Origin of the sequence: Bradyrhizobium sp. SZCCHNR1015, from assembly GCF_032489875.1 — a bacterium.
Classification (GTDB): domain Bacteria; phylum Pseudomonadota; class Alphaproteobacteria; order Rhizobiales; family Xanthobacteraceae; genus Bradyrhizobium.
Genome location: NZ_JAUEYW010000002.1, coordinates 1 through 113965 on the forward strand (window position 1 = coordinate 1; position 113965 = coordinate 113965).

The following is a 113965-nucleotide window of genomic DNA, read 5'->3' on the forward strand; positions in this document are numbered from 1 at the left end:
CGTGACCCCAAAAGTGTCAACCATGTCCCCGAACAGGTGTAAGCTATGTCTCCGGGCTAAACAGCAGCGAAGCAATCCAGGGCCGAGCAAGGACTCTGGATTGCTTCGCTTCGCTCGCAATGACGGAGGATGTTGTCGCAGCGTCACTCAACAGCGAACAGCTCTAACGCAGCAGCGATGACCGAGCGATGAACCGCGCCGCGATCGACCGACGGCGGATCGACGCAGCTGGCCGGATCGGAGCTGCGGCCGAGGTCGGTGCTCTCGGGCAAGAAGACATAATGGCCGGCGTCGGCGGCGACCATGTCGAACGTGCTGCGCGGCAACCGCTCCTGCAGCCAGCGTGCGGCCGGCAGCAGCGCGTCCGCACCTCCGACCATGATGCGGGTCGACACGCGGATCGCGGTGACGCTCTCCTCCGAGAAGCCCTGCACCGATCGGCCCGGCGCCAGCAGCAGCGCCGCCTTGATGCGGGGATCGCGATAGGAGGCCGACATCCGCGCCCAGGAATCGCGGAAGATCTGGCTCTTCTCCATCAGCCGCGGCAGATGATCGACGAGATCGGGAAACTCGCGCGGTCCGCGGCCGAGATTGGCGCCGGGCTCGAACGGCGAGCGGAGCATGTTGGCGCCGAGCAGGGCCGTCGCCGTGACGCCACCGAGCGAATAGCCGACGGCGTAGTTGCGGGCGAGGTTGATGCGGCCTTCGAAATCGGGATGAGCGACGATGTGGTCGATCAGCAAGGACACGTCGCGCGGGCGTTCCCATGAGCAGAGGAAGCCCTCTGCGCGGTAGGGCTCGGCGTTGCTGTTGCCATGATGATTGACGGCGACCGCGACAAAGCCGCGGGCCGCCAGCTCGCGCGCCAGCCATTCGAACTGCAGGCCGTTGCAGCCGGTGCCGTGCGAGTACACGACGAGAGGACAGGCGTCCGCGCTTGCAGCGAGCGGCGAATTCAAGGCCGCTGGTCCCGCATTGAACCAGCCCTGCGGCCACGGTGCGAGCGGGAGCGCCGTCTCCTCGGCGTCGTCGGCGACCGGGTACCAGGCGAACCAGTCGATCGGTCGCGGCCCGTCGCCATCCCAGTTCGCCCGCGATGCGTCGGCGAACCGTCCCTGACGAAATCCGACCCTCATCGCTCCGTCACGACTTCACGGCGCCCGCGGTCAGCCCGCCCACCATATAGCGCTTGAAGGCATAGTAGACCGCGGCGGGCGGCAACGCGTAGATGAAGCCGGTGGTCATCAGCAGCTCCCACGGCGAATCGTCGGCGGCCAGGAAGTTGCCGAGCGCCACGGGCAGCGTGATATCCTTGTCGTTCGACAGCAGCAGGAATGCGTAGAGGTACTCGTTCCAGGCCAGCAGCACGGCGTAGGTGCCGATCGCGACCAGCGAGGGCATCATCAACGGCACATAGACGAGGCGGAAGATCTGCAGCGGGCTGGCGCCATCCATCACGGCGGCCTCGTCCAGCTCGACCGGCAGCTTGTCGGAGGCCTGTTTCAGCACCCAGATCGCATAGGGCGAGGCGATCGTCACCATCGCCAGGATCAGCGACCAGTCGTTGTTGAGGAGGCCGTATTTGCCCATGGTGCGATACATCGGCACCGCGAGGAACGCGGCCGGGATGAAATAGGTGAACAGCGCAAGGTTCATCACCACGCGGCTGCCGGGCACGCGCAGGCGCGAAATGGCGTAAGCCGCGCAGGTCGCGATCACCAGGGTCAGCGCGCCGACGGCGGCGGCAATGAGGACGGAGTTGCCGAACTGAATCCAGAAGTCGCGCAGGAAATAATGCTGCTGGTGGAACACGATCGAGAAGTTGTGCAGCGTCGGATGATCCGGCCACAGCTTACCCGAGAACGCGTCCTCCTTCGGCGAGATCGCGAACAGGAACATGTGGTATATCGGAATCATCGTCCAGATGAAGACGGGAATGCCGATCAGCAGCAGCCGGGCCTCGGTGCCAACCTCGCGCAGGGTGGGGAGCTTCATCGCGACAACCGCTTCATCATGAAATAGACCAGGGGGAGCACTAGCGGCATCGCGCAGACGATCGAGGCCATGGCAAGGCTGAGCTGATCGAGCCGGAGATAGCGGATGCCGAGTGTCGACAACACATGGGTGAGATCGGCGGGACCGCCGCCGGTCAGGAGATAGACGCTGTTGAAGTCGCCGAGCGTCCAGATCATCGAGAGCAGCGTGCAGGTGATGTAGAGCGTCTGCATCGACGGCCAAGTGATGAAGCGGAACTTCTGCCACCAGGTGGCGCCATCGACCTCGGCCGCCTCGAACAGGTCCTGCGAGATCGCGAGCCGACCCGTCATCAGGATCAGCGTCCAGAACGGCAGCGACTTCCAGATGTGCATGCCGATCGCCATCGACAGCGCAACGGTCGGATCGTTCAGCCAGTTCGGGCCGTCATCGCCGGTGAACTTGAAGATCAGCTGGTTCACCACGCCCCATTCGGGATTGAGCATGAAGCGCACCGACAGGATGGTCGGGATCGAAGGCACCGCCCAGGGCAGGATGAAGATGACCGACAGCCATTTGATCCAGCCGCGCTGCTGAATGAAGAAGCCGGACAGGAACAGCGCGACCACCATCTTCAGATTGATGCCGACCAGAAGGAAGATCAGCGTGTTGACGGCGGCGCGCGCGAAGATGGGATCGTTATACAGCGCGACATAGCTGGCCGGCTCCCGGGCGAGCCACAGGCCGTAGCCGACGGGATAGACGACGAAGGCGAGGAAGACGAGCAGATAGGGGGTAAGCATGACGATGCCCCACACCTGTGACGGTGTCAGCAGCACCGGGCGCGGCGCCTCCGCGATCGCGGAATCGGAAGCTGAGAGCGTGATCGCCATGGTCGTTTTTCCCGGGTCGTCTCTTCCCGCCTATAAGCCATCCCGGCCGCATGCGCTGCGGCCGGGATTTGGTGTCTTGTCAGGATCTCGCCAGTGCCTCGCGAGGCGAGAGACTAGCCGGCGACCTCCTTGAGCCGCGCGATCAGCTCGTCGACGGCCTTCTCGACCGGCACCTTCTCGCTGACAACGCGGTTCATCGCCTTCGCCCAGACGTTCTCATTGTTGAGGATCGTGAACTTGTAGTTCTTGGTGAAGTCGAACGGCGTGGTGCCGCCGGTGAACTGGGTGTACACGGCCTTGCGATGGCGGTCGGCCTGCCAGAACGGGCTCTTCTGGCCGGCGGTCGTCACCGGGAACCAGCGGCCCAGCGCGCCCTCGACGTAGGGACCGAGGTTCTCCTCCTGCATCAGGAACTTGATGAACTCCTTGGCCTGCGCCTTGTGCGGCGCATTGGCGAAGATCAGGCCGGTCTTGACGTCGGAGCGGTACTTGATCGGCGTGCCGTCGGGCTTGTTGGGGAAGGACGCGGTGATGATGTCCTCCTCATAGGCCTTCTTGCCGGCCGCGCGCTGCTCGGGTGTCAGCGCCGGGTTGGTGGAGTCCTCGAACCACTTGGCCGCGATCGAGATCGTGAAATTGTGGGTCATCACGATCGTCTTGTTGTGGAAGGCGACGTTGTTGTCCGGATCCTTCCACGTCGTGGACGAGGGCGGCGTGCAGCCCTTGATGTAGGTGTCGGTATAATCCTTCATCGCCTTGACGAGGCCGTCGCGCACCTTGGGGTCGTCGACCAAGAGCTTGCCATCGTCATCGACCAGCTTGACGTTGTAGGCGTCCATGAAGGTGTAGAACGACTGGAACGAGTCGGTGGATTCCACGCCCATCGGCTGGCCGACGCCGTAGATGCGCTGGCCGGTCGCCTTGCGGATCGCCGGCTGCACCTTGTCGCACCAGAACGTCCAATAGTCTTCCCACTTGGTCGGGATGTCGCTCTGCTTGAAGCCGGCCTTGCCCAGCATGTCGCCCCAGATCTGGACGTGCATGCTCTGCTGCTTCAGCGGGAAGCCGTAATAGGCCTTCTTCTTGGCGACGTTGTTGTAGAGGTAGGCGGTCTCGAGCGTGTTCGGAGCGAACGCCGACTTCATCGGCTCCAGGATGTCGGTGAGATCCTCGAGCTTGCCTTCGTAGGCCCACTTACCCTGCGCCTGAACGTCGTAGGTGTCCGCATAGGCTACGTCGGGCACGGTGCCGGAATCGAGCGCGGCGACCGTCTTCGGAATCATGTCCTGGATTGCGTATTGCGACAGCTCGACCTTGATGCCGGTCTTGGCCTCGAACTTCTTGACGACGTTGAGCAGCGCATCGTCCTCGGACTTGTAGAAGCCCTTGCTCCACCAGATCGTGATGGTGTCCTGAGCGATAGCTGGTGCTGCAGCGCAAAAAAGCCCGGCGGCTACTGCGATTGAAAGCGCACCCATTCCCCTGGATTTCACATGTCTCTCCCTGATCCGCCGATCTTGCTCGATCGGTTGTGGCGGGACACTAGCCCAGGGACCCGACGTGATCCAGAAGTAATATATCAGACATAGGTCGTGGCGGCGGCCGCGTCTCGGCACGCGAAGCAAGCCGAGTTGGTCAGTTCTGCTTGGTGGGAGTGCCGCCCGTCGGCGCGTCAGCCTGCGGCGCATTGTCCGGCTGGGCCGGGCGCAATCCGCCGCCAGTGAATCGTTCCAGCACCGAGCGCACCGCATCCCTCGTCTTGCGGTCCTTGACTGCATCGAGCAGAGGGGCGGCGGCCGGGGCGCGGCGGATCAGGCTTTCCGGATCGGGAAAGATCAGTGGATCTTCCCAGGGGCCCTGGACGACGAAAGGCAGTTCGAAGCCGTTGCTGCCATTGCCTGACGACAGCAGGCTCGCGACGCCCTTGAAATCGTATTCCCGTGTCGGCACCGAGGCCGTACCGGTCATCGTGATGCGCGCGGTCGGGCTCTCGACGCGGATGTCCTCCGCGGTCGCGATGCCCTCGGAGAATTTGACCGCGATCGTCAGCGAATCGTAAGGCGTCGAACCGGAACGGAAATTGCCGCCCCGCGACAGCGGGCTGCGCTCGAGGCGCTTCAGGAGCTGCTCGACGTTGAAGCCGGAGATCGCGCCATCGCGGCCCTGCAAATTGGCGCTGCCGTCGAGCGACTGGGCGAGCCCGAACGGGCTCGAGCCCGAAGCCGTCAGCGAGACGTTGAGATTGCCGCGTCCCGACAGCGACGACACGCCGAACATCTCGTTGGCGCAGGCCTGCAGATCGACATCGTTGAATTGCAGCTCAGCCTTCACGTCGGCCACGGTGTCGGCCCGGGCGATTCCGAACGAGCCGCGCACGATGCCGCCATACATCTGAGCCTCGCCGACCGAGAGGGCGAGCACGCCGTTGCGCAGGTTGGCGCCGAAGGCCGTGCGTCCGATTTTCGAGGAGCCGACCGTGACTTTTGCGGCCGATAGCCGCATGTCGAGGTCGGTGGTGGACAAGGCCTTGAGGTCGAACAGTTGCCGGTTCCAGTCGCGCGCACCATTGGCCAGCAGCCGGACTGTCGAGATGTAGGGGGTGAAGTCGAGCGCGTCGGCCGCCAGCGTCGCCTGCAGCGTCTGCCGGCCGTTATTGGCGTAGGTCATCACGCCTTCGGCGGTGTTGCCGTCGAGCTCGACGTTGACATTGGTGAGGGCGACCGAGGCGCCGACCACGTTGGCGCGGGCACGCAAGGCGAAGCGCCCGAAGCCGCCGCCGCCGAGCGGCGTCTGCCCCGTCCAGCGCAGCGCATCGCGGAGCGACGGGCTGTCCACGGTCAACGTGCCTTCCATCAGCGCGCTGGTGCGGTTCGCGACCGTGCCATCGAAGGCGACCTTCAGTGGCGGGCTGGCGAGACGCATCTTCAAGCCCGACCGGTCCCCCGACAGCGCAGCCAGGAAGTCGCTGACGCTGATGGAGCCCTCGATGCGCTGGCCGCGCCAATCGAACTGCCCGGTCGCCGCGAACGAGCGCGAGATCGACGGCCAGGCGAGCGACAGATCAATATCGTCGAGCCGCTCGGAAGCATGGTGGTCGGTGTCCTCGTAGACCAGGATGCCGTCCTGGATGCGGATCTCGGAGAACGACATCTGGCTGTCGGGCCCCGGACGCATCGTGCGCGCGATGGTCTCGATGAAGGGAGTCCAGTTGCTGTTGCCGTCGGCCTCGCGGGTGACGTTGATCTGCGGCCGCAGCATCATGACATCGGCGATTTCGAACCGCTGCAACAGCAGCGGCAGCAATTGCAGATTGGCGGTCAGCACGTCGACGCGCAGGGCCGGATCCTCGGTGCCGCTGCCCTTCAGGCCGACATCGTGGAACGAGACGTAGCTGCCCGGAAACAAGGAGACGTCGATATGTCCGTTGACGACGAGCTCGAGCCCGGTCACGGCGCGGATCTGGTGCTCCACCGCCTGCCGCAGTGCCTCGCGATTGACCAGCCAGGAGCTCGCCAGCAGGGCCACGAACGCGATGCCCAGCAGCACCGCGATCGGTGTGCCGAGGCGCCTCATTCCTTGGGCCATGGTCACGGACATGTCCTGGGATCGTCGGATCGCTGGTTGCGCGGGATGGGCAGGGTGCGCCGAAAACCCCTGCCAACATCAACAACTTGATGCGCTTTCTTGACGCTTTCAAGGCCACGCCGCCGGTGTGGCCGGATTGCGGCGGATCCCTGATATTCCTGACTCCGGATCGCCCCGGAGGCGCAGGCTGGCGCCACAGCTAAAGCAGGATGTGCGCGTTGGGAAGGCATCATTGACGCATTGCGAAGATTTCGCCTAATAATCCGGTCGATATCCGCGCGGTCGCCGCTCTGCATCAGGTCATTTCCGTATGAACAAGGTCTATCCGGACGCCAAATCCGCCCTTGCTGGCCTCCTCAAGGACGGCATGACCATCATGTCGGGTGGGTTCGGTCTTTGTGGCATCGCAGAAACCCTGTCCGACGCCATTCGCGAGTCCGGGGTGAAGGACCTCACCGTCATCTCCAACAATGCCGGGGTGGACGGCATCGGCCTCAGCCGGCTGCTGGAGACACGGCAGATCAAGAAGATGATCTCGTCCTATGTCGGCGAGAATAAGCTGTTTGCCCAGCAATATCTGGCCGGCGAGCTGGAGCTCGAATTCTGCCCGCAGGGCACCCTGGCCGAGCGCATCCGCGCCGGTGGCGCCGGCATCCCGGCCTTCTTCACCAAGACCGGCGTCGGCACGCTGGTCGCGGAGGGCAAGGAGGTGCGGGAGTTCGACGGCGAGAAATATCTGATGGAGCGCGGCCTGTTCGCCGATCTGGCGATCGTGCACGCCTGGAAGGGCGACACCGCCGGCAACCTCGTCTACCGCAAGACCGCGCGCAACTTCAATCCGATGATGGCCACTGCGGCCAGGGTGACAGTCGCGGAGGTCGAGCATCTGCTGCCGGCCGGCCAGATCGATCCCGACCACATTCATACGCCCGGCATCTTCGTCAAGCGCATTATCCAGGTCGGAACCGAACTGAAGCGCATCGAGCAACGCACCGTGCGCAAACGTGAAGCCGCCGCTGCAGCCGGGGAGGAAGTCTGATGGCCTGGACGCGAGAGCAGATGGCGGCGCGCGCCGCCAAGGAGCTGCGGGACGGCTACTACGTCAATCTCGGCATCGGCATTCCGACGCTGGTCTCCAACTTCATTCCGCCGGGCGTCGACGTCGCGCTGCAGAGCGAGAACGGCATGCTCGGCATGGGTCCGTTCCCCTATGAGGGCGAGGAGGATCCCGACCTCATCAATGCCGGCAAGCAGACCGTCACCGAGCTGCCGATCACCAGCTATTTCTCGTCAGCTGAATCCTTCGCCATGGTCCGCGGCGGCCACATCGACCTGTCGATCCTCGGCGCCATGCAGGTCGCCCAGAACGGAGATCTCGCCAACTGGATGATCCCCGGCAAGATGGTGAAGGGCATGGGCGGCGCGATGGATCTCGTCGCCGGCGTCAAGCGCGTGGTCGTGGTCATGGAGCACAGCGCCAAGGACGGCCCGAAGCTGCTCAAGCAGTGCACCTTGCCGCTGACCGGCGAGCGCGTGGTCGACATGGTGGTGACCGATCTGGCGGTGTTTACGATCGACAAGCACGGCAATGACGGCATGGCCCTGATCGAGCTCGCCGATGGCGTGACGCTCGACGAGGTCAAGGCCAAGACCGAAGCCGAGTTCCGGGTCGCGCTCAAGAATGCCTGAGGGCGCGACTACCAGCGCCGACACAGCATCTCCGCGACCTTGACGGCGAGCCGGCACGCAGCATGCCGTGGCGGGCTCGCAGCAGCGGGCGGCGCGGTCTCCGCCAGCCCCTGGATGATGAGGCACGGCACACTGCGGCTGAGGCAGATCAGCCCCATCGCATAGGCCACGTTGTCCGTCGCAAGCGCACCTGGAAACGCTGCTGATATCTCGGCATCCGTGCCGTCGCTATCGCACGTCACTGTCATTCCTTCGAAGAACACGCCGATGTCATCCAGCATGCCATCCGTGGCCTCGTGCGCGAGGCGGCAAAGCTCGGGGTCGGCCGGAATGATCATTCCGCTGTCATCGACCGAGGGCGGCTCGGCAATGCTGAGCGCGTCGCGCAGCTTGATCTGAATCCGGAATGGCGCGACCGAGGTGGCAATGACGAGGTCACCGGGGCCGGCCCCGACGAATCGCGGGCCGCGGGAGACGTGCGGGAGATTCGGTCCCAGTGCCTCGGCCCGTCCCGGCATGATCAGCCACTGCGCCCCATGCTCTTCGATCGCCACTGCGGCCGCGCTCGCCACCTCGGCCATCGATCGCCCGAGGCATACGACCGCATGGAAGCAGGAATGCCTGATGATGGCGCGCGCCGCGTTGCGCTGTTCAATCAGTGTGCCCGGGCCCATGGCCTGGACCAGGGCTTCGATATCCTCCGGCGTTTCGACCACGAAACCGATCGTGTTGGCTTTGGCATGGAGAAATCGCAGCGCGTCGAGCATCGCGTTGATGCTGGCCTTCTCCCGACCATCGAGCTGCTGCCACAGCGCTTCGAGCACATCCAGGGAGGCCTCGATGCCGGCGCCGATCACGCCCTGGCCGAGCGGGCGGCCGGGTGTCTCACAACGGTAGAGCTCCTCCAAGGCCTGCTGGACGGTTCTGCGGTCTTTGACGGCGTAGGCTCCTTGCAGGATGCGCGCGAGAACCTGGGCGCGCTTGCCAAGTTCGAGCGGAACGGCAAGCCAGGCAAAATCAGCCAGCTCGGCGGCCTGCTCGCTGGCGGCACGCTGAAATTCGCCGACGACCTGACCGTAGTGCCAGCTCAATTGCCACGGGGTCACCTGCCTCCCGCGATACCTGCCGCGCTCGATGCGTTCGAGCGATTGTGCCTGCAACTCGTTGCGCAGGTCGGGATCCATTCCCGATGCGCGGGAATCCAGCAGCCGATAGGCGCGTGTTGCGATCGCCGGTCCGAACCATTCGTGCTCGGGGTCGCCGACCGAGAGACCGCTGGGCATGCGGATGTGGACCGTCCTGCGAAACTGGTCGAGCTCGCGTCTTGCCACCTGGGCCGCGGTCACCGAAACCTGCTGTACCTCGAACAAGCCGTCGACGACACTGGCCCAGTCCCAGAAGTCGTCGCCATAGAACGGAATGCGATATTGGCGGCTCGCGACGATCCGTGCGCAAACCTGTTCGATGGCGGGAGCCACACGATCCAGAATATCCTTGCGCGCCAGCGCGCCGTCCGTGAGACATTGGTGCACGAGACGCGCCGCGCCCGCATTCACCACATGCCAGTCCTTGGCGGCGAACTTAGGCGATGTCCGCAGATATTCGAGCGCGTCGATGAGGCAGCGTCCAGCCAGTGCGCGAGGCGAATCGTCGTCGAACCAGCTGGTGTTGCCAATTCCGTAACCATGCAGGTCGGACGTGAAGAAGACCGGCGGATGTCGAGAATTCACACTCGCCTCCTGGTCCGCTCATCGCGTCTCTCAACGGAAATTGTCTAACGTTTGTAGCTTACATCTCGCAACCGAAAGTTGATTTTGTATGACTGTCATTTGTGCCAGTGTCAGGGCACCGCCGATCCGGCACCGGCGTCGGCTGCTGTCGAGCGTGCTTGAGGCTGAGCATGCCGCGTCATGCGCGAATGGCGCCGAGGAGCCGGCTGAGGCGCTGCGTCAGGCTCCGGCTCCATGAAGGCTGTTTGCGGACCAGGCGGAAGCCGAGATTGGCAGGTGGCGTGCCGGAGGCGCACCCGCCGGCGCGCGCGTCGCGGATGAAGTCGGTCACGTAGGCTCGATGCGCGCCTTCGGCCAGCCGCACGCCGCAATTGCTGACGGTCTTGGTGACGCGACCTGCACTATCCTGCATCTTGCGTGTGAAGCAGGTCGAGGTCCATTCCCAGACATTGCCCGCCAAGTCAGCAACGCCGTGCTCATTGATGCCGAAGCCGCCGAAGCCGCGCGTCTCGGAGTCCTCTTGCAGGGCGGCTTCCCGTTCGTAGCGGGCAATCCAGCGCCGCGAGGGATCGGCGTCGTCGATCGAGACGCCATCGTCCTTGAAGCGGCTGCCCGCCGCATAGGCCCACTCGGTATCGGTCGGCAGACGATAGCTGTGGCCGGTCCGGCGTGAGAGCCATTCAGCGTAGGCCACCGCGTCGTGCCAACTCACCTGCACGGCCGGGCGATCGATGGCGATGGGAACGTTGCGATCGAGCGCGCGGCACGCATGCGCTTGGACGCAGGCGTGGTAGTCTGCGGCACTGACCTGGTTCGTCATGATCGTCAGCGGATGATCAAAGCGGACCGTCGTGATGGGAGCTTCGGCCTGCCGCCCGCTGCGGAGATGGTCACCGGAGTCGCGGTAGCTGATCGTACCGGGTGCGATCTCGGTGAGGGCAGGGCCGTCGAGGCCGGCAGCGCGGTTTGGCAGATCTGCAAGGATCGGTGCCATTGCGGTCGGGCCAGCCAATCCGACGACGCAGGCGATGGTGAGCTTGATCTTGAAAGCGAGCAGCATGGCAGCACACTCAGGAGAGTGGGGGCCGGATACGCCGGCCCCCCTGGGCCGATCAGTTCGTCGTGCCGGTCGGAATGTCCGCCGGGGCTTTGACCTGCGTCATCAGGTCGTCATTCCACTTGCCTTCGACCTTGAAATGGGCGGTCGCGCCGAGATTGGCCGCCTCGATCAGGTTGTGGGTGACGTAGGCGTAGATGCCGGGCTGCAGGAATTTGTAGAGCGCGGCGCCCGCCGAGCCGCCGCGGATGAACCAGGTCTCGAGCCCGGTCTCCGGCGCGTTCGAAAATTTTCCGGTCTCCCAGACATAGTCGCCGTGGCCGCCGATCAGATGCGGACGACTATCGCGATTCGCCTGCGAGTGCACGATCAGAACGTTCTCGCCGACATTGGCCGTGAGCGCATTCTTTCCGGTGAGCGCGCCGGCCTTGCCGTTGAACACCACATGGGTCGGCGTGAGCTTGCGCATGACCTCCTCGGTGTCGCTATAGGCTTCGCCGGGCGAGTCGTAGGACTTGAAGTTTCCCTTGTCGTCGCGCGGGACGTAGAGGTCCTGCTCGCCGATGTAGTAGATGCGATCATAGCGCAGCGCGTGTCCGCGGCCGTCATTGAGACCGTCGCGCGGCAGCACCATCACAGCGCCGTTCATGCCGGAGACGACATGCCAGGGGATCATCGGTCCGCCCGGGGCGCAGTGGTAGACGAACACGCCGGTCCGCGTCGCCTTCCAGCGTAGCACGACCTGCTCGCCCGGATTGACCAGGGTCAGCGCGCCGCCGCCCAGCGCTCCGGTCGCGGAGTGGAAGTCGATATTATGCGGCATGCTGTTGGTCGCGGGATTGACCAGGGTCACCTCGACATAGTCGCCCTCATGGACCACCATCAGCGGGCCTGGCATCGAGCCGTTGAACGTCATGGCCTGGAAGGTGGTGCCCTTCTCGTCGATCACCATCTTCTTCTCCTGGACCACGAGCTTGAACTCCATGATCTTGGGTCCCTGCTTGGTCGCCTGCTCGTGCGCATGCACGAACGGCGGAGCCACCAGATCGACCTTCTGGCGCGGCAGCTTGAGGTCCTCGGCAACAGCGGGAGCCGCAATCATCATCGCGGCGATGGCTGCACTGAACATGGCGGTGCGGCGGGTCAACATGGATCGCTCCTTCATTGGATCTGTTGTAGTGCCGCAATCAGCATGCTCCCGTTGGAACTCGGCTTGTTTGTGCTGCAACAAGCAACTTCGCAATTGCGGAATCAGACGGCGGATTTCGAGCGAGATTGGCGCGACTGTACCCGCGCAGAGCGCTAATGAGTTGCATCGGCGCGCAGTTTCTTGGGAGGCCGGACAGGGTGCGGAGCAAAGCGGGGCAGACTGTCCCGCGCGACTACGCGATTAGACGGGCCTCTATCCGTTTGCCGATACAGCACGAGAATCGCGGGCGCTATGATGCGCGCTTCAGAGCAGAGCCCTGGACCGACAATGGGCTCCCGAACTCATCAGCTCAGCCAGCGCACCGTCAGCAACACAACGAAGGCCACTGCTGCCGCGATGCAAAACACCGTGGTCATGAACATGGCGATGTTGCCGAGCAGGCCCGTTGGCCCCGACTCGTCACGGAACGATTCGAAGCCGTCGGACTGGGGGATATGGCCGCGGATGCCGGCGAGGAGAGCAAATGAACGGATCAGCAGTTGCAGAGCTTCCATTGCGGCTTCCTCGAATCGTCAACAAATCAATGATGACGTGAAATGAGCCGGCCACTTTGAGGAAGCGCAAAGTCCGCGGTGATCACCGGCGTTCTACTGCGTCAACAGGTATCTGCCGGCCGCGCCTTGAGAAAGCTCAAGGCCGTCCCTCTTGCCTTGTGTCAAGAAGCTCCCAACCCCAGGTCGATACGCTCAGGTGACAGGCAGGACATGAGACCAGATCTTGCAGCATGCTACGGACAGGAGCGCCTCCCGCGCTACACCAGCTATCCCACGGCGCCTCATTTCTCCGCCGCGGTCGGCCCGTCCACCTACGCAGAATGGCTGCGCGCGATACCAGCGAGCGCGACGGCATCGTTATACCTGCATGTGCCCTTCTGTCGCTCGATGTGCTGGTATTGCGGCTGCAACACCATGGTCGCCAAACGCGACGAGCCGATTGCGGTCTACGAATCGGCCCTGCGTTGCGAGGTCGACATGGTGGCGCGCCAGATCGGCCGGCGGCTGCAGGTCGGGCACATTCATTTCGGCGGCGGCACGCCCACCATCATGGCGCCGGAGTCCTTTGTCGATCTCGTCGGATCGCTGCGCCATTCCTTTTTCGTGCTGCCGTCGGCGGAGATCGCCATCGAGATAGATCCGCGCACGCTGACGCCGGAGATGATCGCGGCGCTGGGGGTGAGCGGGGTCAATCGGGCCAGCCTGGGCGTGCAGAGCTTCGATCCGCGGGTGCAGCAGGCCATCAACCGGGTGCAGAGCTTCGAGCAGACCGCGGCGGCGACGAACGGATTGCGTCAGGCCGGCGTTGCCGGCATCAACTTCGACCTGATCTACGGACTGCCGCATCAGAGCGTTGAGTCGTGTCTCGACACCGTCCGGCGCGCCATCGACCTGCGCCCCGACCGGCTCTCCGTGTTCGGCTACGCTCATGTGCCATCGTTCAAGACGCACCAGCGCAAGATTCAGGACTCGGCGTTGCCGGACAGCCTGGAACGCTACGATCAGGCCTGCGCGATCGCTGACGCGCTGAAGGACGCAGGCTACGTGCAGATCGGGCTCGATCATTTCGCCTTGCCCACGGATCCCATGACCATCGCGTTCCGCGAAGGCCGCCTGCATCGCAATTTCCAGGGCTATACGACCGATGCAAATGATCTGCTGCTCGGCTTCGGGGCCTCGGCGATCGGGCAGCTGCCGCAAGGTTATGTCCAGAACGCGCCGCAGGTCCGGGCCTATGAGCAGAAGATCGCCTCCGGCAGCCTCGCGACCGTGAAAGGCTATGGACTGACCGATGACGACCGCCTGCGGGCCGACATCATCGAGCGCATCATGTGCGACTACGGCGTGGACCTCGATGTCATCTGCACCCGCCATGGCACGGACACCGACGACATGCTGAGATCGGCGCCGCGGCTGCAATCGTTGATCTCCGACGGTGTGGTCGAGCTCAACGGCGGTGCGCTCGCGGTGACCGAGCATTCCCGGTTCCTGGTGCGCAGTGTCGCCGCGGCGTTCGATGCGCATCTCGACGCGTCGAAGCAGCTGCACAGCCGGGCGGTCTGACCGTCGAGGTGCCGCGGTGCTTGTGCCGCGACAAAGACCGCCAACGGCATGCCCGCTACCATTCGCGCTGGACTTGGAATGGAGGCGCGCATGCCAATCTCCTTCGATGAACTGGTCGACGATGTCATGCGGCGAAGCCCGGAGACCATCGGCGTCTTTCTTGCTTTCCAGATGCGTTGCGTCGGTTGCCCGATCGCCTGCTTTCACAACGTCGCGGATGCCTGCCACGAGCATGGCGTCGATCCCGACGCGTTCCTCTCGGCGCTGTGTGCCTGCGCGTGATCAGCTACGCGATGCGGCCGCATCGCCGGCGCCCTGCTGCGCCAGCAGGACGATCTTGTGCGGCTCGCGCAGGACGATCTTCTGACGCCCGCTTTCGACCAGGCCGAGCTGCTCCCAGCCGGAGAGGATGCGGCTCACCGTGTGCAGCGTCGTCCCGGTCATCTGCGCAATGTCCTGCCGGCTGATCGGGAAATCGATCTGCACGCCATGATCGAGCTTGCGGCCGGCCTGGTTGGCGAGCCGGAGCAGCGCATGCGCGATGCGCTGCTCCACCTGCTGGGTCGACATCTCGATCACGCGCGCATGGGTTTCCTGCAGCCGCTGGCCGACCGTCTGCAGCGTGTTCGCCGCCAGCGACGGAAACCTCGCGACCAGTCTCGGCCATGCGGCGGACGGCCAGGCCAGCACGATGCTGTCGTCGACGGCGGTCGCAGTCGCCGGATAGTGCTGCAGGCCGATGGCCGGGGCGACGCCGAACGTATCCCCGGGCACGACGTAGCGCACCACGATCTGGTCGCCGGTCGGCGTCGTCTTGCTGGCGCGGACATGGCCGTGCAGCAGCAGGAAGAACGAGATCGCATCGGCGCCCTGCTCGAACACCGCGCCGTTGCGTGGAACGCGAATCGAACGGGCTTCGCGCAGCACATCCGTCAGATCCTCCGCGGACAGCCCCGCAAACAGCGGCAGATGCGCGACCAGCGAGCGGTCGATGGAAGCCATGATATTCTCCGGGCCGACGGCGGATTTTGCCCGCTCAATAGCACGTTTTTGCGATCCGTCGGAAGTTTGTGCTGGCGCAAGCCATATCGGACGACGCGCAACTACATGTTAAGCACACAGCGCCATATCGGCGCGGTTCCCGTCGCCCATCGAGCGAGCATGCACATGGCCATTCCACGCAACTATCAGGGCTGGACCGTCCTCGCCAACGGGTTCAGGCCGTTCTTTCTGCTCGGCGCGCTCCAGGCTGTGCTGGCGATCCTGATCTGGCTCCCGGCCTTTTACGGCGAGCTGAAGCTGAGCTCGGGCTTTGCCCCCCGAGACTGGCACGTGCACGAGATGCTCTACGGCTACCTGCCGGCCATCGTCACCGGCTTCCTGTTCACGGCGATCCCGAACTGGACCGGACGGCTGCCGATCCGGGGCGTGCCGCTGCTCACCCTCGTGCTGGTCTGGATGGCCGGACGACTGGCGGTGACGATGTCTGCGCTCGGTCCGTGGTGGGCCGCGATGCTGATCGATGCGAGCTTCCTGGTGCTCGTCGTGCTGGCCGCCGCCCGCGAGATCGTCGCCGGGCGGAATTGGCGGAATCTGCCGGTGGTCGCGATCGTCACGGTGCTGTGCGCCGGCAACATCGCGTTCCATGTCGAGGCTCATCTGCGCGGTTCGGCCGACTACGCGATCCGCATCGGCGTTGCCGTGATCGTGCTGCTGCTCGCACTGATCGGCGGCCGCATCACGCCGAGCTTCACCCGCAACTGGCTGGTCAAGCACAATCCCGGCCGGCTGCCGGTGCCGTTCGGCCGCTTCGACCTTGCCGTCGTCCTGTTCAGCGCGCTGAGCCTGCTCGGCTGGATCCTGGCTCCCGAAAGTGCGGCAACGGCGCTCGCGCTCGCTGCGGCCGGCGCGCTGCACGGGGCGAGGCTCGCGCGCTGGGCCGGTGATCGCACCTTGCGCGAGCGTTTGCTGGTGATCCTGCATGTCGGCTATTTGTTCGTGCCGCTCGGCTTCCTGCTCACGGCCGCCGCCAGCCTCGGATGGATTCTGCCGAGCGCGGGGCTGCACGCCTGGATGGTCGGGGCCGCCGGCATCACGACGCTCGCCGTCATGACGCGGGCCACGCTCGGCCACACCGGCGAGGCGCTGACGGCCGCGCCCGCGACCCAGGCGATCTATCTGGCGATCATCGTCGCAGCGGTCACGCGGGTCTGCGCCGTGTTGGCGCCGACGCATGCCGAGGCGCTGCTGCACGTCGCGGCGTTGGCCTGGATCATTGCCTTCGCCGGCTTCGTGGTGGCGTTCGGTCCGCTCCTGCTCGGCCTCAAGCGTCGTTCACTGGCGGTGCGACGGGCGGGATCGGCTCAGCCGGTGCTCTGATTGCGCGCCACGGCGCGCGAGAACACCACCTCGATCAGCGTGCCGGATTTCGGCGCCGCCTTGATGTGAAACTGCGCCCGGTTGGCCTCGACCAACGCCTTGGTGAGCGACAGGCTGAGACCGGCGCCGTCGGAGCCTTGCTCGGCCGCCGAGGGCGCACGGAACGGTTCGAGCGCGGCGGCCACCTCCTGATCGTTCAGGCCATGACCGGTGTCGCGCACGCGCAGCGCGACCTCGCCGAAATCGGTCAGCGCGGTCGAGACGATGACCTGGCCGCCGGGATTGGCCAGCGAGATCGAGGCCGAGATCAGGTTCATCGCGATCTGGCGCAGCGCCCTGACGTCGGCGATCACCGGCGGCAGTAGTTGCGACAGCGAGGTGCGGATGATGATGCGGGCGCGGTTGGCCTGCGGCTGCATCGCTGCGACGCAGCCCTCCACCAGCTCGTTCAAATTTTGGCTGGTGAAAGCGAGCTCGAGCTTCCCGGTCTCGATGCGCGACAGCTCCAGGAGATCGTCGATCAGGGACACCACGCGCTCGCCCGAGGCGCGGATATCCTTCATGTATTCGGCGTAGCGGGTGTTGCCGATCGTGCCGAAACGTTCGCCGATCATGACCTCGGCAAAGCCGATGATCGCGTTCAGCGGCGCGCGCACCTCGTGGCTGATCCGGGCGAGCATGTCGGCCTTGGCGTTGGCGGCCCGATCGGCGACGCGACGGGCCTGCAGCAATTCGCTTTCGCCGCGGCGGAGCTGCGACAGATCGCGAAACACGGCGAAGAAATTCGGACCGTCGGTCCTGGTCCGGCCAATCGCCATCGACAACGGAATGACGCCGCCCTGAGCGATCTTCCCGAGCACCTCGTGGCCCTTGTCGAGCCCGCTCGACGCGCCGGACTGCTGCGCGCTGTCGAGATAGTCGAGCACGAGGCGTGCGCTCTCCGGTGCGAACAGCTCGATCAGGTTGCGGCGGACCAGCGCCGCGCCATCGTAACCGAACAGCGCCTCGGCGCTGCGGTTGCAGGCGTGGATGTTGCCGCCGGCGTCGAACATCAGGATGCCCTCGGCGGTGACGTCGAGGATCGCCGCCAGATCTTCGGCTTCGGCGTGGCCCGCAGCCGGAGGCGGGGCGACGACCAGCGCGGCGGGGGCCGGGGCCGGCATCGGTGCCACGTCGGTCGTCGAAATCGCAGCCGCAGGGCCGGGCAACGGAGCGAAGATCAGGGCATGCGCGCTATCGCCGTCCCAGGTGATCGTGAACAGGCGGGCTTCCGCCTTCACCTCCTCGCTGGAGGAGCCGTCGGCGGCCGAGATCGTGACGGGAGTGCCGGCCTCGGACTTGTTGGGTGCAGATGACACGCCCGGCTCGACATAGAGCGCATCGAGCCCGCCGGCCTGCTCCAAGGCCGCAAGGTCGGCGTAGCCCATCTGCTTGAAGAAGGCCGGGTTACCGTAGAGCAGGCGGTCGAGCCGGTAGATCAGCATGCCCGTGGGCAGCAGGTCGAGCAGGATGCGGTCGCGCTGGCTGTCGCCCTGGGCCGGCGGCTCCTCGGGTGTGAGCCATTCGGTGTGCAGCTCCGCGCCTTGATCGGGCGCCGTCTCCGTCGCCGACGGAGCCTGCTGCGGCGGCGGGACGAGCGGATCGCTCATTCGCGATCCCGGCTCGGGCACCACGCCCTGGACGTCCGCGGGCGCGTTGCGGATCTCACCTTCGAGGCGGGCCGACAGCTGGCGCGCGAGCTCATGAAACGCACTGTTCTCCACCGGCGTGAGCACAGGATGCTTGGACTCGCCCGGAGCGCGGAACGGGACCACGTTCCCGGTCGTTTCGAGCCCGATGCCCTCGATGTGGTGTACGTCCGGCGCAATGGAAGCCTCACGCGATGACGCAGTGACGTTGTCCTGCTGCGGCGGCACATCTGCGGCCCGCACATGGTCGGATTGGGCAAGCTCGGTTTCGTCGGCGTCCGGAACATCGGTCGCGGCTGCATCGGTCGATGCGGGGCGACGCAGTGCGGCCAGCCGGTCCAGGGCGTCGAGGTCGCGACAGACACCGAAGCCGCGATAGCCGGCATGGGTCCTGTCCTCCGCCAGGACGGGCAGTCCCGACAATTCGACCGCAAGCCGCTCGCCCTCGGCGGGCCAGCTGACGACGAGCCCGCTCCAGGTCTCTTTCGTTTCGATCGCGGCACCGACCCGCCCGTCGGGATCGAGGCCTAGCGATGCAGCGAGCTCATGCCAGGGACGGCCGAGCTCGGCGGCGCCGGGCCGCCCGATCAGGTGGGTGAATTCATCGGAGCCGATCGAGAACCGTCCCTCGGCATCCATCTGCCAGGAAAATCGGAGCGGATGGCGACGGCCGACTGAAGGCTCCGCCGCGCCGGATTCGGCAGGATGCGCGTGATCTTCCGTTTGCGGCGCCGGCGCCTTGAACAGATCAGCTTCGGCCGGATCGTCGATCAGCAGGAACTCGGCCGGCGCGTCGTTCGACAGCGCGGGGGATTCGTCGTCGGTTTGGCGTTCAGTCATTGCATCCATCGGAAGAGGAGGCGAAGTCACGACCGCGGGCCCAGCGGCAACATCCACGGGGGCTGATGATGCCGGGGCGGCATCTGCGGTTGGCTCAGGTATTGGCGCCGAGCCCGGCGCCTCGATCTCGTCGGCAGGGGCCGGCATCGGGACGGCCACCAGCCCGACCTGATTGCCGCTGCCGATGCGGTAGAGCGCTGCGCGCTCCGTGCCGAACGTCACCTCGGCCATGCCATCGGCCAGCGCCGCCCTGCGTATCTCGACGAAATCCGGCTCGGTCAGGTCGCGCATGCCGAACAGGCGCCGTCCGGCTGAACTAATGCCGGCGAACTGGCCGTCCTGGGTGAATGCGATCAGCGCATGCTCGCTCGTCTCCGCCAGCCGCTTCAGGCGATCCGCCAGTGGGAAGCTACGTCCACCCCCGTCAGTGCTGGTGATCAGCACCGCGCGCGTGCCATCGGGCAGGTCGATCCTGGCGCAGCCGCAGGTCGCGAGCGTGCCGAGCGGCGCGCCGAAACCACGTAGACGTTCCAGCCGCAAAGCGCCGGTCTCGGGCAGCCGCCGTCCCAATTGAGCGACCTGGCGGCGATGCGCGTCGGCGGGGCCGAACGTTTTCGCGATCAGCGCCGCTGCGCTTGTCGCACCGAGGGCGCGCGCACCGGCCGCATTGGCCCACAGCACACGGCCGCCATCGGCCGACCATAGCCAGGCCGGCAGACTGCCGGCGGCGTGGACGGCCAGCCGGGGGTCGCTGAGGGCCTGCAATTCGAGATCGGCGTGGGTCATGGGCGACGACGGCGAACGGCTCTTGTGATGTTGATCGGCCGTGGATGACCGGCGGCCGGAACTGGAAGCGTTAAGAATTCGTTACTATCGCGCGTTTTGAGGGCCGAGGTCCACGGCGGGGCCGCACTCCTGTCCTGCTAAAGCTTGGATAACCTTAATGTGTTCCTCGTGAGCCCCCCGGGCTCGGAATCGCGGCGAAACCGGCATGGACCGTTGCAATCTCGGCTCTCGATAGCACGATGATACCCTGGACTGGTTCGGGGCCGCTCGGCAGCGGGAAAGCTGCTGAGAGACGAGGGCGCAGCCAATCGGGACTTCAGAAGGAGGAAAGCATGACTGACGATGGACGACGATTCGAGATTCCGAAAGACGTGCGGGCAATGGCGGAGGCGGGCTTCGACCAGGCACGTCAGACGTTTGAGAAGTTTCTGGCCGGAGCGGAGGCGACGGCCGGCTCGCTCGAACAGCGCGGTGCGACAGTGCGGGCCGGAACCAAGGACATCGGCTCCAAGGTCTTGTCCTACGCGGAAAAGAACGTCCAGTCGTCGCTCGACTACGCCCAATCGCTGGTCCACGCCAAGGACCTGCCCGAGGTGCTGCGGCTGCACAGCGAATTCGTTCAGGGCCAGATGCGATCGCTCGCCGAACAGGCAAGCGAAGTCGGCCAGGCCATCGGCAAGGCCGCGATCGACGCAACCAAGCCCAAGGCCTGATCAGACATGCCTCGATCCCCCTTTTTCTGGAAGCGGGCGCGGCAACAGTTTCTGATAGTGGAATTTCCGTTGCGTTGCACAAAAGCGCCACGATATAGCTCTACGCGAGGTTGTTACCTCCCAGGGGCGGTTCCTCTGCGTGATCCGAAGTGACTTCCCGATTGCCGGGCCGGTCCAGTCTCAATGTTTCGAAGGATGCATGCCATGACCAATGCCACCGATCCTTTCTCCGCGTCGATCATTCCGTTCGAGGTTCCCGAACAGGTACGCGCGCTCGCCGAAAAAGGCGTGTCGCAGGCCCGCGAGAACTACGCCAAGTTCAAGGACGCTGCGGAAACCCACAATTCGGCCATCGAGGCCTTCTTCGCCAACGCCAGCAAGGGCGCCGGCGTCTACTCGTCGAAGGTCATGGAATTCACGAAGGCCAATACCACCGCGTCGCTCGACTTCGCCCAGGAGCTGTTCGGTGTGAAGTCGCCGTCGGAGGCGATGGAGCTGTGGACCGGTTTCGCGCGCAAGCAGTTCGAGACCTTCACCGCCCAGGCCAAGGAGCTCGGCGAGCTCGGCCAGAAGGTTGCGGCCGAGACGGTCGAGCCGATCAAGGAAAGCGCCACCAAGCTGTTCAAGACGGCGGCCTGAGGCAGCCTCAAGTCTCGCCAGGTGCGCGATGCGGCCGCGCGCCGGCATGGACGGCGGGTAGATCCAGAACCCGGGCGCGTTGCGGCCGGGTTCGATGCTTTCTGGGCTCCCCGCTTGAACGGGGGCTCACTCGGGCCGAAACGGCGTCAAAAAACGCAGTCATGGCAGGGGACTTTATCCGTTCTCGGCCTTGCCAAATTCGCCCGTTGCACCTAGTTTCCGGCCCGTTCGGACGCCCCTCGCGGGCAGTCCCATGGCGGATGCAGTTGTAGCTCAGTTGGTTAGAGCGCCTGTCTGTGGAACAGGAGGTCGGTGGTTCGAGCCCACCCAACTGTACCATGGCCGGGACCATCGCTGGGCCATTCGCAAGCTCACCTCTATCCGTGCTCCGCGTCCCATTGATCGTGCGCCGTGATTGGTCGCCCGTCGCGACCTCTCGCGCATGGCTGTGGCCGGGGCGTGGCCGCAGAGCTTTGCCCGCGGAAGCCTGAGCCCGGTCTCCGTATTTCGACGGATATATCGCCGGGCGTGCGCTCGCTTGCGGTTTGCCGCGCCGGATCGGTAGCACGGCGTGGCACTGTTGCTTGCGAATCCGGTCTCCTTCAATCACACTTTGCGGCAACGAGGGGGAGGGGACGATGAGAGGGATTGATCTCGATCCACGCATCTCTGCCGTACTGATCGTAATGGCCGCGCTGTTAGTCCCCGTAACCGCACGGGCCTATACCGCCGAGCAGGAGCAGGCATGCACAGGCGATGCGTTCCGGCTTTGTAGTTCCGACATTCCCGACGTCGATCGTGTCACCGCCTGCATGGTTCGCCGCAAGGCCGAGCTGTCGCCGTCATGCCGCGCCCAATTCGGGCCGCCAGAGCGCCAGGCAGCGTCATCTGGCCGTGCGGAACGGCCGATGAGCATTCGTCCTGTCACCAGGAAGCCGGTCACTGCGCGCGCTGGCAAATCGAAGAAGTCGACGCGACCAGACGCGACCTGAGCGACGCCGATTGCCGCCTTTGGCGGCACTCGGAATGACCGCAGTCTTCGGACGCACACCTCGATGCGCAGCCTCAACATGTAAATGCGATGGGGCATGACCGGATGTTGTCGAACATCGCCGCCTGATCTGCTGTTTTGCCTGCTTTGGTGTGACTCAAAAACCAATGCGTTTCGGCAATCAGGAGTTACGTCTTATCAATCGCTAAATTTATCTTCCGCGAATCAGTCCGCTGATTCATTTTCGCTGCCGGGGTCAATCTGGAGGCCAAGGTATGAACGTTATTGTTTTCGCATCGCGTAAGGGCGGTTCAGGCAAGAGCACCCTGGCCGCCCATCTCGCTGCGCAGATCAAGTCGAGCAAGTCTTGTCTGCTCATCGATGCCGACCCTCAGGGGTCGCTCACGCTTTGGCACAAGCTGCGCGGCACCAACGAGCCGCCGATCAAGACGGCCGTGAACTCGGTGAGCGCGATCGTGTCCGCCGCCCGCCGCGACGGCGTCGAGTGGGTGCTGATCGATACGCCGCCGACCATCTCGGCCGTCGTCGAGGATGCGATCAAGAATGCGACCATGGTGATCATCCCGGCCCGCCCCGGCGTGTTCGACGTCAACGCGGTGCAGGAGACGATCCAGACCTGCCGCGCCGCGCGCAAGCCCTACGCGGTCGTTCTCAATGGCGCGCCAGCGCGCCGCGACGATGCCGAAAGTCCGATCGTCACCATCGCCCGCGAAGCGCTGGCGAAGTTCAAGGCCCCGGTGTGGGGCGGCCAGATCACCAACCGCGCCGATCTGCTGATGGCGCTGGGCCAGGGTGAAGGCGTGCGCGAATATTATGCGGAGGGCCGTGCTGCGGCCGAGATCGCACGCCTCTGGGCTGCGATCGAGCGTTCGGTGCGGGCTATTCGCGGTACTGTGTCGGCCAACGGCGCCATGCACAAGCAGGCGGCCTGATCGCGGCATCAGATGGGGCATCGACGCGCGGTCCTCCGCGCGTTTTTTGCGTCGGGTCACAAGCTCTCGCGTGAGTGCCGAATTCGCGCCGCGCGAGAGGGCTTGGCGAGGTCAGGCAACCATCAGGAAATAGAAGGCGATTGCCGGCGTCAGGGTCAGGATCACGGACCAGATCCCGACCGCCCAGAGAATGTCTTCGACGCTGAAACCCTGATGCTCAGGGTATGGATGATCCTGCAAAGCCACGACGTCCTCGCGCTCTTTGACGTTTTCAACATCCATAGCGGAACATCTTTAAACACGAGGTTGCGGACTGCGCCGCTTTTGATCGCGTTTGTTAGCTCGGATTAACCACGGAGATTCTGCTCCGGCTCCACAGCGGTGGCGCGGCTCTGCCTGGCCTTTCCGATCGGGAAGGCCAGGCAGAGCCAGCGAATGGGTTGGGGCGTGCTCAGGCAACGCGGTTCTGCGTGGTCGTCGGCTGGCGCCGCTCGATCTGCTGATCCAGCCGTGCGGCCAGCTCGGCGCCAACCTCTACCATTGGCAGCCGTACTTCGGGGCTCGCAATGACGCCGGTGCGCGCCAGCCAGTACTTGGCCGGTGCGGGGCTCGGCTCGGTGAACAGCAGCCGCGTGAGATGCTCGACCAGCGCCCAGCACGCTGCTGCCGCGTCGTGACGGCCGGCCTTCACGTGCTGCAGGATTGTGGCAAACGTCTCGGTCTCCAGATGTGCCGAGAGCAGGATGGCGCCGTCGGCCCCGGCCTGCAGCGCATCGAAGCTCTGGGCGTCTTCGCCCGTCAGGATATGAAACCCTGCGCGCCGGCGCGTGATCAGGTCGCGCGTCTGGGTGCGGTTGGCGCAGCAATCCTTGAGGCCAGCGATAGCGGGATGCTCGGCGAGCTGCAGCAATGTCTCGTTGTCGAGGCCGACCGCCGAGCGATAGGGAATGTTGTAGAGCACGATCGGATGGACGGTGCGGTCGGCCAACGCGGTGAAATGCGCCAGCAGGCCGCGCTGCGACGGACGCACGTAAGGCGGACTCGAGATCAGATAGAAGTCGATCGGCCATGACGCGGTTCGGTCGAGCGCTTCGATCACCTCGGCCGTCGCCACGCCGCCGACACCGAGACAGATCGGCAGCGGCCGGCCGATGGTGTCGAGCTCGTCCCGGACCACGCTGATCAGACGGGCGCGCTCGTCCCATGACAGCGCCAGTCCTTCGCCTGACGTGGCACCGAGCACCAGTCCATCGATCGGCTTGGCGGCGTAGTGCCGAACCAGATTGCGTAAGGATGGTTCGTCGAGCGCGCCATCGCGGAACGGCGTGATCAGGGGCAGCCAGAGGCCCTGCAGTCGGGTCGTAACGTTGGTCATGGTCCATCTCCTTGGGTGGCAGGAGCCGGAGACGGGACACGCAAAAAAGCCCCGTCCTCGCGGCGGGGCTGGTGATGCGGCGGTGAATTCGAGAGATTCTAGCGCGCGCGTCCACATGTCCCCGGGAGGGGAGCTTTTTTCGACAACAACTTGGCGTGCGAAGACGTGGACATGCGATCTAGATGCGCGGTGCAGGCGATGCTGTCAACGCCGCATCGGGCACGACACGGAAACATTCGGCAAAAAAATAGCCGGGCCCAAATGAGCCCGGCTGGAGGTATTGGCCAAAGAGGCCGACACAATCACCTTCCAAGAGGGATTTCTGAGCGCTCGCGCCACTGGAGGAGGGGGACAATGCGCAACGCCAACGCTCAGCACATGCTCACTATGGGCTCTCGCATGGCGTCGCAGCAACCATGCAAGCCGCATGTCAGACATGCACAATGTCACGCCGGCCAGCGCTGCGCTTTGCTCACGACGAAGTCACGGAACACTTGAACGCGTGCGACCGTCTTCAATTCCTCGGGATAGACGAAGTAGGTGTCGAGCTGGATCGAATCCGACTCTCCGAACAATTGCACGAGACGGCTGTTTTCCTCGACGAGGTAGTCCGGCAGCGCGGCGATGCCGAGCCCTTGCTGGCAGGCGCGGACCAGGCCGAGAATGTTGTTGACCCTGAAATAGGCCTCGCGCGGACCGGATCCGTTGCGGCCGGCATCGACCAGCCAGCTGCGGTTCTGCAGATGCGGGGCGACCTGGCCGTCGGCCAGCATGATGATGCGGTGATCATCGAGCTCGTCGAGGGTGCGCGGCGTACCGAAGCGCTTGACGTATTCCGGTGAGCAATAGGCGTGGAAGCTGATCGCGAACAGCTTGCGCTGGATCAGATCGGGCTGGGTCGGCTTGCGGGTGCGGATCGCCACGTCGGCCTCGCGCATCGACAGATCGAGCTCCTCGTCGGTGACGATCAGCGAGATCCGGATCTCCGGATAGAGCGCGGTGAATTCCCCGAGCCGCGGGATCAGCCAGTTGATGCCGACGCCCGGGGTTGTCGTGATCTTCAGATCGCCGCTCGGCCGCTCGCGGCTGTCGGTCAGCTTGGCGCGCGCCGCCTGCAATTGCATGAAGACGTCATGCGCGGTCCGGAACAGCAGGTCGCCCTGCTCGGTAAGGATCAGCCCGCGGGCGTGACGGTGGAACAGCGAGACTGCGAGCTCCTGCTCGAGCGCGCTGACCTGGCGCGACACCGCCGATTGCGACAGCCCGAGCTGCTCCCCGGCATGCGTGAAGCTGCCTGCTTCCGCCGCTGCGTGAAACACCTTCAGCTTGTCCCAATCCATATCCGTAAATCCATCCCTTGATCGTGGCATCGTCAGTTCATTCCGCCGCGGCGCGTTCGCTCGCGGTGTGGGCGAGGAAGCGTTCGGCTTCGAGGGCAGCCATGCAGCCCATGCCGGCGGCGGTGATCGCCTGCCGATAGGTTTCGTCGGCGACGTCGCCGGCGGCAAACACGCCGGGAACGGAGGTCGCGGTCGAGCCCGGCACCACCTCGACGTAACCGGACGGTTTCAATTTGAGCTGACCTGCGACCAGCTCCGTCGCCGGCGCATGGCCGATCGCGACGAACACGCCATCGGCGGGCAGCTCGGTGACGGCGCCGGTCTTGACGTTCTTCAGGCGAACATGCGTGACCTTGGATGGCGAGCTGGCGCCGCAGATCTCATCGAGGGCGCTGTCCCAGACGACCTTGATCTTGGGATGCTTGAACAGCCGCTCCTGCAGGATGCGCTCGGCACGGAAATGGTCGCGCCGGTGCACGACGGTGACGGTCGACGCAAAATTGGTCAGGAACAGCGCTTCCTCGACGGCGGTGTTGCCACCGCCGACCACGATGACTTCCTTGCCGCGATAGAAGAAGCCGTCGCAGGTCGCGCAGGCCGAGACACCGAAGCCCTTGAACGTCTCCTCCGACGGTAGCCCGAGCCAGCGCGCCTGGGCGCCGGTCGCCAGAATGACGGTCTCGGCGAGGTAGACGTCACCGGAGTCGCAGGTCAGGCGGAACGGACGCTGTCCCAGCTCCAGCTTGGTCACGAGGTCCGTCTTGATCTGGGCGCCGACATGCGTCGCCTGCTTTTCCATCTGCTCCATCAGCCAGGGACCCTGGATGACGTCGGCAAATCCCGGATAGTTTTCTACGTCGGTGGTGATGGTGAGCTGGCCGCCTGGCTGGATGCCCTGGATCAGCACCGGCTCCAGCATAGCTCGTGCCGCGTAGATCGCCGCCGTATAGCCGGCAGGGCCGGAACCGATGATGACGACTTTGGCATGGATCGGAGCTTGCATGTGGCCGAAGACTCGCTGGAAAAGGGAGGATTGACGACGCAGCGAGCGGAATGCGCGGAAGAAACGCCCCGAAGCCCCATCGAAAATGTCAAATCCAAGTCTAAGCCATCTGGCAAGCTATGCAAGAATTGCAACGCATCTCGGCGAATTTTCCCTTCACGACCCGGTCAACAGGGGAAATCTAAAGTAATAAAATTGCGCAAATTGACCGGCCTGCGCTAAGAGAGTTGCCCATCGTCCCCCGGCGCCCCTGCGCCTCCTCCTATCCCGCCAGAGCCCACAATCCCCGTGTCCAAGAATCTTGATGAGATCGATCTCAAAATCCTGAGCGAAATCCAGGCCGATGGCAGGATCACCAATGTCGAGCTTGCCAAGCGGGTCGGCATCTCGCCGCCGCCTTGCCTGCGCCGGGTCAGGACCCTGGAGGAGGAAGGCTACATCATCGGCTACCGGGGCCTGCTCGACCCGCGCAAGCTCGGCTTCGATGTGACCGTGTTCGCCTCGGTCCACCTATCCAGCCAGGCGGACGCCGACCTGAAGGCGTTCGAAGAGTTCGTGCGGTCCGAGCCGCTGGTGCGGGAATGCTGGATGCTGTCCGGCGAGGTGGACTTCATCCTGAAATGCGTGGCACCGGACATGGCGACGTTTCAGGAGTTCGTGACCCACCTGACGGCGGCGCCCCATGTGCGCAACGTCAGGACCTCGCTGGTGCTGCATAACTCCAAATACGAGGCGGCCGTGCCGCTCGAGGTCAAGGGACGGAGTTAGGCCTCGAGGGTCATTCCGGGGCGGCCCCGCAGGGGCTGAACCCGGAATCTCGAGATGGCGTCGATAAGCTCTGGATTTCGGGTTCGATGCTGTCGCATCGCCCCGGAATGACAGTGGAGCGAGTGATCAGCTCTTCTTCCGCAGCAGCGCGTCCAGGCTGATCGGGCCGCCGCCGGCCGTCGCCAGATACAGGCAGGAGAAGCAGAACGCGATCGCCGCGGTGCCGTTGTTCAGGAGCGGCAGCCATACCGGCTCACCTGTCTTGAACATGTGGCCCATGAAGTAGGCGAAGGCCATCTCGCCAGCCAGGATGAATGCGACGGGCCGCGTGAGCAGACCGACCATCAGCAACGCGCCGAGTACCAGCTCGATCATGCCGGCCGTGTAGATCAGCGGCGGAATGTTGGCGAAGTACGGGATGACAGGAAACTTGAAGATCTTGGCCACGCCGTATTGAAACAACAGCAGGCCGGTGATGAAGCGAAACAGGCTGAGTGCAGCCGGTTGCCATTTCGAGAGCATCTGCTCCATGTGTGATCGTCCCCCAACAGAAAACCATGATGCGACGATGGCCGGTTCGGTCGTTGCCGCCCCGGCTCGTCGGCCGCAGATTTAGCTGATTACCGCAACTGCGTCACCGGCATGCGTCGTGACAGGCGATGAATTGGGCGTGTACTGCCGAAGTGGCGGCCCTTGCCGCCGTGCAACCGCCGGAAACGATGAAGGGCCGCGCCTCAGCGCAGCCCTTCGATTCGTTCAGCCGGGACGTTGCCCTGTCTCAGCGCCACTCGACCTTGGCGATCTCGTAGGACTTGGCGCCGCCGGGCGCCATGACCTCGACGGTGGTGCCCATCTTCTTGCCGATCAGTGCGCGCGCCAGCGGCGAGGTGATGGAGATCTTGCCTTTCTTGGCGTCCGCCTCGACCTCGCCGACGATCTGCCAGACCGTCTTCTTCTCAGTGTCCTCGTCGATCAGGGTCACCGTCGCGCCGAACTTGATCGTGTCGCCGGAGAGCTTGGTCACATCGATGATGTCGGCGCGCGCGAGCTTGTCCTCGAGCTCGGCGATGCGGCCCTCGTTGTGAGACTGCTCTTCCTTTGCGGCGTGATATTCCGCGTTCTCGGACAGGTCGCCATGCGAACGCGCTTCCGCGATATGTTCGATGATGCGCGGACGGTCCACCGATTGGCGCTGCTTGAGCTCGTTCTCCAACGCGGCGTAGCCCATCGAAGTCATGGGAACCTTTTCCACCATCTCTTCTCGTCCTTCAGTCGTGCGGGCGGGGGCGCGCACGATCAGCATCTTCAGAATAGGCCTTTGCGGCTCAAAGCAAAGCCTGAAGGCCCGGCAAGACCGTCCCGTCAAAGGCCGGTACAACATCGAACGGGGCGGCGAGTTCCTGCTGAAAGCTTCTATTGCCGATTGTTGCCAACCGCTTAGCAGGCGTTCGCCCGCGCGCTGCGATTAGTTTTCGGAAAAGTAACTCTGCAGGGTGCGGACCTCAAGGTCTCCCCCGAGATAGGCACGGATGCCTTGCGCGGCCGCCACGGCACCCGAAAGAGTGGTGTAATACGGCACTTTATGCAAGAGGGCAGCGCGCCGCAGCGAGCGGCTGTCAGCCAGCGCTTGCGGGCCTTCGGTGGTGTTGAAGACCAGCTGGATGTCGCCATTGGTGATGGCGTCCACGATGTGCGGCCGTCCCTCCAGCACCTTGTTGATCTTCTCGGTCGGCACGCCCTGGTCGGTCAGGAAACGCTGGGTGCCGGACGTCGCCACCACCTTGAAGCCGAGTTCGTGCAGCATCCGCACCACCTCCGTGATGCGCGCCTTGTCGCTTTCACGCACCGACACGAACACCGTGCCTTTGCGCGGCACGCGTGTGCCGCCCCCAAGCTGGCTCTTGGCGAACGCCACGGCGAACGAGCGGTCGATGCCCATCACCTCGCCGGTGGAGCGCATCTCCGGGCCGAGCACGGTGTCGACGCCGGGGAAGCGGGCGAACGGGAAGACCGATTCCTTGACCCCGACATGCTTGAGCGCGCGCTTCTTCAGCCCGAAATCGGCGAGCTTCTCGCCCGCCATGATCCGGGCCGCGATCTTGGCGACCGGCGTGCCAACCACCTTGGCGACGAAGGGCACCGTGCGCGAGGCGCGCGGGTTGACCTCGAGCACGTAGATCGTGCCGTCCTTGATCGCATATTGCACGTTCATCAGGCCGACGACGTCGAGCCCGAGCGCCAGCTCGCGGGTCTGCCGTTCCAGCTCGGCGATGGTCGCCTCGTCGAGCGAATGCGGCGGCAGCGAGCAGGCGGAGTCGCCGGAATGGATACCGGCCTCCTCGATGTGCTCCATGATGCCGACGATGAAGGTGTCCTTGCCGTCGGACAGGCAGTCCACATCGATCTCGGTGGCGTCGGACAGGTAGCGGTCGAACAGCAGCGGGTTCTTGCCCAGCACCGTGTTGATCTGGCCGGTCTTGTCGTTGGGATAGCGCGCCTTGACGTCGGCCGGCACCAGCTCCGGCAGGGTGCCGAGCAGGTAGTCGCTGAGCTGGTTGTCCTCGCGGATGATCTGCATCGCGCGGCCGCCGAGCACATAGGACGGACGCACCACCAGCGGCAGGCCGAGATCGGCCGCCACCAGGCGCGCCTGCTCGACCGAGTAGGCGATGCCGTTCTTCGGCTGCTTCAGATGCAGCTTGTCGAGGATGCGCTTGAAGCGGTCGCGGTCCTCGGCCAGGTCGATGGCCTCAGGCGAGGTGCCGAGGATCGGTACCTCGGCGGCTTCGAGCGCGCGCGCGAGCTTCAGCGGCGTCTGGCCGCCGAACTGCACGATGACGCCATGCACGGTGCCGTTCTTGCGCTCGGTGGCGATGATCTCGAGCACGTCCTCGGCCGTCAGCGGCTCGAAATACAGCCGGTCGGCGGTGTCGTAGTCGGTCGAGACCGTCTCCGGATTGCAGTTGACCATGATGGTCTCGTAGCCGGCATCGGCCAGCGCGAAACAGGCATGGCAGCAGCAATAGTCGAACTCGATGCCCTGGCCGATCCGGTTCGGGCCGCCGCCGAGAATGATGACCTTCTTCTTGTCCGACGGCGCGCTCTCGTCGCCGAGTCGGCCTGCAAACGGCGTCTCATAGCTCGAATACATGTAGGCGGTCGGCGAAGCGAACTCCGCCGCGCAAGTGTCGATTCGCTTGAACGCTGGACGGACGCCGAGCGCCTGCCGCTTGGCGGCGACCTCGGCTTCGGTGGTGTTGGCGAGCACCGCGAGCCGCGCGTCGGAGAAGCCCATCGCCTTCAGCGTGCGCATGCCGCTCGCGTTCGGCGGCAGGCCGTGGCGGCGGACCTTGTCCTCCATCTCGACGATTCCACGCATCTGCGCCAGGAACCAGGGATCGATCTTGCAGGAGTTGAAGATGTCCTCGTCCGACCAGCCGAGGCGCATCGCCTGGGCGACCTGGAGCAGGCGGTTCGGGGTCGGCGTGCCCAGGGCGGCGCGGATCGCATTCTTGTCGTCGCCGCGGCCGAGCCCCTCGATGTCGATCTCGTCGAGGCCGGTGAGACCGGTCTCGAGACCGCGCAGCGCCTTCTGCAGGCTCTCCTGGAAGGTGCGGCCGATCGCCATGACTTCGCCGACCGATTTCATCGAGGTGGTCAGCGTGGTCGACGCGCCCGGGAATTTCTCGAAGGCGAACCGCGGAATCTTGGTGACGACGTAGTCGATGGTCGGCTCGAACGACGCCGGGGTCGCGCCGCCGGTGATGTCGTTGGCGATCTCGTCCAGCGTGTAGCCGACCGCGAGCTTGGCCGCGACCTTGGCGATCGGGAAGCCGGTGGCCTTCGAGGCCAAGGCCGAGGAGCGCGACACGCGCGGGTTCATCTCGATCACGACCATGCGGCCGTCGGCCGGGTTGACGCCGAACTGCACATTGGAGCCGCCGGTCTCGACGCCGATCTCGCGCAGCACCGCCAGCGAGGCGTCGCGCATGATCTGATATTCCTTGTCGGTCAAGGTCAGCGCCGGCGCGACCGTGATGGAGTCGCCGGTGTGCACGCCCATCGGATCGAGGTTCTCGATCGAGCAGACGATGATGCAGTTGTCCTTCTTGTCGCGGACGACCTCCATCTCGTACTCCTTCCACCCGAGCACCGATTCCTCGATCAGCACTTCGTTGGTGGGGGAGGCATCGAGACCACGCTCGATGATGTCGAGATACTCTTCCTTGTTGTAGGCGATGCCGCCACCGGTGCCGCCCATGGTGAAGGACGGACGGATGATCGCGGGCAGGCCGATCTCGGACAGCGCCATCAGCGCCTGTCCCAGCGCATGCTCCTGATAGCGCTTGCGGCGCTCGTTCTCGCCGAGCGTCCATTGCCGGTCGAGCTCGTCGCGCGCGGCGCCCGACAGCGTCTCGCGCTCGGCCAGATATTTGTCGCGATATTGTTTCTTCAGCGCCGACGCATTGGCGAGCCGCGACTTCGGCGTCTGCAGCCCGATCTTCTCCATCGCGTTGCGGAAGAGCTGGCGGTCCTCGGCCTTGTCGATCGCGTCAGCCGTGGCGCCGATCATCTCGACGTCGAACTTCTCCAGCGTCCCCTGTCGGCGCAGCGACAGCGCGCAGTTCAGCGCGGTCTGCCCGCCCATGGTCGGCAGCAGCGCGAAACCGCCGGGGATGATGTGGCGTTCCTTCTCGATGATCTTGGCGACGATCTCCGGCGTGATCGGCTCGATATAGGTCGCATCGGCCAATTCCGGATCGGTCATGATCGTGGCCGGATTGGAATTGACGAGGACGACGCGATAGCCCTCCTCCTTCAGCGCCTTCACCGCCTGCGTACCGGAATAGTCGAATTCGCAGGCCTGGCCGATCACGATCGGACCGGCGCCAATGATCAGGATGGTCGAGATGTCGGTTCGTTTCGGCATTCAAGCTCACGGGCAAGAAACGGCAGAGAATTGGGCACAAAAAAAGGGCGCGCGTGCTGCGCGTCCCCGAAGGCCAAGGGCCAAGGCGCGACCAGTGCTCGCGCGCGAGCGGTCTTTAGACCAGTTTCCTCTGAGCGAAAAGGGTTTTGGCCCGAAATCAACGGTCAAATTGGCCGGAGCTGGCGGAAGGGCGGCGGATGGCTCGCAGAGCCGAAGCCGCGCAGCGGCGAAGGCTGGAGGCCCGGCCTGGACTTGAACCAGGTTCAAGAGCGTTGCACCGCTCTTCGCGTCGTAGCTTCCGCCACCGGGCCGGGAATGATCTTACCTCTCACGGCCGCGTGAGCCAGCCCGTGTTTCAGTTAACCCTAATCCGGTTGCTCGATGTTGGGCCAGCGCGCGGGCTGGTCGGCTCGGCCGGTCACGCGGTTCCCGTCACCGGCTGCGCCACGAAGGTCATGCGCCAGGGATTGTGGCCGATATTCTTCGGCGCTCGGACAGCGCTGAGGCCGGCCTTCTTCAGCCGCGCCAGGATCTCGGCCTCGCTGTAGCGCTGCAGGCCGACCTTCGTCCGCAGCTGCCGGTAATCGGACAGGGCAGTGGCGACCAGCCCGACCATGGCATCCTTGAGGAAGCCGTCCCGTGCGGCGAACATCAGCAGCGCGAGCACGTCGCGGCCCATGCCAACGTCCGGGCGCAGGACGTCGCCGAGGACGAACTTTCCGGACGGCTTCAGCAGCCGCCTGATCACGGCCAGGGCTGCGTCGAATTCCGCCTCGCTCATGTACTGTGCCACGGAGTTCATGACGACGAGGTCGATCGAGCCTTCCTGCATGTTGCGCAGCTCGTCCAGCGAGCGCACGCGGATCTTGGTGTTGGGGGCGAAACGCGCGATCAGCCGGCCGCGCACGCCCGGCGCCGGCTCGGCCAGGATCAGCGTCATGCAGGCGTCGGCGACCTTGGCGGCCGATAAGGCCTCTCCGCAGGAATAGTCGAGAACGACCGCGTCGGGCGAGGGGATATAGCCGACGATGTCGCGCGCAATCGCCTGGAAGTGCAGGTCGCGATGCAGCTTGCTCGCATAGATCGTGTGCGTGGAATCGTAATAGTCGATCCAGTCGTCCATGGCGGGTTCCGGCAAACACAGTTCCTTGATGGGAACTTGAGGGGTCAGCGAGCGTTAACGGGTCCGATCACCCGTGTCCATCGCTGCTTCTAACAGGAAGGCTGACCCGTGAGTAAAGCAAAGACCGACAAGACCGCCCCCGAGCTCGATACCCCGACCGATCTGTCGCCGGACGCCGTGAACAAGATTTCGACGGCGCTGAACACGCTGCTGGCCGATGCGTTCGCGCTTTACCTTAAGACCAAGAATTTCCACTGGCACGTCAGCGGCCGGCACTTCCATGACTATCACCTGATGCTCGACGAGCAGTCGGACGCGATCTTCGCCACGACGGACCAGCTCGCCGAGCGAGTTCGCAAGCTCGGCGGTACCACGGTCAAGTCGATCGGCCAGATCAGCAAGCTGCAGACCATCAAGGACAACAACGAGGAGTATGTGCCGCCGCGCGAGATGTTGCGGGAGTTGATGGAGGACAACAAGCACATGGCGGCCGCGATGCGGAAGGCGCACGAGCTGTGCGACGACAATGACGATCCGGCCACCGCGGGATTGCTGGAGACCTTCATCGACGAGACAGAGCGCCGCACCTGGTTCTTGTTCGAAGCCAGCCGCCAGGAAGGCAGCAACGCGGCGTAAGCGGGCCCGCGTCGAGTTGAGGCCCGGGCGCGCTGCGAGCACGCGGTGCGCCCGTCCAGTCTCTATGCCGGGCTATGCGGAGTGGCCGAGTGCCGACCAGCTCCGATAGATCATGTAAGCCGCCACCACGAACACCACAGTGGCAAACACCTTGTTCAGGGTGCCGCGCGTGCCTGACAGTCGAGCCGCCAGCTTCGCACCGACCAGGCCACCGGCGATGCCGGCGACAAGAAAGGTCGCCGCCAGCGTCCAGTCGACCAGTCCCGACAGCGCGTAGTTAGCCGCGGTCGTCAGTCCGAACGCCGTGACGGACACGAGCGAGGAGCCGATCGCGTAAAGGATCGGCATGCCCGTTGCAAACATCAGAGCCGGAACGATCAGGAAGCCGCCGCCGATGCCGAAGAAGCCGGACAGCGTTCCGGTGCCGAAGCCGAATGCCACTAGCGCCAACAGATTGTCGCGCGAAAGCTTGACGTCCAGCTGGCTGTTCGTGCCACGCTTGCGCAGCATCAAGAGTCCGATCACGATCATGACGAGGGCGAACAGCAGCAGCAGCTTCTGACCGTCGACCATCTTGCCGAGCGTCGAGCCGGCGAAGGCGCCGACCACGCCCGTTGCCGCGAACACCAGCGCACAAGGCCATTTGACGTTGCCGGAGCGGGCATGATTGGCGAGATTGGCCGCCGCGTTGATCGCCACGGCGACCGCGCTCGTGCCGATCGCGACGTGGGGATTGCCGACGCCTACCAGATACACCATGAGCGGCACGGCCAGCACCGATCCGCCCCCGCCGATCAGGCCGAGCGTGAATCCGACGAAAGAGCCGGACAGCGAGCCGAGCGCAAGCTCGGCAGCGGACAAGGTCATCCTGCGATGCTCCAGAGTGGCGTGCCGCGCCGGTGCCCGGCCGCTGCCAAATGGGAAAGCCGAGCCGCGACGTCTGCCGCGTGCTCGGTGGGGCGAGGGGTGTCTTAGAGTGCGTTGAGCGGCACTTTCAGGAAGCGCCGGCCGTCCTGATCGGGCGTCGGCAGCCGTCCCGCCTTCATGTTCACCTGCAGGGAGGGGATGATCAGTCTGGGCATGTCCAAGGTGCGGTCGCGCGCCTCGCGGGCGGCAACGAACTGATCCTCGGTGATGCCGTCGCGGACGTGGATGTTGTTCGCGCGCTGCTCGGCCACCGTCGTTTCCCAGCGGATGTCGCGGCCGTTTGGACCGTAGTCGTGGCACATGAACAGCCGCGTCGCGTCAGGCAGGTCCAGCACGCGGCGGATCGAGCGATACAGCGTGCGCGCATCGCCGCCAGGAAAGTCGGCCCGTGCCGAGCCGCCATCCGGCATGAACAGCGTGTCGCCGACGAAGGCGGCGTCTCCGATCACATGGGTCATGCAGGCCGGCGTGTGACCCGGCGTATGCATGGCGAAGGCGGTCATTGCGCCGATCCGGTAGCTGTCTCCATCATGGAACAGGCGGTCGAACTGGCTGCCGTCGCGCTGAAACTCGGTGCCTTCGTTGAAGATCTTGCCGAAGGTCTCCTGCACCATCCTGATGTTGGCGCCGATGCCGATCCTGCCGCCCAGCCGGGACTGGATGTAGGGCGCAGCCGACAGATGGTCGGCATGGACATGGGTCTCGATCAGCCAGTCCAGTTGCCAGCCGCGATCCTCGATCAGGCGGATGATCTTGTCGGCCGACTGCGGCGCGATGCGCCCCGAGGCATAGTCGATGTCCATGACTGAATCGATCACGGCGCAGGCCCGCGAGCCTGGGTCCTTGACCACGTAGCTGACGGTGTTGGTGGCGGGGTCGAAGAACGGTGTGACCTCGGGTTTCACCGACAGGTCGACCGGATGTGGCATGCCGGGCATTCAATCCTTCCTCATTCTGAAGTGACCGCGGCGAGCGAGGGCCGGCGGCGCGAGAGCATGCGGGCTGCGGCCATTCCGATCATCATGGCCGTGACGAACAGGACGACGGCAGGCGAGCCGTAGCCGAGCGCCACGAAGGCCGGGCCCGGGCAGATGCCGGCGAGGCCCCAGCCGATGCCGAAGATCGCAGGGCCGGTTGCGATCCGCCAATCCAGCATCTGCGAGGATGGCAGGTGAAATTGGTCACCGAGGACGGGACGCCGGCGCCGGAAAACCAATCGGAAGCCGATGAAGGCGACGCCCACTGCTCCAGCCATCACCAGGATCAGGCTCGGATCCCAGCCGCCGGAGCGGATCGCGGCGAAATCGAGGAAGTCGAGCACCTTCTCCGGATTGGACATGCCCGAGAGCAGCAGCCCGAGGCCGAAGACGAGGCCGACGATGAACTGGATGAAGATGATCATGGCGCCTCACAGCACGTGGCGAACGAGGAAGGTGGTCGCGACCGCGGTGGCCATGAACACCAGCGTGGCGACGATCGAGCGAGGCGACAGGCTGGCGATGCCGCAGACGCCATGACCCGAGGTGCAGCCGTTGCCCCAGACCGCCCCGAAGCCGACCAGCAGCCCGGCTGCAACCATATCGATCGGACCGACCTCCAGCTTCAGCGGCGGCAGGCTCCCGCTGACGATGCGGACCGCAAGGGCGGCCGCGACCAGGCCGCCTATGAAGGCGAGCCGGCCAGCGAGGGCGCTGTCCCAGGGCGGCAACAGCCGCGCGGCAATGCCGCTGACGCCGGCGATGCGGCCGGTCAGGCCCATCAGCATGACGGCTGCAGCGCCGATGAGGGCGCCGCCTGCGAGCGCCGTGACCGCTGTATACTCCGTGATCATATCGTCCTTGATTCCCTCGTCAGGGGGGGCATGTTGCAATCGGCTATCATGTGCATTATTGCATATATACGAAAATGAAGAAGTAACAATGATGACAACACAGGCCAGGCGCAAAACCCGTGAGGCCATGGTGGCGGCGCTCGACGTCAAGGCGGAGGAGGCGGCGGGCCTGCTCGCTGCCATGGCGAATTCGAAGCGCCTCATGGTGCTCTGCAACCTCATCGACGGCGAGCGCGCGGTCGGCGATCTCGCCGAGCAGGTCGGGTTGCGACAGGCGGCGCTGTCGCAGCATCTCGCCAAGATGCGCGCGCTGGATCTCGTCGCCACCCGGCGCGATGGCCAGACGATCTACTATCGGCTGGCGAGCCGCGAGGTCCGCGAGATCCTGCAGACACTGTATCGGCTGTATTGCGCCTGATCAGCGCGCCTGGTGCCACAGGCGCGTGAGTGGGCCATCCGCACCGAGGACGGGATCGGTCGCGGGCAGCGGTACCGCCGGGATCGTCTTCAGGGCGCGCGCGTGGTTCTCCGGCGTCGGCCGCGTGATCTGCATCTTTGGTCCGGGCGGATAGGCGCCGACGATGCAGAAATCGCTGCTGGCGGAGATGCATTGATGTCCGGTGCCCGCCGGCAGAATGGCGACGTCGCCTGGCCGAAGCTCCAGTTCCCGACCGCGGTCGCCGCCGAAGCGGACCCGCGCCGTTCCGCTGGCGACGCCCAGCGCCTCATGCACGGTCGCATGATAGTGCAGATAGTCGTAGACTCCGTTGCGCCACATGTCGCCCCAGCCATTGGCGGCGAACATGCGCTCGATGTCGGCCGCCGGATCGGTGCTATCCAGATCGATGACGGCCTCGTAGACCAGGAACGGCAGCGGATTGTTGGGCACGAGGCCGTCGTCCGTGAATACGATGCCGAGCGGTTCGCTTGTCTTGACGCGTGGCGAGGGGGCGGCAGGCATGGCGACCTCGGAAAAAGATGAACCTCACCCCCATCAACCGGCCTGCGTGGCCGCCGTTCCAGTTCACGCCTTGGGCAGTTCGAACACCAGGCAAGTCGTAGTGGCGTGCGCCAGCAGGCGCCCTTGCGAATCGGCGATGCGTGCCTCGGCCGTCGCGGCGCGGCGTCCGAACGACAGCGTCCTGCCCTCCGTTCTCACGATGCCGGTGGCCTCGGTCATGGCCTTGATGAAAGAGACCTTGAATTCAAGCGTGGTGTAACCGCTGCCCTGCGGGCACATCGTGTGGACGGCGAGCCCCATCGCGGAATCCAGCAGGATCGCGGCGTAGCCGCCGTGCACCGAGCCGATCGGATTGTAGTGCCGCAAGGCCGGAACGCTGTGCATGACGACCTGGCCGGGCTCGGCGTCAAACGGCGCGACGGTCTGCATGATCGGCGGCTGCGGCAAAGTCCCGGCAAAGATGCCGCGCACGAAATCGAGCCCGGGCATCGACGCCAGCACCGCCAGCGGCACCACGCCGAAGTCACCGCGCAAATCCGTCTCGCTCATGTTGTCGACCTCCAAGGTATGACATCTATCATATAAATGCTGTGCGAAAAGATCGAGGGCAATACCGACGCAGGCGATCACATGATTGCGGACAGAAAAATGCCCGGGACCAGCCCGGGCATTTCGAATTGTCTGGAGTCACCGGCCTCAGGCTGCGCTGCGCTTCTTCTCGCGCATCAGCTCGGCAAAGCGTTGAAACAGATAGTGCGAGTCGCGCGGGCCGGGCGAAGCTTCCGGGTGATACTGCACCGAGAACACCGGCTTGCCCTCGAGCTGGATGCCGCAATTCGAGCCGTCGAACAGCGAGATGTGGGTCTGCGTCGCGCCCGATGGCAGCGTATCCTGGTCGACAGCGAAGCCATGGTTCATCGAGGTGATCTCGACCTTGCCGGTGGTCTCGTCCTTGACCGGATGATTGGCGCCGTGATGGCCCTGATGCATCTTCTTGGTCTTGGCGCCGACCGCAAGTCCGAGCATTTGATGGCCGAGGCAGATGCCGAAGGTTGGCGTGCCCGACGAAATCACCTGCTGAATGACCGGCACGGCATATTTGCCGGTCGCCGCGGGATCGCCCGGTCCGTTCGACAGGAACACGCCGTCCGGCTTCATCGCCAGGATGTCCTCGGCCGGCGTCGTCGCCGGCACCACCGTCACCTTGCAGCCGACGCCGGCGAGCAGGCGCAGGATGTTGCGCTTGATGCCGTAGTCGATCGCGACGACGTTGAACTCCGGCTTGGTCTGCTGGCCGAAGCCCTCGTTCCACACCCAGGGGGTCTCGTCCCAGGTGAAGCGCTGGGCGGAAGTCACCATCGGCACGAGGTCCATGCCCTCCAGGCCCGGCCACTCCCGCGCTTCCTTCTTCAGGGCGTCGAGGTCGAAATGGCCGTCCCTGGCATGCGCGATCACGGCGTTCGGCATGCCCTTGGAGCGGATCAGCGCGGTCAGCGCCCTTGTGTCGATGCCGGACAGCCCGATGATCCCGCGCGCGCGCAGCCACTGGTCGAGATGGCGCGTGGCGCGGTAGTTCGATGGGTCGGTGATCGCCGTGCGCAGGATCACCCCGCGCGCGCCCGGCGTCGCCGCCATGTTCACCGTCTCGATATCCTCGTCGTTGGTGCCGACATTGCCGATATGCGGGAAGGTGAAGGTGATGAGCTGGCCGGCATAGGACGGATCGGTCAGGATCTCCTCGTAGCCGGTCATTGCGGTGTTGAAGCAGACCTCGCCCACCGCGTGGCCCTCGGCGCCGAGGCCGTAGCCTTCCAGCACCGTTCCATCGGCGAGCACGAGGAGCGCGGTCGGTTTATGGTCCGGCCAGGCGGCGTCAGTTTCGATGTGTGTCATGAGGCCTCTACATAGTGCCCCTGGCGAGCGGCGTCAAAGCGGGAAGCGAGCGATTCACACGCGATTTCGGTCAATTTGCACGGAGAATGGCCTGGTTTACGAGTGAACGGCCGGAACGTATGCGGAACCGAGTTGTCTCGCCGGGACGAACCGCCTAGACCAGCCGCAACGGAATTCGAGAGGGCAAGATCATGCTGCGCGACGACATCAACAATGCGGTCAAGGAGGCGATGAAGGCCAAGGACGAGCGCAAGCTGTCCACCCTGCGCATGGTCAACTCGACCTTGAAGAACGCCGACATCGCCGCGCGCGGCGAAGGCAAGCCGCCCTTGACCGACGCCGACGTGCTCGCGGTGCTGCAGAAGATGATCAAGCAGCGTCAGGAATCGGTCGAGCTGTATGAGAAGGGCGGCCGCGCCGAGCTCGCCGCCGGCGAGCGCGAGGAAATCGCGGTCATCTCGGCCTATCTGCCGAAGCAGATGAGCGACGACGAGGTGAAGACCGCCATCTCCGCTGCGGTCGCCGAGACTGGCGCCGCCGGCATGAAGGACATGGGCAAGGTGATCGCCGTGCTGAAGGCGAAGTATACCGGCCAGATGGATTTCGCCAAGGCGAGCGCGCTGGTGAAGGCGGCGCTGTCGGGCTAGCCACCGCCTATTTTTGCGCACGGCGCGAGCCGCACGGGCAGTGCGCTCCCTCTCCCCGTTCTTCACGGGGAGAGGGTTGGGGTGAGGGGCAGACGCACGGGAAGTGCTGGTGGTGAGACCTGTACCCCCCCTGTACCCCCTCACCCGGATTGCATCTTCGATGCAATCCGACCTCTCCCCCGCATCCGCCTTCGCTCTTCGAGCTACGGCGGACAAGAGCGGGGTGACGTAAGGAGACCGTGCAAGCGCCCATGCAATCGCCAGCTCATGGGCGAAGCGCTTGAACTAACAACCGAGAGGGAAACGCCTCCTCCATGCTCAAGGAAACGTCCGACTACGAACAGCTCACGCGCGACTTCCGCTGGGACATTCCGGCGCAGTTCAACATCGCGGTCGCGACCTGCGATCGCCACGCCGACGGCTCCAGGCGACTGGCGCTGATCGTCGTCGAGGAGGACGGCGCCGCACGGCGCGTGTCGTTCGATGAGCTGCGCGATGACTCCTGCCGCTTCGCCAACGTATTGAAGGCCGATGGTCTCGCGCAGGGGGACCGCGTCGCGGTGTTCCTGTCGCAGTCGCTGGAGCTGCCGATCGTCCATTTGGCGGCGTTTCGCGCCGGTCTCGTCTCGGTGCCGCTGTTCACGCTGTTCGGCGAGGACGCGCTGCAATTCCGGCTGCAGAACTCCGGCGCCAAGGTCGTCGTCACCGACACCACGGGCCTTGCGAAGCTTGCGCGCATTCGCGGCCATCTGCCGGAGCTCAAGACGATCTATGTCACTGACGGCGACGGCCCCGGCGCCCGGCCATTCTGGCCGGCGCTGGAGCGCGCCTCGGATCAATTCCCGACCGTCGCCACGTCAAGCGACGACCCTGCCATCATCATCTACACCTCGGGAACGACCGGCAATCCCAAGGGCGCGCTGCACGCCCATCGCGTGCTGCTCGGACATCTGCCCAATGTCGAGATGGTGCACGGCTTCCTGCCGAAGCCCGGCGACGTCATGTGGACGCCGGCGGATTGGGCCTGGATCGGCGGCCTGTTCGACGCGCTGTTTCCGGCCTGGTATCACGCGGTGCCGGTGATCGGTTATCGCGCCAAGAAATTCGAGCCGCAGGCCGCAATGCAACTGATGGCGGACTACGCCGTCCGCAACGTGTTCCTGCCGCCGACGGCGCTGAAGCTGATGCGCCAGGCCAACGTCAAGCACGAGGGGGTCCGGCTGCGCAGCATCCTCACCGGCGGCGAGTCGCTCGGCGCCGAGCTGCTCGACTGGGTGCGCGCCACTTTCGGCATCGATGCGCACGAGATCTACGGCCAGACCGAGTGCAATCTCGTGGTCGGCAACAATGCAAAGCTGTTTCCGATCCGGCCGGGCTCGATGGGCAAGGCGACGCCCGGCTTCCAGGTTCTGATCGTCAACGACAAGGGCGAGGAGCTGCCGCGCGGCGAGAGGGGCATCATCGGCGTGCGCCAGCCCAACCCGTGCACCATGATCGAATATTGGCGCAATCCGGAGGCGACGCGGAAGAAGTTCGCGGGCGACGTGCTGCTGACCGGCGATCTCGGCACCCAGGATGACGACGGCTATTTCTGGTATGCGAGCCGCGAGGACGACGTCATCACGTCGGCCGGGTATCGCATCGGCCCGGCGGAAATCGAGGACACGCTGCTCAAGCATCCGGCGGTCGCGCTGGCGGCCGTCGTGGGCATTCCCGACCCGGTGCGCACCGAGGCCATCAAGGCGTGGATCGTGCTGCGGCCCGGCTTCGTTGCAAATGACACGCTATCGCGAGAGATCCAGGACTTCGTCAAGGTGAAGCTCGCCGCGCATGAATACCCCCGCCACGTTGAATTCACCGACACCCTGCCGATGACGGCGACCGGCAAGGTGCTGCGGCGGGAGTTGAGGGCGCGGGGGTAGGGGCGGCGGTCCGACCGCCTTTTCGTCGGTAGTCGCTGAGATGTAAAGCAAGGTGGCGCGGCACGCTCGGTGCACCTCGCCCCGCTTGCGGGGAAGGTCGGATTGCATCGTCAGATGCAATCCGGGTGAGGGGGGACAGGTCTCGCCACGGACACTTCCCGTGCGTTTGCCCCTTACCCCAACCCTCACCCCGTAAGAACGGGAGAGGGAGCATACCGTCCGTGCTGTGAGAGCCTCATCGTCGGACGAGATGTGAAGGTCACGCCCTTATCCTCTGCCTACAAGTTGAAATTGAAATCCCCGCCCTCCCGCTGTTAGCATCGGTGCAAAGAACAACAGTCTGGAGGGTACGCCGATGACCGCATCCGTCTCGGGACGATCCGATCCCGTGGTGCGCCGCATCACCACGGCCGATATTGCCGAGGCCTTGACGCAAGGCCTCCGCGATTTTCAGGCTCAGCCCATGTTCGGCCTTGCTTTCGGGCTGATCTACGTGCTCGGCGGCATCAGCATCGTGCTGTGCGTCACCGCCTTCGGCATGGTCTACTTGGCCTATCCGCTGGCCGCGGGGTTTGCGCTGATTGGCCCGTTCGTCGCGATCGGTCTCTATGAGGTCAGCCGCCGCCGCGAACTCGGCCAGCCGATGTCCTATGGCGGGATCTGGCGCACGATCACTTCGCGCGGCGAGATCGGCTGGATGGCGTTCGTGACGCTATTCTTCTTCATCATCTGGATGTACCAGGTGCGCCTCCTGATCGCGCTGCTGCTCGGGCTCAATGCTTCTTTCTCCAGCATCAGGGAGTTCATGACCGTGGTGCTGACGACCAACGAAGGTCTGCTCTTCCTCGCGATCGGCAATCTCGACGGCGCCGCCCTGTCGCTGGTGCTGTTCTCGCTCACGGTCGTGTCGTTTCCGCTGCTGCTGGAGCGCGACGTCGATTTCGTGACGGCGATGATCACCAGCGTGCGCGCGGTCGTGACCAGTCCCGGCCCGATGATCGGCTGGGCCGCCGTCATCACCGTGCTGCTGATCATCTCGGCATTGCCGTACTTCCTGGGACTGCTGGTCACCGTGCCGGTGCTGGGCCATGCGACCTGGCATCTGTACCGCCGGATCGTAGCTCCGGCGTAAGGCAAGGGCGAGCCGCGACGAAGGTTCGATGGAGCATTGACGCCCTCGAACGGGCTCGTTTCGAAACGCGGCTCGCCGGTGGTCCTTCCGGCGCCAATATCGGAGGAGAATGATGCCGGACAACATCGCGTTGTTTGCCACGATCGTCTTGTTGCTGCCAATGTTCTATCTGCTGCTGGCCGCGCCGGCCTTTCTGCTGGTGCGGCTCGACATCGTGCCGGTCACCCGGCTCCTGCGCGGCATGTTCGACTCCTACTTCGTGGCGCTTTCGATCGCTGGTGGCATCGGCGCGCTGGTCGTTCTGGCCGACGGTCGCCCCGTTCTGGGGCTGGGCATTGGCCTGATCGCGGCGTTCGCGCTGCTCTCGCGCCGCTGGTTTCTGCGGCAGATGGACGCGCGCATCCGCGACAGGGATTCCGGCGATGCGACGGCCGTGCGTCGGCTGCGCCGGTTACATTGGGGTGGCATGCTGAGCAATGCGGTCCAGGTCGGCGTTGTTCTCGCCAGCATCCCACAGATCGCTGCGGTATCGTAGCAGGCCTTGTCGTTCAAGGCACTGCAATCCCCATCGCCTTCAGGGCCGCCAGCATGCGCGTCGGCGGCGTCATCTTCACCGCGAGCGGCTTGCCGGTCTCGAGCACGCTCTTGAGGCTCGACAGGATGGCCGGCCAGCCCTGGCGCCCGCCGGACAGGATGTCGTCGGAGAGCGGCCGCTCATGCGCTTCGGTCATCGTGAGACGGACGGCGTCGCCAGCCGGTTCGATCTCGTAGGTCACGAGCGTGCGGCCCAGTGCGTCGACGAGGCCCGGCCAGTTGACATCCCACGTGACCGTCAGCCGGTACGGCGGCTCGCAGACGATCACCTGGCCGCTGATGTGCTCGGAGCCGTCGGGCGCGCGCACGATGAAGGCGCCGCCCGCCTTCAGCTCGGCTTCAATCGCGAAGCCGAAGAAATATTGCCGGCTGAACTCGGCCGAGGTCAGCGCCTGCCACACCTTCTCCGGCGTCGCCGCGATGTAGATCGTGTACACCGTCTCCGGCTTGAAGTGCGCAAGATCGACGGCGTGGGTCTCCTTTGGGTCAGTCATCCCGTTCCTCCAATCGCTTCTTCAACTCACCGAGCGCGACGAGCTTGGCGCGCTCGAACTTCCTGATCCAGCGGTCGCCGATCTGGTGGATCGGCACCGGATTGAGGAAGTGCAGCTTCTCGCGGCCGTGCCGGAGCGTCGTGACCAGATTGGCCGCTTCCAGAATCGCCAGGTGCTTGGTCACCGCCTGCCGCGTCATGGCGAGGCCGTCGCAGAGCTCGGTCAAGGCCTGGCCGTTCCGCGCATGAAGCCTGTCGAGCAGCGCCCGCCGCGACGCATCCGCCAGCGCCTTGAAGACGTCGTCCATATGATGAAGAATAGGCAACCAAAAGGTTGCGTGTCAAGCGGAGCGCTGCAAGTTGTTCGACTTGGAATACGTCGAGATGTTGCAGCTTCCCTCTGCCGACATGCCGTGCATTAGTGGCATCTCATCCACATCGAGGCGCCTCATGTCCCTGCAAGTCTATCTCGCCTTCGTTGCCGCCTGCATCGGGCTTGCGCTGCTGCCCGGTCCCGTCGTGACGCTGCTGATCGCCAACGGTCTGCGTCACGGAACCCGTGCCGCGTTGATCAATATCGCCGGCGTGCAGACCGGGCTTGCGATCGCGATCGGCATCGTCGCTGTCGGCCTGACGTCGCTGATGGCGACCATGGGCTATTGGTTCGAATGGGTGCGGCTGATCGGCGCGGCCTATCTGGTGTGGCTCGGCATTCAGCTCATCCGCTCGCCGATCGAGGGGATCTCGGCGGGCGAGGAGCCGCCTCCGCCGCCGCGCGGCGGCTTCTTCCTGCAGGGCTTGCTGGTGCTGCTGTCGAACCCGAAGGTGATGGTGTTCTTCGGGGCGTTCCTGCCGCAGTTCATGGACATGGGCCGGGATCACGTGCCGCAGGTCGGATTGCTCGGCGTCACCTTCATGGTGATCGCGGGTCTCACCGACGCGATCTATGCGCTGCTCGCAGGCCGTGCGCGAAAACTGTTCTCGGCCAGGCGGACCCGGCTGGTGTCGCGCATCTCCGGCGGCTTCATGATCGGGGGCGGGGTCTGGCTGGCGCTGACGCGGGCGCGGTGAGCCCGCATTGAGTTTAGCGCCTGCTCTCACCCCGGAGAGCCCTGGGGGAGGAGGGGCCGCCGGCGTTACAGGCTGATCGTCCCCTTCACCACCGGCGCGACGTCGCCGCCGATCCAGATCGTGTCGCCGTTCTGCGCGACATGGACGCGGCCGGCGCGGCCGAGCACGGTGCCCTGGGACGCAACATATTGCTTCGGAGCAATTCCGGCTCCGATCAGCCATTGCGCCAGGCTTGCATTGAGGCTGCCCGTCACCGGGTCCTCGCCGCCGCCCCACATGAAGCCGCGGACCTCGTAGTCGGCATCCGTGCCATCCTGCGCTCGATCCCATGGTGCGACCACGCCGATCGGCTGTTGCGGCAGCGCCGCCGGATTGAAGCGGATGTCGAGCAGCGCGCGGCGCGAGTCGAGGAGCACGCCGATCCAGCCCGGGCCGTTGTCGACCCACTGCACGGCGCGCATCGCGCTCGATTGGATGCCGAGCGCTGCTGCGATCCTGCTGGTCAGTTCGGCATCGACTTGGCCGGAGCGCCTGAGCGGCGGGGCTGCGAAGGCGAGCCGCTCTCCGTCGCGCCTGATGCGCACGAGGCCCGCGCCGCATTCCTGCACCACGTGTTCGCCCTTCGGCCGGCCGCCGAGCGCGAGCCATACGTGGCACGAGCCGAGCGTCGGATGGCCTGCAAAAGGCAGCTCGCGCTGCGGGGTGAAGATGCGCACGCGATAATCAGCGCCCGGATCCTGGGCACGCGACAGGAAGGTGGTCTCGGACAGGTTGGTCCAGTTGGCGATCGCCCGCATCGCCGCATCGTCGAGGCCGTCGGCCTCGGCGATCACGGCAAGCGGGTTGCCCTTGAAGGCCACCTTGGAGAACACGTCGACTTGATGGAACGGAAGCGTCGGCATTTCGGTGTCCTCCTCGACGTCGTTGTCAGTCGCGCCAGAACGGCTTGTTGGCCTCTTCCTGGACGATCGCCGGATCAAGGCCGCAGTCGCGCATCTGGTCGCGATCCAGCATTGCCAGTTCGGACCGCCAGAACAGGCGCTGCAGCCAGAGTTGCGGCACCCCGAGCAAATTGCTCTTTCCGTGGGCAACTTGCGGAGTTGCCCAACGCTGCGCCAGGGAATATGCCATGAGTCACCTATTGCTCTTCAATTGCTTTGTTCGAAGAGCAATCGCGCCATACATATCTCGGTGCAATCGAAACATTGCTCTCGGTACAATATAGCATGAATGCTTCGTATACGGCCCTGGTCGACGACATCGCCGAGGACATCGCCAACGGCAGGCTGAAGGCCGGTGACCGGCTGCCGCCGCAGCGCCAGTTCGCCTATGAGCGGGGAATTGCCGCATCCACGGCAGCCCGCGTCTATGCCGAATTATTGCGCAGGGGCCTGGTCGTGGGCGAGGTCGGGCGCGGCACCTTCGTCGCGGGTGAGGCGGTGCCGGTGCCACCCTCGCTGCGGCTGGAGCCGTTCGACGGCCGCATCGATCTCGAATTCAATTTTCCGACCCTGCCGGATCAGGCGGCCCTGATCGCGAAGTCGCTGGCCGCGTGGCAGCGGCCGGAGAAGCTGGCGCCGGTGCTGGCGCCGATCACGCAGCGTCGGCTGGCCGAGGCCGGGCGCACCGCCGCGGCCTTCTTCGCCAGCGAGCGCTGGCGCCCGCGTGCGGAGAATTTCGTCTTCGCCGGCAGCGGGCGGCAGTCGCTGGCTGCGGCGATCTCGGCGCTGGTGCCGGTCGGCGGCCGGCTCGGCGTCGAGGCCGTGACCTATCCGATGATCAAGGGCATCGCGGCGCGGCTCGGCGTCACGCTGGTGCCGCTCGCGATGGACGGCGAGGGCATCCGTCCGGAGGCGCTGACCAAGGCGCATCGCAGCAGCGCGCTCAACGCGATCTACATCCAGCCGGTGATGCAGAATCCGCTCGGCCTGACGATGAGCGAGGCGAGGCGCGAGGAGATCGTGCGTCTGGTGCGCAAGCACGAGCTGATGATCATCGAGGATCTGGTCTACGGCTTCCTCAGCGATCAGGTCTCACTGGCGACGCAGGCCGAGGAGCGCGTCGTCGTGGTCGACAGCCTTGCCAAGCGGCTGGCGCCGGGCATCGCCGTTGGCTTCCTGTACGTCCCCTCGACCATGCGCGAAAAATTCGCCGCCACGGTGCGCACCGGGGCTTGGTCGGTGACGTCGCTGGCGCTGGCCGCCGGCATGGGGCTGCTCGCCGATGGCACGGCGGCCGAGATCACCAGGCGCAAGCGCGCCGATGCGCTGGTGCGCCAGGCGATCGTCGCCGAGTGCCTCGCCGGCCATCACATCGAGGCCGATCCGCGCTCCTACCATGTCTGGCTGCATCTGCCGGAGGGCTGGCGCGCGGAAGCCTTGACGGCCGCAGCAGCCCGTGCCGGCATCGCGATCACCCCGGCGAGCGCCTTTGCAGTGGCGCACGGTCATTCACCGAACGCGGTAAGGCTCGCGCTCGGCCTGCCAAGCCACGAGGATCTGCGCACAGCTCTGTGGCGGCTTGCCGGATTGCTGTCGCATCACGACGCCTCCGACATGACGGAGTAGCAGGTTACGCGAGGCCTTTGCTGCGCAGCTCGGCCTCGATCTCGCCGAGAATGCGGATCAGCCGCTCGGCCCAGCGCTGCTGGCCCTCGGGCTCGGCGATTTCGTTCTGACGAATCTCGATGCCGGAATTGATCAGCCCGCGCGCCTCGCCATGCACGGGGATGGTGTAGTCGGTGCCGTCGCCGACCGCATAGGGCTGATTGTCGCCCACCACGAGATCGGGCTCGGCCCGCAGCGACCTCAACAGCAGCGGCGGCAGCACACGGTCGTGCTGATACAGCGTGCCAATGTGCCAGGGTCGCGCGATGCCCGCATAGACCGGCGTGAAGCTGTGCAGCGAGACGAGGATGGTCGGCCGCCCCGCGGCCTTGCGCGCATCGAGCACTTCGGTGATGCGGTCGTGATAGGGATCGAAGATCGCGCGGCGCCGGAGCTCGGCATCCTCGTGCGTCAGGCCCTCATTGCCGGGGATCGTGGTGCGCTCGCTGATCATCGGAATCGCGTTCGGCGCCTTCGGCGAGCGGTTGCAGTCGATCACCAGCCGCGAATAGCGCTGCGCGATCAGATGCGCATCGAGCGCGCGCGATACGGCCTCCGCGACACCGGCGATGCCGATGTCCCAGGCGATGTGCCGCTCCAGTTCGCTTTCGTGCAGGCCGAGATCGCCGAGTGCGCGCGGCAGCAGGCGGCCATAGTGATCGCACGTGAAGAACAAGGCCGACGCCCCATCGGCGTTGCGCTCGAGCACGGGTGGAACTTCGTCTGGCTGAAGGAGTCGATGAGTGTTGCTCGTGCCGGACACGGTCATGCTGCCTCTCGTTGCTTCATGAAGCGGCAGACCGATCTCGGATTGGGCAGACAGATGAGGATTGGGCCGGCGGACATCATGATGGTCGCCCAAACGATGCTGATTCTGGCGATCATTCACAAGACAGAAGTTCGCAATGGGCCTACGGTCCGGGCTGGATGAGGCTGGCGCATCGTGCCGCCCGAACGGGGCGAAGGAGCCTTCATGCTGATCAAGGTTGGATTTGAGATCGCCTATGCGGCTCCGGCGGCAACGCCGATGGTGATCATGCTGTCGATCCATCCGTCGCGCTTTCCCGACATCGTCGGCACCGAGACGATCACGACCGAGCCGAAGGTGCCGATCAAATTCTACAACGACAGCTTCGGCAATCTCTGTGGGCGGCTGGTGGCGCCGGCCGGCGGGGTCACCTTCCACGGCAGCGCCATCGTCCGCGACAGCGGGCGGCCGGACGCGATCGATCCCGGCGCCCAGCAACTGTCGATCGAGCAGCTGCCCGATGAGCTTCTGCTGTATCTGATGCCGAGCCGCTATTGCGAGACCGACAAGCTGGCCGAGGTCGCGTGGTCGTTGTTCGGCAGCGCGCCGGCGGGATGGGCGCGCGTGCAGGCGATCTGCGACTTCGTGCATAACCACGTCACGTTCGGCTATGAGCACGCCCACGCCATGAAGTCGGCGCACGACGTCTATCAGCAGCGTGCCGGCGTCTGCCGCGACTTCGCCCACCTCGCTTTGACCTTCTGCCGCTGCATGGGCATTCCGGCGCGCTATTGCACCGGCTATCTCGGCGACATCGGCGTGCCGCCGGACCCGGTCCCGATGGATTTCTCGGGCTGGTTCGAGGTCTATCTCTTGGGCCGGTGGTACACGTTCGATGCCCGCCACAACGTGCCCCGCATCGGCCGCATCCTGATGGCGACCGGACGGGACGCCGCCGACGTCGCGCTGTCGACCTCGTTCGGCCTGATGACCCTGACCAAATTTCATGTCGTCAGCGACGAGATCATGGCCGCCTGAGCGGAGCAGGGCGCGGCCGCTTCGCAGCACCGGCGATCACCGCTATAGACGGGCCATGACCTGCGATCTGCTCTTCGTCTACGGCACCCTGATGCGCGGCTTCGACCACCCGATGGCGCGGCTGCTGTCGGCCAACGCCGATTTCGTCGCCGAGGCCTGCTGCTGCGGCCGGCTCTACCGCATCCAGCATTATCCAGGCCTCGTGCTGTCGGACAATGCCGCCGATATCGTGCACGGCGAGCTGTTCCGGCTGCGCCAGCCCGAGCCGATGCTGCGCGAGTTCGACATGTATGAGGCCTGCGGCGAAGGCTTTGCCGCGCCGACCGAATATCTGCGCCGGTGCCTCGCCGTGACGCTGGCCGACGGCAGCGTCAGCCAAGCCTGGACCTATGTCTACAACTGGCCGGTGGACGAGGCCGGCCGCATCCCTTCGGGGCGCTTCTTGGCGTCGTGACCCGGTCTCTCCACGCCGTCATTCCGGGCTCGCCCTGCGGGCGCCCCGGAATGACCGGAGGATAGAGCTGGCCTGTGAATAGCCCGGACAAGCCGGAGGAAGTTCACATTTCGTACACGGGTGCCTATATGCCTAGGCCATCACCACAGGACCACCGCCCCGCTCATGGCCCGCTTCACGCCGGAATTTCTCGATGAGCTGCGCGCCCGGCTTCCGGTCTCGGACGTCGTCGGCAAGCGCGTGAAGCTCAAGAAGGCGGGGCGGGAGTGGAAGGGGCTGTCGCCGTTCCAGCAGGAGAAGACGCCGTCCTTCTACGTCAACGACCAGAAGGGTTTCTATCACGACTTCTCCTCCGGCAAGCATGGCAACATCTTCGACTTCGTGATGGAGACTGAGGGCTGCTCGTTCCCTGAGGCGGTCGAGCGGCTGGCGGGGATCGCCGGCCTGGCCTTGCCCGCGGTGACGCCCGACGCGGCGCGCCAGGAGCGGCAGCGCAAGACGCTGTATGACGTGATGGAGCTGGCGGCGAAGTTCTTTTCTGACACGCTGGCGTCCCGTCATGGCGCGCGCGCCCGTGGCTATCTTGCCGATCGCGCGATCCTGCCGCAGACGCAGCTCCAATTCCGGCTTGGCTACGCGCCGCCGGATCGGTTCGGCTTGAAGGAATATCTTGGCGCCCAGGGCGTGCCGGTGGCCGACATGGTCGAGGCGGGATTGCTGGTCGGCGGCGACGACATTCCCGTGCCGTACGACCGCTTCCGCGACCGCGTGATGTTTCCGATCACCGATCTCCGTGGACGCGTCATCGCCTTCGGCGGCCGCGCGCTGCAGAAGGACGTGCCGGCGAAATACCTGAACTCGCCGGAGACGCCGCTCTTCCACAAGGGCGACAACCTCTACAACCTGCCGAGCGCTCGTCAGGCCGCGCATAACGGCGCGCCGATGATCGTGGTCGAGGGCTATGTCGACGTCATCGCGCTGGTGGCGGCCGGCTTTGCCGGCGCCGTGGCGCCGCTCGGCACCGCACTGACCGAGAGCCAGCTTTCGTTGATCTGGAAGATGGTGGACGAACCGATCCTCTGCTTCGACGGCGACCGCGCCGGCCAGAAGGCAGCCTATCGTGCCGCGGACCTTGCTTTGCCGCATCTCAAGCCCGGCAAGAGTCTCCGCTTCGCGCTGCTGCCGGAGGGACAGGATCCCGACGATCTCGTCCGCTCCGGCGGCCGCGGCGCGGTCGAGGAGGTGCTCAAGGTCGCAAAACCTCTCGCCGAGGTGATCTGGTCGCGCGAGATCGAGGGCGGCAGCTTCAACACCCCGGAGCGCCGCGCCGCGCTGGAGGCGCGGATCGGTCAGCTCACCGGCGGCATCGCCGACGAGGTGGTACGGCGCTACTACAAGCAGGATCTCAGCGACCGGCTGTACCGGGCGTTCGCGCCGGACGGTGGCCGGGGCTTTGGCCGCGGCTACGGTGCCGAATCAGGACGGCGGTTTGGCCCCCGCAGTCCCGGTTCCGGACAGCCGGGGCGGTTATCCACAGGGGGCGGCCGCCGCGGCGGCGCGCCATCCACAGGATCCGCGATGGCCCGCGGACCCTACCAGGCGGCGAGCCCCCAGCTCGCCATGAGCCCGATCATGCGCGGCCAGCGCTCGGCGATCTCGCGCCGGGAGGCGCTGATCCTGCAGTGCCTGATCAACCACCCCTGGATCCTGCACGACCACCTCGAGGAGGTCGCAGCCCTCGAACTGGCCCATCCCGAGGCGCACAAGCTCCGCGCCGCCATCATCGCGGCCTTCGCCCACGACCACCACCATTCGCCGGACCCGGACGAGCAGGCCGAGAAGATGCGGGCCGACCTGGAGAAGTCAGGCTTTTCCGAGCTTCTTCAACGGGTTGAGCGAGCGATCACGACCGCTGCGGTGTGGGCGGCGAAGCCCGGCGCGGCGCGCGATGACGTTCTTGCGACCTGGCACCAGCTCGTTGCCTTGCATCGGCAATGGCACTCCTTACTTAGGGAATTGAAGGATGCCGAGCTTGCCTTGGGCGAGGAGCCGAGCGAGCCGAACATGGGCTGGTTGAGGGACGTGAAGGCCAGGATGGCCGAGATGGACGGCACCGAAGCGCTGATCGAAGGCTTCGGGGAACTGTCCGGTCGTACCAACCGCAACGTGTAGACCGGATGCCCGGCGCCCTGTCGCGAACTGAGCACATTTCGACCCGGTCCGCTTGCGCGGTCTCGGGTCCGCGCGAAAAGACTCGCCAAATCCATGGTTTGGCTGCAAAAACAGGGTTAATCGAAGTTTAAGAGGTCCGGGGCATTTTCTGCAGCAGATGGGTTGGTTTCGCTGTCGGACACCGCGCCTGCATGTCGGGCGCCGGATTCGATTGCAAAACCGGTATCGCTTTTGCAAGAAACGCGCGCCGGTCCGAAAACGGGACGACACCAGCGTAGGACGACACGAGCGACGGACTTCAGGGGGTGGCGACGTTGAATGTGCGCCGCCCTTTCCGCGTCGAGAACAGTTTGAGTAGAGCAGGCGGGCGCCGCGATGCCAAGGGCGAAGATGCCACGGGCGGAGCGGGCGCGTTTCGGGAGCAATGAATGGCCACGAAGGCAAAGACGCTGCAGGTGAAGGACAAGGAAAAGGACGACAAGGCCGCGGACGCTCCTGAGAAGGACGCCGCCGATGCGCCTTCGCCGTTGCTCGACCTGTCGGACGCCGCCGTCAAGAAGATGATCAAGCAGGCCAAGAAGCGCGGCTTCGTGACCTTTGATCAGCTCAACGAGGTCCTGCCTTCCGACACCACCTCGCCGGAACAGATCGAAGACATCATGTCGATGCTATCAGACATGGGCATCAACGTGACCGAGGCCGAGGAGGCCGACGAGTCCGACGAGAAGGACGACGGCGAGGACGAGACCGACAACGAGCTCGTCGAGATCACCCAGAAGGCCGTCACCGAGGTCAAGAAGTCGGAGCCCGGCGAGCGCACCGATGATCCCGTGCGCATGTATCTGCGCGAGATGGGCACCGTCGAGCTCTTGTCGCGCGAGGGCGAAATCGCGATCGCCAAGCGCATCGAGGCCGGCCGCGAGGCGATGATCGCAGGGCTCTGCGAAAGCCCGCTGACCTTCCAGGCCATCATCATCTGGCGCGACGAGCTCAACGAAGGCAAGATCTTCCTTCGCGACATCATCGATCTCGAAGCCACTTATGCCGGCCCGGAAGCCAAGGGCGGCATGAATCCGCAGATCGCCGCGCCCGTGAATGGCGAGGGCGCTCCGGCCGAGGGCGGCGACGTCCAGGCCGCGGTCGCGCCGCCGGCCGCGCCGCAGCAGCCGACCCCGTTCCGTGCCGCGCCGAACGGCGCGCCCGCCGAGGAGAAGGATCCCGGCGAGGCGGCGGCCGAAGCCGACATGGACGACGACGAGTTCGAGAACCAGATGTCGCTCGCCGCCATCGAGGCCGAGCTGAAGCCGAAGGTGGTCGAGACCTTCGACAAGATCGCGTCCGAGTACAAGAAGCTGCGACGCCTGCAGGAGCAGGACATCGCCAACCAGCTCCAGAGCGAGTCGCTGTCGCCGTCGCAGGAGCGCAAGTACAAGAAGCTCAAGGACGAGATCATCGTCGAGGTGAAGTCGCTGCGCCTCAACCAGGCCCGTATCGACAGCCTCGTCGAGCAGCTCTACGACATCAACAAGAAGCTGGTCTCGTTCGAGAGCCGGCTGATGCGCTTGGCCGACTCCCACGGCGTCGCGCGCGAAGACTTCCTGCGCAACTACCAGGGCTCCGAGCTCGATCCGCGCTGGCTCAACCGCGTCTCCAAGCTCTCCGCCAAAGGCTGGAAGAACTTCGTCCATTACGAGAAGGACCGCATCAAGGACCTGCGCCAGGAGGTGCAGGCCATGGCCGCGCTCACCGGTCTCGAGATCGGCGAATTCCGCAAGATCGTGCATTCGGTGCAGAAGGGCGAGCGCGAGGCCCGTCAGGCCAAGAAGGAGATGGTGGAAGCCAACCTCCGTCTCGTGATCTCGATCGCCAAGAAGTACACCAACCGCGGCCTGCAGTTCCTCGACCTGATCCAGGAAGGCAACATCGGCCTGATGAAGGCGGTCGACAAGTTCGAGTACCGCCGCGGCTACAAGTTCTCGACCTACGCCACCTGGTGGATCCGGCAGGCGATCACCCGCTCGATCGCCGACCAGGCCCGCACCATCCGCATCCCCGTGCACATGATCGAGACGATCAACAAGATCGTCCGCACCTCGCGCCAGATGCTGAACGAGATCGGCCGCGAGCCGACCCCGGAGGAGCTCGCCGAGAAGCTCGGCATGCCCCTGGAGAAGGTGCGCAAGGTCCTCAAGATCGCCAAGGAGCCGCTCTCGCTTGAAACCCCCGTCGGCGACGAGGAGGATAGCCACCTCGGCGACTTCATCGAGGACAAGAACGCCATCCTGCCGATCGACGCCGCCATCCAGTCGAACCTGCGCGAAACCACCACCCGCGTGCTCGCCTCGCTCACCCCCCGCGAAGAGCGCGTGCTGCGCATGCGCTTCGGCATCGGCATGAACACCGACCATACGCTGGAAGAGGTCGGCCAGCAGTTCTCGGTGACGAGAGAGCGTATCCGCCAGATCGAGGCCAAGGCGCTGCGCAAGTTGAAGCATCCGTCGAGGTCAAGGAAGCTGCGGTCGTTCCTGGACAACTAATCACTGCATCAGTCGTCATTGCCGGGCTTGACCCGGCAATCCATCAAGGGACAACGGCGGACCGAGAGGTTCGCCGTTTTAGTTTGTGATCCATGTAAGCCAGGCAATTTGTCGACGTGACCTAACGCGCACGCCTGGCGCTCCAACGGCGCTCGAACTCTTCCTTCGAAATCTCTTCCGCCACGAATTGAGGATCCTGCCCGATCTCGTCGATGGGAGGAACAGCTATCTTCCCGAGCCGCGTCCGATCTGTCGCCTCGGTCGCGGTTGCGAAGCCGATGCTGCCGTCCCGAAAGATCTCCAGCTTTCGCGTCTCGAAGCGCTCGCCGTCGAGTTCGCTCCAGCGTTTTGCAAACCCTGGCGGCGACAGTGATGCGTAGGGTGGGCAAAGGCACGTGCACGGTGTCGAGATTGGCGACGGTGTCGTGCGCCGTGCCTACCGCGGCAGGCGGCCAATTGTGGGCACGCGCCGCCTTCGGCGGCGCTTCGCCCACCGTACGCATTAAGTTGGTACTCTGACGGCGATGGACGTGACGCGCTGCGGAAGGACCAATGACGGCATTCACCCAGCAAATTCCCGCAGAAAACATGGTTAATGAATTGTTTACGCTTGTCATCGAAGGTTCGGCGGGCGACCGAATGACGCCTGCATTCCGGCACTCTGCCCCGTCGTGACAGAACTTGGCGATGGCGGCTGATCCCTGGACGTTTTCAGCATGCAGCCAGCCTTGCGGAAAGGCGATGAGATCGCCGACCTGTTCGCCCGGGCGAGTGCGTTTCACCGCTCCGGCGATCTGGCCAAGGCTCAGGCCGGCTACAAGAAAATCCTCAAGAAGCGGCCGAACCATTTCGGCGCGCTCTATATGTTTGGACTGTCCGAGCACCAGAGCAACAATTCAGAGGCGGCGGAGCGCCTTCTGAAGCGGGCGGTGCTGGCAGACCCGCAAAACGTTGCGGCGAGATATGCGCGGGCCGTCGTCCTGTCCGCGCTCCAGCGCGACGACGAAGCGCTGACCTGCTTCGACGATCTCCTGGCCTTGAAACCGGATTTCTTCGAGGCGCAGCTGGAACGCGGCAAGCTGTTGTCGCGCCTCCAGCGCTTCGCGGAGGCGGTCGTCAGTTTCGACAACGCCCTCCGGATCAATCCGCAGCACCTCGACGTGTTGATGAACAAGGGCGAAGCGCTGCACTATCTCGGCCGGTTCGCCGATGCGATCGCATGCTACGACCAGCTTCTCGCGGCGAAACCCACGCATCTGGCCGCCATCATCAATCGAGGCTGCGCGTTCAAGGATCTGCGTCGATCCGATGAGGCGATCGCCGAATTCAACCGGGCGCTGGCCCTTGCGCCCGACGACACCACGGCGCGGATCAATCGCGGCGAGACGTTCCTCCAGCTCAAGCGTAACGACGACGCGCTCGCTGATTTCGACCGGGTGATCGCGCTCGATCCGCAATTCACCCTGGGCTGGCTCGGCCGCGCCAACGTCCTGATGCTCAACAAGCGGGTGAGCGAGGCGCTGGAGGCCTGCCAGCGCGCCGTTACGATCGAGCCGAACTCCGCGAAAGCGCTGAGCCAGATCGGTCAATGTCATGCGCTGATGGGCGATGCAGAGGCGGCTGTCGCACTTTTCGATCGGGCGCTCGCGATCGACCCGGCCGACGAAGTCGCACTGGCGAACCGCATCTTCTCGTTGGATTTCTGCGATGTCGGCTATGCGGAGCACCAGGCCGTCCGATCGGAGTGGTGGCGCCGGATCGGATCCAGGATCGCAGAGAGGCATCCGCCTGATCATACCAATGATCTTGACCCTCACCGACGGATCGTCGTGGGATATGTGTCGGGCGACTTCAAGGAGCATTCCGCCGCCCGCACGATCCGGCCCGTGCTGCAGAACCACGACAAATCGCAGGTCGGGGTGATCTGCTATTCGAACTCACCGGTCCAGGACGAGATCACCGAGACGTTCCGGGCGGCTGCTGATCGATGGCACGACGTGATGCAATGGTCCGACGATCAGCTCACGGATTGCATCCGGTCCGACCGGGTCGACATTCTCGTCGACCTGTCCGGACACTCCCGCGGCAATCGGCTGGCCACCTTCGCGCGCAAGCCGGCCCCCATCCAGGTCACCGCCTGGGGCCACGCGACCGGCACCGGTCTGGCGACGATGGACTACCTGTTCGGCGATCCCGTCATGGCGCCGCTCGAGGTGCGTCACCTGTTCACGGAGCAGGTCTATGATCTGCCGTGCCTGATCATCATCGAGCCGCCGCCGGCGGGGCTGCGCAGCCTCGAGGCGCCCGTGACGTCCAACGGCCATGTGACCTATGGCGCGTTTACCAGGGCGAACCGATTATCGAGCGCCGTCCTCGACGTCTGGGCCCGCATCCTGCGCGCCGACGTCAGTGCCCGGTTGCTGGTCAAGGATTATCTGCTCGGCGATGCTGCGATCCAGGCCCGGCTGCTGGCCGACTTCGCCGCGCGCGGCATCGCGCCGGATCGCATCGGCCTGATCGGACCGACCTCCCGCGACGAGCATCTCGCCGCCCACCGGCTCATCGACATCTGGCTCGATCCATTTCCCAATGGCGGCGGCGTCTCCGCCTGGGAAGCCCTGCACATGGGCGTGCCGGTCGTGTCGAAGCTCGGCAACGGGATGTGCAGCCGGGCCGGCGGCGCGATCCTGACGGCGATCGGCATGGCCGACTGGGTCGCGACGACCGATGATCAGTATGTGGACATCGCGTTGCGGTCGACGCCGGACCGGCTCAGGATGATACGTCACCAGCTTCCCGACCTCATCGCCGCACGTTGTGGTCCGGCCATCTACACCAGGGCCGTCGAAGCGGCCTATCGCACGATGTGGCAGACCTATTGCGGCGGGCGGCAGAGCTCATAAGGAACAGTCATCGAGGGCGCTGCATCGTGCGGCGATGGGGGAGGCTGCAGGAAGGTTTGGAAGGTGGCGTCGAGGTGCCGGGGGCCGTGACATATTTCAGCGGCAGAAGCGTACGGCTCGGCGACGTCTCGCGGGGCGATGTTACCGTCGTAGGCCCCGCGATGGCGGCGCCGTCGAAACGATGACGAGTTCGCTCGACGCGCCTCGAACATCCCGCAAGATGCGCGTCGCCGGCCGCCAGGGCTTCGACGCCTTGTGGCAGCGCGGCTGAGCTACTTCTTCTTCGCGCCGACCCGCTCCAGCGACTTGATCGCCAGCGGCGGGCGGCCGGACTTTTCGGCGATGTCGCGGTCCTGCTCCATGATGAAGCCGCGGGCCGGCTCGTCGCCGTCGAGGCCGCCGAGCAGCTCGGCCGGCACCCGCCGGTTGGAGCGCTGCGAGCCGTCCTCATAGGTGACGTTGAAGAAGGCGAATTCGCCTTTGGGATTGGTGCCGGGTTTCTTTGCCATGATCGGCGGTCTACGGCGGCGGGGCCGGTCCGGTCAATGCAGGAAAATGCTTATCCGCTGTCCGAATTTGACGTTTCCGTCATATGATTTTCGTGGAATCGGAGGAGTGGCCAGGCACGGCCGCGGCCTCTCGAAAACTCCTCGAATTTGCCGGATGACAATGCGTTCATCGCGGCCCCGAACCCGCGGCGAATTCCCGACATGTCGATGCCCCAACTCACCGTCTGGTACAACACGCGCTGCCCGGTCTGCGACGCCGGCATCGACTGGCAGCGCAACAAGCTGCTGGCGCTGGTCAGGTCGGGGCGGGTCGCGTTCAGGGACATCAATGAAGAGCCGGAGGCGCTCGCCGCATTCGGCGCCGATGTCGACGCCGTCCGCCGCCGCCTGCACGCGACCGACGAGGAGGGGCAGTTGATCACCGGCGCCGACGTCGCGCTCTTGCTGTGGGCGCTGACGCCCGGCGAGGGCTGGCTCGCCAAGCTGTTCGGCAACCGTCTGGTGCGGCCACTGACGCGGTTCGGCTACGACCGGTTCGCCGATGTGCTGTTCGCCTGGAACAGGCGGAAGGGGCACTGGTGAGGGCGGACGGACGCTTGCCATGTCGCCACAACGGCGGTGCGCTCCCCTCCCCCTTGCGGGGAGGGGAGCGCACCTCCATTGCGGCAGAGATTTCAAGCTTATCGCCTCCGCGCCTTCACCCGCGCATGCACCCGTGTGCCGCCGCGCGGCTCGTCGTCATCATCGCCGCGGCCGAGGGCCATGATGGCGGTGCCCATCGCGGTCGAGCCGAAGGTGACGAAGAACGAGCCGAGCAGCAGGCCGATGGCGACGCCGGGCGAGCGATCGGAGAAGATCAGGTGGCGCAGGCCGAAAGGGTCGAGCGCCAGCAGGCCGCCGACCAGCACCACGGCCATGCCGAGGCCGAGCGCGAGGTTGATCGCGAGCAGGCGGAACAGGGGGATCTGAAGCAGTCTGCGTCGTCGCTGGCCTGGCGGCATCGGCGATCTCCCGCGGATCGTGAACGACCTCGACATGGTAGCACCGGCCGCAATGGGCTCAAGGCCGAAGCCGTCCGGCAGGGACATGGCTGACGCGCCATCGCGGCGCGCCGCTTCGGGACGATGGCGCGCCGGGCAGGCCGCGCGCCGATGACCTCACGCCGCCTCGCCCTCGGCGATGCCATGCTGCTTGGCGATCACGCTCTGCCAGACGCTGGCGATCGCGCGCTGGGTCTCCGGCGCGATCAGGCAATGGCCCTCGGGATCGAAGCCGCAGAACCGCACGGACGGATCGTGCCTCGTCTCGATCAGCGCCTTGTTGATCATGTCCAGCGAGGCCATCACCTGGCCGATGTTCTGCAGCCGCGTATGATGCAGGATGTCGATCAGGCGGAACATCATCACCGGCGGCTGGCCGAGTGCGATGCCCGGGCGGCCGAACTCGAAGAACACGTTCACGGCCGGCAGCACGCCCTGGATCTGCGCCAGGATCTTGGCCGCATCGTCGGCCGAGCAGGCCACGAGGTGCGCGCCCGGCTCCGGCAGGGCGGGCGGTGCCGAGGGGGCCTCCGGCCCGAGCCCGAGCCCCGACAGCACCTGGTGCTCGATCCAGCGCCGCACTTCCGGTGGCGCCGAGCGAATCTGGTCGGCGGTCAACGTAATCCCGATCATGGCGTCGTCTCCAGTTTGGCCGCGGAGCTTAGGGAGCCACGATGGCACTGTCTTGACGAGGATCAAGCGGGTCGCGCGCCGTCTCAGGGCGCCACCAGCTCGACGCGCCGGTTGAGCGCGCGGCCTGCATCGGTCGCGTTGCTGCCAACCGGAGCGAGCAGGCCGACGCCCGCGGTGCGCAGCCGCGCCGGCGCGATGCGATAGCTCCGCGCCAGCTCGGCGGCGACCGCCTCGGCGCGCCGCCGCGACAGATCGAGATTGTAGTCGTAGCTGCCCTGATTGTCGGTGTGGCCGACGATGAAGACGCTGAGCTGCGGCTGGCCGGCGAGCAACTGCGCGATCTGCTCCAGCGTCGGCCGGCTCTCCGGCTTCATCGTCGCCTTGTCGGTATCGAAATAGATGCCGTAGAGCGCGATGTGGCCCTTGTCGCCGAGGCCCTTCGCCATCTCGGCGGCGCTCACCATCTTGTTCTCCATCGCGCCGAGCTCGGCGATGGTGAGCTGGGCGTAGATCTGCTGGTTGTTCTGGCTGACCAGCACGCTGGCATAGGTCTCGCGTCCGCCTGCCGCCTTGTGGCCGGCGACATAGCGATAATCGAAGCCGTCGACCCACATCTGCGGCACCGGCAGCGCGTCGATCGCTTCGGTGAACGGGATGGCGCCGCAGGCATCGGTGTCGCAGGCGAGGAGCGGCTCGAAGCCGGCCTTGGCGAGCTGGTTCTCGAAATTGCGCGACACTTCAAGGATCGAGGGACCGGGCGCGGTGCGATAGGCGATTCTGACGATGCGGCCTTCCGGGCGCCGCTCGTCGGTCGCCTTGCCATCCTTGAACGGCGCCGCCTGCATGCGCGCCGCATCGAAATCCTTGGCGACATAGCCGGTGATCACGCTGCCGGCGAAACGGCCGATGCCTGGATAATCCTTGGCTCCCGCGATGTCGCCGGGCTGGGCGGCTGCAGGCGCCAGCGTGTGACAGAGCAGAGCCGCGAACAGCGCGAGCTGCGTCAGTGCGCCGAGTCGGAACGTCATTCTCATGGGGAACCTCTCCAGGCAAAGGGCAGGCAAAGCGGGCTAACGCGTGTGGCGTGCAGAGGGCGCTCGATCAGCGCGCGCAAGGAATGCGACCGCGACGAAGACGCGCCTTGCATATGTGGCGGGGAGGCCGCGTTGCGTTCAAAGCAGCCGAAGACGCAATGCAGATCGGGGGCGATTCCTGCCGGCTGGCCTGCCGCCGCCAAATCGGGCATGGTGACCGCGCTTGGCGCCGCCTGTCCTCATCACGCTCTCATGCAGGGACCTTTCTTCTCATGCTCGTTGTCCGATCCCTCGTAGTTGTTGCGATCCTCTCATTTGCCTCTCCTGCCCTGGCCGCGCGCTGCGGCGGCGACTTCAATGGCTTCATCGCAAGCTTCTCGGCGGAGGCGCAGAGCGCCGGCGTCTCGGGCGGCACCATCAGCCAGGCCTTGTCGGGCGTGACGCTCGATCCGGCCGTGCTCGCCTTCGATCGCCGCCAGCGCTACACCTTCAACAAGAGCTTCGAGCAGTACGTCTCGACCCGCGTCGGGGCGGGCCGGATCAATGGCGGCCGCGCCATGCTGCAGCGACACGCGGCACTGCTGTCGCGCATCGAGCAGCAATATGGCGTGCCCCGACAGATCCTGGTCGCGATCTGGGGGCTGGAGACCGATTTCGGCAAGGGCGACATGGGCAAGCTGCCGGTGATCCGCACTTTGGCGACGCTCGCGCATGATTGCCGCCGCACCGAACTGTTCCAGGGCGAGCTGCTGGCGGCGCTGAAGATCGTCCAGCGCGGCGATCTCACTCTGCGCGACCTCGTCGGCGCCTTTGCCGGCGAGATCGGCCAGACCCAGTTCCTGCCGTCGTCCTACATCAAATACGGCGTCGACTTCGACGGCGACGGCCGCGTCGACCTGCGCCACTCGACCGCCGACGTGCTGGCCTCGACCGCCAACCTGCTGCACAGCAACGGCTTCAAGATGGGCGCGCCCTACGACGAGGGCTCGGCGAATTTCGAAGCCATGCGCGAGTGGAACAGGGCGGTGATCTACCGCAAGACGATCGGCTACTACGCAGATCAGCTGATCGGGCGGTAGCGCGTTTCGTCGCGCGCGGCGTGCGCTCAGGCCGCGCAGGCGCGGCGCGCGGCGGGGAGGCTTCAGAGGAGACGGGTCATGTCGCAGTTGTCGCCACGACCGTTCGCCGCGTTCGCTGCCCAGGTCCAGCGCCAGAGCGGGCTGCGCGCCGCGATCACCTCGGCGTATCGCCGCGCCGAGCCGGAATGCATCGTGCCGCTGCTCGATCTCGCCGCGCTCCCGGAGGCGTCGTCGGCGCGGGCCGCCGGTCTGGCGCGGGATCTCGTGCTGCGTCTGCGCGGCAAGGCGCAATCCGGCGGCGCCGAGGGACTGATCCACGAATATTCGCTGTCGAGCCAGGAGGGCGTGGCGCTGATGTGCCTGGCCGAGGCGTTGCTGCGGATTCCGGACACCGCGACGCGCGATGCGTTGATCCGCGACAAGATCGCGACCGGCGATTGGCGCGCCCATATCGGGCACAGCCCGTCGCTGCTGGTGAACGCCGCGACCTGGGGCCTCATCGTCACCGGCACGCTGACGGCCGCCGCCAGCGAGGACAGCCTGGCCTCGGCGCTGACGCGGCTCATCGCCCGCGGCGGCGAGCCGATCATCCGCAAGGCCGTGACGCTCGCCATGCGCCTGTTGGGCGAACAGTTTGTGGCAGGGCAGACCATCGACGCGGCGCTGTCGAACGGCCGGCGGTGGGAAGCGCAGGGCTTCCGCTATTCCTACGACATGCTGGGCGAGGCGGCGACGACGGCGGACGATGCTGCGCGCTACTTCGCGGCCTATGAGGCGGCGATCAACGCGATCGGGCGGCGTGCGGCCGGTGCCGGCATCTACGACGGGCCGGGCATCTCGATCAAGCTCTCGGCGCTGCATCCGCGTTACGTCAGCATCAAGCGCGACCGCGTCTTGAACGAGCTGCTGCCGCGGCTGAAGCAGTTGGTGCTGCTCGCGCGGGGATACGACATCGGCCTCAACATCGACGCCGAGGAAGCCGATCGTCTCGACCTCTCGCTCGATCTGCTCGAGGCGCTCTGTATCGATCCGGACCTCGCCGGCTGGAACGGCATCGGCTTCGTCATCCAGGCCTATCAGAGGCGCTGCGCCTTCGTGGTCGATTGGCTCATCGACCTCGCGCGGCGCACGCGGCGGCGGCTGATGGTGCGGCTCGTCAAGGGCGCCTATTGGGACAGCGAGATCAAGCGCGCGCAGGTCGATGGTCTCCAGGACTTTCCGGTCTTCACGCGCAAGCCCCATACCGATGTGTCGTACCTCGCCTGCGCCCGCAAACTGCTGGGCGCGCCCGACGCCGTTTTCCCGCAGTTCGCGACGCATAATGCGGGGACGTTGGCATCGATCGTGGAGATGGCGGGCTCCAGCTACGAGCGCGGCCAGTACGAATTCCAGTGTCTGCACGGCATGGGCGAGCCGCTCTATGAGGAGGTCGTCGGGCCGGCACGGCTCGGCCGCCCGTGCCGCATCTACGCCCCCGTCGGCTCGCATGAGACGCTGCTGGCCTATCTGGTGCGCCGGCTGCTGGAGAACGGCGCCAACACCTCCTTCGTCAATCGCATCGCCGATCCCGCCGTCTCCGTCGACGATCTGATCGCGGACCCCGTCGCCATCGTTCGCGCGTCGGAACGCCCAGGCGCGCCGCATGACAAGATCAGGCGCCCGCCCGAGCTGTTCGGCCCGGGCCGCGTGAACTCGGCCGGATTCGATCTCTCCGATCAGCGCGCGCTGGCGCGTCTCGGCGAAGATCTGGTCACGAGCGCGAGCCTCGATTGGACGGCTGCGGCGCCCGGAGCGACGACCAGCGAAGGCGCGCGCCGCATTCGCAATCCCGCCGATCGCCGTGACGTCGTCGGCGCGGTCAGGGATGCCGCGCCTGCCGAGATCGAGGCGGCGCTGTCGCGTGCGGCGAACGCCGCGCCGGCCTGGGCCGCGACCAGCCCGCACGCGCGCGCCGCATGCCTGCGCGCCGCGGCCGAGACGATGGAGGCGCGTCGCCTCGTCCTCATCGGCTTGATCGTCCGCGAGGCCGGCAAGACCTTTGCGAACGCCGTCGGCGAGGTGCGCGAAGCCGTCGATTTCCTGCGCTATTATGCGGGCGAGATCGAACGTCTCTCCGAGGGCGATAGTCCCGACTCGCTCGGCCCCGTGGTGTGCATCAGCCCGTGGAATTTCCCGCTCGCGATCTTCACCGGCCAGGTCGCGGCCGCACTCGCGGCCGGCAATCCGGTGCTGGCGAAACCTGCCGAGGAGACGCCGCTGATCGCCGCCCAAGCGGTTCGCATCATCAACGGGGCGGGCGTGCCCGCGGATGTCCTGCAATTGCTGCCCGGCGATGGCCGCGTCGGCGCGGCGCTGGTGGCCGACGCCCGCGTCCAGGCCGTGATGTTCACGGGATCGACCGACGTCGCGCGGCTGATCCAGAAACAGCTTGCCGAGCGCCTCACCGTCCATGGACAGCCCGTGCCGCTGATCGCCGAGACCGGCGGCCAGAACGCGCTGATCGTGGATTCCTCGGCGCTCGCCGAGCAGGTTGTCGGCGATATCATCGCTTCCGCCTTCGACTCCGCTGGCCAGCGCTGTTCGGCGCTGCGCATCCTCTGCCTGCAGGCGGACGTCGCCGACCGCATCCTGTCGATGCTGCGCGGCGCGCTGCGCGAGCTTGAACTCGGCAATCCCGCGTCGTTGTCGGTCGATGTCGGCCCGGTCATCAGCGGCGAGGCCCGCGACACGCTCGATGCGCATGTCGCCACGATGCAGGCGCGCGGCCATGCCGTGGAGCGGCTGCCGCTGCCACCGCAGGCGGCGCACGGCACGTTCGTCGCGCCGACCATCATCGAAATCGGCAACATCTTCGATGTCGAGCGCGAGGTGTTCGGCCCCGTCCTCCACGTCCTGCGCTACCGCCGCGAGCAGCTCGTTGACCTCGTCGACGCGATCAACCTCACCGGCTATGGCCTGACCTTCGGTATCCATTCGCGGATCACGGAGACGATTGCCCGTGCCTCGAGCCGCAGCGCCGCCGGCAACATCTATGTCAACCGCAACGTCATCGGCGCGGTGGTCGGCGTGCAGCCATTCGGCGGCTCCGGCCTGTCGGGGACCGGGCCGAAGGCCGGCGGCCCGCTGTATCTGCGCCGGCTGTTCGCGATGCCGCCGCGCCAGCGGCTCATGGCGTCGCAGTCTGACGCGGTCTTGCGCTCTTACCTCGACGGGTTGCGCGCCAGCGGACATGCCGAGGCGGCGCTGGCGTGCGAGGCGCATGGGCCCCAGGTGCTGGCCGGCCTCGAGATCGAGTTGCCAGGACCCGTCGGCGAACAGAACATCTATCGCATCACCGCGCGCGGCGCCGTCGCTGCACTGGCGCAAAGCGCGCAGGCGCTGCTGATCCAGATCGGCGTCATCCTGATGACCGGAAACGACGCGTTCGTCGAACGCGCCAACCCTGCTTGTGCCGTGCTGGGACCGCTCACCAGCCAGTTGCGCGGCCGCCTGCGGATCGTCGACAGCTGGCGGGCTCTCCACGATCTCGGGGCCGTGCTTGCCGACGGCGAGGCGGATGAATTGATCGCGCTCGGCCGCGACCTCGCCACGCGCCCCGGACCGATCGTCCCGCTCGTCACGCCGCGCGCCAGCGACGGCTGCTACGACCTTGACCGGCTGGTCACCGAGGTCAGTCTCTCCACCAACACCGCGGCCGCCGGCGGCAATGCCAGCCTGATGTCGATCGGCTGAGAAGACAGGTATTCCGTCCCGGGCTGGCTCGAGGCCGCAGGACAGGATAGGGGAGAACACGGTCATCGCCGGCCGCTCCGCGCGCTAACGGACGCTTCGCTCCGATCGAGGACACCTTGATGCCGACCATCCTGTTCAAGAATGCCGCTCTGCTCGACCCGCTGCAGCCCGACCTTCTCGAGGGGCAGCACGTCCTGGTCGAAGGCAACCTGATCAAGGAGGTCTCGGACAAGCCGTTGCAGACCAGCGCCGACCAGACCATCGATCTCCAAGGCAAGACGCTGATGCCGGGGCTGATCGACCTGCACGTCCATGCCATCGCGGTCGAGCTCAATCTCGCCCAGCAGGTGCAGATGCCGAACGTGCTGGTGACCCTGCGCTCGGCGATTCTGCTGAAGGGCATGCTGCGGCGGGGCTTCACCACGGTGCGTGACGCCGGCGGCGCCGGCTATCCGCTGAAGCAGGCCGTCGACACCGGCCTCACCGAGGGCCCGCGGCTGTTCGTCTCCGGCCGGGCGCTCAGCCAGACCGGCGGCCATGGCGACATGCGGGCGCGGACGGATTTCCTCTCCGACAACGCGCCCTGTCCGTGCTGCGTGCGCGTCGGCGCGCTGGCCCGCGTGGCCGACGGCGTCGATGCGGTGCGCAAGGCGGTGCGCGAGGAGCTGCAGATGGGCGCCGACCAGATCAAGATCATGGCATCCGGCGGCGTCGCCTCGCCGACCGATCCGGTCGGCGCGTTCGGCTATTCGGAGGACGAGATCCGCGCCATCGTCGCCGAGGCCCGCGCGCGGCAGACCTACGTCCTGGCGCATGCCTACACGGCGGAGGCCATCGCCCGCGCCGTCCATTGCGGCGTGCGCACCATCGAGCACGGCAATCTGGTCGACCTTCCGACCGCGCGCCTGATGGCGGAGAAGGGCGTCTATGTCATCCCGACCCTCGTCACCTATGAGGCGCTCGCCAATGAAGGCGCGCAATATGGCCTGCCGCCGGAGAGCGTCGCCAAGATCGCGGATGTGCGCGATGCCGGCCTGCGCTCGCTCGGCATCTATCGCGACGCCGGCGTCAAGATGGGCTACGGCAGCGACCTCCTCGGACCGTCGCAGCGCCTGCAGAGCGATGAATTCCGGATCCGCGCCGAGATCCTCGGTGCCCGCGAGGTCATTGCCAGCGCGACCGTGATCGGCGCCGAGGTGCTGGGAATGCAGGGCAAGCTCGGCCGCATCGTGGCCGGCGCCTTCGCCGACCTGCTCGTGGTCGAGGGCAATCCGCTGCGCGACGTCTCGTGCCTGCTCGGCCAGGGCGATCACATTCCGCTGGTGATGAAGGCCGGCAAGGTGCACATCGACAGGCTCAACGCCTGAGGCAACGCGGCGCCGAAATCCACCCGGCCAATGGTCGACAGTCCCAGCGTTGTGCGCGCTGTCATGCGGGACGTCCATCGTCTCTCCGCCGCCTCGACGCTGCGGGCGCCGGCATCTGCGATGAGTGCTTCTTGGAACGCAGTCATTCGGCCTCGCGGCGCTCCGTGCGTCCGAGTTGTGCGGGTCGTTTCGCCCTCATCGACGAAGAGGGCGCGGGGAATGCCGGGCGCTGGCCGCACCCATGGCCCGCCTGCGAAAAAAAATGCAGGCGGCAGGTACCACAGGTTCAGCCGAGACATCCCGGCATTCCCCGCGCGATGGTTGGGCGGCTTATACGTCCTCTCCCCGGGGACCGGCTGTCTTGCCCCCGTCACGAACGGATCATCGTCACCGTCCGCTTGGCCTCAGCACCGGGAGGCCAGGACCCTACGATTTCGCCGGCGCATCGGGCTCGTTCGTCCGCACGATTGCTCGCGCTGCGATCCAATGCACCCACCGCATCCCGCACCCACGTCTCGTGACGATCGCGAAGCGCCCCTCATGGCGGGACGGGATGCGCATAGTCAATCATGTTTTTCTGAAAAACGAAAGTGGAATATTTTCCGTGGGAGGACTGGACAAGGGTGATGTGCTTGTGGCGGTGAGTAAAATCAGATTTCGGGCGCATCGCATCAGAGGTTGACTTGTCGGTGGTGCGCGCCTGGCTCCGGGCCCCCACGAGTCTCGAGAAGCATATCCTCTCAAGCCCAGCAGGCCGACGTCTTTGGCGGCGGCCGGAAGGTCCGAGAAGGGCGATTAGCGGACTCTAGCCATCGGAACGGCAGAGCTAGAGGCCACCCGCGCCATGCATCGCACCAATAATCGCCAGCGCCTTAACCGCTTGACTATTCTGGTAAGTAACGAAGGAGAGGAAGCCTATTCCGAACGCCTGAAGCATCCCCAGAAACAAAGCGAGCCTCCTCAGCCTGCCATCGCGGTTGCGAAAGGTGACGATCGGGTTGAGGAAAGCAAGAACAACTACGAGAACGTAGAGCCAAACGACCGACGGCATGGGGTGCCCTCCACTACGATCCCAAGTTTGCGCGCCGGCGTCGATATGAGCAAGCCGACCCCGAGCAGCTTCACAGGAAATCCTCCCAGCGTGACCGTCGAAATCGTTTCTCACGCCGGTCGTAGCCCTTCAGCGTATCGACCTTCATGTGGCGGGTCTGCTTTATCACCTTGAGCGGATCGACGCCGGCATCGAGGCCCGACCGGATCGCGGCGACTCGCCGCTGGATGGTCGCCGTCTTCAGGCCGCCGTCGGCGAGCTGCGCCAGATAGCGCGCGACGTCGACCGGCGCGGCCGGCAGGAACGGGCATGACGCCCGTTCGCACCAGGCCTGAAAGTCATTCCAGTCCGCCCGGTAGGCCCGGCTGGTGTTGTCGCTTTTCTCTGCGGCGAGATAGGATCGGACCGAGGCCATCGGATCGACGAGCTCTATGGGCATCCGGGCGAGGCGCTCCTCGTTAAGACGCCTGCACGACGTTTCTGCCTGCATCCGGATGCCGTGAGCGTCGCGCGATCGCTCGCCGCTCAGAACTATAAACTATCACCGAGCGAGCGATCCTGACTTAGCGTGGAGAGTCAGGTGCGAACGCTTGGGCTCGAAGTGAAGGCGGGAATGAAATCGCTGGCTCCCAGCATGATCCCGAAGTCATCATCGAACTCTACTAGGTCGAATTTCACGCTCGCCGCGCGATAGAAGTTCTGGCTCTGCTCGCGAAAGCACTTCAGCGCGTCAGCTTTGCCGTATCCAAGGTCATCGAAGATCTCGCGGCGGGCGAGGACGGTGATGATTTTTCCGTCCGGCCTAGTCATCGAGAAATACACGCCTTCGATGTCTGCGTGAGGCCCAGTGTTGGGAGTAGGTTGCAGCGTGGTCTTCTCCTGGCTGAGGAGACCAGAAAGCCGGTTATACATTCGATCTGCTTCGACGCGGCGGTTAAAAAGCCGGTTCCTGAGATCGTTCCAGACTCCCGGTGGGATGCGATCAGCGCCGGCGGACCAGCGGCGAATTGTCCGCTCTGCCACACCAAGGTCACCCGAGACACCGGCTTGCCAGTGCGAGCCGTACAGCAGTTGAGCGATTGCGATAAACAGCTGGATCATCTTGCAGGGCCTCCTTGCCCATCGCGGCGGGGCTAATCCCCATCCGGCCAACGTTCATAATAGGGAGAGCGAGGTGCGCTTGCAAGACCCTGCTGTCAGGCAGGGGACATGAGAGAACGTTGCTGACGTCCGGGAAGGGCTGAATGCGGACGCCGGTCATTCGGTCGCGAAGGTCTGCAGTTGACCAGGGACAAGCTCGTCAACACCGGTCGGAAGTCAATCCCCTTCATCCGGCCCGCACGGTGACGCGTCGAGCAGCCACGTGCGGCGAACGTCGCGGACGTCTCACGCCCAAGATCAGCTCGCCGCGACATTTCCGCGGGCGTGCACGCCGCGCGCGAACCGTCCGAAGCGCAGCGCCAGCGTCGGCAGCACCAGCAGGTTCAGCGCCATCGAGGTCAGCAGCCCGCCGAGGATGACCACCGCCATCGGCCCCTCGATCTCGCGTCCCGGCTCGCCGGCGCCGAGCGCGAGCGGCAGCAGGCCGAGGCCGGTCACCAGCGAGGTCATCAGGATCGGCACCAGGCGGTCGGCGGCGCCGGCGATCGCGGTCTCCAGAGTCCAGGCGCGGCCTTCGGCGACGACCAGATGCTCGTAATGCGAGATCATCAGGATCGAGTTGCGCAGCGCGATCCCGAACAGCGTCACGAAGCCCACCATCGAGCCCAGCGACAGCACGCCGCCGGTCAAGGCGACGGCGATGACGCCGCCGACGAAGGCGAACGGCAGGTTGATCAGCACCAGCACCAGGTTGCGCCAGTGCCCGGTGACGAAGGACAGCAGTAGCACGATGCCGATCGTCGCCAGCAGCGAGTTCACCAGGAGGTCGCGGCGCGACTTGGCCTGCGCCTCGGCCGCGCCGGTGAACTCGACATGGGCGCCCGGCGGCAGCTTGACCTCCTTGGCGATCTTCCGCTTGGCCGCCGCCACGAAGGATTCGAGGTCGCGCTCGGCGACATTGGCGGTCACGGTCTGGACGCGCTGCCCATTGCGATGAAGCACGACGTAGCGCCCCGCGGTGCCATAGACGTCCGCGACCTGCTTCAGGAGGATGTAGGCGCCGCTCGGCGTCCGGATCGGCATGTTGCCGATCTCGGTCGGGCGTGCCGTCGCATCCGGGTCGAGCTTGACGATGACGTTGAAGACGACGTTGCCTTCATAGGCTTGGCCGACCACGTCGCCCTGATAGGCGGTGCGGATCAGCTCCAGCACCTCGACCGCATCCAGGCCCCAGGATTGCAGATCGGTCGGGCGCAGGGTCACGTTGACCTGCGGCATGCCCGGCGGCGACTGCTGCTGGATGTCGATCGCGCCCCGGACCTCGCCGAGCTCGCGCGCGATGTCGCGCGCCGCACGCTCGAGATCGTCGAGATCGGGGCCGAACACGTTGATGACCACGGCGGCGTTGAAGCCGGACAGCGTTTCCTCGATGCGCTCGGTCAGGTAGGTCTTGATCGACAGGTTGATGCCGGCGAAGTTGGCGAGCGCAGCGCGGATGCGCTGCTGCGCCAGCTCCTGCTGTTCGCCGGACAGGCCCGGCTTCAGGTCGACCTCGATCTCGCTCGCATGCGTGCCCGCGGTATCGACGCCGGCTTCGGCCCGGCCCGCATGTTGCGCCACGCTGCGGACCTCCGGCACGCCCTGCAGGGCCTTGGCGATCAGCGTGCCCAGCCGCAGCGATTCGTCGAGCGAGGTGCCCGGCAGTGTCGAGACGTGGAGAATCAGGTGGCCCTCCTTCAGGTCGGGCAGGAAGGTGCCGCCGAAGAACGGCACCAGCCCTGCGCCGCCGGCGGTCACCAGCAGGGCCGTCATCATGACCGATCTGGGGAAGCGGCCGAGCCGTCGCAACAGCGTCTCGTAGGCGCCCCGCGACCAGCGCACCAGCGGCGGCTCGCGTTGCTCTCGCGGCGTGCGACCGGCCAACAGCAGCATCGACAGCGCCGGTGTGACCGTCAGCGCGACGATCAGCGAGGCGACCACCGCGAGGATGTAGGCGATGCCGAGCGGACCGAACAGCCGGCCGGCGAGGCCCGGCAGCGCAAGGATCGGCACGAACACCAGCAGCACGGCGAAGGTCGCATAGGCGACCGCGCTGCGCACCTCGAGCATGGCGTCATAGATGACGCGCGCTTCGCTGCGCGGCGACGGCAGGCCGCGGTTCTCACGCAGCCGCCGCACCACGTTCTCGACGCCGATCACGGCATCATCGACCACCTCGCCGATCGCGATGGCAAGGCCGCCGAGGGTCATCGTGTCCAGGCTCTGTCCCATCCACTGCAGGGCCAGCACGGCCGAGAACAGCGACAGCGGGATCGCGGTGCAACTGATGACGGAGGTGCGCCAATCATAGAGGAACAGGAACAGCACGATGATGACCAGGGCGCCGCCGATCAGCAAGGCGAACAGCACGTTCTCCGTCGCCGCATCGATGAAGGTCGCCGGACGAAACAGATCAGCGTGCAGCTTGACCTTCTCGCTGTCGAGCGCCGGGCGCAGCTCCCGCAGCGCGGCCTCGACGCGCGCCGCGACGTTGCGCGTGTTGGCGCCGAATTGCTGGCTGATCATCATCATGATGCCGGGCCGGCCGTTGATCAGCGCGCCCCCGATCGGCGGCTCCGGCGCGTTCACGACCGTCGCGACGTCGCCGAGCACCACGCTGGCGCCGCCCTGGTGCTGCAGGACCGTGCGCGCCAGCTGCTCGGGTGTGAGTGACTGGCCCTGTGTCTGCAGGATGACCCGTTGATTGGCGGTGTCGACGAAGCCGGCGCCGCGCACGCCGGTGGCCTTGCGCGCGGCGGCGACGACGTCGTTCATGCCGACGCCGAAGCGGACCAGATCGTCGGATCGCACCTGCACCTGCAGCGACTGGATGTCCCGGCCATAGGTCGTGACCTGCGCGACGCCCGCGACCGCCAGCAGCCGCCGGCTCACGGTCCAATCGGCGATGGTGCGCAGATCCATCAGCGAGCGCTGCTCGGAGGTCAGCCCGATCGCCAGCACGGTGCCGGCCGCGGGCACCAGCGGCGTCATCGATGGCGCCCGCACGCCCTGTGGCAGGCTGCCAGCGACGACCGCGAGCCGCTCGGTCACCAATTGCCGCGCGCGGTAGACCTCGGTGCCGGGTTGGAAAATGACCGAGATGACGGACAGGCCCTGGATCGATGACGACCTCATGCTCTCGACGCCGGCCAGACCGTTGATCGCGGTCTCGATCGGCTGCGTGACCAGCACCTCGACCTGTTCGGGACTGAGCCCCGGCGCCTCGGTCTGGATCGAGACCTGCGGCGGAGCGAATTCGGGAAACACGGCATAATTGGCGCTGCCCAGCGACAAGATGCCATAGCCGAGAATGGTGCAGGCCAGCGCCAGCACGATGCCGCGAAAGCGGATGGCAAACGAGATCAGCGCCGCCTGGGGGCCGGCCGCGGCGCCGCGAGCGCCGTCAATCATCGTCGCCGCCGCCGCGCAACTCGCTCTTGGCCTCCTCCGACAACAGCACCTGCGCGCCGCGCAGGACGATCTCGGAGCCCGACGGAATGTCCTGCACGACATAGTCGTCGTCGGACACCGGCTGGTCGGTGCGGATCGGGTGGCGCTTGAAGAGATCGGGACCGGCGCGCAAATAGACCCACGAGCGGCCCTGCCATTGTACGATCGCGGTGTCCTCGACGAAGACGCCGTCGAATGACTTGCCCGAGGGTACGTAGGCGATGGTGTTCATCCCCGGCAGCAGCCCGCTGTCGCCGGCGGCGACGAAGTAATAGCTCACGCCCTGGATGCGCGGATCCGTTCGCGGCGCAGCCGACAGATAGCGCAGATCGATGTTGACGCTGCGGGTCGGCGCCTGCGCCAGCGCGGCGCGCGGCGGTTCGGAGAGAGACACGCCGGGCGGCAGCGTGACCTGCACCAGCAACTGTTCGCGTTCGATCAGTTGCACGACCTGCGGCGAGCGCTCGATGATGCCTTTGCCGATGACGGCGCCCCATTCCTGCCGCGCCGTCGCCACCAAGGTCTTCACTTGCGATTCCGCGGCAGCCAGGGTCGCTTGATCGGTCCGGAAGGTGCCCTCCGCCGCCTCGGCATCCTTGCGCGGCATCGCCGCCGACTGCACGAGGTCGCGGGCGCGCTCGAACGCCAGTCTTGCGACGTCGAGCTTTGCTTGCGCCGTCTGCAGCTGCGCCTGCGCATTGGCGTAGTTGTTGGTCAAATCGGTCAGCCTGGCGACGTCCAGTACCGTGCCGTACGCGCGAAATTGCTCGGGATGGGATTCCGCCGCCAGGACGGCGGTCAGGAGCCCGATCTGCTTTTGTTGCGTTGCGGAAAGCTTGACCGACGCAGGTTCGCGCTCGGCCGTACCAGCAGTCTGCGCCTGCGCGCGCGACGGCAGCGAAACCAGCGTGAACAGCACGGCACCGCATGCGGCCGCAGCCCTCGTCCGTTGCCTCACCATGCAGTCCCGGCCCCATCGATCGGGAAACGTCTGGACGACGTCGATGTCATTGCAACAACAGCTACTTCAGCTTCGAGGGTGTTTCAAGCAGCGTCGGCTGCAGAGCCAACGCATGGGATCCGGCGACATCCCCGGGCTTCTTTGGCGGGCCATCGTGTGGGGCACGGCGACGCCGTTTCGGTCGGATACAATCTTCGGATTCGGGGAGGGAACGACGCGGTGCCATGCACGCTGGCGCCAATGCTTGTGGCGCCGCCCCCTGCAAGCGAGCCGCATACGCGGCGGGCTCGTGGTCGAACAGGGACCGCAGCCGTGCTGCGGCGTGGACATCGGGCGTTCGGCATGCGTCTCGATATTTCTTCTTGAGCGTTAGAAGTATTCTTAGACACATTCCAGCGTATTCGTCCGCAACCCAAGCTTGTTGTCGGCCACGCGCGCGACGCTACACAAAAAGCCAAGACTAACAAACTTCTTAGGCGCGATTTTCCTCATCGAATGACCCGGGATTTTTTCCCGATTCTCCGACGGAAGCGAGAATCGTCACATTCATCTACCTGTCGGGTCATTGATGTGACCTCACTTCGCCATACCCCTCCGCAACGAGTCGGGAGTTCCGTCGACGTTGCAGCGAGGCAAGCTTGTCCACTCTGAACCCACTCTCCGATCGCCCGGCGCTCCGTGATCATGCGCAGGGCCATCCTTGTCGGTCAGCCTCTCGCCGAGCTTGCGCCGACGTTGCGGCCGACTTCAGAGAAGGATCTGCGCGATGAGCCAGCTGGTGAATGTGCGGCCCAACGAGGCCGGCGCGGGCGATCGCAAGGCGCAGGGCAGTGCAGCCGATCACGGCATGCGGCTGCTTGGTGCTATCGGCGCGGCAGCCCTGGAGCCGCAGTCGCCGACCGACGCCTGGGCGTCCTCGACGAGCGAAGCACTCGGCATGGGATCGGTCGTCGAGCCGTTGCAGGATGTGCTCGGCAGTCTGACCGAGATCATTCGTGCCGAGGGCTCCCCGGCGGAGCGTCAGCCGGATCATCCATTCGCCGACGATCATGGCTTCGCGCTCGACCAGGAGGAGCTGGCGGGCCTGCCGGGCGTGGTGATCAATACCTTCGATGTCGACGGTCCGGTCTGGCTCGCCGTCGAGGCGCTTGCCGCGACGGAGCCGCCTGCCATCGACTACGATCTCAAGACCTGGGTCGAGCCGTCGTCCGACCCCGACCGCCGTCCATCGCCGCACGAGAGCATCGTGGTCACGGTCGATGAGATCGAGAAGAACCGCCTCACCTTTGCCCGCCACGCGCGGCCCGAGGATTTTTCGCCGGCCCCGGAGCTGGGCGCCTGGACTGGACGGCTGCGCCTGGAGCAGCGTCCTGACCTCGTGCAGCGGATCGAGCGCTATATCAGCGGGCCATGGACCGCCTGGGCCGACACCGAGCGCATGCGCCGCCGGACCATGTCGATCCACCAGCGGCTGCGCGACATGGCGGCCACGGCCGGCGCCGATCAGGTCATGGAGGTCATGTGGGGCGTCGCGCTGTCGTCTTGGCGGCAGGGCGGGCGGGAATTCGAGTTGCCGCTGTTCGAGCGCGCGGTCGAGATCGAGATCATCGCGCGCCCGGATGCCGAGGTCAGGGTCCGGCCGCGTTTCGTCGGCGCAACCGTCAATTTGAGGGCGCTCGATGCCGTGGCGCCGGACGCCGCGCTTGCCGTGCGCGACAAGCCGGATCGCCTGGTCGAGGCGCTGGAGCAGCGCGCAGAGCTGTCGCCGTTCACGCCGATCGGGACCGATCAGATCCTGAGCGCCGCAGGCGTGCAATCCGGTAACAGGACGTCGCGCGATCCCGTGTCGTCGGACGGCACGCCGGCCATGGAGGCCGCCATCGCGGCGGGACGCTGGGTCATATCCGCGCGGCGGCGGCCGGAGAGCCTCGCCCTGCGCGACATCGACAGTCTCAAGACCGCGATCGAGCATGCGCCGCAGAGTGAGTGCTGCCTGTCGGGAGCCGTGAACGCGCTGCTCTCGCAGCCGGATGGACGTGGCCACGCCAATGCGCGCCGGCACCTGTCCGGCATCGTCGGGGGCCCCATCGACATTGCGCCTGCGCCAAAGCCTGCCGCGGTCGAGCAGGGTGATCTGTTCTTCCCGCTGCCGGCTGTCGCGGAGGATGTCGAGGTCGTGCGCGAGCTGTCGCGGTCGGATGGCCTGATGGTCCAGTCTGTCGCACGCGACGATCGGATCGCGGCGCTCGTCAACGTCGTCTGCCATCACCTCGCGCTCGGCTCGCGCGTCCTCGTCGTGTCCAGGGACGAGGCTGCACTTTCCCTGCTGCATCAGAAGCTGCCGCCGGCCATTCGCGAGCTGACCGTCAGCTCGACCGGCTCCGACAAGGACGTGCTCAGGAAGGCCGAAGCCCTGGCCGGCCGGCTGCAATCGATCCTAGACACGCCGAATCTGCGCGATCAGGTCGGTCAGATCGGCCGGCTCGAACGCGACATCATCTCGAAGCGCACGCAGATCGCATCGCTCGACGACGAGATCGCCGAGATCGTCCAGCGCAACCTGCGGCTCGCCGGCGGCTTGCCGGAGCTGCCGTTCGATCTGTTCAAGGCGCTGATCGGCGAACAGGAGGCGCATGCCTGGTTCACCGACCGGCCGAAGCGCCTGCTCGCGGCCACCGACCCGCTCGTCACGGCGGTCGACAAGGCACGCGAGGCGCGGCTGCGGCTTGCCGGTGATCTCAAGCACATCGATGTCGAGTTGCCAGAGCTCGCGGCGCTTCCCGACACTGCCGCGATCCTGCGTCTGCACGCGGAGCTGCAGCACCAGGCAGGGCTGACGTCGGACGCAGGCCGCGACGAGGATCTCGCGCTCGACGCCATTGCGACCTTCGGGCTCGACGCAACCAACCGCCTGGCGGCCGATCTCGATGCGCTGGTGGCCGGCCATCGCGCCATCGCGGAGGCGCCCTGGCTCGCGCGTCTGTCGCCGCTCGGCACCACCAAGGCCGACGAGCCCGTGGCTCTCGACAAGGTCGTGGGCTGGGCGCGTGATGCGTCGTTCCAGCTGTCCCGAAGCGCCGAATTCACGAGGCGCCAGGTGCAGGCGCCGGTCGAGGCGTTCACCAGGAGGGATGCGATCCGCGTGGTCGAGCGGCTTGCGGCCGGCGAGAAGCCGTTCGCGCGGTTCTCGCCGTCGCGCCGCGCGCTGAAGGCCGCCGTCGAGGCCATCACGGTGGACGGGGCCGCGCCGTCGAAGCCGGCGGATTGGCAATATGTCGGGCGCTTCCTGCTGTGGCGTCACGACCTGCATGCGTTGCGTGCGCGCTGGACGTCGATCGCAACGCAGATCGATGCACCCGCGCTTCAACTGGAATCGGCGCGGGCGTTCGATGACCTCGAGCACATCGTCAGGAGCGTCGAGGCCGCCGTCGTGACGGCCGCGCTCGCCGTCCGCAACGTGGCCGATGCCTGCTCCAAGCTGTCGATGCCGGACGGCGACGTCAGGGCGATGCTGGCCGATGCACAGCGGCTGGCCGCGTTCGGCGCGGCGATCCGGACCGTCATGACGCGCGTATCGGGACCGCTGGTCGAGCTCGCTCGCCTGGGCGAGTTGTTCGCCCGGGCGGGAGAACTCGCCGTCTCTGTTCAGGATGACGTGCTGTCGCGGGTCGGTGACGCCGAGACGGAGCCCCAGGAGCTCGAAACGCGGTGGACAGGCATTCTCGCAACCATGGAGAAGATCCGCGAGGCCAGCCCGGACTACGAACTCGTCAGGACCGCCTGCCGGATGGCGACTGCAGCGGGCGCGCCGAGTCTGGCGCAGCGACTGCGGTCCGCGCCGGCCGCGGGCGAGGCGAAGGATGCGACGACGCTCGCGGAATGGGTGGCGGCGTGGAATTGGGCCGTGCTGATGCGGATCGAAAGTCCGGAGGAGCGGCAGCTGCTGCATGACCTCGCGGCTCAGCGCGCGCGGCTTGAGACGCGCTCGCTCGCCCTGTTCGAAGCGGTGATCGGTGCCCGCATGTCGCTGGCCATCGCGCAGAATGCGGGCGGCGCCGTCAGGCAAGCGGTGAAGCGGTTCAGGGACTCGATGCAGAAGATGGCGTCGGCCTGCTCCGGTCCGACCGCGCGCCGGCTTCGGTTTGCCGCGCGCAGGTCTCTGGACGGCTGGCTCGAGGAGATTCCTTGTCACGTGATGCCGGCCTGGCGTGTCGCCGAGTTGCTGCCGGCCCGGATCGGCACCTTCGATCTTCTGGTCGTCGACCACGCCTCGCGCTCCGATCTGCGCGAACTGACGGCGATGCTGCGGGCCCGTAAGGTTCTGATCAGCGACGCGCGTCACGACGACGGGACCTTGGTCGAAGCCGGCCGCAACGATACTGTTGTCAAACGCACCGAGACGACCGCGCTGCGTAGCCTGCCGCCGGCGCTGCGGCGGCTGCTGATGCCGGGTGCCTCGCTGCGCGATCTCGCCGCGATCCTCTTTCCCGATCGCATGATCGAGCTGCGTGCGCGCCCTGCCGGCGTCGAGGCGGCCTCGGTCACAGCTCAGCTGCTGCCCGCCGATACGTCCAGATCGGCCGATGCACCAGCCGCCGAGCTGCCGCGGCCGGCCCGCGCGGCTGCGCCGGCGCCGAAGCAGCGGCCGCAGCCGCGGCAGGTCATCACGACGCACTCGCTCGAAGAGGAGATCGCCACTGTCGCGAAATATCTCTCGATGGCGCGCCGCTCGGGGACGGACATCGTCACGTCTGCCGCGGGCAAGCCGAGCGCGCCCGCGATAGCGCAGCGTGCCGAGATCCGCGCGGCTGCGCCCAAGCCCTCGCCGGAGATTCGCGTTCTGCGCCGGCGTCCGCCGCGCGAGCCGGCCGCGGACATCGTGACGCCGGCTTCGGCTCCGCCCGAGCTTCCGGCCGTCGAGGAGCCGGCCATGGTCGAGCCGACCCAACCGCGCGCGACCATCGTCGCCGAAGCGCCGATCATTGTCGCCGATCGGCTCGCGGTGCCGCAGCGCCCTGGCGAAAGCAAGGTGGTCACAGCAGAGATCGACGCGAAGCCCACGAGCGCCGCGTCGGCAGAGCCCGTGAAGACAGGCGTCGTTGCGACATCCGCTGCGGCAGCGGCTTCTGCCACCACTGAGCCTGCCGCCGCTGCCGCGGCTCCAGCCTCTGTTGCGGAGTCCGTAACGCTGGCGGCAGAGATCAAGATTCACCCTTCTCTCGTCGAGATGGCGTTCAAGGCGACGGAGAACGCCGCGGCACCACGCCGCCGTGTGCCGAGCCGGCGCGTGATGGCAGTTGCCGCGGCCGGGCTGCTGGCGATCGTCGGTGCGGCGGTGTCCTGGGAGCGCGCGTCGGAATGGATCCAGCCGGCCCTGAGCGGTGCGACGGCAGCGTCCGCGCTGCCGAGCGAACCGGGCGCCCGCAAGGTCAATGCCGAGCGGATCACGCCGGAGGCCAAGCCGGTGATCGCCGCTGCGGCCGAGGAGCATGCCACCGTCGGCATGAGCGTGCCGGTCAGCACGCCGGCGCAGGCGTTCCTCTATCACGAAGATCCGCAGGATCCGAAGGGCAAGCGCTATCCTGGCAAGGTCACCTGGTCGATCGAGCAGAGCAGGGGTCCGCGACTCGATGCGGCGCCGGCGATCAAGGGGGAGATCGAGATCGAGAACGGCACCAAGGCCACGATCTCGCTGCGGCGGAACGCCGACATGGAGATGCCGGCGAGCCACATCATGGAGCTCAAGTTCGACTGGCCGGATCAGTCGGTGAGCGGCCTGACCAGCCTGAGGGGCATCGGCCTGAAGGGCGAGGAGGCCGAGCGCGGGACGGCGCTGGTGACCCAGACCGCCCGGGTGACACCGAAGTACTTCATGGTCGCGCTGTCCGCCAACGAGGTCGATACCAAGCGCAACCTGATGCTTCTCAAGGGCAAGCAGTGGTTCGACATTCCGATCGTCTACGAGGGCGGCAACCGGGCGCTGCTGTCGATCGAGAAGGGATCCGACGGCGACCGCGTGTTCAAGGACGTGTTCGCCAGCTGGGGTCAGTAACGGGGTTGGCGGGCATCACGAGCGAGGACAGCATGAGCGAGAGTTCAGCGTTGCAATGGCTGCGGGCTCCCAAGCTCGCCGAGGATGCGCTGCCGGAGGATTCCCGCGCGGTGGCCTGCCGGCGCTGCGGCCGCACGGTGCAGGTCTCGCTCAGCCCGATGCGTCCGCCGAGCTTCCTGCGCGTCGAGGATCAGGTCGAGTGTCCCGAGGTGCAGGAGCGCTGGACCGGCAAGAGCGAAGGCGGGCTGTTGCTGATGATGTGCGGCGCGCTCGAGCAGTCGCTCGATGCCGAATGGGAGACCGCAGAGCCGGAGGGTGCGGCTCGACGAGAAGCTGCGCCAGTCTCTCCGGTGCGCCCGTCGCTTGCGCCGGCGGCGTCCGGTCCGGACAGATGGGACGACGGCAGCGACGATGATCAGGAGGAGACGGGTGAGGGCGGCCGGCTGAACGTCCTCCTCGCACCGGCTCCAGGACGTCGCAAGAAGCTGATCCGCGGAGCGCTCGGCGTCGGGGTCCTCGGCATCGTCTTCCTCGGCGGCGTGCTGCTGCCGTTACGCGAGATCAGGCTGCTGATTCAGGCGCCGCCTGGGTCAGGATCATCGAGCTCGCAGCAGGAGGCGCAGTCCGCCGTGCCGCTGCCTCCGCCGCGCCGGATCCTGCTGGAAGCCGCCAGCGCGCCCCAGGACGTTGCGCGATCGCCGTCCAGCGCCTTCATCGCGCCGCGTCAGCCGGCTCCTGCACTCGAGGCAACGCTGGCGCGATCATCCGGCACCGCGGCGATCCCGCCGGCGCCGGACGCCGAGCCGAAGCTGCGCGTGCCCGAGCTGGTTGCGATCGCCGGCGGCAGTTTTGCGATGGGCGGCGACGACGAGTCCGAGCAGCCGTCGCATCAGGTCAGCGTGCGACCGTTCTCGCTCGGCAAGCATCCCGTGACGATCGGCGAGTGGAAGCAGTGTGTCGCGGCGGCAAGCTGCGCCGACATCGCGGCCGGTGCGGATGATCGTCCGGTCACCAACCTGAGCTACGACGACACGCAGGCCTATCTCGCCTGGCTGTCGAAGGCGACCGGCAAGGCGTTCCGGCTGCCGACCGAGGCCGAGTGGGAATATGCCGCGCGCGGCGGCCAGCGCACCCGCTATTGGTGGGGCGATCGCATGCGCCCGGGGATGGCCAGTTGCAAGGGCTGCAACGGCACGGGGGACGCCGAGACGGATCAGCCGCCGAAGATCGGCAGTGTCCAGGCCAATCCTTACGGCCTGTTCGACATGGGCGGCGGCGTCGGCCAGTGGGTCGCCGACAACTGGCATAAGAACTACAGGGGCGCGCCGGCGGATGGATCGGCCTGGCTCGAGGAGGGCAGCTATGCCCGCGTCATCCGCTCGGGATCGTGGAAGAACGGCGCCGCCGATGCGCGGGCCGGTAGTCGCGACCGCTATGACGGCCGCATCCGGCATCCGACCCTGGGTTTCCGCGTCGCGCTCTCACCATAGGGGATTTGCATGCTGCCGAGGTCTGCGCGACTCTGCCTTATCCTGACCGCATCGCTCGTGCTCGCGCCGTCATTGGCGCCAGCCAAGGGAACGAAGGCTGCGAAGGATGCCCGCGTCTATTTCATCTCTCCTGCGGATGGGGAGACGGTGACCGGACCCTTCATCGCCCGCTTCGGACTGCGCAACATGGGCGTCACCCATGCGGGCGACGATTTCGCCGGCAGTGGCCATCATCATCTTCTGGTCGACGTCGACGAGACGATGCAGGCCGGCGAGGAGATTCCGCGTGACAAAAAGCACGTTCATTACGCAGCGGGGGAGACCGAGGCGCGGATCGAATTGTCGCCCGGCAAGCACACGCTGCAGCTGGTGCTGGGCGACACCAGGCATCTCAACTTCGATCCGCCCGTGATCTCCGAGAAGATCATGATCACGGTGAGCAAGCCGAACGGAGGCGAGCAGGAGGCGCGGGCGACGCGCAGCGTCACCGTCCGAAACCGACCGCAGATCCGGTCCGTACCAGCCGAGCCGCCGGCCCAGCCCGAGCCTTCGCCGGAGATGACGAAGTCGCCCGAGAGCTCCGACTTCATCAGCCGCGTCTTCTCCGGGACGAAGTGACGACCTCTCCATTCCCAACCAGGGCTATCGCATATGAAGATCTGAGTGTTTCGCTGCGCTGCCTCCACGTCGTCATGCCCGGGCTCCGTCCCGGGCATCCACGTCCTTCCCAGGATGCCGAACGACGTGGATGGCCGGGACGGAGCCCGGCCATGACGGTGTGGAAGGAGCCGACCTCAAACTTGTATCGTCAAGTGCGATAGCCCTGATTCCCAACGGCCGGGCGCGTGATGCGCGTCGGCTTGCGCGCGACCGTGGGACGCAAGCTCGGTCGCTCCGCGAGGATCCATCGCTGAGGGCGGCGCCTGTCGCGCGATGGCGGCAAGGACGATCCGCCATCCGGCAACGGCCGCTCGTCCGGACGCGCGTCCATGGCAGATCCCGGCGCAAGCGGGGACGTCGTTGCCGAGGCATCCGAGACGTCGTTTTCCTGCAGCGACTCGCCATCCTGGTCGGCAGTCCGTGTCGGCAAGAGTATCGCCCGCGTCCAGGATCAGGATGGCCTTGCCGTTGTCCGCACGGATGTGCGTCTGACGGCCGCTAGATCCGTTCGCAAGCAGCCGCATCGTCATCGTCCACCACCGATCTCGATCTGGTCGTGCGAACGATCGCGATGCTCAGAAAATTTTTCTGAGGCTTAAGGTCGCAGCCTTGTAGCTGTCGGTTCCTTTCTCGCCTCACCATGGTCACAGCGGCAATCGGGCGGGAGTGTGGTCCCGCACGCCGCGCCGGCCACGCCTTGTGCGGGAGCAAAGCGCATACGCCTCACGACGATGCTGCTACATCCTTGCGAATCAATATCAGTTGCAACGCGCAGGGAACCCGGCACGGGGTCGAGTCCTGAAGAGATCAGTAGCCTGCTGACATGGTTCGATCCTGACTGGACCGCATGTGAGTTCGCATCTCAGCGACATTGCGGCCGGATGCGGAACGTTTCGAGCCACGCCTGCGTGGTCGAGGCCATCCACCGCGGATGATGACGTCCAAGTTTCGTTGAAATCTCCCTCCCCTTTGTAGTCCGCGCATCGAGCGCTGTCGGCGCCGATGGCGCAGTCTTCGAGGAGGGATTTGATTATGAAGGTCATCAAACTAATGGGCGTGGCTTTGGCGGTGGGTCTGGCGTCGGGCTCCGCCGCGCTCGCCGACGGCTACAAGGATTGCACCAGGCTCGACAAGGCGTCGTGGAAGACCACCGCCGAAGCCGAGGCGAAGGCGAAGGCCGCGGGCTACGAGGTTCGGCAGACCAAGATCGAGGGCACCTGCTACGAGGTTTACGGTGTCAAGGGCGGCAAGCTCTATGAGCTGTTTTACAGCCCCGAGGACCTCGCGCTGAAGCACACCAAGGCGAAGTGATCTGATGGTCATGCGTGACGCAGGCCAGGCGCAGCGGAGCGTCGCCTCCCCGACGCCGGCGAACTCACGTCCGGGGACCGTGGCGGTCTGGGATTTTCCGCTGCGCGTCTGGCACTGGTCGCTCGCGGCCTTCGTGCTCGTCGCCTGCGTCACGCCCAACACCTTCGATCGCCTGCACCGCCTCGCGGGCTATGCCGTCATCGGTCTTCTCGCCTTCAGGCTGATCTGGGGGCTGATCGGCAGCCGTCATTCGCTGTTCGCGCGGATCAGCCTCAAGCTGCGGGCGGCGCCTCAGTATATCGTGGGCATGCTGCGCGGAGAGACGGGACGCTATCTCGGGCTGAACCCGGCGGGGGCCGCGATGCTGGTCGTGATGCTCGCGCTTCTGATCGTCTCGACCATCAGCGGCGTCATGCAGGTCTCGGTCCGGTTCTTCGGCGTCGGCTGGATCGAGCAGGCGCATGCGCTGTCGTCCAATGCCATCATCGCCCTGATCGCCGTGCATGTGCTCGGCACGGTGTGGATGAGCTTGCTGCAGCGGGAGAACCTGATGCGCGCGATGGTCACGGGACGCAAGCGCGTGCCGGGCATCATGCGCGCCGCGCCGGCGCGCAGCGTCGCACGCCAGAGCCCGGAGCCCGAGCCCGTGGCGGACGAGGAGCAAATATCCGTCGTCCCCGATCTGCCGCCCCTGCGCGTGAATCCGGCGCCCGGCGCCGCGAAGCCTGCGCGTATGCCGCGATCCCTCAGCGTTCACGACAGGCGGCTGGGGGTCGGCAGATGAGACGGCGGGCATCGGTCGTGTGCGCTCGCCGGCGATATGGGCGAGCAGGCCCGCGCCTGATTTCATTTCTGGTGCGCGCGAGGCTCGTCCGCACACGGCTCGAGCTGGATGGGCGCACACGCATATTGCGGTCCATGCCGCATGAGACCAGTGCGAGCGCGTTCCTTCGTGCATTTCGCTCGTACTCGTCTCGATGAGCCGGTGCATGAGGATCATGCATGTGCCGTGCGCAGCGTAAGCGGTCGATCGTGAGTCTCGCGTGGTTCGCGCCGCGCGCGACGGCGCTGCATGACCTGTCGTGTCTCATATCAGCACAGCTGCGAGCCAAGGCGATCGTGCTGCTCCCGACCGCGGAGACCGTTGATGTTCGTCGTTGTCGGTCGGCGCGCATCGGCGATGCTCAAGCCGACGCGTCTGCGCGGCGCTTCGACGCCGCACAACTAATAAAGTCGCGCGCTTTGTCGCACACAACGATGTTGTCAAATTTCGACACGGCAAATTGCCGCATTCGGGACTTCATAGTCGTTCTATGAAGTGTCGGAGACTCGTCGAAGCGGGCGAGCGTGGGAAGACGTTCGGCACATTCGGGTGAATTCGGGACAGGGACATACAGCATGAATCTCTTTGGGAAGGTACAGGCAGCAGGAGCCGCCGTGCTGTTGATCGCGGCGTTCGCGCTGCCGGCAGGTGCGGCTGAGACGACCATCGAGATATCGGTCAAGGACAACAAGTTTCAGCCGGCGGAGATGAAGGCGCCGGCCAACACGCCGATCGTGTTCAAGGTCAAGAATCTGGATGGCGCGCCGGTCGAGTTCGAGAGCGAGCCCCTGGAGTTCGAGACGGTGATCAAGCCCAACATGGAAGGCGTCGTGAAGGTCAAGGCGCAGAAGCCGGGACGCTACGAATTCTTCGACGACTTCCATCAGGGCAACAAGGGCGCGCTGATCATCGAGTGATCCGGCTTCCGGTCCCGCGGCGCCGTGATGCCGGAATGCGTCACGCCGCGGGCGCCGCGCTTCGCAGGTTGCCGAACTCGACGGAGACGAGGCTTTTTGGAACGGGCAGCACGAGAGACGGTCGCTTCCAGACGTGGCATCGGTCGCGACGTCTCACGGTGTCAGGAGGAGACGGTGGCGATCACCGTGCTGCTCGTGACGCTGCTTGGAGCCGCGCCGTCGTCCGCTGAGACCGTCGTTCCGGGCAGCCAGGTGAGAGCCTATGCAGATCCCGGTGCCTCCGACGCCGGACCGGTGGTGGTCGTCCCCAATCGCCGCCGGCAGCCGGCGCGGCCTGCCAACGGCAACGGACCGCTGGTCATTCCGCAGGTGATCGTTTCGCCTGGTGGCGTCGAGCCGGAGCCCAAGGCGGCCACCCAGGAGGACGAGGCTCCACCGCCGCGGCCGCGATCTCCGGTCGATGCCGGAGCGGGCGCGCTCCCACAGGCCGCGCGCCGTGAGCCGGCGCCGCGCCTGGCGCCTGTCCGCAATGGCTTCTTCGGCGCGCCGTCAGCCGGCCTTCTGGTCGGTGGCTGCCTGTCGACGCCGGGCCGGTTGTCGGTCACGAACGTCCCCAATCGCTGCCTGGACGCGCTGGCGTTCGCCGTCAGTCCGCCGCCGGCGACGCGCGGCGTGCTGCCGCGCAATCTGCCGCCGATTCCGCGACAGGATGCACAGCCGATTCCGCCCGTTCTGGCCGACAAGCCGAAGATGCGGCTGCCGCCGGTGAACAAGGGGCAGAAGCCGCAGGATCAGCCGCAGCCGCCGATGATGGAGGAAGACCCCTATGAGCCCAAGGGCATCACGGTGGGAAACTTCATCCTGAAGCCTGCGTTCGAAATGTCCTCGGGCTTCGACAGCAATCCCGGCCGTGTGCCGCAGGGCAAGGGCTCGGCCTTCGTCAGCGTTGCGCCGGTCCTGCTCGTGCGCTCTCAGTTCGAGCGGCATCTGCTCAACGCCGATGTGCGCGTCGGCTACATCGACTATGCAAAGCTCCGGCAGCTCAGCAGGCCTACCGTCGACGCCAAGGTGAATGGGCGCTACGACATCACCGATACGTTTGCGCTCAACGGCGAGGGCCACGTTGCCGTCGATGCCGATGATCCCGGCACGCCGCGCTTCGCCGGCCGGTTCGCCAGGATTCCGCTGGCCTCCACCGTCGGCGGCTCCGCCGGCGTCACCAAGCGGTTCGAGGAGGTCGAGGTCTCGACCAAGGCCGCCATCGACCGCGTCGCGTTCCAGAACGCGCCGCTCGTCGACGGCCAGATCGTCAGCAATGCCGATCGCAACTTCGTCCAATACGGCTCGCAGAGCCGCATCACCTACAATCTGACGCCGGAGATTCGTCCTTTCGTCGACGTCGCCGTCGATCGCCGCGTTCACGACATCGCGGTCGATGCCGAAGGCTTCCGCCGCGACTCCACCGGGACGGCCGTCGAGGCCGGCGTGACATTCAACTACGCCGACAAGCTGACCGGCGACGTCGCCGTCGGCTACCTGACGCGCCGCTACCAGGATCCGATGCTCAAGCCGGTCAACGGCTTCATTGCCGATGCCAATCTGACATGGCAGTTCGCCAAGGAGACGGCGATCGCGCTGGGGGCCAAGTCGCAGGTGGTGGAGATCACCGAGCCCGGCATTTCCGGCGTGCTCAAGCGCGACGTCACCGTCGGCGTCGAGCATCAGTTCGAGCCCTGGCTCATCGGCACGTTCCTCGCCGGCTATGGCGAGGACGCGTTCACCGGCACGACGCGGGTCGACAACCGCTATCTGGTCGAGCTCGGCATGCTCTACAAGTTCTCGCGCCTGCTGCAGCTCAGGGCCAGCGTCCGGCGCGAGGAGACGCGCTCCAACTTCCGCGAAAACAATCTGTCGGCGACCGTGGTGCAGGTCGGCGCCCGGGTGCAGTACTGATCGGCAGCCCGGCACGCACCCGCGCGCGGCATCTGTGGTCTTCTGAGGACGTGCCTGGAGATCGCGCTTCTTGTCGTGACGCAGCCAACAGTCATCCCCCGGGCAAGGCCGCAAGCCTGGAAGCCGGAGTTTCCCGCTCTGGCTTCGCCGTGTAGTATAGCTCCCCTGCAACGGGTGGACGCGCAGCGGGAGTGCCCGGCTCCAGTCTCCAAAATGAAATGCAGCGCCCACGACGTGAGCGCTGCCAGGTCCGGATCTGCGCGGCAGTCCGGCCGCGACTATTTCTTCTGATTGAAGTTCACGTCGAGGCTGAAGCTGAACTGATCGTCCGTCAGTCCGGACGGCGGTGCAGGCACAGGGTCGGAGCGGCGGATCATCGCCAGCGCGGCATCATCGAACATCGAGTCGCCGCACGACTGCATGACGGACGCGGACACCACCTTGCCGGCCCGGCTCAGCACCAGCGCCACCTTGACCGTGCCATTGTGCCTCTTGCCTTCCGGATAGCGCTTGTGCAGCTCGAAATAGGCGCTGATCTTGCGGCCCCAATCGTTGGTCAGCTTCTGCTTGTCCTTGCCCATTCCCGGATTGGGGGCCTTGGCCGTCTCGGCTGGCGGTGCGGCCTCGTCCAGCGCCTTGCGGGCCGATTCTTCCTGCGCGGCAGATGCGACCGACGCCTCGGCCTGCTGGGTCGCCTGCTGCTGTTCCTCCTTCTCCGGCTTCTTGGGTTCGTTCTGCGTGACGACCCGATCGGCCTCCTCCTCGGTTTCGGTCGGCTTGTCCTTGACGGCGTCGGACTCCTTGACCTCGGCGGTCTGCTGCATCTGCTCCGGCGCAGCTTCGGCCGCGTCGCTGTCGGGACCCGGCGGAAGATCGTTGTCCTCGACCTGCGGCGAGGCCATCTCGAGCGCGAATTCGGCGCCGGCCGCGCCGAGGCCGCCGTCCGCGTCATTGCCGCTGAGATGGACGACCGCGAGCGCGGCGCCGCCACCGTGCAACATGAGGGCGCCAATCGCGGCTGAGATCCACAAGCGGCGCGACGCTCCCTGATACTTGTGTTCGACCATTCTTCAGTTCCGTCGTTTCACTGGTTTCAATGTGCAGCCTGGGCGGCGGCCTGTGAGACGCCTTCGACAGTCACGAGCTTGATCTTCGGATAGCCGCCGGTCCGCAGCAGCTCCATCACGTCCATCAGCTCCCCATACGCCACGCCCCGGTCGGCGCGCAGGAAGATGAACTTGTCCTTTGCGGCCTCGGGGATGTGCTCGAGCGTGCTCACCAGGCTCGCCCGTTTCACCTGCTCCTCGCCGACGAACAGTGTCAGATCCGGCTTGATGCTGACATAGATCGGCTTGTCCGGCTTCTTCTGCGGCGTGGCCGTCGATGTCGGGAGATCGACAGGCACGTCGACCGTCGACAGGGGGGCCGCCACCATGAAGATGATCAGCAGCACCAGGATCACGTCGATGAACGGCGTGACATTGATGTCGCTGGTCTCGCCGAGATCATCGTCGCCATCGCCTTCCGAGAGAGAGACGGCCATGGAGCTACTCCGCTGCCAGCGCCATCGGAGGCGCTGAGTGGACGTGGATCGGCTCGAAGCGCTCGCCGTGATGGCTGCTGTGGTGGCTCTGGCCGCGATCGAGATCGCGCGACAACATCCGGGCGGTGGCGCCGGAGGACCGGTTCACGAGCTCCATGTAGCCTTTCGTCACCCGCGTGAAGTGATTGTAGATGATCACGGCCGGGATCGCGGCGACGAGGCCGATGGCGGTTGCGAGCAGCGCTTCGGCGATGCCGGGCGCGACAACGGCGAGGTTGGTGGTCTGCGACTTCGAGATGCCGATGAAGCTGTTCATGATGCCCCAGACCGTGCCGAACAGGCCGACGAAGGGCGAGATCGAGCCGATCGTGGCGAGCAGGCCCATGCCGGTCCGGCAACGCCGGCCCTCGGCACGCACGATCTCGGAGAAGCTCGACGCAGCGCGCTCGTTGACGCCGTGAGACGGCAGCTCGGACGACATCCTGATTTCGTGCATGGCGGCATCGATCAGGGTCGTCAGCACGTTCTGCCGTGATCCCAGCGCGAGCTTGGCTTCCGACAGCCAGCGTACGTCATCGACCTTGCGCAGCGCGCTGCTCAGCTTCCGGCGCAGGATGGAGAACTCGATGGTCTTGGCGATGAAGACGGTCCAGGTCGCGAGCGAGGCGAGCGCGAGCCCCATCATGACCGACTTCACGAGAACGTCGGCGGCCAGGAACATCGACCATGGCGACAGATCATGCGGAACGTGAGCTGACGGCTGCGCGCCGCCTTGCGCCGGCTTCTCTGCCTGGTCCTTCGCCTTGTCGCCCGCTGCCGCGTCAGTCACGGCTTCGGCCGCCGTCGACGGTTGGGTGTCGGTCGTTGCGGCCGCCGGCGGCTGGCTCGGTGCCGCGGCTTGCGGCGTGGTAGCAGACGGAGCCGGCGCAGCCGTCGGTGCGACGCCGCTGGTCGTCGGAGCCGCGGGCGCAGGCGCCGCGACCTGCGGCGCGGGCGCGGCCTGGGCAACGGCCGGCGCCGTGGATGCCTGTCCCGTCGTCACCGGCTTCGGTGCCATGCTCTGAGCCGGAGCCGCATGCGCAGCGGGAGTCGACGCACCGGCTGCGGTGTTGACGGGCGCAACTGCAGGCGCCTGCGCGGTGGCGGCTGTCGTCGGAGTCTGAGCGGCTTTCGCTCCGGTCGCATTCGCTGGATTTGATGCTGTGGTCTGCGGCGCTGTTGCAGCCTGGCCAGGTCTCGGCGATGTGGCCGGCTGCTCGGCATGCGCCATGGCGCCGGCCGAAACCGCTGCGATCACCGCTCCTACTTGAAGAACGATCCTGAACATGTTGCTGAACACCCCTTGGTAGTTAACCGCTCCGTAATGTTTCCAGTCCTAACCCGGCTGTTTTGAGACGCCGCGTTGACTCAAAGCGGGAACATCGACGCCGGCAGTTGCCGCCGTGGGTGCGATGCCAAACGAAAAATCGAATCGTGCGACCTGCGTAACAGCCCGCGATGGCGTGCATCGCGTCTTAACTCCCTGAAAGTCCTGCTGTGAGGCGGATGCGCCTTGCGCAGCGTCGCCAATGCGGCTGCCTGTCACGCAAATGCCGCCGTTCGGTCTTCCATCAATTCTAATTAGTCGGTGCGGGCGTGATGGGCCCGTTCGGCCGGTGAGAGCACTTGTGCGTGCATCTGTGATGCCGTCCGACAAGCCAGAAGGCCTCGGGACCGAATCATAGTGCTGCTGAGATCGGCACGGTTCGAAAGACAGCGTGCGCCGCGCGACTCTCTTTTCGTCGTGATCAACGTCGATGTCGGCCGCAAGGGAATGGCGGTAGTTCGCGAAACGCACAATCTCTCCGGCATAGCTGCCGAATGTGAGCTCGGATGGCGGTCCATCGCGAGCGCGCCGAGAACGGTGCTGCAGCGAGCGGTCGCCATCCAAACGAATGAGCCGGGCTGCATCTCGTGCAACCCGGCTCAAAGGCGATCGAACTCAACGTGATCGGCGCGATTGGGGACGGAAGTTCAGTTCTCCGCCCAGTAGCGGATCAGGTTGTGATAAAGGCCGGTCAGCCGCACCATTTCCGGATCGTCGCGCCCCATCCGCTGCGACAAACCCTGGATCGTCGTATCGAGATCGAAGATCATGCTGCGCGCGAGGGGATCGCGGATCATGCTCTGCAGCCAGAAGAACGAGGCGACGCGGACGCCGCGCGTCACCGGGGTGACCATGTGCAGGCTCGAGGCGGGGTACAGCACGAGGTCGCCGGCCGGCAGCTTCACCTCGTGCGAGCCGTACAGATCCTCGATCACCAGCTCGCCGCCGTCGTAGTCCTCCGGCTCGGAGAGGAACAGCGTGACCGAAAGGTCGGTGCGAATGCGCAGGCCGGTGAGCTTGTCGCCGCGCACCGCGTTGTCGACGTGGATGCCGAAATGGTGGCCCGACTCCGCGCTGTAGCGGTTGAACAGCGGCGGGAAGATCTGCTGCGGGATCGCGGCGGCGAGAAAGCGGGGATTGGCGGTCATCGCCGAGATGATGCGGTGGCCGAGCTTGCGCGCCAGCTCGCTGTCGGGCGGCAACTGCTCGTTGCGCTTGACCATGGCCGACTGGGCGCCGGCCGTCGAGCGGCCGTCCTCCCAGTCGCTGGAGTCCATGATGCGGCGGAAATCCGCCACATCGTCTTTGCTCAGAATTCCGGGGACACAGATCAGCATGAACTCATCACTTGATGTATGCCCCGGCTTGGGTGTGCGATCAGAACCGTCCTGACAGGACGATCGATGCGCTTCGTCCCGGACCGACGAGCACGAACGGGGTGGCACTCTGATAAAGAGCGTCGTAGTAGAGCTTGTCGAAGATGTTGGCAACGAACAGCTTCGCCGTCCAGTTCTTGTCGAGCTTGGCTTCCGCGAACGCGTCGAAGCGCCAGTAGCTCGGCAGCTCGGTGCCCTGGTTCGCCGCCAGCCAGGTGCCGCCGAAGATCTTCGAGCGGTACACCGCTTGGCCGCCGATCTCCCAGGTGTCGTTGATCTGGTACTTCGTCAGCAGGCTGAACGACTGGTGCGCGGTGTTGGCGAGCTGCAGGCCGACATTGCTGGTAAACAGCGCGGTGTTGGCCGGCGGGATGTTCGACTTCGTCACCTCCGACTGCATCAGCACGATGCCGCCGAAGATGCTCCATTTGTCAGTCAGCTTGCCGCCCGCCTGCAGATCGATGCCGCGGATGCGGTAGGCGGCACCGGCCGAGAGACACGGCACGGAGCCGACGGTGCCTGCCGGATACGGGCAGTCCGCGGTGGCCTGCGCGGCGCTGGTGATGTTGCGCGACTCGCGGGCATTCTCCTTCTCGGTCTGGAACAAGGCGCCCGTGACCAGCAGGCGGCCGTCGAGCAGCTCCCATTTGGTGCCGATCTCGATCGAGGTGTTCTTCTCCGGCCCGAAGATCTGGTTGGCGCCGCCATTGGTCACCGCCGACAGGCCGCCATATTGCGGGCTGAGACCGTCGAACTCGGCGCCGACCGGGTTCGACGACGTGGCGTAGGCCGCATAGAAGCTGGCGTAGGGCACCGGCTTCAACGTCATGCCGACGTTGAAGTTCGGCATGCCGCTGGAGGCCGCGGTCGAGCCCGGCGTGTTGGCGACGCCGTTGACCGTCCCGAAGCCATCGACCCGAACGTCGTATTTGTCATAGCGCACGCCGCCGTTGAGGATGACGAGATCGCGGTAGTTGACGCTGTCCAGGGCGTAGACGCTCGCCGAGTCGATCTTCACGTTCGTCGGGAATTGTCCCAGCGACGGAATGCCGAACGGCAGGTTGGTGAACTGCGGGTTGAACACGCTCACGCCCGACAGCGAACCGCTGCCGGCGAACGCGAGACCTTGCTGCTCGGAGGTCAGGCCGGTGTAGCTGTTGATGAGCGCCTTTTCCTGCGAGACCTCGAGGCCGGCGAGCACGGTATGCCTGAAGTTGCCGGTGTCGAACTTGTAGGTCGCCTCGAGCTGGTTGGCGAGCACGTCGGTCTGCTGGAAGCGGCTCTGCGGATTGGCCCGGATCGTCGAGTTCGAGAGAGGATTGGTGAGCGTCGGGCCTTCCGGCAGAGTGCCGATATAGTTCAGGGTCGAGCGCGATACCCGGAACTTGTCGGAGATCGTCAGGTCAGGGGTGACCTTCACCTCGGCATTGAGCGTGCCGATGTCCTGTCCGACGCGCGAGAAGTCGCGGTTGACGAAGCCGTACCAGGCGTTGCGCGGAGCGCCGACCTCGGGGAACGGCGCGCCGGCGGTGAGCGTGCTCGGCCGATAATACGGTACGCCGAAGTCCGGACGTCCCGTCACCTCGTTGTGGATGTAGTTGGCGGACAGCGTCACGGTGTCGAGCGGCGTCCACTTGGTGGCGATGAAGCCGCCGTTGCGGTTGTCGGTGACGTAGTCGCGGCCTGCGACGCCGGCATCCTGGAACAGGCCGCCGACGCGCGCGGCGAAGGTCGGCGTGATCTTCTGGTTGACGTCGATCACCACGCGCTTGGTGCGGTCGGTGCCGAGCGTGGTGTCCATGTTGTAGAAGCTGTTCTCGGTCGTGGCCTGCTTGGTCACGATGTTGATGGCGCCGCCGGTGGTGCCGCGGCCGGCGAACGAGGAGTTCGGGCCGCGCAGGATCTCGACCTGCTCGGTGAAGAAGTTCTCGCGCACGGAGACGCCGGCGTCACGCACGCCGTCGATGAAGACGTCGTTGCGGGCGTCGAAGCCGCGGATGAAGAAGCGGTCGCCGAACGCGTTGCCGCCTTCGCCGGTGCCGAGCGTCACGCCGGCGGTGGAAAGCACGGCGGATTTGAGGCTGGTGGAGTTCTTGTCGGCCAGGATCTCCTTGCTCAGCACCGTCACCGTCTTCGGCGTGTTGAGCAGCTTCTCCGGAAACTTGCCGGAGGCCTGCAGCCGCTCGCCCTTGTAGTCGGAGGCGGGGCTGGAATAGGGGTTGCGGTCGGGCGGCAGATTGCTCTTCGGCGCCGCGGCCTGCTGCTGTTGTTGCTGGCGGGCGGCGCGGCGCATCGCGTCGCGGGCGCGGACCTGGTCCGCGGTCGGGCGCGAGGCGGCCGGCTTGGGACGCGCGACCGGGGCTTCGACGTTGACGGACGGCAGCGGCGCCTGCTGGGCTTCGGCACTGGAGAACGAGGCAACCGCGATCAGGCTCGCGACTGCCGAGACTTTCACACCGGAAATCTCGGGAGATGGCTCCCACTCGTGCCCGCTTGCCCCTCGCAAGCTCCTTGGAAAGATTGCCTTACCCATACTCGACCACCCCGTTCGTTACGCAAAACTCTGACTTGGGTTCGTTTGAACGCCCGCAACCGGCGCGTGCCTGTTGCGAATGCAAGTCAAGAAGCGGGGGAAAGCGGTCCAAAGCTGGTTCCGCCGGTGGCCGGAATGCGAAAAGTTTCCATCCATTTCTGAAAATGAGAGTTGTTCGCAAAGTGTCGCGTCACGGCAACACTTGAAACCTCCTGGTTGAGCTGATCTCCGTCATTCAATTGCTGATGGGAGAATTGGCCGGCCTTCACCCCGTCCCGCGAGGTAAATCGTGCGCTTGATGATCACTTCGGCGATCTTCGGTTCGAGCTGCTTCCCGCCGCATCGCGAGATGCGGCGGGAATCTGGCGAATCTGTTTCCCGACCGGGACGCGCGCGGCCTTAGAACTTCGCCGTCGTGATCAGGTAGAACGCACGGCCGGGAGCGACCTGGGTGAACGGCACGTTGCTGCGGTAGAAGGTGTCGTAATAGAGCTGGTTGGTGAGGTTCTGGGCATAGACCTTCATGCTCCAGTTCTTGTCGATCTGCTTCTCCACGAAGGCATCGAACCGCCAGTAGCTCGGCAGCTCGTTGCCGGTGTTGGCCGCGAACGTGCCGCCGAACACTTTCGAGCGGTAGACGGCCTGGCCGCCGATCTCCCAGCCGTCGTCGAACTTGTACTTGGTCAGCACGCTCAGCGACTGGTGCGCGATGTTGGCGAGCTGCAGTCCGGTATTGGACGCGACGCCGCTCTGCGTCACCTTGGACTGCATCAGCACGAGGCCGCCGAAGATGCTCCAGCGGTCGGTGAGCTTGCCTTCCGCCTCGATGTCGATGCCCTGGATGCGGTAGGCGGCGCCGGAGGTCAAAAGCCCGTTGACGGTCTCGCGGGCGTTCTCCTTCACCGTCTGGAACAGCGCGCCGGTCACCAGCAGATGGCGGTCGACCAGCTCCCATTTGGTGCCGATCTCGGCGCCCTTGTTGCGCTCCGGCCCGAGGATGATGGTGCTGTTCGGCGGAATGCCGCCGTAGTCGGTCGCGGTGCCGTCGAGCTCGGAGCCGAACGGATTGGCGGAGGTCGCATAGGCGGCATAGAGGCTGCCGATCGGCAGCGGCTTGTAGACGAGGCCGAGATTGTAGTTGATCAGGTCGGAATCGACGGTCGCCGAGGCGGTGTTGTTCGACGAGCGCATCGCATAGCCGTCATAGCGCAGGCCGCCGGTGAGGATGATGGTGTCGCGCCAGTTCGCGGTGTCGATCACATAGGCGCTCTTGCTGTCGACATCGTAGCGAGTCGGGTTGCCGGTCAGGAACGGCACGGTCGTGAACGGCAGGTTGGTGTAGGCGGGGCTGAACATGTTCTGGTTCTGCAAGCCCCCGCCGGTGGTGCCCTGCGAGCCGAACGCCTCCGAGGTCAGCCCGGCGTAGCGGTCGATCGAGATGTTCTCCTTGGAGAACTCCGTGCCGACCACGGTGGTGTGCTTGACCGGGCCGGTGTCGTATTTGAACGTGAGGTCGTTCTGGTTGGCCCAGTTGTCGACGGTCTGATAGCGGCTCTGCGCGCTGGCATTGAAGAACCATTTGGTCGGATCGGGGCTGGCCGTTCCCGCCACGCTCGCATTCGGCAGGGTGCCGATGTAGTTCAGCTCGGAATGCTCGCCGCGCAGCTTGCTCGTGAAGGTGACGCTGTCGCTGAGCTTGAGCTCGCCGGCCAGCGTGCCGAAATCCTGCCGCGCCGCCTGGAAGTCGCGGTTGAGGAAGCCGTACCAATTGTTGCGCGGGATGCCGGCCGAGGTCGCCGGAATGTTGCCCTGCTTGTAGAACGGCACGCCGAAGTCCGGATAGCCGGAGAGGTCGGTGTGGACGTAGTTGGTCGTGACCTTCAGCGAGTCCGTCGGAGTCCACTTGGTTGAGATGAAGCCGCCCCAGCGGTCGTCGGTGACGTGGTCGCGTCCCGCGACATTGGCGTCCTGGAACAGGCCGCCGGTGCGCACCGAGAAGGTCGGCGAGATCGTCTGGTTGACGTCGAGCGTCACGCGCTTGGTCTGGTCGGTGCCGAGGGTCGACTCCGCGTTGGTGAAATTGCGGTCGCCGGCCTGCTTGGTGATGATGTTGATGGCACCTCCCGCGGTGCCGCGGCCGGCATAGGCCGAGGCGGGACCGCGCAGGATCTCGACCTGCTCGGTGAAGAAGTTCTCGCGCACCGACACGGCGGGATCGCGGATGCCGTCGATGAAGATGTCGTTGCGGGCATCGAAGCCGCGGATGAAGAAGCGGTCGCCGAACGCGTTGCCGCCTTCGCCCGAGCCGAGCGTGACGCCCGCGGTCGAGCGGCCGACCTCCTTCAGCGTGGTGACGTGCTTGTCCTCCAGCACCTCCTTGCTCATCACGGTGATGGTCTTCGGCGTGTTCACCAGCTTCTCGGTGAACTTGCCGGAAGCGACGCGGTCGACCTTGTAGGGCGCGGCCGCGTCCGCGTAAGGGTTGGCGTCGGGCGGCGTCTGCGGTCCGGTCTGAGCCGGCGGCTGCTGCGGCTGGCGGGCCGCGCGGCGCAGCGCGCTGCGGGCGCGGACCTGGTCGGCCGACGGCCGCGACGGCGCCGGCTTGGCGCGCGCGGCCGGCGCTTCGACGGTCACGGAGGGCAGGGGCGCCTGCTGCGCCTCGGCGCCGGAGAACGAGGCGACGGCGATCAGCCCCGCGACCGCCGACACCTTGACCCCCGATACATCAGCGGAGGGATCGCCTCGAAGCGCGGTGCCCCCGCGCAAGCTTGCTGGAAAGACGGCTCGACCCATACTCAACCACCCCAATGGCTACTCAAGGACAAATCTTGTTCGTGGATTCGCCATCAGGATCACTCCTGTTGCGAACGCCTCTCAACAAGTCCTCGAAATTCGACCAAAACGGGTTGCGCTGGTGGCCCGCCTGGGATGATCGTACCTAATGCATGTGATAATCAGTCGCAGGTAAGGGTCGGTTGGTTATTCGTTACCGGTCGCGCCCAAACTCCCGCGAGGTCTCCGCAAACCGCGGGAGCGGCGCCTGCCGGATCTCGATACCGCCGGTCTAGCCGCGCGCGACGATCACCGCGACCGGCCCGCCGCCGTCGGGGCCCTGGTGCTCGGCGCCGCCCGAGACGAACAGGTCGGTGAAGCCGAACAGCCCGGCCAGCGCGCCGCCGACGAAGGCGCGGGCATGGCGGGTGGAGGAGACGTCGCTGTCGTCCAGCATGGTATGCCGCTGGCCGCGCAGCCGGCCGCTCTGCGCCGCCTCCGCCTTGGCGAGCACCGCGGCGATGCGGCTGCGGTCGGCCGCCGGCACCTGGCCCGTCACGTTCAGGCCGAGCCGGGCGAGCGCCTGCCGCGCCGGCTCGATGTCGATGGCATCGCCCATGACGGCATGATCGATCGCGAGCGGCCCGCTCCACTTGGCCGACATGCCGGCCACCATGATCTCGTGGTCGAGCAGCTCGACGCCGCCCGAGGTGGCCGCGCGTCCGCTGTAGCGCGAGACATCGGCGCAGATCGTCGCATCGGACAGATCGCCGGCGGCGAGCTCGCCGAGCGCGACGGCGACCCCGAGCGCCGAGGCGCCGCGCGAAAAGCCCATCGACTTCAGCGTATCGCGCACGGCGGTGCGCTGTCCCCGGGCCTCGACCGCCTCGATCCGCTCCATCGTCAGCAGCGGGCATTTCACCTGTACGTAGTGAACGTCGGCGGGATCGTCGATGCCGGCATCGGCCATCGCCGCACGCACGCCGGCGGCCACGAGCTCGACCTGCGGCATGCGGCCGAGATGCTCGCCCGCCAGCACCGGCGTGCGTGCGCGGCCCAGCGCCAGCGACGTCGGCACATCGCGCGGCTTCGCGGCATCGCCGCCGTCGCGTGCCTCGAACACGATCATGTGCGGCGACAATGCGCCCTCGGTGCCGCCGGACATCACCATCGCGATCTGCTGCACGGCGTCCGCCGCGAGATATCGGCCGAGCAGCGCCTCCAGCGAGCGCACGGCGAAGGCGCGGGTGAAGTCGTTGACGCAGCCATTGCCCTCGGTCTTGCCGAGAATGGCGACGATCCCTGCGGGATCGATCGCCCCTTGCGCGATTCCGGCCTCGAGCGCGCCGACATCGTCCGGGCTCCGCATCGGCAGGCGGTGAACGTAGGCGCGGCGCAGCCGGGTCGGCATGTCGAGAACTCCTCTGGTGCGGTCCGGCGACACTAGGCAATCACGAAGCCGCGCGCGACGGTGTTCCGAGATGGCCCGCATGCTATCCTTGGCATTCCCAACCCGGACGACCGGTGATCCATGCCTCTCTGGACCTGCTTTCAATGCGGCGCGCAGTTTCCCGATACGCCAGCACCGCCCGGCCATTGCGTCGTCTGCGAGGACGAGCGGCAATATGTGAACTGGAAGGGACAGAGCTTCCTCAGCCGCGACGATCTCGCCGAACGGCATCAGGTCGTCTGGCGCGACGACGACGGCCTGACCGGCCTTGCTCTTGACCCCGGCTTTGCGATCGGCCAGCGCGCACTGCTCGTTCCCGGGCCGGACGGCTGCGTGATGTGGGACTGCATTCCGCTGGCGACCGATGCGGCCATCGCCCACGTCCGCTCGCGCGGCGGCCTCAAGGCCATCGCGGTGTCGCATCCGCACTATTATGGCGCGGTCGCTGATTGGAGCGCGGCGTTCGGCGACGCGCCCATCTATCTGCATGGCGACGACCGCGCCTTCGTCACCCGGCCGCATCCCGCGATCGTGCCCTGGACCGGTGATCGCCTCGCCATCTCGGATGACGTCGTGCTGCTGCGGACCGGCGGGCATTTCGCCGGCGCCACCATCCTGCACTGGCGCAACGGCGCCGGTGGCAAGGGCGCGCTGTTGACCGGCGACATCGCGATGGTGGCGATGGATCGCCGCCATGTCAGCTTCATGTACTCCTATCCAAACTACATCCCGCTCGGCGCGGCCGCCGTGCGCCGCATCGCCGATGCGGTCGCGCCGTTCGCCTTCGATCGCATCTACGGCGCCTGGTGGCAGAAGAACATCGCCGACGATGCGAAGGCGGCGTTCGATCGCTCGGTGCAGCGCTATCTTCAGGCGATCGCTTGAGCCGCCGGCTTCGCCGGATCCCCGTAAAGTAACGGGGCGTTAGGCACAACCAGAAGGTTGTTTCAGGGCGTCTTGCAGTCTTTGGTCGGATGGTATCGAAGTATCCCGGGCGGAATGGGGTACCTCAATGCATTTGCCATCGTGCTCGCCGGCGACTGGCGCCATCGCGCCGGCCAGCCTCCTCGTGCATTCAGACTTCCGATCAGTCCCCCATCCTCCCGTGTCCGCCTCCAGCGCCGGCGAGCTGCCCTGGCGCTGGATCCTGCTGGCGCTGGTGCTCGCCATCGTGCTCGCGGTACCGTTTCTGTTGGTCGATGTCCCGCCGGTGCTCGACTATCCGAACCACCTCGCGCGGCTGTTCGTGCTGGCGCATCCCGACGATCCCGTGCTGTCGCAGATGTACGCGCCGAACTGGCGCATCCTGCCCAATCTCGGCATGGACGTGATCGGCGTCGCGCTGCTGCGCATCACCGACGTTCATGTCGGCGGCCGCATCCTGCTCGCGCTCAGCCTGTTCGCGCCGCTCCTCGGGGTCATCGCCTATCACCGCGCGGAGTTCGGCCGGCTGTCCTTATGGCCGCTGGCGGCCGGCATCGTCGCCTATGACGGCGTCTTCCTGCTCGGCTTCATGAATTTCCAGCTCTCGCTCGGTCTTGCCCTCGGCGGCGCCGCCGGCTGGGTGGCGCTGCGCCGTCGGGGCGGCTGGCTGCCGGCGATCGCCTGGGGGGCCATCACTGCGTCGGCTGCCTTCCTCTGCCACATCTTCGGCTTGCTGTTCTTCGCGGTCCTGATCGGCGCCGGAGAGGCCGATCGGCTGTGGCGGCTGCGCCGGTCGGCGGTCCTGACGCGGGAGCTGGCGGTCGCGGCCTGTGCGCTCGGACTCACGCTCAGCCCGGCCGTGCTGCTCTATGGGCTCTGTCCGCTGGGCGAGGGAGGGTTGCAACTCGGCGACTGGGACGGACCGCCGAAGCTGTGGCGCATCATGACGCCGTTCCTGACCACCAGCGCCGAGCTGACGATCATCACGACCGTCGTGGTGATGTCGGTGCTGGTTCTCGTCCGGCGCCAGCTCGTCATCGCGCCGGGCATTCCGCTGGCGCTGGCGGCGCTGTTCACGGCCTTCGTCGCGGCGCCCTGGACGGCGCTGGGAGGAACGCTGATCGACATGCGCTTTGCCGCGATGGGCGGCCTGCTGCTGTTCGCCGGCCTGCATCCGGTCGTGTCCGGCAGGAAGGCGGCGCTCGTCGGCATCGTCCTCGCAGGGCTGATGCTGGTTCGGACCGCGGATATCGCATCGGCCTGGATCGATCACCGGGTCGACCTCGCCGAACTGCGCGCGGCGATCGCGCATGTGCAGCCCGGCGCGCGCGTCATCGCCGCGCATGGCCACGAGCAGCCCGTCTCCAGCCGGCGCGAGCGCATCCTGCCCGGCTTCCGTTATGTCGATTCCCATATGGCGGCGCTGCTCGTGATCGAGCGGCGGGCGTTCTGGCCGCTGATGTTCGCCCATCCGAACCAGCAGCCCGTCACGGTGCGTCCCTCTTTCGCGCGTCTCGCGCAGCCGCTGGCCGAGCCCGCCGCGTGGCGCTGGCTGCAGCCGGACACGCCGCCCGCCGACGTGTTGCCGCTCGCGCGCTATCTGGCCGGCTGGCGCTCGAACTTCGATGCTGTCCTGCTGCTCGACCCGCCGGTCCCGGAGCAGCCGGTCGCCGGCCTCTCGCCGCTCTATCTCGGCAGCTACATCCAACTGTTCCGCATCGGGCAGGGCAACGGCAAGGCCGCGGTGCGCGAGCCTGAACCCGCTCCGCCGGCAGCCTCGCCGTCCTGAGGCTGGGGCGACGGCCGCCGTCCCCATCAGTCCCGGGTGATCCTTTGTCTCCGCTTGGTCGTTGCCTGGTGCTTGGTCGTGCGCTGCGCGCGGTCGGCGGCGCCACCACGGAGAAGGGACATGCAGCGCATCGTGCCGGGGCCGGGACAGGAATCGGTGTGGGACTATCCGCGGCCGCCGCGGCTGGAGCGCTGCATGGCGCGGCTGCGCGTCGCATTCGCGGGCGTCACCATCGCCGACACGCAGGACGGCTATCGCGTGCTCGAGACCAGCCATCCGCCCGTCTACTACATCCCATCGCAGGATGTCGCGATGCAGTGGCTGCGGCGCGCGCCCGGCGGGTCGTTCTGCGAGTTCAAGGGCGTCGCCGGCTACTGGACGCTGGAGGTCGGCGGCCGCGTGTCCGAGCAGGCGGCCTGGAGCTACGAGCAGCCGACAGCGCCGTTCGCGCCGATCGCGGGCCATCTTGCGTTCTATGCCTCTCGGGTCGAGGCCTGCTTCGTCGGCGACGAGCGCGTTGCCGCGCAGGAGGGCGATTTCTACGGCGGCTGGATCACCTCCCGCGTCGTCGGACCGTTCAAGGGCGGGCCGGGTACGCGGCACTGGTAGAGACAGGCGCTCGTCCCGATGCGTGATCCGATGGCCGGTCTTGATCGTATGGGTGACGGCAGCCCGCGCATGCAGCGTGGCTTGACCTGGCAGGGGCAGCGAGCCTTGCTGGACGAGATATCATCTTCACGACGTCGGGGAATGCCATGCGACGGTTGATGAAGTTCCTGCACACGATGGGCGCGATCGGCATGATGGGCGCGATGGCCTGCCTCGTCGTGCTGCTCGGCCTGATCCCGCAGCCGTCGGTGTCGCTGTCGCATTACGCCGAGATGCGCGCCGCGATGGGCGCCATCGTGCGTTACGTGTTCTTCCCCTCGCTCGGCCTGACCCTGATCGCCGGCCTGCTCGCGATCGCGATCAACCGCGCGCTGCATAGCGCCGGCTGGGCGCTTGCCAAGCTGGCCTCCGGCATCCTGGTCTTCGAATGGGGTTTTGCCGCCGTGCAGGGTCCGATGCAGGAGGCGGCCGAGGAGGCCGCCCGCGCCGTCGCCGGCCAGATCGACCCGGCGACGCTTGCGCCCAACTTCGGCACCGAGCAGGGCGCCATCTGGGTCATGCTCGGCGTCGCCACCGTGAACGTGATCCTGGGCGTCTGGCGTCCGAAATTTACGAATCTGCCGGATTGATTGACCCCAGCGTTCCGCGTTGCAGCGCGCCAGCGTTTTCCGCCGACACTACCGCTCTCTCCTCTCCCCTCCCCGCAAGGGGAAGGGGAGCGCACCGCCGCAGACCGATCGCTCTGCGGATTTCGCGAAATTCCTCTTGCTATTTTTCAGAAATCATGTTTATGTCCCTCCATCCCGCCTCGTGCAGAGGGACGTACGCGTCGTCACGAACGTGGAGGTGGGCTGCGATGGACGTGACGGCGGCGCCAGACGAGCGCTCGCGGTCACGGACGGCGAAGTCGTGTGGTCCTGGCCGCTCGACGCTGAGGTCAAGTTCGCTTTCGATGCTGTGACGGCTCGGGGCGGGCGATGGGGGCAAGAACGCCGATCCCCAGGGAGAGCACGAAGGACACCGTTAAAACCGATCGCGCGGGGGAGGCCGGTTGTCAGGCCCGACCTGTGGTGACTGCCGCCTGCTTTCTTGTTGCAGGCGGGCCATGGGCCGCGGTCAGCACCCGGCCTTCCCCGCGCCCTCTCGTCGAGAGGGCTGACGGCCGCATCACCCGGGCACCGATCGTGCCGCGGGATCGCGAGCACGCATGCAAGATCACATGTTCAGGATGACATCAGGGGGCGGGCGCGCAGCCTTCGACGACGCGCATTGTCTTCAGCCGGTCATGCCCGACGTCAGCGCCGCCTCGGCGCTGACGCCGGCCATGTCGACGTCTTCAGAGCTGCGTCGCCCGCAGCTCGATCGTGAGCGGCGCGGTCGTCCGCCGGGCGGCCGGGTCGGCCGGCATCTGCACCACGTGGGCGCGCTGGCCGGTGGCCAGGTCGGTGACCTTGACGATCCGGCCATTGGAGAATTCGAGCGCATCGTGATGTTCAGTCGGCTTGTTGGTGTCGACCTGGCGGAAGCGGGCGAGATGCGCCCCGACCTTGCGGCGGAAGAACAAGCCCTTGAGGCGCACGTCGCCCTCGAAGGCGAGCTCGGTGCCCGGACGCAGGCACACCGCGGTCAACGGGTCGTCCTTGGTGCAGAAGCCGCGGGTCTCCGTGCCGGGAAAGCGACAGGAGACCAGCACGTCGGCAGTCTTGGCGTCACGGGAAGCAACAGTATGGAGGCTGTAGTCACACATGGAAAGCTCCTGAAGGCCACCAGCACTAAGCCCGCAACGGCGCAGCAGGAGAGTCGTTCCACGGTGTTGAAGCCCGTCACTCCGACGACGCCCGCCGCGGGACGGTCCCGCGGCGGGAACTCGCGATCAGGTGAGATGCGCGGCTTCTTCGGCCTCGTCCTCGGCGGCGCCCCAATGCGAGGCGTCCTTGATGGTCGGATCGATCAACTCGCCACGCAGCAGCGCCAGCGGCGACTTCCAGTACAGCGCGATGTTGTGGAACGGGTCGGTCAGCACCTTGAAGGCCCAGATCAGGCCGGTCGGGACATCCTGCGTCGCAAACAGCTGGATGACGCGAAACAGACCGCCGCCGATGCCGACCGCGAGCCAGAGCAGGCCGACGTGGCGGACGAAGTCCATCCGGCCGGCCGGCTCGGCGAACAGGCCGAACAGCGTCGGAAACGCGAACAGCGCCACCGGCACCAGGCCCCACACCGTCAGCAGCACGATCTTGCGGGTCTGATTGTAGCCGACCTTGACCGCCTCCTTGTAGTCATTGCTGACGCCGTTGACGTGGTCATAGCCGTTCGGTTCGAAGAAGAAGTGCCCGGTCTGCCGCGTCAGCATCGCCAGCCAGCCGACCAGGCCGGCCATCGCCGGATCCTTGAACAGCAGCGCATAGCACACGAGGAAGATCACGGCGCTGATCAGGTGCAGCGTCTGATTGATCCGGCTCTGATGATAGTAGCGATAGTCGTCGAAGCGCTGCGTCTGCAGCGTCTTGTAGTAGCGCGACATGCGAATCCCCGTGCCAGTGTGGAACGAGGCGAAGACGTAGAGGGCCTCGGTGAAGGTGGCGTGACATTATGATGTTGTCACAATGAAACCGGCCGGGAGCGGATCGGGAGGCGATATGAGCACGAACACGCCAATCCTGTGCCGGCGAGTGAGCCGCCTGCGGGTCTCTTTTCCTGCCAGAGAACGCGCACGCGCGGCTTTGATCGGGATCAAAACCGCGCCGAAAGTCGAACAAGAATTGATGCGGTCAGCCGCCGGGCGACCTCGCCAGCCGGATCGCCTCGCTCAGGATCGCGCGGTCGCCGATATGGTTGGCGAGCAGCAGCACGAGTCTGGCGTTCATGCGCAGGGCCTCGTCCTCGCTGAGGTCGCGCTGGCCACCGATCAGCTCGGCATAGAAGTCGTCGGGATCGCGAATGTTCGGGGTGAGGGTGAGGCTCATGCTGCAAGCTCCTGCTGGGCCGCGGGGCGCCTGCCGCAGGCGCGCCGGACCGCATCCGTGATCGCGTCCCCGTCGAACTGCGGCCAGCGGGCGCTGACATATTGATCGGGGCGGAACAGATAGGTCGTGCCGGGCGAGGCGCCGTATCGTGCCGCGAGCAGGCCCTTGGGATCGGCGAGGTCGCGGCCGACGACGAGCACCCGCGCCGTGATGCCGTCGATGCTGAGCTGCTCGGCGGTGACGGCGTTGTCGAAGGTGACAACCGTGAAGCCCGAGCCGAGGCAGTTCAGGAACCAGCCGGGCTCGCCCGCGACCATCACCGGCGCGTCCGCGGCATTGATACCTGGCGTCATCGCGCCGGGTACGCTGCCGCCGTCAGGCGTGTTCAGGGACGATGCGGCATAGGGCGTCGGCGTCGACAGCCGGCCGCTGTTGACCAGCGGCCGCGCAAAGCTGTGGTGCTGCGCGAGGTCGAGCACGGCGTCGCGGAAGGTGCGGCTCGCTTGTGTCTTCGGCGTGATGAAGTCGGTCGCCCGCGTCGAGTTCAGGATGTTGTCGTCGGCCGCGTAAGCGCGTTCCTCGTGATAGCTGTCGATCAGGCTCTCCGGCGCCTCGCCGCGCAGCACCATTGCCAGCTTCCAGGCGAGGTTGTCGATGTCCTGCACGCCGGTGTTGGCGCCGCGGGCGCCGAACGGCGACACCTGGTGCGCTGCGTCGCCGGCGAACAGCACGCGTCCCCGGCGGAAATTGTCGATCCTCCGGCAGGCGAACTGATAGATCGACACCCATTCGAGCTCGAACTCGGCGGTCTCGCCGAGCATCGCCCGGATGCGCGGGATCACGCGCTCGGGCTTCTTCTCCTCGTCCGGATTGGCGTCCCAACCGAGCTGGAAGTCGATGCGCCAGATGTTGTCCGATTGGCGATGCAGCAGCACCGACTGTCCCGGATGGAACGGCGGGTCGAACCAGAACCAGCGCTCGGTGGGGAAGTCCGCCTTCATCCTGACGTCGGCGATCAGGAAGCGGTCCTGGAAGAACTGGCCGGTGAACTCGGCGCCGACCATCCGGCGGGTGTCGGAATTGGCGCCGTCGCAGGCGATCACCCATTGCGCCTCCATGGTGAAGATGCCGTCGGGCGTCTCCACCGCGAGCTGCGCGCAATCCTCGCTCTGCTTCAGGCTGACGAGGCGATGCTTCCAGCGCAGATCGACCAGCGGGCTCCTGCTGCAGGCGTCGACCAGGATCTCCTCCAGATAGTATTGCTGCAGGTTGATCATCGCCGGCCAGCGATGGTCGGGCTCGGGCAGCAGGTCGAACTGATAGGAGAGCTGGTCGCGGAAGAACACCTTGCCGATGTTCCAGCTCACGCCTTTCTCGACCATCGGCGCGGCGCAGCCGAGCCGGTCCCAGATCTCCAGCGGGCGCTTGGCGTAGCACACCGCGCGGGAGCCGATGCTGACGGTGTCGTTGTCGTCGAGCACGACCACCGGCTGGCCGCGGGCGGCGACATCGAGCGCCGCGGTGAGGCCGATCGGCCCGGCGCCGATCACGACGATCGGATGGCGGCGGGTCTCGCCGCTGCGCTGCTCCGCCGAGCAGACATAGGGAAATCGCGGATAGACATAGTTGCTCATGGCTGCCTCGCCTGGCGCGTTGCGGTCGGGACTGTCGGAACGAGCAATCGCTCAGTCGCTGCCGGCGAATTCCTTCTCGTGCATCCAGGCGGTGTGCCGCGGCGGCTTCCTGGTCGTGGCCCATTCGTCGACCATGGCGTGGGCGACCGACTTCATCCGCGTGATCTGCTCCGGCGTCGCGGTCCAGGCCGCGATCTCCAGCCGGTGGCCGCTCGGATCATGGAAATAGATCGACTTGAAGATGGTGTGGTCGGTGATGCCGACGACGTCGAGACCGGCGGCCTCGGCGCGGGCCTTGGCTTCCTCGAGCTCCTCCATGTCCTTCACCTGGAAGGCGATGTGCTGGGTCCATTCCGGCGTGTTCGGATCGCGCCCCATCGGCGGCGAGTTCGGCAGCTCGAAGAAGGCGAGGATGTTGCCGTTCCCGGCATCGAGGAAGATGTGCATGTAGGGATCTGGCGCCTTGGTCGAGGGCACCTTGTCCTCGGCGATCGCGCCGAGCAGGTCCATGTTGAGGACCTTCTTATAGAACTCGACGGTGGCCTTGGCGTCGACGCAGCGATAGGCGACGTGATGAATCTTCTCGATCTGCACGATGGTCCTCCCATGATCATTGTTGGCAGGATAGTAACGAATGATACGATTGTGTGGCTTTGATCCAGATCAACCCGATGTGGATCGGATCGAGGTCGCCGGGACGAGCGCCTGGAACGGACGAAGGCAGGGGATGCGATGACGAAGGTGGCCAACGAGACCCGCGGCCGGACAAATGGAGAGGGGGCCGCCGAGCCCGAGCTTCGGCTGCAGCGCTATTTTCCCTACCGGCTTGCCCGGCTCGCCGAGCAGGTGTCGCTGGCGGTGGCGGAGGTCTATGCCGACCGCTTCGCGCTGTCGCGCCAGGAATGGCGGATCCTGGCGGCGCTCGGCGAGCAGCCGCGGCTGCCGACCAAGGAGATCGGCCGGCTGACGACTCTCGACAAGATGAATGTCAGCCGCGCCATGCAGAGCCTGGAGGCCCGCGGCATCGTCAGCCGGAGCCGCGATCCCGCGGACGGCCGCGAGCGGATCGTGGCGTTGACGGCTGCCGGCAGAGGGCTGTACCGCAGGATCGTGCCCCATGCGCTGGCGCGCGAGGCCGATCTGCTGAGCGTGCTTTCGGCCGCCGAGATCGCGACCCTCGACACGGTCATCGACAAGCTGCTCGCGGCCGCCGAACGATCGGTCGACGATCCCCCTGGCCGAAAGGCTTGATCGGTGCCGCCGCCGCGCTATATCGACGGTCTCTCTCCACCCCTGATAGCATGGGCCAACGTACGACGATGACCGACACCGCCACCGTTAGCCATTCCTTCCAGGCCGAAGTCTCCGAGCTGCTCCATCTGATGGTGCATTCGGTCTACTCCGAGACCGACATTTTCCTGCGCGAGCTGATTTCGAACGCCTCGGACGCCTGTGACAAGCTGCGTTACGAGGCGATCGCCAGACCCGATCTGATCGGCGACGGCGAGCCGCCGCAGATCCGCATCATCCCGAACAAGGCCGCTGATACGCTGACCATTGCCGACAGCGGCATCGGCATGGAGCGCCAGGAGCTGATCGACCATCTCGGCACCATCGCCCGCTCCGGCACCAAGGCGTTCGTGCAGAAGCTGGCCGAGGCCAAGGACGGCACCGGCCTGATCGGCCAGTTCGGCGTCGGCTTCTATTCGGCCTTCATGGTCGCCGACCGCATCCAGGTGATCAGCCGCCGCGCCGGCGGCGGCGAGGTCTGGACCTGGACCTCGTCGGGCGGGGCGGGCTTCGAGGTGGCGCCCGCGTCCGAGGAGGATGCCAAGCGGGTTGCGCGCGGCACCGAGATCGTGCTGCACCTCAAGGACGACGCGAAGAAATATCTCGAAACCTATGAGATCGAGCGCATCGTCACCGCCTATTCCGACAACATCCAGTTCCCGATCATGCTGGTGCCGGAGGAGGGCGAGCCGCGCCAGATCAACTCCGCCAGCGCGCTGTGGCAGCGCTCCAAATCCGAGCTGACGCCGGAGGACTACAGCAAGGCCTACAAGTCGATCGCGCATGCGTTCGACGAGCCGGCGATGACGCTGCACTACCGCGCCGAGGGCCGTTATTCCTACGCCGTGCTGCTGTTCGCGCCGTCGACCAAGCCGTTCGACCTGTTCGAGCCGGCGCGCAAGGGCAAGGTCAAGCTGTACGTCCGGCGCGTCTTCATCACCGATGACGCCGACCTGATGCCGGCGTACCTGCGCTTCATCCGCGGCGTGATCGACAGCGAGGACCTGCCGCTCAACCTGTCGCGCGAGATGCTGCAGAACAATCCGCAGCTGGCGCAGATCCGAAAAGCCGTGACGACGCGGGTGATCAGCGAGCTGGAGCAGCTTGCCGACAAGGACGCAGAGAACTTCGACAAGATCTGGGATTCGTTCGGCGCCGTGATCAAGGAAGGCCTGTACGAGGATTTCGAGCGCCGCGACAAGCTGCTGGCGCTGTCACGCTTCACCACGACATCGGGCGAGCGGCGCTCGCTGAAGCAGTATGTCGAGGGTCTCAAGGAGAACCAGACAGAGATCTATTTCCTGGTCGGCGACAGCATCGAGCGGCTGAAGTCCAATCCGCGGCTCGAGGCCGCCAAGGCGCGTGGCGTCGAGGTGCTGCTGCTCACCGATCCGGTCGATGCGTTCTGGACCTCGGCGCGGCTGGAGTTCGACGGCAAGCCGCTGAAGTCGCTGAGCCAGGGCGACATCGATTTCGACCCGATCCCGGTGACGGAGCCGAAGTCTGAGGATGAGGCGCAGCCGGCGGCCGACGAGGCCAACACGATCGCGCTGATCAAGACGAGCCTTGGCGAGCACGTCACCGACGTCAAGGTGTCGACGCGACTTACCACCAGCGCGTCGTGCCTGGTGGCCGGCAGCCATGGTCCCGATCGCGAGCTGGAGCGCATCCTGTCGCAGCAGGCGCGCGGCGCGCGCACCAAGCCGATCCTCGAGATCAATCTGCGCCATCCGCTGGTCGTGGCGGTCGCCAAGGCCGCCGCCGACAAGGCCAGGGTCGACGACCTGTCGTTCCTGCTGCTCGAGCAGGCGCAGATCCTCGACGGCGAGCTGCCGGAAGATCCCGCGGCCTTCGCGGCCCGTCTCAACCGGCTGGTGCTGCAGGGCGTCGCTGGAGCGTGAGATAGGCCAATGTGGGCGCGGAGGTCAGTTCTTCGCGCTCACCTGCGGGACCAGCTTGCGCCAGTGCATGATCTCGGCGCGGTAGGTCGCGGCATAGACGCCGACGTCGCCGGTGAGCGGCGTGGCGCCGACCTCGGCGAACTGCCTGCTGATGTCTGGATCGGCCAGCGCGGCGTTGATCTCGCGGTTGAGCAGCTCGACGATGGCTTGCGGGGTGCCGTGCGGCACCGCGACGCCGTAGAAGCCCGAGGTTTCGAACGCCGGCAGCACGTCGGCGACCGGCGGCAGATCGGGGAAGGCGGCCGCGTGCTCGCGCGTCGTCACGGCCAGCGCCCGGACCTTGCCGCTGCGCAAAAGGTCGACGGCGGACGCGGCGGTGTCGAACATGGCGTGGATGTGGCCGGAGGCGAGGTCGGTCAGGGCCGGTCCCGAGCCACGATAGTGCACGACGGACCAGGTGATGCCGCCGAGGGTCCGGAACAGCTCGGCCGACAGCAGCTGGACGGTTCCCGGACCGGCGGAGCCGACGCTGAGCTTGCCCGGGTTGGCCTTGGCGTAGGCCAGGAATTCGGGCAGCGTCTTGACCGGCAGCTGCCGGCTGACCAGCAGCAGCAGCGGCATGCGCGCCATGCCGGCGACGGGGATGAGATCACCTTCGGTGCCGGCGGAGTCGTCGGTCGAGGCCGTAATGACGTTGGCGGTCGAGGTCGCAAGGATCGTGTAGCCGTCCGGCGCGGCGCCCGCGACGCTCTTGGTGGCGGTCGCGCCGCCCGCACCCGGCCGGTGATCGAGCACGAAGGGCTGGCCCAGTCGGCGGGTCAGCCGGTCGCAGATCAGGAGCGACAGCCGGCCGGTGGCTCCGCCCGGGGCAAACGGAATGACCCAGGTGACCGGCTGAGCCGGATAGGGCGCATCAACTCCGGCGAATGCCGTGGTCGAAGTCATGGCTGCAACACTGCTCCAGGCGGCGCAGCGCAGCAATGCGCGTCGTGTCATCGTGTCCTTGGGCATGCCGGCCTTCGCGTTGGCATGTTCTGGGAGCGGTACGCTAACCGGCATTTCCGAGAACTTCGTAAAGGATCGCATTCGCATCAACAGCCACGCACTCTCGGCCGGTTAACCCTCCCGATTAACGGCTGGTGAGGCCACACCGCCTATAAGCACGCCGAATTGGGGTGAGGGCGTTCATGAACTCCGGGCAGTCGGATCGATCTGTGGAACTCAGCACGGCCTCTCGGAAGCCGTCGGCGGCGAAGATCTGGCTGAAGGCGATCGATCTGACCTCGCGCATCGAGGCAGAGCCGGCGCGGCTGTTCGCCGACGTGGTGGACGACTGGGCTGCGAAGCAGCCCGAACGGCCGGCGCTGGTCTCCGATCGCGAGACGCTGAGCTATTCCGCCCTGTCTGCGCGCATCAACCGATACGCCCGCTGGGCGCTGGCCAACGGCATCGGGCCGGGCCACACGGTCGCCTTGATGATGCCGAGCCGGCCCGACTACTTGGCCGCCTGGCTCGGGATCAGCCGCGTCGGCGGTGTTGTTGCGCTCATCAACGCCAATCTCATCGGACCGTCGCTCGCGCATTGCATCAATGTGGCCCGGCCAATCCATGTGATCGTCTCCAAGGACTTCCACGAAGCCTATACGGAGGTTGCGCCGTTGATCGCGGGCGGGCCGCGTGTCTGGTTTGCCGACGGCGGCGATCTCGACGTCGCGATCGCCGCGATGGATACGCACGCGCTCGACCCAACCGAGCGCCGCGCTGTGACGATCAACGACCGCGCGCTGCTGATCTACACCTCCGGCACGACGGGCCTGCCCAAGGCCGCCAGCATCAGCCATCGCCGCATCATGAACTGGGGCGGATGGTTTGCCGGCCTCACCGGCGCAGGTCCCGACGATCGCCTCTATGACTGTCTGCCGGTCTATCATTCCGTCGGCGGCATCGTCGCGCCCTGCAGCATGCTGCGCGCCGGGGGAGCCGCGGTGCTCGCCGAGAAATTCTCGGCGCGCAATTTCTGGCGCGACATCGTCCGTCACGATTGCACGCTGCTGCAATATATCGGCGAGCTCTGCCGCTATCTGCTGGCCGCCGCGCCGTCCGATTTCGACCGCGCGCATCGGCTGCGGCTCGCCTGCGGCAACGGCATGCGCGGTGACGTCTGGGAGGCATTCCAGGCGCGTTTCCGCATTCCTCAAGTGCTGGAATTCTATGCCGCGACCGAAGGCAACTTCTCGCTCTACAATGTCGAGGGCAGGGTGGGATCGATCGGGCGCGTGCCGTCGCTGCTCGCGCATCGCTTTCCCGCCGAAATCATCAAGCTGGATGCCGACCAGCGCGCACCCTTGCGCGGAGCCGACGGACGGTGCCTCGTCTGCACGCGCGGCGAGATCGGCGAGGCCATCGGCCGCATCGGTACGGCGGACAAGGGAGGCGGTCGCTTCGAAGGCTATACCGATACGGGCGAGACGGAGAAGAAGATACTGCGCGACGTCTTCGAGAAGGGCGATGCCTGGTTCCGCACCGGTGACCTGATGCGCCAGGACGACCAGGGCTTCTTCTATTTCGTCGATCGTCTCGGCGACACCTTCCGCTGGAAGGGCGAGAACGTCGCGACCAGCGAGGTGAACGAGGCGATCCTGCAATGTCCCGGCGTGTTGGAAGCATCGACCTATGGTGTTGTCGTGCCGGGGACCGATGGGCGCGCCGGGATGGCCGCGCTCGTCGTCGGCGACAGCTTCGATCTCGATCGTCTCTCCGTCGAACTTGCCCGAAGGTTGCCGTCCTACGCGCGGCCGGTGGCGCTCCGCATCACGTCGTCGCTGCAGTCGACTGAAACATTCAAGCAGAAGAAGCAGGAGCTGATGCGCGACGGCTTCGATCCGTCGGTCGTGCACGAGCCGCTCTACGTGCGAGACGCCGGGACAGGTGCATATTACCCGCTCGATCGCGATCTGCATGCGCGGATCCTCGCCGGCGAGGTTCGTTTGTAGGTGATTTTAATCATAGGCCATGATGGGCATTTACCAACGGTCCAGAAACATCGCGGGCCAGTCCGGGTTCCTTCACCTTCTGGCCCTATGGTCGGTTTCATCGTTTGAACAGTGAGCGGATTGGCCCATGTCGGTACGGTTAAGAATCATTGCAGCGATCAAGCAGATTGCGGAAGAGCAGAAGGTCAAGCTGCCGCCGCTGACCGATGAGCTGACGTTGCATGAGACCGGCTTCGACTCGCTCGCTTTCGCCATCCTGGTCGCCCGTCTCGAGGACGATCTCGGCGTCGATCCGTTCACCCTGTCCGAGGATGTGACGTTCCCCAACACGATAGGCGACTTCATCGGGGCCTATGAGAATGTCCCCGCGTGAGATCTTCGCCCTTCGCGACCATCTCGGGACCGCGCTGACCGAACGGACGATCTCCGATCCGCGTCACGTCATATCGCTCGCCGAGCTCTCGCGCGGAAGCAGCCTCGGCGGCCGCACCGAAGAGCTCAACGGACGTTCGGTGCTGCTGGCGACCTCCGGCCAGCTCCTCGCCGGCCTTGCGCTGATCGAGATCGATGGCGTCGCACGACGTCTCCTGTTGTGTCCGCCGGATCTCAAGGGCGAGCATCTCGCCAGCATCATTGCCGATGCGGACATCGACGCCATCGTGACCGATGAGGTCCAGCGTTTCGACGCCTGCGGCGTCGATCTCGTGATCGAGGTCGCCCTGCCGCAGCCTTCTGCCGCGGTCGTGCAGACGGTGCGCGCCACCGAATGGCTGATGCTGACATCGGGTACATCGGGCGTGCCAAAGATTGTCGGGCATACGCTGGACGGTCTGTGCGGCGCGATCATCGGCGACCGTCCGGTACCTGGCGAAGCCATGCCGGTGTGGGCGACGTTCTACGACATCCGCCGCTATGGCGGCCTGCAGATCTTCCTGCGCGCCATCGTCGGCGGCGGCTCCATGGTATTGTCGGATCCGGGCGAGGGACTATCGGACCACGTCGCGCGTCTCAACGCACGCGGCGTTACGCACATGTCCGGAACGCCGTCGCATTGGCGCAAGCTGCTGATGAGTGGGGCAGTGGAAGGCTTCGCGCCGCGCTATGTGCGTCTCTCCGGCGAGATCGCCGACCAGGCCGTGCTCGATGGATTGAAGCTGGCATTCCCCCACGCTTCGATCGGTCATGCCTACGCCTCGACCGAGGCCGGCGTCGGCTTCGCCGTCAATGATGGGCTGGAGGGCTTTCCTGCGACGCTGCTCGGCGAAGGCCGCGGTGCCGTCGACATGAAGGTCGCCGACGGCTCGCTGCGCATTCGCTCCAAGCGCGCCG

General features: G+C 65.9%; 97 protein-coding genes and 2 tRNA genes (1 of these 99 cut by a window edge). 44 read left to right on the top strand and 55 right to left on the bottom strand.

Annotated features, from left to right (window positions below; genetic code table 11):
* Positions 1 to 143: 143 nt before the first annotated feature.
* The 5 genes from QX128_RS03785 to QX128_RS03805 form a co-directional block, all read right to left on the bottom strand.
* Positions 144 to 1136, bottom strand: a complete 993-nt coding sequence (locus QX128_RS03785; RefSeq protein WP_316236723.1) for a signal peptidase — start codon at positions 1134 to 1136, stop codon at positions 144 to 146.
* Between the two features lie 7 nt (positions 1137 to 1143).
* Entirely contained in the window at positions 1144 to 1995 is an 852-nt protein-coding gene (locus tag QX128_RS03790) for a carbohydrate ABC transporter permease (protein ID WP_315802620.1), read from the bottom strand.
* Positions 1992 to 2867 (bottom strand): sugar ABC transporter permease, encoded by an 876-nt coding sequence (locus tag QX128_RS03795; RefSeq protein ID WP_316179762.1) that lies wholly within the window; start codon positions 2865 to 2867, stop codon positions 1992 to 1994. The genes QX128_RS03790 and QX128_RS03795 overlap by 4 nt, the downstream gene beginning before the upstream one ends.
* A gap of 113 nt (positions 2868 to 2980) precedes the next feature.
* On the bottom strand, positions 2981 to 4360 hold the full coding sequence (locus QX128_RS03800; RefSeq protein WP_315802622.1) for an ABC transporter substrate-binding protein: 1380 nt from the start codon (positions 4358 to 4360) through the stop codon (positions 2981 to 2983).
* Positions 4361 to 4502: 142 nt separating this feature from the next.
* Positions 4503 to 6452, bottom strand: coding sequence for an AsmA family protein (locus QX128_RS03805; protein ID WP_316179839.1), 1950 nt, complete (start codon positions 6450 to 6452; stop codon positions 4503 to 4505).
* Positions 6453 to 6762: 310 nt separating this feature from the next.
* Here QX128_RS03805 and QX128_RS03810 point away from each other — a divergent pair, with 310 nt between their 5' ends.
* Positions 6763 to 7491 carry a CoA transferase subunit A gene (locus tag QX128_RS03810; RefSeq protein ID WP_315802623.1) on the top strand — a complete coding sequence of 243 codons (729 nt, stop codon included), beginning with the start codon at positions 6763 to 6765 and terminating at the stop codon, positions 7489 to 7491.
* Positions 7491 to 8141: a 3-oxoacid CoA-transferase subunit B gene (locus QX128_RS03815; RefSeq protein WP_315717539.1), complete on the top strand. Its 651-nt coding sequence runs from the start codon at positions 7491 to 7493 to the stop codon at positions 8139 to 8141. Before QX128_RS03810 ends, QX128_RS03815 begins: the two co-directional genes overlap by 1 nt.
* Before the next feature lie 8 nt (positions 8142 to 8149).
* Here the strand turns inward: QX128_RS03815 and QX128_RS03820 are convergent, their stop codons facing one another.
* From QX128_RS03820 to QX128_RS03835, 4 genes are all read right to left on the bottom strand, one after another.
* A complete protein-coding gene (locus tag QX128_RS03820; RefSeq protein ID WP_316236724.1) occupies positions 8150 to 9871 on the bottom strand; it encodes a hypothetical protein in 1722 nt (573 codons plus the stop codon).
* 178 nt (positions 9872 to 10049) lie between these two features.
* Positions 10050 to 10931, bottom strand: a complete 882-nt coding sequence (locus tag QX128_RS03825) for a formylglycine-generating enzyme family protein (RefSeq protein WP_316236725.1) — start codon at positions 10929 to 10931, stop codon at positions 10050 to 10052.
* A 52-nt stretch (positions 10932 to 10983) separates the two neighbouring features.
* On the bottom strand, positions 10984 to 12078 hold the full coding sequence (gene nirK / locus QX128_RS03830) for a copper-containing nitrite reductase (protein ID WP_315802627.1): 1095 nt from the start codon (positions 12076 to 12078) through the stop codon (positions 10984 to 10986).
* Positions 12079 to 12422: 344 nt separating this feature from the next.
* The gene (locus tag QX128_RS03835) at positions 12423 to 12632 is read right to left on the bottom strand and encodes a hypothetical protein (RefSeq protein WP_315802628.1); all 210 of its coding nucleotides are present in this window, start codon (positions 12630 to 12632) and stop codon (positions 12423 to 12425) included.
* A gap of 210 nt (positions 12633 to 12842) precedes the next feature.
* On the opposite strand from QX128_RS03835, the gene hemN reads away from it, so the two are divergent.
* Complete coding sequence (gene hemN, locus QX128_RS03840; protein WP_315802862.1) at positions 12843 to 14195, top strand: oxygen-independent coproporphyrinogen III oxidase; 1353 nt, start codon at positions 12843 to 12845, stop codon at positions 14193 to 14195.
* Positions 14196 to 14273: 78 nt separating this feature from the next.
* Positions 14274 to 14477 carry a DUF1858 domain-containing protein gene (locus tag QX128_RS03845; RefSeq protein ID WP_409997929.1) on the top strand — a complete coding sequence of 68 codons (204 nt, stop codon included), beginning with the start codon at positions 14274 to 14276 and terminating at the stop codon, positions 14475 to 14477.
* Here the strand turns inward: QX128_RS03845 and QX128_RS03850 are convergent, their stop codons facing one another.
* Positions 14478 to 15197, bottom strand: coding sequence for a Crp/Fnr family transcriptional regulator (locus QX128_RS03850; RefSeq protein ID WP_315802629.1), 720 nt, complete (start codon positions 15195 to 15197; stop codon positions 14478 to 14480).
* Positions 15198 to 15362: 165 nt separating this feature from the next.
* On the opposite strand from QX128_RS03850, the gene QX128_RS03855 reads away from it, so the two are divergent.
* Positions 15363 to 16574 (top strand): NnrS family protein, encoded by a 1212-nt coding sequence (locus QX128_RS03855; RefSeq protein WP_316236726.1) that lies wholly within the window; start codon positions 15363 to 15365, stop codon positions 16572 to 16574.
* Here QX128_RS03855 and QX128_RS03860 read toward each other — a convergent pair.
* Entirely contained in the window at positions 16559 to 19888 is a 3330-nt protein-coding gene (locus QX128_RS03860) for a PAS domain-containing sensor histidine kinase (protein ID WP_316236727.1), read from the bottom strand. The genes QX128_RS03855 and QX128_RS03860 overlap by 16 nt on opposite strands.
* Before the next feature lie 332 nt (positions 19889 to 20220).
* On the opposite strand from QX128_RS03860, the gene QX128_RS03865 reads away from it, so the two are divergent.
* From QX128_RS03865 to QX128_RS03880, 4 genes are all read left to right on the top strand, one after another.
* Complete coding sequence (locus tag QX128_RS03865) at positions 20221 to 20601, top strand: phasin (RefSeq protein ID WP_316217921.1); 381 nt, start codon at positions 20221 to 20223, stop codon at positions 20599 to 20601.
* A gap of 204 nt (positions 20602 to 20805) precedes the next feature.
* A complete protein-coding gene (locus QX128_RS03870; RefSeq protein WP_315802633.1) occupies positions 20806 to 21240 on the top strand; it encodes a phasin in 435 nt (144 codons plus the stop codon).
* A gap of 262 nt (positions 21241 to 21502) precedes the next feature.
* Positions 21503 to 21579 (top strand) — tRNA-His (locus QX128_RS03875).
* Positions 21580 to 22506: 927 nt separating this feature from the next.
* Positions 22507 to 23184, top strand: a complete 678-nt coding sequence (locus QX128_RS03880; RefSeq protein WP_231327589.1) for a ParA family protein — start codon at positions 22507 to 22509, stop codon at positions 23182 to 23184.
* Positions 23185 to 23295: 111 nt separating this feature from the next.
* On the opposite strand, the gene QX128_RS03885 is transcribed toward QX128_RS03880, so the two are convergent.
* The 4 genes from QX128_RS03885 to trxB form a co-directional block, all read right to left on the bottom strand.
* Positions 23296 to 23466 (bottom strand): hypothetical protein, encoded by a 171-nt coding sequence (locus QX128_RS03885; RefSeq protein WP_315802635.1) that lies wholly within the window; start codon positions 23464 to 23466, stop codon positions 23296 to 23298.
* Between the two features lie 169 nt (positions 23467 to 23635).
* On the bottom strand, positions 23636 to 24559 hold the full coding sequence (gene dapA / locus QX128_RS03890) for a 4-hydroxy-tetrahydrodipicolinate synthase (RefSeq protein ID WP_316236728.1): 924 nt from the start codon (positions 24557 to 24559) through the stop codon (positions 23636 to 23638).
* 446 nt (positions 24560 to 25005) lie between these two features.
* Positions 25006 to 25929: a LysR family transcriptional regulator gene (locus QX128_RS03895; protein WP_315717522.1), complete on the bottom strand. Its 924-nt coding sequence runs from the start codon at positions 25927 to 25929 to the stop codon at positions 25006 to 25008.
* Positions 25930 to 25936: 7 nt separating this feature from the next.
* Complete coding sequence (gene trxB, locus QX128_RS03900) at positions 25937 to 26902, bottom strand: thioredoxin-disulfide reductase (RefSeq protein WP_316236729.1); 966 nt, start codon at positions 26900 to 26902, stop codon at positions 25937 to 25939.
* Between the two features lie 288 nt (positions 26903 to 27190).
* On the opposite strand from trxB, the gene QX128_RS03905 reads away from it, so the two are divergent.
* A complete protein-coding gene (locus QX128_RS03905; protein WP_316236730.1) occupies positions 27191 to 27670 on the top strand; it encodes an Lrp/AsnC family transcriptional regulator in 480 nt (159 codons plus the stop codon).
* 126 nt (positions 27671 to 27796) lie between these two features.
* Here QX128_RS03905 and QX128_RS03910 read toward each other — a convergent pair whose 3' ends face one another.
* From QX128_RS03910 to QX128_RS03930, 5 genes are all read right to left on the bottom strand, one after another.
* Complete coding sequence (locus QX128_RS03910) at positions 27797 to 28201, bottom strand: DoxX family protein (RefSeq protein ID WP_315802638.1); 405 nt, start codon at positions 28199 to 28201, stop codon at positions 27797 to 27799.
* Positions 28202 to 28448: 247 nt separating this feature from the next.
* Positions 28449 to 28925: a transcription elongation factor GreA gene (gene greA, locus QX128_RS03915; RefSeq protein WP_315717519.1), complete on the bottom strand. Its 477-nt coding sequence runs from the start codon at positions 28923 to 28925 to the stop codon at positions 28449 to 28451.
* Between the two features lie 210 nt (positions 28926 to 29135).
* Positions 29136 to 32600, bottom strand: coding sequence for a carbamoyl-phosphate synthase large subunit (carB, locus tag QX128_RS03920; RefSeq protein WP_316236731.1), 3465 nt, complete (start codon positions 32598 to 32600; stop codon positions 29136 to 29138).
* Between the two features lie 234 nt (positions 32601 to 32834).
* Positions 32835 to 32911: transfer RNA gene (locus QX128_RS03925), tRNA-OTHER, on the bottom strand.
* A gap of 107 nt (positions 32912 to 33018) precedes the next feature.
* Positions 33019 to 33723, bottom strand: coding sequence for a class I SAM-dependent methyltransferase (locus tag QX128_RS03930; protein ID WP_315802640.1), 705 nt, complete (start codon positions 33721 to 33723; stop codon positions 33019 to 33021).
* 108 nt (positions 33724 to 33831) lie between these two features.
* On the opposite strand from QX128_RS03930, the gene QX128_RS03935 reads away from it, so the two are divergent.
* Positions 33832 to 34359 (top strand): DNA starvation/stationary phase protection protein, encoded by a 528-nt coding sequence (locus QX128_RS03935; protein ID WP_315802641.1) that lies wholly within the window; start codon positions 33832 to 33834, stop codon positions 34357 to 34359.
* A 72-nt stretch (positions 34360 to 34431) separates the two neighbouring features.
* Here the strand turns inward: QX128_RS03935 and QX128_RS03940 are convergent, their stop codons facing one another.
* The 4 genes from QX128_RS03940 to QX128_RS03955 form a co-directional block, all read right to left on the bottom strand.
* Positions 34432 to 35226, bottom strand: coding sequence for a sulfite exporter TauE/SafE family protein (locus QX128_RS03940; RefSeq protein WP_316236732.1), 795 nt, complete (start codon positions 35224 to 35226; stop codon positions 34432 to 34434).
* A gap of 104 nt (positions 35227 to 35330) precedes the next feature.
* Complete coding sequence (locus tag QX128_RS03945; RefSeq protein WP_316236733.1) at positions 35331 to 36224, bottom strand: MBL fold metallo-hydrolase; 894 nt, start codon at positions 36222 to 36224, stop codon at positions 35331 to 35333.
* Positions 36225 to 36235: 11 nt separating this feature from the next.
* Entirely contained in the window at positions 36236 to 36688 is a 453-nt protein-coding gene (locus QX128_RS03950) for a DUF6691 family protein (protein WP_316236734.1), read from the bottom strand.
* 6 nt (positions 36689 to 36694) lie between these two features.
* A complete protein-coding gene (locus QX128_RS03955; RefSeq protein WP_316236735.1) occupies positions 36695 to 37321 on the bottom strand; it encodes a YeeE/YedE family protein in 627 nt (208 codons plus the stop codon).
* Here QX128_RS03955 and QX128_RS03960 point away from each other — a divergent pair.
* A complete protein-coding gene (locus QX128_RS03960; RefSeq protein WP_315802866.1) occupies positions 37209 to 37535 on the top strand; it encodes a metalloregulator ArsR/SmtB family transcription factor in 327 nt (108 codons plus the stop codon). The two genes, QX128_RS03955 and QX128_RS03960, sit on opposite strands and share 113 nt — an antisense overlap.
* Here the strand turns inward: QX128_RS03960 and QX128_RS03965 are convergent, their stop codons facing one another.
* From QX128_RS03965 to carA, 3 genes are all read right to left on the bottom strand, one after another.
* On the bottom strand, positions 37536 to 38078 hold the full coding sequence (locus QX128_RS03965; protein ID WP_316236736.1) for a cupin domain-containing protein: 543 nt from the start codon (positions 38076 to 38078) through the stop codon (positions 37536 to 37538).
* Positions 38079 to 38141: 63 nt separating this feature from the next.
* Complete coding sequence (locus QX128_RS03970; RefSeq protein WP_316236737.1) at positions 38142 to 38627, bottom strand: PaaI family thioesterase; 486 nt, start codon at positions 38625 to 38627, stop codon at positions 38142 to 38144.
* A gap of 147 nt (positions 38628 to 38774) precedes the next feature.
* Complete coding sequence (gene carA / locus QX128_RS03975) at positions 38775 to 39971, bottom strand: glutamine-hydrolyzing carbamoyl-phosphate synthase small subunit (protein WP_316236738.1); 1197 nt, start codon at positions 39969 to 39971, stop codon at positions 38775 to 38777.
* Positions 39972 to 40162: 191 nt separating this feature from the next.
* Here carA and QX128_RS03980 point away from each other — a divergent pair, with 191 nt between their 5' ends.
* The 4 genes from QX128_RS03980 to QX128_RS03995 all read left to right on the top strand — a co-directional run bounded on the left by QX128_RS03980 (position 40163) and on the right by QX128_RS03995 (position 44207).
* A complete protein-coding gene (locus QX128_RS03980; RefSeq protein ID WP_315717508.1) occupies positions 40163 to 40618 on the top strand; it encodes a GatB/YqeY domain-containing protein in 456 nt (151 codons plus the stop codon).
* A 314-nt stretch (positions 40619 to 40932) separates the two neighbouring features.
* Positions 40933 to 42540 carry an acyl-CoA synthetase gene (locus QX128_RS03985; RefSeq protein ID WP_316236739.1) on the top strand — a complete coding sequence of 536 codons (1608 nt, stop codon included), beginning with the start codon at positions 40933 to 40935 and terminating at the stop codon, positions 42538 to 42540.
* 355 nt (positions 42541 to 42895) lie between these two features.
* Positions 42896 to 43672 (top strand): DUF2189 domain-containing protein, encoded by a 777-nt coding sequence (locus tag QX128_RS03990; RefSeq protein WP_316179733.1) that lies wholly within the window; start codon positions 42896 to 42898, stop codon positions 43670 to 43672.
* Between the two features lie 112 nt (positions 43673 to 43784).
* Positions 43785 to 44207, top strand: coding sequence for a hypothetical protein (locus QX128_RS03995; RefSeq protein ID WP_315802649.1), 423 nt, complete (start codon positions 43785 to 43787; stop codon positions 44205 to 44207).
* A 13-nt stretch (positions 44208 to 44220) separates the two neighbouring features.
* On the opposite strand, the gene QX128_RS04000 is transcribed toward QX128_RS03995, so the two are convergent.
* Together QX128_RS04000 and QX128_RS04005 are read right to left on the bottom strand one after the other, a co-directional pair.
* Entirely contained in the window at positions 44221 to 44760 is a 540-nt protein-coding gene (locus QX128_RS04000; protein ID WP_316236740.1) for an SRPBCC family protein, read from the bottom strand.
* Complete coding sequence (locus QX128_RS04005) at positions 44753 to 45067, bottom strand: metalloregulator ArsR/SmtB family transcription factor (protein ID WP_316236971.1); 315 nt, start codon at positions 45065 to 45067, stop codon at positions 44753 to 44755. Before QX128_RS04005 ends, QX128_RS04000 begins: the two co-directional genes overlap by 8 nt.
* Before the next feature lie 142 nt (positions 45068 to 45209).
* Between QX128_RS04005 and QX128_RS04010 the strand changes: the two genes are divergently transcribed.
* On the top strand, positions 45210 to 45830 hold the full coding sequence (locus QX128_RS04010; RefSeq protein ID WP_316236741.1) for a LysE family translocator: 621 nt from the start codon (positions 45210 to 45212) through the stop codon (positions 45828 to 45830).
* Positions 45831 to 45895: 65 nt separating this feature from the next.
* Here QX128_RS04010 and QX128_RS04015 read toward each other — a convergent pair whose 3' ends face one another.
* Both QX128_RS04015 and QX128_RS04020 read right to left on the bottom strand, forming a co-directional pair.
* On the bottom strand, positions 45896 to 46732 hold the full coding sequence (locus QX128_RS04015; protein WP_316236742.1) for a PhzF family phenazine biosynthesis protein: 837 nt from the start codon (positions 46730 to 46732) through the stop codon (positions 45896 to 45898).
* Between the two features lie 25 nt (positions 46733 to 46757).
* Positions 46758 to 46961: a hypothetical protein gene (locus tag QX128_RS04020; protein ID WP_315802654.1), complete on the bottom strand. Its 204-nt coding sequence runs from the start codon at positions 46959 to 46961 to the stop codon at positions 46758 to 46760.
* Positions 46962 to 46987: 26 nt separating this feature from the next.
* On the opposite strand from QX128_RS04020, the gene QX128_RS04025 reads away from it, so the two are divergent.
* Positions 46988 to 48397, top strand: a complete 1410-nt coding sequence (locus QX128_RS04025) for a PLP-dependent aminotransferase family protein (protein ID WP_316179726.1) — start codon at positions 46988 to 46990, stop codon at positions 48395 to 48397.
* Between the two features lie 4 nt (positions 48398 to 48401).
* Here the strand turns inward: QX128_RS04025 and QX128_RS04030 are convergent, their stop codons facing one another.
* Positions 48402 to 49205: an N-formylglutamate amidohydrolase gene (locus QX128_RS04030; protein ID WP_316236743.1), complete on the bottom strand. Its 804-nt coding sequence runs from the start codon at positions 49203 to 49205 to the stop codon at positions 48402 to 48404.
* A gap of 204 nt (positions 49206 to 49409) precedes the next feature.
* Here QX128_RS04030 and QX128_RS04035 point away from each other — a divergent pair, with 204 nt between their 5' ends.
* The 4 genes from QX128_RS04035 (at position 49410) to rpoD (ending at position 55385) form a co-directional block, all read left to right on the top strand.
* A complete protein-coding gene (locus QX128_RS04035) occupies positions 49410 to 50222 on the top strand; it encodes a transglutaminase family protein (RefSeq protein ID WP_316236744.1) in 813 nt (270 codons plus the stop codon).
* Between the two features lie 55 nt (positions 50223 to 50277).
* Positions 50278 to 50676, top strand: coding sequence for a gamma-glutamylcyclotransferase family protein (locus tag QX128_RS04040; RefSeq protein WP_316236745.1), 399 nt, complete (start codon positions 50278 to 50280; stop codon positions 50674 to 50676).
* A 165-nt stretch (positions 50677 to 50841) separates the two neighbouring features.
* A complete protein-coding gene (dnaG, locus tag QX128_RS04045) occupies positions 50842 to 52848 on the top strand; it encodes a DNA primase (protein WP_315802659.1) in 2007 nt (668 codons plus the stop codon).
* A 428-nt stretch (positions 52849 to 53276) separates the two neighbouring features.
* Positions 53277 to 55385 (top strand): RNA polymerase sigma factor RpoD, encoded by a 2109-nt coding sequence (gene rpoD, locus QX128_RS04050; RefSeq protein ID WP_315802660.1) that lies wholly within the window; start codon positions 53277 to 53279, stop codon positions 55383 to 55385.
* Between the two features lie 121 nt (positions 55386 to 55506).
* Here rpoD and QX128_RS33180 read toward each other — a convergent pair whose 3' ends face one another.
* Positions 55507 to 55797, bottom strand: coding sequence for a DUF6881 domain-containing protein (locus QX128_RS33180; RefSeq protein WP_409997933.1), 291 nt, complete (start codon positions 55795 to 55797; stop codon positions 55507 to 55509).
* A gap of 140 nt (positions 55798 to 55937) precedes the next feature.
* On the opposite strand from QX128_RS33180, the gene QX128_RS04055 reads away from it, so the two are divergent.
* Complete coding sequence (locus tag QX128_RS04055) at positions 55938 to 56060, top strand: hypothetical protein (RefSeq protein WP_315802661.1); 123 nt, start codon at positions 55938 to 55940, stop codon at positions 56058 to 56060.
* A gap of 41 nt (positions 56061 to 56101) precedes the next feature.
* Positions 56102 to 58288 (top strand): tetratricopeptide repeat protein, encoded by a 2187-nt coding sequence (locus QX128_RS04060; protein ID WP_316236746.1) that lies wholly within the window; start codon positions 56102 to 56104, stop codon positions 58286 to 58288.
* 272 nt (positions 58289 to 58560) lie between these two features.
* Here QX128_RS04060 and QX128_RS04065 read toward each other — a convergent pair whose 3' ends face one another.
* On the bottom strand, positions 58561 to 58797 hold the full coding sequence (locus tag QX128_RS04065; protein WP_316217907.1) for a hypothetical protein: 237 nt from the start codon (positions 58795 to 58797) through the stop codon (positions 58561 to 58563).
* A 207-nt stretch (positions 58798 to 59004) separates the two neighbouring features.
* Here QX128_RS04065 and QX128_RS04070 point away from each other — a divergent pair, with 207 nt between their 5' ends.
* Positions 59005 to 59379 carry a thiol-disulfide oxidoreductase DCC family protein gene (locus QX128_RS04070; RefSeq protein ID WP_315802867.1) on the top strand — a complete coding sequence of 125 codons (375 nt, stop codon included), beginning with the start codon at positions 59005 to 59007 and terminating at the stop codon, positions 59377 to 59379.
* A 98-nt stretch (positions 59380 to 59477) separates the two neighbouring features.
* Here QX128_RS04070 and QX128_RS04075 read toward each other — a convergent pair whose 3' ends face one another.
* From QX128_RS04075 to QX128_RS04085, 3 genes are all read right to left on the bottom strand, one after another.
* Positions 59478 to 59798: a hypothetical protein gene (locus tag QX128_RS04075; RefSeq protein ID WP_315802664.1), complete on the bottom strand. Its 321-nt coding sequence runs from the start codon at positions 59796 to 59798 to the stop codon at positions 59478 to 59480.
* Between the two features lie 156 nt (positions 59799 to 59954).
* Complete coding sequence (locus QX128_RS04080) at positions 59955 to 60470, bottom strand: hypothetical protein (RefSeq protein WP_315802665.1); 516 nt, start codon at positions 60468 to 60470, stop codon at positions 59955 to 59957.
* 83 nt (positions 60471 to 60553) lie between these two features.
* Entirely contained in the window at positions 60554 to 61498 is a 945-nt protein-coding gene (locus tag QX128_RS04085; protein WP_316217976.1) for an OmpA family protein, read from the bottom strand.
* A gap of 278 nt (positions 61499 to 61776) precedes the next feature.
* On the opposite strand from QX128_RS04085, the gene QX128_RS04090 reads away from it, so the two are divergent.
* The 3 genes from QX128_RS04090 (at position 61777) to QX128_RS04100 (ending at position 67682) form a co-directional block, all read left to right on the top strand.
* The gene (locus QX128_RS04090; protein ID WP_316236747.1) at positions 61777 to 62583 is read left to right on the top strand and encodes a lytic murein transglycosylase; all 807 of its coding nucleotides are present in this window, start codon (positions 61777 to 61779) and stop codon (positions 62581 to 62583) included.
* A gap of 78 nt (positions 62584 to 62661) precedes the next feature.
* Positions 62662 to 66315, top strand: a complete 3654-nt coding sequence (putA, locus tag QX128_RS04095; RefSeq protein ID WP_410053127.1) for a trifunctional transcriptional regulator/proline dehydrogenase/L-glutamate gamma-semialdehyde dehydrogenase — start codon at positions 62662 to 62664, stop codon at positions 66313 to 66315.
* Between the two features lie 119 nt (positions 66316 to 66434).
* Positions 66435 to 67682, top strand: a complete 1248-nt coding sequence (locus QX128_RS04100; RefSeq protein ID WP_316236748.1) for an amidohydrolase family protein — start codon at positions 66435 to 66437, stop codon at positions 67680 to 67682.
* An 826-nt stretch (positions 67683 to 68508) separates the two neighbouring features.
* Here the strand turns inward: QX128_RS04100 and QX128_RS04105 are convergent.
* The 5 genes from QX128_RS04105 to QX128_RS04125 all read right to left on the bottom strand — a co-directional run bounded on the left by QX128_RS04105 (position 68509) and on the right by QX128_RS04125 (position 74284).
* Positions 68509 to 68733 carry a hypothetical protein gene (locus QX128_RS04105; RefSeq protein WP_316236749.1) on the bottom strand — a complete coding sequence of 75 codons (225 nt, stop codon included), beginning with the start codon at positions 68731 to 68733 and terminating at the stop codon, positions 68509 to 68511.
* A 70-nt stretch (positions 68734 to 68803) separates the two neighbouring features.
* Positions 68804 to 69223, bottom strand: a complete 420-nt coding sequence (locus QX128_RS04110; protein WP_316236750.1) for a site-specific integrase — start codon at positions 69221 to 69223, stop codon at positions 68804 to 68806.
* An 86-nt stretch (positions 69224 to 69309) separates the two neighbouring features.
* Positions 69310 to 69834 (bottom strand): hypothetical protein, encoded by a 525-nt coding sequence (locus QX128_RS04115; RefSeq protein ID WP_316236751.1) that lies wholly within the window; start codon positions 69832 to 69834, stop codon positions 69310 to 69312.
* A gap of 297 nt (positions 69835 to 70131) precedes the next feature.
* The gene (locus tag QX128_RS04120) at positions 70132 to 73284 is read right to left on the bottom strand and encodes an efflux RND transporter permease subunit (RefSeq protein WP_316236752.1); all 3153 of its coding nucleotides are present in this window, start codon (positions 73282 to 73284) and stop codon (positions 70132 to 70134) included.
* On the bottom strand, positions 73277 to 74284 hold the full coding sequence (locus QX128_RS04125) for an efflux RND transporter periplasmic adaptor subunit (RefSeq protein ID WP_316236753.1): 1008 nt from the start codon (positions 74282 to 74284) through the stop codon (positions 73277 to 73279). The genes QX128_RS04120 and QX128_RS04125 overlap by 8 nt, the downstream gene beginning before the upstream one ends.
* 766 nt (positions 74285 to 75050) lie before the next feature.
* Between QX128_RS04125 and QX128_RS04130 the strand changes: the two genes are divergently transcribed.
* The 7 genes from QX128_RS04130 to QX128_RS04160 all read left to right on the top strand — a co-directional run bounded on the left by QX128_RS04130 (position 75051) and on the right by QX128_RS04160 (position 87490).
* A complete protein-coding gene (locus QX128_RS04130) occupies positions 75051 to 80336 on the top strand; it encodes an AAA family ATPase (protein WP_316236754.1) in 5286 nt (1761 codons plus the stop codon).
* A 32-nt stretch (positions 80337 to 80368) separates the two neighbouring features.
* Entirely contained in the window at positions 80369 to 81826 is a 1458-nt protein-coding gene (locus tag QX128_RS04135; protein WP_316236755.1) for a formylglycine-generating enzyme family protein, read from the top strand.
* Between the two features lie 9 nt (positions 81827 to 81835).
* A complete protein-coding gene (locus QX128_RS04140) occupies positions 81836 to 82444 on the top strand; it encodes a DUF4399 domain-containing protein (RefSeq protein ID WP_315802675.1) in 609 nt (202 codons plus the stop codon).
* 1074 nt (positions 82445 to 83518) lie between these two features.
* Positions 83519 to 83797 carry a PepSY domain-containing protein gene (locus tag QX128_RS04145; protein ID WP_316236756.1) on the top strand — a complete coding sequence of 93 codons (279 nt, stop codon included), beginning with the start codon at positions 83519 to 83521 and terminating at the stop codon, positions 83795 to 83797.
* Positions 83798 to 83807: 10 nt separating this feature from the next.
* A complete protein-coding gene (locus QX128_RS04150; protein ID WP_315802869.1) occupies positions 83808 to 84581 on the top strand; it encodes a cytochrome b/b6 domain-containing protein in 774 nt (257 codons plus the stop codon).
* A gap of 614 nt (positions 84582 to 85195) precedes the next feature.
* The gene (locus tag QX128_RS04155; RefSeq protein ID WP_315716494.1) at positions 85196 to 85537 is read left to right on the top strand and encodes a cupredoxin domain-containing protein; all 342 of its coding nucleotides are present in this window, start codon (positions 85196 to 85198) and stop codon (positions 85535 to 85537) included.
* Between the two features lie 174 nt (positions 85538 to 85711).
* Positions 85712 to 87490 (top strand): outer membrane beta-barrel protein, encoded by a 1779-nt coding sequence (locus tag QX128_RS04160; RefSeq protein ID WP_410053128.1) that lies wholly within the window; start codon positions 85712 to 85714, stop codon positions 87488 to 87490.
* A gap of 278 nt (positions 87491 to 87768) precedes the next feature.
* On the opposite strand, the gene QX128_RS04165 is transcribed toward QX128_RS04160, so the two are convergent.
* The 7 genes from QX128_RS04165 to QX128_RS04200 form a co-directional block, all read right to left on the bottom strand.
* The gene (locus QX128_RS04165) at positions 87769 to 88557 is read right to left on the bottom strand and encodes a TonB family protein (protein ID WP_316236758.1); all 789 of its coding nucleotides are present in this window, start codon (positions 88555 to 88557) and stop codon (positions 87769 to 87771) included.
* A gap of 26 nt (positions 88558 to 88583) precedes the next feature.
* On the bottom strand, positions 88584 to 89033 hold the full coding sequence (gene exbD, locus QX128_RS04170) for a TonB system transport protein ExbD (protein WP_315736414.1): 450 nt from the start codon (positions 89031 to 89033) through the stop codon (positions 88584 to 88586).
* A gap of 4 nt (positions 89034 to 89037) precedes the next feature.
* Positions 89038 to 90090, bottom strand: coding sequence for a tonB-system energizer ExbB (gene exbB, locus QX128_RS04175; protein WP_410053129.1), 1053 nt, complete (start codon positions 90088 to 90090; stop codon positions 89038 to 89040).
* Positions 90091 to 91046: 956 nt separating this feature from the next.
* Complete coding sequence (locus QX128_RS04185) at positions 91047 to 91736, bottom strand: Fe2+-dependent dioxygenase (RefSeq protein WP_316236761.1); 690 nt, start codon at positions 91734 to 91736, stop codon at positions 91047 to 91049.
* Positions 91737 to 91776: 40 nt separating this feature from the next.
* Entirely contained in the window at positions 91777 to 94308 is a 2532-nt protein-coding gene (locus QX128_RS04190; RefSeq protein ID WP_316236762.1) for a TonB-dependent receptor, read from the bottom strand.
* Between the two features lie 399 nt (positions 94309 to 94707).
* Entirely contained in the window at positions 94708 to 97101 is a 2394-nt protein-coding gene (locus QX128_RS04195; protein ID WP_316236763.1) for a TonB-dependent siderophore receptor, read from the bottom strand.
* A gap of 271 nt (positions 97102 to 97372) precedes the next feature.
* Entirely contained in the window at positions 97373 to 98491 is a 1119-nt protein-coding gene (locus QX128_RS04200) for a ring-opening amidohydrolase (RefSeq protein WP_316236764.1), read from the bottom strand.
* A gap of 120 nt (positions 98492 to 98611) precedes the next feature.
* Between QX128_RS04200 and QX128_RS04205 the strand changes: the two genes are divergently transcribed.
* The 4 genes from QX128_RS04205 to QX128_RS04220 all read left to right on the top strand — a co-directional run bounded on the left by QX128_RS04205 (position 98612) and on the right by QX128_RS04220 (position 102481).
* On the top strand, positions 98612 to 99415 hold the full coding sequence (locus QX128_RS04205) for an MBL fold metallo-hydrolase (protein WP_316236765.1): 804 nt from the start codon (positions 98612 to 98614) through the stop codon (positions 99413 to 99415).
* 220 nt (positions 99416 to 99635) lie between these two features.
* On the top strand, positions 99636 to 101243 hold the full coding sequence (locus QX128_RS04210) for a hypothetical protein (protein WP_316236766.1): 1608 nt from the start codon (positions 99636 to 99638) through the stop codon (positions 101241 to 101243).
* A gap of 120 nt (positions 101244 to 101363) precedes the next feature.
* Positions 101364 to 101852: a DUF427 domain-containing protein gene (locus QX128_RS04215; RefSeq protein WP_316179682.1), complete on the top strand. Its 489-nt coding sequence runs from the start codon at positions 101364 to 101366 to the stop codon at positions 101850 to 101852.
* A 146-nt stretch (positions 101853 to 101998) separates the two neighbouring features.
* On the top strand, positions 101999 to 102481 hold the full coding sequence (locus QX128_RS04220) for a hypothetical protein (RefSeq protein WP_316179681.1): 483 nt from the start codon (positions 101999 to 102001) through the stop codon (positions 102479 to 102481).
* A 707-nt stretch (positions 102482 to 103188) separates the two neighbouring features.
* On the opposite strand, the gene QX128_RS04225 is transcribed toward QX128_RS04220, so the two are convergent.
* The 5 genes from QX128_RS04225 to QX128_RS04245 all read right to left on the bottom strand — a co-directional run bounded on the left by QX128_RS04225 (position 103189) and on the right by QX128_RS04245 (position 107046).
* Entirely contained in the window at positions 103189 to 103599 is a 411-nt protein-coding gene (locus QX128_RS04225) for a hypothetical protein (RefSeq protein ID WP_316236767.1), read from the bottom strand.
* Positions 103600 to 103725: 126 nt separating this feature from the next.
* The gene (locus tag QX128_RS04230) at positions 103726 to 104376 is read right to left on the bottom strand and encodes an Mpo1-like protein (RefSeq protein ID WP_315802691.1); all 651 of its coding nucleotides are present in this window, start codon (positions 104374 to 104376) and stop codon (positions 103726 to 103728) included.
* A gap of 247 nt (positions 104377 to 104623) precedes the next feature.
* Positions 104624 to 104818 (bottom strand): DUF2783 domain-containing protein, encoded by a 195-nt coding sequence (locus tag QX128_RS04235; RefSeq protein ID WP_315802692.1) that lies wholly within the window; start codon positions 104816 to 104818, stop codon positions 104624 to 104626.
* Entirely contained in the window at positions 104815 to 106452 is a 1638-nt protein-coding gene (locus tag QX128_RS04240) for an FAD-dependent oxidoreductase (protein WP_316236768.1), read from the bottom strand. Before QX128_RS04240 ends, QX128_RS04235 begins: the two co-directional genes overlap by 4 nt.
* A 51-nt stretch (positions 106453 to 106503) precedes the next feature.
* A complete protein-coding gene (locus tag QX128_RS04245) occupies positions 106504 to 107046 on the bottom strand; it encodes a VOC family protein (RefSeq protein WP_315802694.1) in 543 nt (180 codons plus the stop codon).
* A gap of 138 nt (positions 107047 to 107184) precedes the next feature.
* On the opposite strand from QX128_RS04245, the gene QX128_RS04250 reads away from it, so the two are divergent.
* Both QX128_RS04250 and htpG read left to right on the top strand, forming a co-directional pair.
* On the top strand, positions 107185 to 107703 hold the full coding sequence (locus QX128_RS04250; RefSeq protein WP_315802695.1) for a MarR family winged helix-turn-helix transcriptional regulator: 519 nt from the start codon (positions 107185 to 107187) through the stop codon (positions 107701 to 107703).
* Positions 107704 to 107771: 68 nt separating this feature from the next.
* Positions 107772 to 109643: a molecular chaperone HtpG gene (gene htpG, locus QX128_RS04255; protein ID WP_316236769.1), complete on the top strand. Its 1872-nt coding sequence runs from the start codon at positions 107772 to 107774 to the stop codon at positions 109641 to 109643.
* A gap of 24 nt (positions 109644 to 109667) precedes the next feature.
* On the opposite strand, the gene QX128_RS04260 is transcribed toward htpG, so the two are convergent.
* Positions 109668 to 110654 (bottom strand): tripartite tricarboxylate transporter substrate binding protein, encoded by a 987-nt coding sequence (locus QX128_RS04260; RefSeq protein ID WP_316236770.1) that lies wholly within the window; start codon positions 110652 to 110654, stop codon positions 109668 to 109670.
* Positions 110655 to 110830: 176 nt separating this feature from the next.
* On the opposite strand from QX128_RS04260, the gene QX128_RS04265 reads away from it, so the two are divergent.
* The 3 genes from QX128_RS04265 to QX128_RS04275 form a co-directional block, all read left to right on the top strand.
* On the top strand, positions 110831 to 112636 hold the full coding sequence (locus QX128_RS04265) for a long-chain-acyl-CoA synthetase (RefSeq protein ID WP_316236771.1): 1806 nt from the start codon (positions 110831 to 110833) through the stop codon (positions 112634 to 112636).
* 127 nt (positions 112637 to 112763) lie between these two features.
* Complete coding sequence (locus tag QX128_RS04270; RefSeq protein ID WP_315802699.1) at positions 112764 to 113009, top strand: acyl carrier protein; 246 nt, start codon at positions 112764 to 112766, stop codon at positions 113007 to 113009.
* Positions 112996 to 113965 carry the 5' portion of a fatty acid--CoA ligase family protein gene (locus tag QX128_RS04275; RefSeq protein WP_316236772.1) on the top strand. Its footprint extends 419 nt past the window's final position, so 970 of the gene's 1389 nt are visible here — the first part of the coding sequence; the start codon lies at positions 112996 to 112998; its stop codon lies beyond the right edge, outside the window. The genes QX128_RS04270 and QX128_RS04275 overlap by 14 nt, the downstream gene beginning before the upstream one ends.

What these genes read in the sequence shown, in the direction of transcription:
- QX128_RS03960 (WP_315802866.1), top strand. Translation starts at nt 37,209, where the DNA reads ATGACAACACAGGCCAGGCGCAAAACCCGTGAGGCCATGGTGGCGGCG.
- QX128_RS03970 (WP_316236737.1), bottom strand. Translation starts at nt 38,627, where the DNA reads ATGAGCGAGACGGATTTGCGCGGTGACTTCGGCGTGGTGCCGCTGGCG.
- QX128_RS04080 (WP_315802665.1), bottom strand. Translation starts at nt 60,470, where the DNA reads ATGATCGGGATTACGTTGACCGCCGACCAGATTCGCTCGGCGCCACCG.
- QX128_RS04030 (WP_316236743.1), bottom strand. Translation starts at nt 49,205, where the DNA reads ATGACCGTGTCCGGCACGAGCAACACTCATCGACTCCTTCAGCCAGAC.
- QX128_RS04205 (WP_316236765.1), top strand. Translation starts at nt 98,612, where the DNA reads ATGCCTCTCTGGACCTGCTTTCAATGCGGCGCGCAGTTTCCCGATACG.
- htpG (WP_316236769.1), top strand. Translation starts at nt 107,772, where the DNA reads ATGACCGACACCGCCACCGTTAGCCATTCCTTCCAGGCCGAAGTCTCC.
- QX128_RS04005 (WP_316236971.1), bottom strand. Translation starts at nt 45,067, where the DNA reads ATGGACGACGTCTTCAAGGCGCTGGCGGATGCGTCGCGGCGGGCGCTG.
- QX128_RS03880 (WP_231327589.1), top strand. Translation starts at nt 22,507, where the DNA reads ATGAACGTTATTGTTTTCGCATCGCGTAAGGGCGGTTCAGGCAAGAGC.
- QX128_RS04195 (WP_316236763.1), bottom strand. Translation starts at nt 97,101, where the DNA reads ATGGGTCGAGCCGTCTTTCCAGCAAGCTTGCGCGGGGGCACCGCGCTT.
- QX128_RS03795 (WP_316179762.1), bottom strand. Translation starts at nt 2,867, where the DNA reads ATGGCGATCACGCTCTCAGCTTCCGATTCCGCGATCGCGGAGGCGCCG.
- QX128_RS04075 (WP_315802664.1), bottom strand. Translation starts at nt 59,798, where the DNA reads ATGCCGCCAGGCCAGCGACGACGCAGACTGCTTCAGATCCCCCTGTTC.
- greA (WP_315717519.1), bottom strand. Translation starts at nt 28,925, where the DNA reads ATGGTGGAAAAGGTTCCCATGACTTCGATGGGCTACGCCGCGTTGGAG.
- QX128_RS04010 (WP_316236741.1), top strand. Translation starts at nt 45,210, where the DNA reads ATGTCCCTGCAAGTCTATCTCGCCTTCGTTGCCGCCTGCATCGGGCTT.
- hemN (WP_315802862.1), top strand. Translation starts at nt 12,843, where the DNA reads ATGAGACCAGATCTTGCAGCATGCTACGGACAGGAGCGCCTCCCGCGC.
- QX128_RS03885 (WP_315802635.1), bottom strand. Translation starts at nt 23,466, where the DNA reads ATGGATGTTGAAAACGTCAAAGAGCGCGAGGACGTCGTGGCTTTGCAG.
- rpoD (WP_315802660.1), top strand. Translation starts at nt 53,277, where the DNA reads ATGGCCACGAAGGCAAAGACGCTGCAGGTGAAGGACAAGGAAAAGGAC.
- QX128_RS04105 (WP_316236749.1), bottom strand. Translation starts at nt 68,733, where the DNA reads ATGCCGTCGGTCGTTTGGCTCTACGTTCTCGTAGTTGTTCTTGCTTTC.
- QX128_RS03815 (WP_315717539.1), top strand. Translation starts at nt 7,491, where the DNA reads ATGGCCTGGACGCGAGAGCAGATGGCGGCGCGCGCCGCCAAGGAGCTG.
- exbD (WP_315736414.1), bottom strand. Translation starts at nt 89,033, where the DNA reads ATGGCCGTCTCTCTCTCGGAAGGCGATGGCGACGATGATCTCGGCGAG.
- QX128_RS04235 (WP_315802692.1), bottom strand. Translation starts at nt 104,818, where the DNA reads ATGAGCCTCACCCTCACCCCGAACATTCGCGATCCCGACGACTTCTAT.
- QX128_RS03965 (WP_316236736.1), bottom strand. Translation starts at nt 38,078, where the DNA reads ATGCCTGCCGCCCCCTCGCCACGCGTCAAGACAAGCGAACCGCTCGGC.
- QX128_RS04135 (WP_316236755.1), top strand. Translation starts at nt 80,369, where the DNA reads ATGAGCGAGAGTTCAGCGTTGCAATGGCTGCGGGCTCCCAAGCTCGCC.
- QX128_RS03980 (WP_315717508.1), top strand. Translation starts at nt 40,163, where the DNA reads ATGCTGCGCGACGACATCAACAATGCGGTCAAGGAGGCGATGAAGGCC.
- exbB (WP_410053129.1), bottom strand. Translation starts at nt 90,090, where the DNA reads ATGGCACCGAAGCCGGTGACGACGGGACAGGCATCCACGGCGCCGGCC.
- QX128_RS03910 (WP_315802638.1), bottom strand. Translation starts at nt 28,201, where the DNA reads ATGGAGCAGATGCTCTCGAAATGGCAACCGGCTGCACTCAGCCTGTTT.
- QX128_RS04270 (WP_315802699.1), top strand. Translation starts at nt 112,764, where the DNA reads ATGTCGGTACGGTTAAGAATCATTGCAGCGATCAAGCAGATTGCGGAA.
- QX128_RS04150 (WP_315802869.1), top strand. Translation starts at nt 83,808, where the DNA reads ATGCGTGACGCAGGCCAGGCGCAGCGGAGCGTCGCCTCCCCGACGCCG.
- QX128_RS03995 (WP_315802649.1), top strand. Translation starts at nt 43,785, where the DNA reads ATGCCGGACAACATCGCGTTGTTTGCCACGATCGTCTTGTTGCTGCCA.
- QX128_RS04230 (WP_315802691.1), bottom strand. Translation starts at nt 104,376, where the DNA reads ATGTCGCGCTACTACAAGACGCTGCAGACGCAGCGCTTCGACGACTAT.
- QX128_RS03990 (WP_316179733.1), top strand. Translation starts at nt 42,896, where the DNA reads ATGACCGCATCCGTCTCGGGACGATCCGATCCCGTGGTGCGCCGCATC.
- QX128_RS04200 (WP_316236764.1), bottom strand. Translation starts at nt 98,491, where the DNA reads ATGCCGACCCGGCTGCGCCGCGCCTACGTTCACCGCCTGCCGATGCGG.
- QX128_RS04140 (WP_315802675.1), top strand. Translation starts at nt 81,836, where the DNA reads ATGCTGCCGAGGTCTGCGCGACTCTGCCTTATCCTGACCGCATCGCTC.
- QX128_RS04100 (WP_316236748.1), top strand. Translation starts at nt 66,435, where the DNA reads ATGCCGACCATCCTGTTCAAGAATGCCGCTCTGCTCGACCCGCTGCAG.
- QX128_RS03870 (WP_315802633.1), top strand. Translation starts at nt 20,806, where the DNA reads ATGACCAATGCCACCGATCCTTTCTCCGCGTCGATCATTCCGTTCGAG.
- QX128_RS04070 (WP_315802867.1), top strand. Translation starts at nt 59,005, where the DNA reads ATGCCCCAACTCACCGTCTGGTACAACACGCGCTGCCCGGTCTGCGAC.
- nirK (WP_315802627.1), bottom strand. Translation starts at nt 12,078, where the DNA reads ATGTTGACCCGCCGCACCGCCATGTTCAGTGCAGCCATCGCCGCGATG.
- QX128_RS04115 (WP_316236751.1), bottom strand. Translation starts at nt 69,834, where the DNA reads ATGATCCAGCTGTTTATCGCAATCGCTCAACTGCTGTACGGCTCGCAC.
- QX128_RS03805 (WP_316179839.1), bottom strand. Translation starts at nt 6,452, where the DNA reads ATGGCCCAAGGAATGAGGCGCCTCGGCACACCGATCGCGGTGCTGCTG.
- QX128_RS04015 (WP_316236742.1), bottom strand. Translation starts at nt 46,732, where the DNA reads ATGCCGACGCTTCCGTTCCATCAAGTCGACGTGTTCTCCAAGGTGGCC.
- QX128_RS03810 (WP_315802623.1), top strand. Translation starts at nt 6,763, where the DNA reads ATGAACAAGGTCTATCCGGACGCCAAATCCGCCCTTGCTGGCCTCCTC.
- QX128_RS04090 (WP_316236747.1), top strand. Translation starts at nt 61,777, where the DNA reads ATGCTCGTTGTCCGATCCCTCGTAGTTGTTGCGATCCTCTCATTTGCC.
- QX128_RS04110 (WP_316236750.1), bottom strand. Translation starts at nt 69,223, where the DNA reads ATGCAGGCAGAAACGTCGTGCAGGCGTCTTAACGAGGAGCGCCTCGCC.
- dnaG (WP_315802659.1), top strand. Translation starts at nt 50,842, where the DNA reads ATGGCCCGCTTCACGCCGGAATTTCTCGATGAGCTGCGCGCCCGGCTT.
- trxB (WP_316236729.1), bottom strand. Translation starts at nt 26,902, where the DNA reads ATGCAAGCTCCGATCCATGCCAAAGTCGTCATCATCGGTTCCGGCCCT.
- QX128_RS03950 (WP_316236734.1), bottom strand. Translation starts at nt 36,688, where the DNA reads ATGATCATCTTCATCCAGTTCATCGTCGGCCTCGTCTTCGGCCTCGGG.
- QX128_RS04240 (WP_316236768.1), bottom strand. Translation starts at nt 106,452, where the DNA reads ATGAGCAACTATGTCTATCCGCGATTTCCCTATGTCTGCTCGGCGGAG.
- QX128_RS04185 (WP_316236761.1), bottom strand. Translation starts at nt 91,736, where the DNA reads ATGCTGATCTGTGTCCCCGGAATTCTGAGCAAAGACGATGTGGCGGAT.
- QX128_RS03945 (WP_316236733.1), bottom strand. Translation starts at nt 36,224, where the DNA reads ATGCCCGGCATGCCACATCCGGTCGACCTGTCGGTGAAACCCGAGGTC.
- QX128_RS04220 (WP_316179681.1), top strand. Translation starts at nt 101,999, where the DNA reads ATGCGACGGTTGATGAAGTTCCTGCACACGATGGGCGCGATCGGCATG.
- QX128_RS03895 (WP_315717522.1), bottom strand. Translation starts at nt 25,929, where the DNA reads ATGCCACGATCAAGGGATGGATTTACGGATATGGATTGGGACAAGCTG.
- QX128_RS04215 (WP_316179682.1), top strand. Translation starts at nt 101,364, where the DNA reads ATGCAGCGCATCGTGCCGGGGCCGGGACAGGAATCGGTGTGGGACTAT.
- QX128_RS03860 (WP_316236727.1), bottom strand. Translation starts at nt 19,888, where the DNA reads ATGACCCACGCCGATCTCGAATTGCAGGCCCTCAGCGACCCCCGGCTG.
- QX128_RS04120 (WP_316236752.1), bottom strand. Translation starts at nt 73,284, where the DNA reads ATGATTGACGGCGCTCGCGGCGCCGCGGCCGGCCCCCAGGCGGCGCTG.
- QX128_RS03835 (WP_315802628.1), bottom strand. Translation starts at nt 12,632, where the DNA reads ATGGAAGCTCTGCAACTGCTGATCCGTTCATTTGCTCTCCTCGCCGGC.
- QX128_RS03785 (WP_316236723.1), bottom strand. Translation starts at nt 1,136, where the DNA reads ATGAGGGTCGGATTTCGTCAGGGACGGTTCGCCGACGCATCGCGGGCG.
- QX128_RS04250 (WP_315802695.1), top strand. Translation starts at nt 107,185, where the DNA reads ATGACGAAGGTGGCCAACGAGACCCGCGGCCGGACAAATGGAGAGGGG.
- QX128_RS04145 (WP_316236756.1), top strand. Translation starts at nt 83,519, where the DNA reads ATGAAGGTCATCAAACTAATGGGCGTGGCTTTGGCGGTGGGTCTGGCG.
- QX128_RS03825 (WP_316236725.1), bottom strand. Translation starts at nt 10,931, where the DNA reads ATGCTGCTCGCTTTCAAGATCAAGCTCACCATCGCCTGCGTCGTCGGA.
- carB (WP_316236731.1), bottom strand. Translation starts at nt 32,600, where the DNA reads ATGCCGAAACGAACCGACATCTCGACCATCCTGATCATTGGCGCCGGT.
- dapA (WP_316236728.1), bottom strand. Translation starts at nt 24,559, where the DNA reads ATGACCAACGTTACGACCCGACTGCAGGGCCTCTGGCTGCCCCTGATC.
- QX128_RS03790 (WP_315802620.1), bottom strand. Translation starts at nt 1,995, where the DNA reads ATGAAGCTCCCCACCCTGCGCGAGGTTGGCACCGAGGCCCGGCTGCTG.
- QX128_RS04040 (WP_316236745.1), top strand. Translation starts at nt 50,278, where the DNA reads ATGACCTGCGATCTGCTCTTCGTCTACGGCACCCTGATGCGCGGCTTC.
- QX128_RS04165 (WP_316236758.1), bottom strand. Translation starts at nt 88,557, where the DNA reads ATGGTCGAACACAAGTATCAGGGAGCGTCGCGCCGCTTGTGGATCTCA.
- QX128_RS03845 (WP_409997929.1), top strand. Translation starts at nt 14,274, where the DNA reads ATGGAGGCGCGCATGCCAATCTCCTTCGATGAACTGGTCGACGATGTC.
- QX128_RS04225 (WP_316236767.1), bottom strand. Translation starts at nt 103,599, where the DNA reads ATGTGTGACTACAGCCTCCATACTGTTGCTTCCCGTGACGCCAAGACT.
- QX128_RS04055 (WP_315802661.1), top strand. Translation starts at nt 55,938, where the DNA reads ATGACGGCATTCACCCAGCAAATTCCCGCAGAAAACATGGTTAATGAA.
- QX128_RS04130 (WP_316236754.1), top strand. Translation starts at nt 75,051, where the DNA reads ATGAGCCAGCTGGTGAATGTGCGGCCCAACGAGGCCGGCGCGGGCGAT.
- QX128_RS04000 (WP_316236740.1), bottom strand. Translation starts at nt 44,760, where the DNA reads ATGACTGACCCAAAGGAGACCCACGCCGTCGATCTTGCGCACTTCAAG.
- carA (WP_316236738.1), bottom strand. Translation starts at nt 39,971, where the DNA reads ATGACACACATCGAAACTGACGCCGCCTGGCCGGACCATAAACCGACC.
- QX128_RS03930 (WP_315802640.1), bottom strand. Translation starts at nt 33,723, where the DNA reads ATGGACGACTGGATCGACTATTACGATTCCACGCACACGATCTATGCG.
- QX128_RS04260 (WP_316236770.1), bottom strand. Translation starts at nt 110,654, where the DNA reads ATGCCCAAGGACACGATGACACGACGCGCATTGCTGCGCTGCGCCGCC.
- QX128_RS04060 (WP_316236746.1), top strand. Translation starts at nt 56,102, where the DNA reads ATGCAGCCAGCCTTGCGGAAAGGCGATGAGATCGCCGACCTGTTCGCC.
- QX128_RS03865 (WP_316217921.1), top strand. Translation starts at nt 20,221, where the DNA reads ATGACTGACGATGGACGACGATTCGAGATTCCGAAAGACGTGCGGGCA.
- QX128_RS03940 (WP_316236732.1), bottom strand. Translation starts at nt 35,226, where the DNA reads ATGACCTTGTCCGCTGCCGAGCTTGCGCTCGGCTCGCTGTCCGGCTCT.
- QX128_RS04190 (WP_316236762.1), bottom strand. Translation starts at nt 94,308, where the DNA reads ATGGGTAAGGCAATCTTTCCAAGGAGCTTGCGAGGGGCAAGCGGGCAC.
- QX128_RS04155 (WP_315716494.1), top strand. Translation starts at nt 85,196, where the DNA reads ATGAATCTCTTTGGGAAGGTACAGGCAGCAGGAGCCGCCGTGCTGTTG.
- QX128_RS04035 (WP_316236744.1), top strand. Translation starts at nt 49,410, where the DNA reads ATGCTGATCAAGGTTGGATTTGAGATCGCCTATGCGGCTCCGGCGGCA.
- QX128_RS04020 (WP_315802654.1), bottom strand. Translation starts at nt 46,961, where the DNA reads ATGGCATATTCCCTGGCGCAGCGTTGGGCAACTCCGCAAGTTGCCCAC.
- QX128_RS04265 (WP_316236771.1), top strand. Translation starts at nt 110,831, where the DNA reads ATGAACTCCGGGCAGTCGGATCGATCTGTGGAACTCAGCACGGCCTCT.
- QX128_RS03985 (WP_316236739.1), top strand. Translation starts at nt 40,933, where the DNA reads ATGCTCAAGGAAACGTCCGACTACGAACAGCTCACGCGCGACTTCCGC.
- QX128_RS04085 (WP_316217976.1), bottom strand. Translation starts at nt 61,498, where the DNA reads ATGACGTTCCGACTCGGCGCACTGACGCAGCTCGCGCTGTTCGCGGCT.
- QX128_RS03955 (WP_316236735.1), bottom strand. Translation starts at nt 37,321, where the DNA reads ATGAGGCGCTTCGAATTCGCCATGGCAGCGAGCAGGCCCGCCGCCTCC.
- QX128_RS03855 (WP_316236726.1), top strand. Translation starts at nt 15,363, where the DNA reads ATGGCCATTCCACGCAACTATCAGGGCTGGACCGTCCTCGCCAACGGG.
- QX128_RS04065 (WP_316217907.1), bottom strand. Translation starts at nt 58,797, where the DNA reads ATGGCAAAGAAACCCGGCACCAATCCCAAAGGCGAATTCGCCTTCTTC.
- QX128_RS03850 (WP_315802629.1), bottom strand. Translation starts at nt 15,197, where the DNA reads ATGGCTTCCATCGACCGCTCGCTGGTCGCGCATCTGCCGCTGTTTGCG.
- QX128_RS04125 (WP_316236753.1), bottom strand. Translation starts at nt 74,284, where the DNA reads ATGGTGAGGCAACGGACGAGGGCTGCGGCCGCATGCGGTGCCGTGCTG.
- putA (WP_410053127.1), top strand. Translation starts at nt 62,662, where the DNA reads ATGTCGCAGTTGTCGCCACGACCGTTCGCCGCGTTCGCTGCCCAGGTC.